Below are 110,165 nucleotides of genomic sequence, written 5' to 3' on the forward strand. Positions count from 1 at the left end.
CTCTTAAAAGGGGCCGCGGGGTGCGCCCGCGCGGGCCCCACCCCCCCCCCCCCGCCCCCCCCCCGCCCGGGGGGGGGGGGGGGGGGGGGGGGCCCCCCCCGGGGGGGGGGGGGGCCCCCCGGGGGGCCCCCACCACCCGCAGCCACCTCACTCCTCTATCGACAACTCGAGCTCGGCGGGCGGGTATCGACCCCGGGACCGGCCGGGGCTATGCGGCCACCGCCTGGTCGGCGAGCAGCAGGGCGGCCAACTCCTCCTGGGTGGCGGCGTATGCCGGGTGGCCGGTGATCGTCGCGCGGTCCCGAGGACGCGGGATCGGCACCGGGATGATCGTGCGCACCGACGGCTCCGGCGGGTTGGACATGACCACGATCCGGTCGGCGAGCAGAATCGCCTCGTCGAGCCCGTGCGTGACCATGAGCACTTTCTCGGTCTCCGACTCGTTGCCCCACAGCTCGACGAGTTGTTGCTGCAACCGCGAGCGGGTGAGCGCGTCCAGCGCACCGAACGGCTCGTCCAGCAGCAGGGTGCGCGGTCCCACGGCGAAGGCCCTGGCGACCGCGGCGCGCTGGGCCATACCGCCCGATACCTGACCCGGGCGCTTGTCGCGGTGCTCCCACAGCCCGACGGCGGTCAGATACCGCTCGACCATGTCGTCGGCCTTTTTCCGGGACCAGTCCGGACGTGCCGCGCGAACGGCCTCGCGCACATTGGCAAGGAGGCTCAGCCGGGGCAGGAGTGAGTAGTTCTGGAAGACCATCGCCCGTTCCGGACCCGGCCCGGTGACAGTCCGACCGTCCACCACGACCTCACCCGCGTCCGGGCGGACCAGCCCACCGACCAGATTGAGCAGTGTCGACTTGCCGCAGCCCGAGTGGCCGATGAAGGAGACGAACTCGCCTTCGTCGACGGTCAGGTCGACACCCCGCAGGACATGCTGGGCTGCTGCACCCCTTCGGCGGAACGTCTTGTGCAGCGCGCGGATCTCGACGGTCACGACTGAACCTCCTCGATAGCCACCTTGCGCGAGACCCGTACCAGAATCACGTCAAGGACCAGGCCGACAAGACCGATCAGCACGATCGCGGCTACGACCGAGCTGAGGTTCCCGGCGTTGTACGAGTCCCATACGAAGAACCCGATCCCCGCATTACCCGAGAGCATCTCGACCGCCACGATGACCATCCATGCGATGCCCATCGACAGCCGCAGTCCGGTGATGACGGACGGCAAGGCGTTGGGCACGAGCACATGCCGCAGATAGGCCAGGCGGCCGAACCGGAAGACCCGCGCGACGTTGCGGTGGTCCCGCGGGATCTCCGCCGCGCCGGCCGCGGTGTTGATCAGCGTGGGCCAGAGCGCGGTAATGAAGATCACGAAAACCGAGGCCTGGTCGGCGTCCTTGAACGCGGTCAGCCAGATCGGGAACCACGCCAGCGGCGACACGGGGCGCAGCACCTGCACCACCGGGTTGAACGCCAGCCAGGCCCGGCGGCTCGCGCCGATGAGCAGGCCGGCCAGCACCCCGACCACAGCGGCCAGCGCGAAGCCGGTGAACACCCGCTGCAGTGAAATGCCCAGTTGCCGGCCTATCCCCTTGTCGTTCGGGCCGTTGTCGTAGAAGGGATCCGCCAGCAGGTCGGCCAGCGCCCGGGCCCCGTCGAGTGGGGCCGGGACATCGGTTGTCCAGGACGTGGCAAGCTGCCAGAGCAGCACGACGGTGGTGGAACCGACCACGGCCCAGCCGATGCCGCGGCCGACTTCGGCGAGCCGGCTCATCCGGGCTCCGGGGAAGGCGGGTCCGGCGTCGGGCGCGCCGGACGGATCGGGCCGGGTGGCCGGATCTGTCGGAGGATCGGCCTGGTCCGTGCCGGTCAGCGAGGTGGTCATGGCCGCTTCGCCTCTTCCTTCGGCTTGGCGGGGTCGAACGTCGCGCCATCGAGCTTGAGGGGGAACGGGCTCATGTCGTCGCCCGGTACGTCGATGCCCTCCTTGCCGGCGACCTCTTCATAGAGATCGCGCAGGATGATCTCATCGGCGATCTTGGCGTAGGGCGGTGCCTCCTTGAGCAGTCCGAAGCGCTGGTACTGGGTCAGGAACCAGATCGCGTGCGCGCGGCGCGGCGCGGAGGTCTTGCCGTCGCGGAAGAACATCATCTGATCGCCGCTGTACTTCTTCTCGCCGAGGTCCGCTCCCAGCTGATAGGTGCCCAGCAGCCGACCCTCGATCTCCTTCGGCGGCGCGTTGACGTACTGCGTGGCGCCGATGGTCGTCGCCGCCTTGGCGCGGTTCTCCAGGTCATCGAGCCACTTGGCGGCCTTGAGGACAGCCCCCATCACATCGGCCAGGACTTCTTTGCGCTCCGTCGCGAACTTGGCGCCGGCGACCAGGGCCTTCTCCGGGTGGTGCTGCCACAGGTCCTGGGTGGTCAGGTGGGTGAAGCCGATGCCCTGCTTGACGGCGACGGCGTTCCACGGTTCCCCGACGCAGTAGCCGTCCATGTTGCCGACCTTCATATTGGCGACCATCTGCGGTGGCGGAACGGGAACGATCTTGACGTTCGACAGATCTGCCTTGGTGGCTTTCAGCCAGTACCGCAGCCAGGTGTCGTGCGTGCCGCCGGGGAAGGTCATGGCCAGGGTCGGCGACTTCTTCTCCAGCAGCGCCCGGGCGGCTGCCAGGTCCGCGTAGCCGGCGTCGGCGAAGTCCTTCTTGAGGGTGATGGCCTGGCCGTTGTTGTTGAGCACCATGGCTATCTTCAGATCGGTCGAACCAGTGCCCGCGATCTTTGACGCAACGGAGAGCGGGAGGCTGAAGAGGGCATGAGCGGCATCGATCTGCCCGTTGAGCAGGTTGTCCCGCGTGGCCGGCCAGGATGCCTGCTTGATCAGTTCGACGTTGAGGTCGCGCTCGGCGAAGTACCCGAGTTCTTTCGCCATGATCAGCGGCGCGCAGTCGGTCAACGCGATGAACCCAAGTCGCACGGTACGGCCGGGCTTGGCTGACGTGGACGTCTTGTCGGCGGTTCCGCACGCGGTGAGGGCGCTGCCCAGCGAGGCAGTGAGGGCGGCTGTTCCGGTGAGGCGCAGGAAGCCTCTGCGCCCGAGGTTCTGTTCCATGGCCAGAACGTACGGGTCCACCGCGACGGCAGAATTGCGCGTGGGTCAAGGGCGCAAATCACACATCTCGCAGCCCGGCGGGCACGCAGTGTGAGGTGGACGAAACGAGCCGCGACCCGCTTGGAGGTCGGCTGCGCGCCGAGGCCGTCATCGAAGCGGCCGGCGGGCCGGGACGAAGTCCCCGCCGTCGTCATGACGGCGGGGCATCGCGTGGTGTCGGCTCAGCAGGCGCCCGGGCCCACCGCGTCCATGCGGCCGCCGAAGTCGCCGAGGTAGGCGCTGCGCCAGTCGCCGTTGTGCGACTGGCGCTTCTCGGTGGGCTCGTACGCGATGAAGCACGCATCGGTGGAGGCGACGAAGGAGCCCACATGGTCGTGGAGGGACGGGGGCATGTCGCGGTAGCCGCTGTTGGCAGTCCACTCCCACGAGGAGCCGCTGAAGTTCTGGCCGCTGAAGAAGCAGACGGAGCCGCCGGGACAGGAGGGGGCCGCGGCGGCGGCCTGGGCGGAGGAGGGGGCGGCGGCCGTAAGAAGGACGGTCGCGGCGAGGGTGCCAAGGACGGTGGTCATGCGTCGAATGGTCATGATCGACTTAACGGCGAGGACGGTGGAACGGTCACGCCAGGGGGCGTACCAGCGTGCCCCCGTCGGGCGCTTCACTATGTACGGCGACCTCTTGTCAGGTGTCCAGCGAGCGCTTCGCGACGAGCTCCAGGTGGGCGGCGAAGGTCTCCGCCGCTTCCGGAGTCAGGGTGCGCAGGGCCACCATCGCGGTGATGATCACGTCGCACAGTTCCGACTGGACGTCCTGCCAGTTGTGGGTCGTGCCCTTGCGCGGATTCTGGCCGGTCGCACCGATGACGGCCTGCGCCACCTCGCCGACCTCCTCCGAGAGCTTCAGGATCCGAAGCAACGTCTCCTGCTCCTGCGGGAATCGGCTGCGGGCGTGCAGCCAGGAGTGCAGGCGGGCGACCGTCTCCCAGGTGTGATCCATTCCGGCAGCCTCCCATGGGTAGGGTGCCGGAATAATAGACGCCCGGCGCCTAAGGGACGGTGGGTGCCGAACAGCCGTGACGGGCCGCCGAGTCCCGGGCGAAACGGCGCAGATCGTTCAGTTCCGCGGCGTTGAGCAGCTGCTTCGAGGGTTCCCGGTCCGCGTTCTCGGTCGGCGTGGCCCAGTACATCGCGATGTCGTCGGCGCCCTGGCACCGGGCGGAGGCCCAGGCGAAGTGGCGCGCATTGCCCGCCGGCCGTGACTGACCGCCGTACTCCCCGTCGCTCTCGCTTCGCGCGAACGGCCCGTACTCGGCATGCAGGGCCAGACCGTCTTCGAGGACGCAGTGCTCGACCGGGGCCGTGTCCGCCGCCGTCTCACGGAAGGCGCGGTGAGAAGTCAGGCCGGTGCAGGTGCCTTTCGGGAATTCGGCGGCGACGCTCGTGTCGGGGGGTGGCGGCGCGGGGTCCACCCGTTCGATCCGGGTGCCCGGGTCGGCGTGGCAGCCGGTGCGTTCGGCGGCGCGCTGCGCCGTGCCGGCGGCGACGCGGGCAAGGTTCCGCCGCGCGGAGGTGCTATGAGCGTCGGTGTAGCTCTTGGTGACGGTGACAAGGATGCCGCTGCCTTCACGGGAGTTCCAGTCGGGGCAGTCCAGCAGCACGGAGGCACCGAGTTCGTCCTCCTCCTCCGCGACAATGAATCCCGACCATCCGGAACCGAGCGGGACCGGCAGGACGTCGTCGCGGCGCTGGAAGGTGTAGTCACCGAACGGCGAGTGCGCGCCGCTCGCGGTCTGGATGTCCACCCATGTGCTGCCGATATGGCAGCGCGCGGCGAGCCCCGGCGGCTCCACCACACCGGACGAGACGTCGTACCCCCAGCTGGACAGCTTGAAGTCGTCGCCCGTCACGGCCATCGTTTCAGCGACCGGCAGCATGCCCGAGCACGCCTCGGACAGCTTGTGTTCGGGGGAGTGCCGCTCCAGCCACAGGTACCCGCCGCCCGCCAGGGCCGCGGCGGTGACCGCCGCCCCGCCCCGCTTCACCCAGATGTTGATGTCTCGCCAGCGCATCGCAGCAGGTTAGCCAGCGGGCTTCCGTGCCGGACCTCCGCCCCGGCCCTTCAGCCCCGCCCGATGAACGGCATCGTCGTCGCCAGGATCGTCGTGAACTGGATGTTCGCCGACAGTGGGAGTTCAGCCATCAGCCGCACCGTCCTGGACACGTCCGCCGCGTCCATCACCGGCTCCGGCGCCAGTTCGCCATTCGCCTGGAGGACTCCGGACCGCATACGGGCCGTCATGTCGGTGGCCGCATTGCCGATGTCGATCTGGCCGCAGGCGATGCCGTACGGGCGGCCGTCCAGCGACAACGACTTGGTCAGGCCCGTCAGCGCGTGCTTGGTGGCCGTGTAGGGCGCCGAGTCGGGACGTGGTGTGTGCGCCGAGATGGAGCCGTTGTTGACGATCCGGCCCCCCTGCGGGTCCTGTGCCTTCATCTGGCGGAACGCCGCCTGGGCGCACAGGAAGGCCCCCGTCAGGTTGACGTCGACCACCTTGCGCCAGGCCGTGTACGGCAGGTCCTCGAACGGGATACCGCCCGGGCCGAAGGTGCCCGCGTTGTTGAACAGGAAGTCCACACGGCCGTAGCGCTCGACCACCGCCGCGAAGAGCGCGGACACCGCCTCGGGGTCCGTCACATCCGTGGGTACGCACAGCACTTGCGCGTCCGGCCCCGCCAGCTCCGCGGTCTCCTCGAGCGCCTGTGCCCGGCGGCCGGCGAGCGCCAGTGACCAGCCGTCCGCGAGTGCCAGCGCGACGCTCCGGCCGATGCCCGAACCCGCACCTGTCACCACGGCGATCTTCTGTGCACGAACTGCACTTGCGTCCATGGACGCGCAGCGTACGCGCCGGCGGCGAACGGAACTCATCGGACCGACATCCGGATGTTGTGCCTCCGACAACACGGCTTCGTCGGCTGCCACTCCAATACCAACTGACAACAGCCGTCAGGGGAGGGGCACATGACACCCGCGCCGCACGACGACCACGCACCCGAACTCAGAGCAGCGGCCGCCCGGCACCTCGGCCGCCGCACTTTCCTGACCACCGCATCTGCCGCCGCCGCGCTCGCCTTCGCCGTCAATCTGCCCGGTACCGCGCACGCCGTCGAGGTGGACGCCCGGCAGATCGCCGAGGACCCGTTCACGCTGGGCGTGGCCTCCGGAGACCCCCATCCCGGGTCCGTCATCCTGTGGACCCGCCTCGCGCCCCGCCCGTACGAGCCCGGCAGCGGGCTGCCCCGGGCCCGGTTCACGGTGCGCTGGGAGCTCGCCCACGACGACCGCTTCACCCGGATCGCCAGGCGCGGAAGCGTCACCGTCCACCCGGAGTTCGACCACAGCGTCCATGTCGAGCCCACCGGCCTCGATCCGGACCGGGTGTACTTCTACCGCTTCCGCGCGGGGCAGTGGATCAGCCCGACCGGGCGGACCCGCACCGCGCCCGCCCGTGCCGCCCGTATCGCCGAGCTCAAGCTTGCTGCCGTGTCCTGCCAGGCGTACCACGACGGCTACTTCACCGCCTATCGGCACCTCGCCGACGAGGACCTCGATGTCGTCTTCCACCTCGGCGACTACCTCTACGAGTACGCCGTGAACTCCGTCGGCGGTGCGCGCAACTACACCGACCGCCGGCTGCCCGCGCTCTACAACCGCGAGACGATCACGCTCGAGGACTACCGGCTGCGCTACGGCCTCTACAAGTCCGACGCGGACCTGATGGCCGCGCACGCCGCCCACCCCTTCGTCGTCACCTGGGACGACCACGAGACCGAGAACAACTACGCGGACGAGATCCCCGAGAACGACGTACCGCGCGAGGAGTTCCTGCTGCGCCGGGCCGCGTCCTACCGCGCGTACTGGGAGAACCAGCCGCTGCGCAGTCCCCAGCAGCCCGAGGGCATCGACATGCAGCTCTACCGCAGGCTGCAGTTCGGGCGGCTCGCACAGTTCGACGTGCTCGACACCCGTCAGTACCGCTCCGACCAGGCCTACGGAGACGGCCTGGACATCCCGGGGCCCGAGTCCGAGGACCCCTCGCGCACCATGACCGGTGCGACCCAGGAGCGCTGGCTGATCGACGGCTGGCACGCGTCGCGGGCGCTGTGGAACGTCGTACCGCAGCAGGTCAACTTCTCCCGGCGCAAGCTGGACCTCAATCCCGTGGCCAAGGTCAGCATGGACTCCTGGGACGGCTACCCGGCCTCGCGGAACCGGATTCTCGACGGCGCCGCGGCGGCCGGGGTCGAGAACCTGATGGTCCTCACCGGTGACGTGCATGTCGCGTACGCGTACGACATCAAGCGGGACTACGACACCCCCGGCGCCAAGGTCGTCGGCACGGAGATCGTGGCGACATCCATCTCCAGCGGCAAGGACGGCGCGGACAGGCCGGCCACCTGGGAGACGTACACCAAGGCCAATCCGCACATGAAGTTCTACAACGGCCGCCGCGGCTATGTGACCGTCACGCTCGGCGAGCAGCAGGCGCGCGCCGACTTCCGTACGGTCGCCGCCGTCACCACGCCGGGCGCCGGCATCACCACGGCCGCGTCGTTCGTGACCGGGGCGGGCAACCCGGGCCTCCAGCAGGTCTAGCGGCGTACAGGGATTCGAGGACCATGGATTGAGCTGAGAACATGGTTGTTGAATCCATGAACAGGAGTTGCAGATGCCGGAGAGCGACCAGACCAAACAGGAGCATATGCCTCAGGTCGCCCCGGTATCCGCATCCCCTGCGGTGCCCGCGCCCGAACCTGTCCCTGAACCGGCGTCCGCGTCCGCCTCCGCTCCCGTCGTGGCGGCCCGCCGCGCCGGGCTCCTGGTCACTCTCGTCCTGGGCGGCCTCACCGCACTGCCGCCGCTGTCCATGGACATGTACCTCCCGGCGCTGCCCGCGGTCACCGACTCGCTGCACGCGCCCGCCGCGACCGTTCAGCTCACGCTCACCGCCTGCCTCGCGGGTATGGCGCTCGGCCAGCTCGTCGTCGGCCCGATGAGCGACAAGTGGGGGCGGCGGCGCCCGCTGCTCGTGGGGATGATCGTGTACGTCGCCGCCACCGCGATCTGCGCGCTGGCCCCGGGCATCGAACTGCTCATCGGCTTCCGGCTGTTGCAGGGGCTCGCGGGCGCGGCCGGTATCGTCATCGCCCGCGCGGTGGTGCGCGACCTGTACGACGGCGTGGAGATGGCCCGGTTCTTCTCGACTCTGATGCTGATCTCCGGCGTCGCACCGATCATCGCGCCGCTGATCGGCGGCCAGGTGCTGCGCGTCACCGACTGGCGGGGCATCTTCGTCGTCCTCACCGCCGTCGGCCTGCTGCTCACCCTCGTGGTGCTGAAGTGGCTGCACGAGACCCTGCCCGAGGAGAAGCGGCACAGCGGGGGCGTCGGCGAGGCGCTGCGCACCATGCGGGGACTGCTCGCCGACCGGGTCTTCACCGGGTACACGCTGGCCGGCGGTCTCGCCTTCGCCGCGCTGTTCGCGTACATCTCCGCGTCGCCGTTCGTGGTGCAGGAGATCTACGGGGCGTCGCCGCAGACGTTCAGCCTGCTCTTCGGACTCAACTCGATCGGCCTGATCACCGTCGGCCAGATCAACGGCAAGCTGCTGGTGGGCCGGGTCAGCCTGGACAAGGCGCTGGGCATCGGCCTGGCCGTGATCACGCTCGCCGCGACCGCGCTGCTGCTGATGACGTCGGGGGTCTTCGGCCGGGTGGGACTCGCGCCGGTCGCGGCCGGGCTGTTCGTGCTGATGTCCGCGATGGGTCTGGCGATGCCCAACACCAACGCGCTGGCGCTGACACGCACGCCGCATGCGGCGGGTTCCGCGTCCGCCCTGATCGGTACGTCGGCGTTCCTGATCGGCGCGGTCGCCTCGCCGCTCGTCGGGATCGCGGGCGAGGCGACCGCTGTGCCGATGGCCGTCGTCCAGCTGACGTGCGCGCTGGGGTCGGTCGGCTGCTTCCTGGGGCTGTGCCGCCCGTGGCAGCGACGCGGCGAGGCGGTCTGACTCCGGTGGGTCCCGGTGGTCCGCGTCCGGCGCATCCCGGCCGGGTCCGGATCGCTCGTAGAATCGGTCGGTGAACGTCACCGCTCCCACCGCCGAGACCCTGCGCAGTGCCCTGGCCGGACTGCTGGACGGGCTGCCGCCCACGCAGGCGGCGCAGGCCGTCGAGCGCCTGATCGCCAACTACCGGGGGACCACCCCGACCGATGCGCCGGTGCTGCGGGACCGTTCCGATGTGGCCGCGTACGCGGCGTATCGGATGCCCGCCACTTTCGAGGCGGTACGGTCCGCCCTCGCCGCCCTGCGCGCCGCAGCTCCCTCGTGGGCGCCGGCCACGCACACCGACATCGGAGGCGGCACCGGCGCGGCGAGCTGGGCGGTCGCGGACGCATGGGAGGAAGCGGCGCCCAGCACGACGGTGCTGGACTGGGCCGAGCCGGCCCTGACGCTGGGCCGCGAGCTGGCCGAGGCCTCCCAGGTGCCCGCGCTGCGCGCCGCGCGGTGGCAGCGTGCGCGGATCAGCTCGGCGCTCCGTATCGAGAGCACTGATCTGGTGACGGTGTCGTACGTCCTGAACGAACTGACGCCCCAGGACCGGAAGGCGGTCGTCGCCGAGGCGGCCCGTGCGGCCCAGGCGGTCGTGATCGTCGAACCCGGCACCCCCGACGGCTACGCCCGTGTCATCGAGGCCCGCGACGCCCTGATCGCAGCCGGCCTGCGCGTTGCGGCCCCCTGCCCGCACAGTGCGGCCTGCCCCATCGAGCCGGGCACCGACTGGTGCCACTTCGCGGCCCGGGTCTCCCGCTCCTCCCTGCACCGCCAGGTGAAGGGCGGCTCACTGCCGTACGAGGACGAGAAGTTCAGCTACGTCGCAGCCACCCGCTTCCCGGCCACCCCGGCCTCCTCCCGGATCACCCGCAAGCCCCAGATCCGCAAGGGGCTGGTGCTGCTCGACCTCTGCACATCCGACGAAGTCCTGGGGCGCGAGACGGTCACCAAGCGCCACGGCTCCCTCTACCGCGCGGCCCGCGACGCCGACTGGGGCGACGCGTGGCCTCCCGAGGGGTGAGGCGAGGGGGAGGGGCGCCTCCCCACGCGCCGCCGGCCCGTCCACCTCGGTCGGCGACGTACATCCAGGCGAGACGTCTCGTCTCCTGCCTCGGTAGGTTGAGTGCCATGACCGAGTCCAAGGCGCCCGTCTCCTCCCGCCGCAGCGAGCGCTCCCGCCGCGCGATCTACGACGCCGCCCTCGCCCTCGTCGGCGAGGTCGGCTACGCACGCACGACCATCGAGGGCATCGCCGCCCGCGCAGGCGTCGGCAAGCAGACCATCTACCGCTGGTGGCCCTCGAAGGCCGCCGTCCTCCTCGAGGCCTTTCTCGACCTCGCCGACCAGGCTGCCGAGGCCGTGGGGCCGGGACAGTACGAGATCCCCGACACCGGGGACCTCGAGGCCGATCTGCGGCACGTACTGCGCGCCACCGTCGACGAGCTGACCAGCCCTGCCTACGACGCCCCCGCCCGCGCGCTCGCCGCCGAGGGCGTGGTCGATGCCGAGCTGGGTGCCACGTTCGTCGAGAAACTGCTCGAACCGCAGCTCCAGCTGTATGCGACGCGGCTGCGCTCCGCCCGGCGCAAGGGGCAGGTACGGGACGACCTCGATCCCCGTATCGCCCTGGAACTGTTCGTGGGCCCCCTCGCCCACCGCTGGCTGCTGCGCACCCTCCCCCTGACCCACGACTACGCCGACCGGATCGTCGACTACGCCGTGAACGGCCTCGCTCCACGAGGCTGAGACCGGCAAGGGAACACATGCGCAGGTACCCCGGTTGAGGGCAGTGGCCACCCGGGGAGCAGGATGGTGGGACCATGGCAGAGTCCGGCGTGGGGCGAGCGTGAGGTGTGAGGGGATAGATGGGCGACGGTATCGGCCGCTACCGCGGCACGGAGGGCAGGCTTTCCGGGGGGACGAGGCTGGCACAGTGGCTGCGCCGCCGCCCCAAGGACACCGACGCCGAGGACTCGCAGCGCGAGGCTCTGCTCCTGGCCTCCGCCGCCGCCGGACTGCCGCTGGCACCCGCCGCGTATCCCGTCGGCTACAGCTGTTCCTGTGAGCGCATCGGTTGTCCCACGCCCGCCACCCACCCGGTCTCGTTCGCCTGGCAGACCCAGTCGACCACCGACCGCGGGCAGATCGAGCGCTGGGCCAGCCACCAGCCCGAGGCCAACTTCATCACCGCGACCGGCATGGTCCACGACGTCCTGGACGTACCGCTGGAGGCCGGTCGCAGTGCGCTCGAGCGGCTGCTGGAGCAGGGAATCGACGTCGGCCCGGTGGCCGAGTCCGGAGGCAGCGGCGACGAGGGCCGGATGCTCTTCTTCACCGCGACCCGCGGCACCCCCGAGGACGAGGACGAGTGGTGGCCCTGCGCGCTGGACTGCCATCCCGAGACGATGGACGAGCATCCGGGGCTGCGCTGGCACTGCCGTGGCAGCTATGTGCTCGTACCCCCCGCCCGGCTGCCGGGCGACGGCGACCGCGCGGTCGCCTGGCTACGCGGCCCGGAGCATCCGCTTCCGGACCCGCTGACGCTGCTGGAGACCCTGACGGACGCCTGCGCGCGGTATGCGGGCGAGATGGAGGAGTCGGAGCGGCACGACGCGGCCTGGCCACTCGGCCGCTGAGCGGACCGGGACGAGGCGGGATCCGGCTGCATCGCGCCGCGCCGCCTGCCGGACGGCGCCGCCGAGCGCATCGGGCTCCTGACCGCACCGGACTGCTGACAGGACCACGCCAGCCGACCGGGTCGGGCTCCTGGTCCCACCTGACCGCGCCGCTCACCGCACGGGACTGCTGACCGGACCGCGCTGCCCACCGCACCGCGTCGGCGGCGACCGGAACGGTCCGGGCTCGGTGCGGCACCCGGTCAGGAACCCTTCGCCGCCGTCAGACCTGTCAGCCGGCCCAGCACCGTCACCCGGCCTGCGCCGTCACCGGCCTCGGAACCGGCGGCCCCGCCCCCGCCCAGCGGGACCGTCACGGCCTGGCTGGACACCCGCTCCTTGGTGATCGTGGATTTCACCTGACCGGTGAGCAGCGCCTTCACGTCCTGGTTGACGTTCAGCCGCACACCCTTCGCCGCCGTCTGTCGTTCGTAGTTGCGCATCGAGAAGAAGACCAGCGCCCCGCCGTCCTGGGTGAAGAGTCCCAGCGGCGCGAAGTCCCCTGTGTCCAGCGGCTGATCGATGTACTGCGTGGACATCCCCGGCAGACGGGCGTCCTTCTTGCGGGACTCGCGCCACCCGGAGGTGTGCGGACCCGCCGCGAAGCGCTCCGGCTTCCCGTTCTGCAGATACGAGGAGTAGTCCTCGCTCAGATCGCGCGGCGCGACCGCCAGTGCGCCGCTGTCCGGGGCCACAGCCTCCGCGAAACCGTCCTTGTCGGTCCTGAAGGCCGGGATCTCCTTCGGCGTGAGGATCGTCAGATACGCGGCCTTCCAGCCGTCGTCGACACCGTTGCGCACGAAGACGAGCAGCCACCGGTTGTCCGACCGGCCGTTGTCCTGGTCCCGGTTGGAGTCGGTGTCCGCCACGAACCAGCGCGGCCAGCCCGCCTTCTTCGGGATGGTGAACCTCGTGTCCGTCAGCTCCAGCGGCACATGGCCGGGGTTGCCGTCGGGGAAGTTCACCTGCCGCGCCTTCAGCCCGGCCTGGTTGATCGCGCCGAGGGCGCCGGTGACATGGTTGGCGTCGAGAGCGGGGTCGTACGCCTTGTCGGCCTCGTTGTACGCGTCGGTGAAGTCCTTGAGCGCCTTCTCGGCCTCAGACCTCGTCGCCGTCGGGACGACCTCCCGTTCCCCGTGCACCGTCACGCACCCGCTCGCCGTCAGGGACAGCACCGCCGTCGCCGCGAGTCCCGTCGCCGCCCGACCCAGCCTTCTCATCGGTTGCCTTCTGCTCCTCGACCCGCACTGACCGTCCGAACCGTCCGAACCCTACCGGGGCCAGGAACAGTCCGAGCGTCGGGACCAGATACAACAGCCACACCGTGACCTGGAGGACGGTCGGGTCGGGCTGGAAGTTGAACACGCCCTTCAGCAGGGTGCCGTACCAGCTGTCCGGCGGAATCGTGGAGCTGACGTCGAAGGCCTTGTTCGCCAGACCGCCCACGAAGCGGGCCTCCTGGAGGTCATGCACGCCGTAGGCGAGAACACCGGCTGCCACGATCACGAGCATGCCGCCGGTCCAGGTGAAGAACTTCGCCAGGTTGATCCTCAGGGCGCCCCGGTAGAACAGCCAGCCCAGCACGATCGCGGTGGCGATGCCCAACAGCACGCCGATCAGCGGCGCCGAAGAGCCCTCGCCGCTGGCGCGCACCGACGCCCACACGAACAGCGCGGTCTCCAGGCCCTCCCGGCCCACGGCCAACAGCGCGGTGGCAACCAGCGCACCCGTGCCCAGTTGCAGCGCCGCGTCGAGCCTGCCGTGCAGCTCGCTCTTCAGATGCCGGGCGGTACGCCGCATCCAGAAGACCATCCACGTCACCAGACCGACGGCGATGATCGACAGCGATCCGCCGAGCATCTCCTTCGCCTCGAAGGTCAGCTCCTGGGAGCCGAACTCCAGGGTGGCGCCGAAGGCCAGTGAGATGGCGCAGGCGGTCCCGATGCCGGTCCAGACCGGGCGCAGCGCGTCGCGGCGATCGGTCTTGACCAGGTAGGCGACGAGGATGCAGACGACCAGGCTCGCCTCCAGCCCCTCGCGCAGGCCGATCAGATAGTTGCCGAACATGCGGGTCCTTCCACTGCGTTCGTCACGAGAACAGCTCCCGCCCCCACCAGTCGTCCTTGTCGCGGACGCCCGGCGGGACGGCGAACAGCGCCGAACCCACGTGCTGGATGTACTCGTTGAGGTCGTCGTGCGCGGCGAGCTGTCGCTGCACCGGGACGAACCCCTTGTGGACGTCGCGCTGGTAGGCGAGGAAGAACAGCCCCGCGTCCAGCCGGCCCAGACCGTCGGTGCCGTCCGTGAAGGAGTAGCCGCGGCGCAGCATCCGGGCTCCGCCGTTGGTGTCCGGATGCGCGAGCCGCACATGGGCGGTCGGCAGCATCGCGGGCAGATACGGCTCGTCGTGCTCCTTGGCCTTGCCGACGGCGGCACCTTCGCCCTTGTCCCGGCCGAAGATGTCCTCCTGCTCCTGCAGTGAGGTGCGGTCCCAGGTCTCGATGTTCATCCGGATGCGGCGCGCCACCAGGTACGAGCCGCCGGCCAGCCACGCCGGACCGTCCTTCTTCGACACCCACACATGCTTCTCGAGCTCCGCCGTGTCGGTGCCCGCGATGTTCCGGGTGCCGTCCTTGAAGCCCATCATGTTGCGCGGGGTCTGGGCCTCCGGCGTCGTCGACGAGGTCTTGCCGAACCCGAGCTGCGACCAGCGGACGGCGACCTTGCCGAAGCCGATCCGGGCGAGGTTGCGGATGGCGTGCACGGCGACCTGCGGGTCGTCGGCGCAGGCCTGCACACACAGGTCGCCTCCGCTGCGCGCCGGGTCGAGGTTGTCGCCGGGGAACGTGGGCAGCTCGACCAGGGCGGCGGGGCGCCGGCCCTCCAGACCGAACCGGCCCTTGTCGAAGAGGGTCGTACCGAAGCCGATCGTCAGGGTGAGCCGCGACGGCTTGAGGCCCAGCGCCTCGCCGGTGTCGTCCGGCGGCGCCTCCGGCAGACCGCCGAAAGCGCCTTCGCCGACCGCGTGACCGGCCGACATACGCTCGGCGGCCCGGGTCCAGTCCTTGAGGAGCTGCACCAGTTCGGCGCGGTCCTTCGTCTTCACATCGAAGGTCGCGAAGTGCAGCCGGTCCTGAACCGCCGTCGCGATACCCGCCTGGTGCGTGCCGTGGAACGGCACGGCCGCGCCGCTGTCCGCGGCGGGCACAGGGGTGTCGCCGCGGCCCAGAGCGACGGCCGCACCGCCGGCCGCGGCGGCGCCGAGCGCGAGTCCGGCACCGCCCCAGCCGAGAAGGGAGCGGCGCGACGGCGCACCGTCGCTGCTCTGCGTCTGCTCCGTCATCGTGACCTCTCCCTTACTTCACAACGGCGGCGGCGAGCTTGGACAGCGGCTCGGCAAGGGCGTTGACGGCGTCGCTGAGCTCCTTGCGGTCCGCCTTGCCGACCTTGTCGTAGGAGGTGAACTCGTACGAGCTCTTGTCCTCGCGGTACTTGTCGAGCAGCGTGTTCAGCGCAGCGAACTGCTTGTCCAGTTCGGCGACCAGCTTCGGGTCGTTCTTGGAGGCGACCGGCTTCAGCAGCTCGTAGGACTTCTGCGCGCCCTCGACGTTCGCCTTGAAGTCGACCAGGTCGGTGTGGGAGTAACGCTCCTCCTCACCGGTGACCTTGCCGGTGGCGACCTCGTCCAGCAGCTCCTTGGCGCCGTTGGCCATGAAGGTGGGGGTGAGCTCGGCCGTGCCGACCTTGTCGACCCAGGCGGCGAGGTCGGCATCGAGGGTGTCGGCGATGGCCTTCTCCTCGGCGCCGAGCTTCTTGTCCTGCCACAGCGCCTTCTCCAGGCGGTGCCAGCCGGTCCACTTCTGGCCCTTCTCCAGGCCGTCCTCGCGGACGTCGACCTTCGGGTCGATGTCACCGAAGGACTCGGCGACCGGCTCGGTGCGCTCCCAGCCGATACGGGAGTCGGCGTACGCCTTCTTCGCGGCCTCGATGTCGCCCTTGCGCACGGCGTCCGTGAACACCTTCACCTTGGGCAGGGTCTCGTCGGCCTGCTGCTGCACGTACGTGCGGTACGCGGCGACCGCGGCGTCCTTCTCCGGGCTGCGCTTGGCGACCTTGCCGTCGCCGGTCGCCTTGACCTTCTGACGGATGCCGTCGCCCTTCATGCCGGGCTTGCACGCGATCTCGTAGTCACCGGGCTTCACCTCGGCGGTGAGCTCGCGCTTGAGGCCGGGGCCGATGTTCTCCAGCTCGGTGACGATGCGGTCGTCGGGGAAGAGGATGTAGACCTCGGTGACCTTGGCGCCCTTGTTCTCGATGTCCAGCTGGATGTGGCCGGCCGGGAACTCCTTCTTCGAGACCTCGCAGGCGTCATCCTTGGCGACCACCTCGATGGCGCCGTTGTCGCCCTTGGCGTCGCTCTTGTCTGCGCAGCCCGTGACGGCGGTCAGAGCCGCGACCGTGGCGGCGGCGGTGACAACGGAAAGGCGGACGGGGCGCATGCGGGCTCCATGGGTGTACGGGGCTGGACTGAGGCGGACCTAACTTAACCGAGCCTTACCTGAGTGCCACCCCACCGTTCAGTGATTCAGCTCTCATGGATTCCGGTGGGCCACGGTGAGGTCACGGAGCCTTCACGGCAGCCCCACGGTCCGGTCAAGCGGGGGTCAAGCCCGTCGCGCGACGACGACGGCGTCGTCCGGACGGGGAGGCCGTGCGGCGGTGCTTGATGCTTGAATGCCGGAGTGAACGAACTCGACGTGCTCGACGTGCTCCACGTCTTCTGCGGGCCGGACGGACGGTACGGCAACGCCCTCGGTGTGGTCCGCGACCCCCGCGGCTATCCGGACCAGGCGTCGCGTCAGGCGCTCGCCGCCGAGCTCGGGTTCAGCGAGACCGTGTTCGTCGACGACCCCGAGCGCGGCGTCGTCGACATCTACACGCCCGGTGTGCGGCTGACCTTCGCGGGACATCCGCTCGTCGGCACCGCATGGCTGCTCGACCTGGAGTCCGTGAACCCGCCCGCGGGCGAGGTATGGGTGCGTCAGGACGGGGAGTTCACCTGGATCACCGCGCACGCCGACTGGGCGCCACCGCGCCGTCTGGAGCAGTACGCCTCGCCGGAGGAGGTCGACGCCCTGCCCGCCCCGCCCCCGGGCGAGGGCTGGCTGTACGCGTGGGCCTGGGAGGACGAGGCCGCCGGCCGCGTACGGGCCCGGGCGTTCCCGCGGCGCGACGACACCATCGTCGAGGACGAGGCCACGGGGGCGGCGGCGCTGCTGCTGACCGACCGGCTCGGCCGGGCCCTGAACATCATTCAGGGCAAGGGATCGCAGATCCTGACCGCTCCCGGCCCCGACGGGCTGATCGAGATCGGCGGGCGCGTGCGCCTCGCGGCGCCCGCGCCGGTGGCCCGACGGGCCACGCTCATGCGCTGAGCGGGCCCCTGTGACCCGATGCGGTCGCCGCCCCCAGCTCACGGAACACGGCGCCGTTGAGGTCGAAGGCCCGCTTGCACTCGTCGACGATCCGCTGCTTCTCCAGATCGTCCGCGTTCACCGCGTCCAGCAGCTCGCGGTAGCCACGCTTGAACGCCGCCGGGTTCGGGATCTGCTCGAAGACGTAGAAGCGGACACCGTCTCCCTTGCGCGCGAAGCCCCACGTCCTCTCGGCCTTGTCGCGGATGATCTGGCCGCCCGAGAGGTCCCCGAGATAGCGGGTGTAGTGGTGGGCCACGTATCCCGCGGGCCAGCTGTGGGCGCAATCGGCGATCCGGTCGGCGTACGCGGTGGTGGCGGGCAGTGCCGCGAGGCCCGCGCGCCAGTCCGGGCCGCGCAGATGTGCCAGATCGCGCTCCAGCGCAGCGGTGCGCATCAGCTCGGGCCGGATGAACGGCCCGGCGACCGGGTCGTCCCGCAGTGCCCCGGCCGCGTCCTCCAGCGCCCGGTACACGAACCAGAGCTGCTCGGTGTAGCGCGCGTACGCCGCGACGCCGAGGCGGCCGCCGAGCAGATCGCTCATGAAGGCCGAGGTCTCCGCCCGGGTGTGCTGTTCGTGCGAGGCGACCCGGATCAGCGTCGAGAAGGGCGTGCCGGGGGCGGTGGCATCCAAGGCGGGCCTCCAGGGACCGTGGCCGATGAGGACGGGAGGGAAGCGGTGGCGGCGCAGGCCTGTGCCGCCACCGGTTGCTCGACTCGGGCTCAGCCAACTGCTTGGTCTCGCCTGAGTCTATGTGTTCCCGACGTCCTGTCGGTAAAAACGCTACCCCGCCTTCCGCTCACGGCAACGTGAGAATCTCCGCCCCGCTGTCCGTCACCACCAGCGTGTGCTCGAACTGCGCGGTGCGCTTGCGGTCCTTGGTGACGACCGTCCAGCCGTCGTCCCACATGTCGTACTCGTAGGTGCCGAGGGTGAGCATGGGCTCGATCGTGAAGGTCATCCCGGGCTGCATGACGGTGGTCGCGTGCGCGGCGTCGTAGTGCGGAATGATCAGCCCGGAGTGGAAGGACGAGTTGATCCCGTGCCCGGTGAAGTCGCGGACGACCCCGTAGCCGAAACGCTTGGCGTACGACTCGATCACCCGGCCGATGACATTGACCTGGCGGCCCGGCTTCACCGCCTTGATCGCACGGTTGAGCGACTCGCGCGTCCGCTCCACCAGCAGCCGCGACTCCTCGTCCACGTCGCCGCACAGATAGGTGGCGTTGTTGTCGCCGTGCACGCCGTCGATGTACGCGGTGACGTCCAGATTCACGATGTCGCCGTCGCGCAGGACCGTCGAGTCCGGGATCCCGTGACAGATCACCTCGTTGACCGACGAGCACAGCGACTTGGGGAAGCCGCGGTAGCCGAGGGTCGACGGGTACGCGCCGTGGTCGCACATGAACTCGTGCGCGACCCGGTCCAGTTCGTCCGTGGTCACCCCCGGAGCGATGTGCTTGGCGGCCTCCTCCATCGCCTGCGCGGCGATACGGCCCGCGATACGCATCCGCTCGATGGTGTCGGAGTCCTGGACCTCCGGCCCCGTGTACGGGGTGGGCGCGGGCTTCCCGACGTACTCGGGGCGCGGGATGGAGCCCGGGACGGAACGGGTGGGAGAGAGCTCGCCTGGAACGAGCAGCGACTGGCCAGACATGCCAGCGAGTCTAACCAGGGCCCATGGGGCAGCATGGCCTTGGAGGAAGGAGCCGACGATGGCCCTGTTCAAGAAGCGCACGGTGGGCAAACCGGGCGAGTGGTACTACTGCCTGGAGCACAAGAAGGTCGAGGAGGGCCCCGAGTGCCCGGCCAAGGACCGCTTCGGTCCGTACGCCACCCGTGCGGAGGCGGCGCACGCGATGGAGATCGCCCGGGAGCGGAATCTCGAGTGGGAGAACGACCCGAGGTGGCACGACAGTGCCCCGACGGGCAACGACGACGCGTCCTGAGCCGGGACAGCGCCTGGCCGCTCGCTTCACGACTGCGCCGCCGCATCCTCCTTCTGGGCGCGGCGGCGCAGCGCGTCCTCGTCGGTCGCCGCGTCGTACGTCAGGAGTTTCGGCAGCGCCGCGGCCAGCAGCCCCACTGACGCCAGACAGGCGAGCCCACCGCTCCAGATCGCCGGCCGTGTCCCCGTCCAGCCCGCCATCGCACCCGCGCGGACCTGGCCCAGCTGGGGGCCGACGCTGTACGAGAGCACCTCTATGCCCGCGAGCCGGCCGCGCAGCTCCTGCGGGATCGTCTGGTTCCAGATCGTGGAGCGGCCCAGTCCGCTGAGCATGTCCCCGGCCCCCGCGAACGCCAGGCAGAGCAGCACCAGCCACACGTTCGAGAACCAGCCGGCCGCGGCGACCGACAGGCCCCAGCCCGCCGCACCGAACACCACGAACAGCCCGTGCCGCCGCACCCGTGAGGTCCAACCGCTGGTCAGGCTGAGCACCACGGAACCGACCGAGCCCGCCGCGTACATCAGCCCCAGCGCCCATTCGGCGTCCAGATCGTCCGCGAGGAACGGGAAGATCGTGTTCGGAAAAGCGAAGAGCATCGCGGCCAGGTCGATCGCATACGTCCCCAGCAGCACCGGCCTGCTCCATGCGTACCGCGCGCCCTCCGCGATGCCCCGCAGCGACGGCTTCTGCGCGTCGTGGGCCGGCGGCGCCGGGTCCAGGCGCAGACACAGCAGAACGGACACGACGAAGGCCGCGAACGTGATCCCGTACGCCGTGGCATGCCCCCCGTACGCCACCACCAGACCGGCCAGCGCAGGTCCGGCGATCGCGCTGAGCTGCCAGCGCACGGAGTTCAGCGCGGCGGCCGCGGTGAGCTGGTCGTGAGGCACGATCCGGGCGATCAGCGAGTCCAGCGCCGGGCGCTGCATACCGGCCAGCGCGGAGACGCCGGCAGCGACCAGATACAGCGGCCAGAGCATCGGCTGCGGGAGCAGCGCGTTCACGAGCAGGACGACGGCCAGCACTCCGAGCCCTGCCTCCGTGCCGAGGATCAGCTTCCGTCGGTCGGCGGCGTCGGCGAGCGCCCCGCCGTACAGCCCGAAGACGATGAGCGGGACCAGCTCCACGGCGCCCATCGCCCCGACCGCCAGCGGCGACCCGGTGAGCTCCTTGATCTGGAGCGGCAGCGCGACCATCGCCATGAAGCTGCCGAAGTAGGTGATCAGACCCTGCACCCACAGCAGGCGGAAGCCGCGGGAGGACCGCCAGGGCCCCAGGTCGGGCAGGATCGAGAACCTTCGTGAGGCCGCTGTGGGCGCCGCGGTCGCAGGGGGCGCCGGGGTCTCGGAGGACTGGGTCACAAGGGGCCATGCTCTGGGCGGCCGCCGGCCCGCGGCAACCGGTTATTCGCGGCGCCCGGGCCCTACCAGCGCGCCGGTGGCGGGGACGTCAGCCGGTCCGCGAGCAAGGACAGCCGGTCCCGGAACCGGACCCGGCCGCGCGGGGCGGGCAGGCTGTTCTCGCCGGCCGCCGCGCTCACCAGGTGCTGCACGGTGTCGAAGTCGATATCGGCCCCGGTCCCCACCGGCACCGTCAGCGTTTCGTGGGCGAGTCCCTGCACCTCCGGGTCGCCGCCGTCCAGGGCCAGCACCGTCGCCCCCGCCCGGCGCGCGTCGTGCACCCGCTCCAGCAGCCCGGAGCCAGGCGGTTCGGGAGCCACGACCAGCAGGGTCTCGCCGCGCCTGGCCGCCCCGAGCCGGCCGAGCCCCACGGCCAGCTGCGCCGGGTCCCCGGGCCGCACCTGGTGACGTACCAGCGTCGGGGCCAGCCCGGGCTGTCCCGACCAGGCGGCCTCGTCCACCAGATGCGCGGCCAGATGCCACGGCTCGTACTCCTCGGTCCCCACCAGCAGCAGCCCACCGCCCTGCGGCACCACGCACGAGCGCAGCGACCCGGCGAACCGCCGGGTCGCCGCCGGCCACTGGGTCCCGGCCAGAACCTCGCGCAGCAGCGCGACGCGTACGGCATCCATGGGCCCGCATCCTGTACCAGGACCGACCTCTCGCGGGGGCCGGTCGGCACCGGCTCACCCGATCGGGGTCCGGTACCTGCAAGTAGGGTCGGCCCATGACTTCTCACAACAACGCAGGCACCGGCACCGCGCCGAAGGCTCCGGCCAAGGACCCCTGGGACCTCCCCGATGTCTCGGGCCTCGTCGTGGGCGTTCTCGGCGGCACGGGCGACCAGGGGCGCGGACTCGCCTACCGGCTGGCCCGGGCCGGCCAGAAGGTGATCATCGGTTCCCGGGTCGCGCAGCGCGCCGAGACCGCTGCCTCGGAACTCGGGCTCGGTATCGAGGGCGCCGACAACGCCGAGTGCGCGCGGCGCAGCGACGTGGTCATCGTGGCGGTGCCATGGGACGGGCATGCCAAGACCCTTGAGGCGCTGCAGAAGGAACTCGCGGGCAAGCTCGTCGTCGACTGCGTCAACCCGCTCGGCTTCGACAAGAAGGGCGCCTACGCGCTCAAGCCGGAGGAGGGCAGCGCCGCCGAGCAGGCCGCCGCCCTGCTGCCCGACTCGCGGGTGACCGCGGCGTTCCACCACCTGTCCGCCGTGCTGCTGCAGGACGAGTCGGTCGAGGAGATCGACACCGATGTGCTGGTCCTCGGCGAGGCCCGCGCGGACACCGACATCGTGCAGGCGCTGGCCGGCCGTATCCCCGGTATGCGCGGAATCTTCGCCGGCCGGCTGCGCGGCGCCCACCAGGTCGAGTCGCTGGTCGCCAACCTGATCTCGGTGAACCGCCGCTACAAGGCGCACGCGGGGCTGCGCGTCACCGACGTGTAGAGGTCGCGGGGGCATGGGGGACACTGGACGGGACGAACCGCACCCCGACAGGAGCCGTACCCCATGCCCCGCCTCGCTCTCTACTCCCTCGTCGTCTGCGCACTCGCCGTCACAGCGGCGGTGGTCTCCTTCGCGCACGGCACCTGGCTCGGGATCGTCTGGGTACTGCTCGCCGGGCTCGCCTCGAACATGGCCTGGTACTACCTGCGCAAGGCGAAGGCGGAGCGCCAGGCCGCGGGCTGACGCTCCGGCGGTCGGCCGGCGCCGGGCGCCCGCGGAGGCCGGGCCCGGTCAGGAGGCCGACGCGCAGAAGTCGTTCTGTCCGTCCCAGAACTCGAACAGGTCCCTGCCGCACTGCATGTCGAGCCGGGACACCCCGAGCCCGTCCATGATCGAGTAGACGGCGTCGAAGAACGCGGCGTTGACCTCGGGGATGAAGAAGAGGCACAGGAACAGCACCAGCATCCCGTACGGTGCGAACGGCTCCACCTGGCGCCGGATCCTGTACGAGAGCCAGGGCTCGATCACGCCGTAACCGTCCAGCCCGGGCACCGGCAGGAAGTTCAGGATCGTCGCCGTGACCTGAAGCAGGGCGAGGAAGCCGAGGGCGAACCGGAACGCAGTGGGGACGCCGTCCAGCGCGTCCAGCCAGAACGGCGCGGTGCACACGGCGGCGAACAGCGCGTTCGTCAGCGGTCCCGCCGCGGAGATCAGGCTGTGCTTCCAGCGGCCCCGGATGCGGTGCTGCTCGATGAAGACCGCGCCGCCCGGCAGACCGATGCCTCCCATGATCACGAAAATGACCGGCAGCACGATGCTGAGCATGGCGTGCGTGTACTTGAGCGGATTCAGGGTCAGGTAGCCCTTGGCACCGATGGTGATGTCGCCGCCGTGCAGCGCGGTACGCGCGTGCGCGTACTCGTGCAGACACAGCGAGACGATCCACGCCGAGGTGACGAAGAGGAACACGGCAAGTCCGGCGCTCGCCGAGAAGCCCGTCCACACGGCCCAGCCCGTCACCGCCATCACCGCGGCGATCCCTAGGAAGACCGGGCTGATCTTTCGGTCGCTGTGGCGCCTGGCAGCGGTGGTCATGGACGCGGCTCCTGTTGTAGGGCGGGGATGTGCGGATAGACCGTACCCGGGGGTGGGTGCGGTGAGAACGAGCCGGTCCCCCGGTGCGGTTCCTGTCCCCGGGCCCGGACCGGCACCGGGGACAATGACCGGGTGCACTTTCGCGTACTGGGCCCCACACAGGTACTCCACGATGACGGCGCCCCCGTCGCCCTCGGCGGAGCGCGGCTGCGCGCCCTGCTGACCGTGCTGGCGCTGCGGGCCGGGCGCACGGTCCCTGTCGGGGTGCTCGTCGACGAGGTGTGGGACGGAGACCCGCCCGCCGACGCCGTGGGCGCGGTGCAGGCACTCGTCGGCCGGCTGCGGCGGGCTCTCGGACCGTCAGCGGTGGCCTCGGGCGAAGGCGGATACCGGCTGTGCGCGGAGCCCGACGACGTGGACCTGCACCGGTTCGACCGGCTGGCGGGGGAGGGGGCGCGGGCACTGGCCGAGGGCGACGCGGCCAAGGCGGCGGCACTCCTGGACGACGCGCTCGCCCTGTGGCGGGGGCCCGCGCTGGCCGATCTGCCGGACCGTACGGCCGGAGCGGCGCGCTTCGAGGCCCGTCGGCTGGACGCCCGCCGCACCCGCCTGGCCGCCGCTCTCGCCCTCGGCCGGGCGGAGGACGCCCTGCCCGAACTCGTCGCGCTGTGCGAGGGCCATCCGCTGGACGAGCCGCTGCAGGCGCTGCGGATCCGGGCGCTGCGCGACGCGGGGCGCCCGGCACAGGCGCTGGCGGCGTACGAGGAGGTCAGGCGCGCGCTCGCGCGGATGCTGGGATCCGATCCGGGACCCGAACTGCGCGGACTCCATGCCGAGTTGCTGAACCCTCCGGCACCTGCGCCGCCCGTGGGAAATCTGCGCGCCCGGCTGACCAGCTTCGTCGGCCGCGAGCCCGAACTCCATGCCATCGGCGCGGACTTGTCCGGAGCGCGGCTGATCACCCTGCTCGGCCCCGGCGGCGCCGGCAAGACCCGTCTGTCCCAGGAGGCCGCCGAACGCGCGGCGGCCGGCCCGAACGGCCCGTGGCCGGACGGTGTCTGGCTGGCGGAACTCGCCCCCGTGGACGACCCGGAGGCCGTGCCCGAGGCGGTGCTCACCGCGCTCGGCGCCCGCGAGACGGTGCTGCGCGGAGCCGGGGCGGAGGAGCTGCGCGCCGCCGAGCGGCACGGCGACGACGCACTCGTACGCCTGGCCGAGCACTGCTCGCGCCGCCGCATGCTGCTGCTCCTGGACAACTGCGAGCATGTCGTCGGCGCCGCGGCGACCCTCGCCGAACGGCTGCTGGAAAGCTGCCCCGGCCTCACGGTCCTGGCCACCAGCCGTGAACCCCTCGGCATCCCCGGCGAGTTGGTCCGCCCGGTCGACCCGCTCCCCGACAGGGCGGCCCTGCGCCTGCTGGCGGAGCGCGGCGCATCGTCCCGACCGGGTTTCCGGGTGGACGCGGACGAGGCGACGGCGGCGGCGTGCGCGGAGATCTGCCGGCGCCTGGACGGCCTTCCCCTCGCGATCGAACTCGCCGCGGCGCGCCTGCGGATGCTGACCCCACGCCAGATCGCGGACCGCCTGGACGACCGCTTCCGCCTGCTGACGACCGGCAGCCGCACCGTCCTGCCGCGCCAGCAGACACTGCGCGCGGTGGTCGACTGGTCCTGGGACCTCCTCGACCCCGCCGAACGCGCGGTCCTGCGCCGCCTGTCGGTCTTCGCGGGCGGCTGCGACCTGGAGGCGGCCGAATCCGTCTGCACCTCGCCCTCGCCCTCGCCGGAACCGGCCCTCCCAGAGAACGGGGCGCCCGCCCCGGCGGGCACGGGCTCCGCGCTCGGGGACGCGCCCGGCGAGGGGCGCCGGGAGCCGGGCAGTGGCCCGCATCGTTCCCCGGACGTCCTCTCCCTGCCGCGGAGCCGGGCGTCCTCCCCCGGGGAGGTGGCCCCCGAACCGGACCCCGGCCCCGGCGTGCACGACGTCGCGGACCTCATCGGCGCTCTCATCGACAAGTCCCTGGTCGTCGCCGTGCCCGCCCCCGACGGGCGGATGCGCTACCGGCTGCTGGAGACCGTCGCGGAGTACGCCGCCGAGCGCCTCGGCGAAGCAGGCGAGCGCAGCGGCGTCGAGCGCCGGCATCTCGTGCACTACCGGGAGCTGGCCCGCACCACCGACCCCCTGCTGCGCGGGCACGGGCAGCGCGCCGCCCTGGACCGGATGCAGCTCGAGTACGACAACATCCGGACCGCGCTGCGCCGGGCCGTTGCCGTGCGGGACGAGCAAGAGGCCTTCTGCGTCGTCCTCTCCCTCGCCTGGTACTGGCAGATGCGGGATCTGCGCTCCGACGCCCGGCAGTGGGCGAACGCCGTGGCCGGCCTCGCACCGGACCCCTTCGCCCCGCCCCACGCGCCCGCGCCGCCGATCCACGAGCGGTGCACCGACGCCCCGCCGCCCATGAGGCCCGAACTCCTCGACGAGGCGCGGCGGCAGGTGGTGCTGATCGGCATGGTCAACACCGACCACGGCATCGAGGACTGGACCTCCCCGGAGCGGATGGAGTGGTTGAAGGGTGTCGTCGCCGTCTACCGCCCCGCGCTGCCGCAGGCTTGTCGGTTCCCGGCCTCGCTCTGGTTCTACGCCGTCCTGCTGACCTGCGACGGCGGTCAGGTGCTGCACGTCCTCGACGAGACCGTCCGCACCGCGGAAGAGGCCGGCTACGACTGGGATCTCGCCACTGCCCTCCAGATCCGGGCCAATGTGCTGGCCAACCGCAGCATGTGGGCCGGCGACGCCCGCAGGGACGCCGACCGCAGCCTGGAGATCTTTCAGCGCCTCGGCGACGGCTGGGGCGTGGCCGAGGCGCTGTCCTCGCGCGGTGAGGCCCATGAGCGGTCCGGAGCGTACGACGAGGCCGCGGCGGACTTCCGGGCCGCGGTCGCCCACGCCAAGGGGCTCGGCGCACGGAACCAGGCCGCCCTGCTCCAGGCCCGGCTCGCCAATGTGCTCACCGAGAGCGGCCGCGGCGAGGAGGGCGAGACGATCCTGCGCGAGGTACTGGCCGCGGGGCGGGACGGCGGGTACGAGGCCGTCCCGGCGGCCCGGCTCTTTCTCGCCGTGTGGCTCGGCCGCACCGGCCGGCTGGACGAGGCCCGTCACCAGCTGGAACTGATGCGCGAGTACCTCCGAAGGCTCGCCGTCTTCGAGGGCGTCGTGCTCGGCTGCCTCGGCTGGCTGGACGTGGTCGACGGGCACCACGCGCAGGCCTTGGAGGTGGTCCGCAGAGCCCTGGCGCTGTCCCTCGCCCCGTTGTCGATGATGATCGCCCCGCAGATGCCCGCCGCCCATCTGCTCGTCGCGGCCCGGGCACTGGCCGGCCTCGGCGGCGAGGAACGTGCCCGGCGCGCGGCCCGGCTGCTCGGCGCGTACGAGGGGCTGCTGCCGCCCCGGCACTTTCCGACCACGCTGGAGCGTGAGAACCGGGCGCTGGCCGAGCAGGCCGCCCGCTCCCTGCTCGGGGACGTGGCCTTCGTGGCGGCGTACGCCGAGGGCGGCGGCCTCTCGATCGAGGAGGCCGCCGCCCTGGTGTGAGACAGCAGCGCCGTGTCTCAGGTCTTCTTCCGGAACCTGGCCACCGCGAGCGGCGCCGTGACCAGGGTGATCGCCGCCGCCCAGGCCAGCGTCACCGTCACCGAGTGTGCCACCGGACCGCCGTTCATCAGACTCCGTGCGGAGTCCGCGAGGTTGGACAGCGGGTTGTAGTCGGTGAACATCTCCAGCCAGCCCGGCATCGAGCTCGTCGGCGCGAAGATCGACGAACCGAACTGCAGCGGCATCAGCACCAGCATCGCCGTTCCCTGGACGGCCTGCGCCGTCTTCATGGCAAGTCCCAGCAGGATGAAGATCCACATGAGCGAGGCGCCGAACAGCAGGGAGAGGCCGACCGCCGCGAGGAGTTCCAGGACGGAGGTCTTGATCTCCATGCCGAGCACGAAGCCCATGCCGAGCAGGATCGTGATCGCGACGAGCATCCGGCCCGCCTCGACGACGATCTTCGCAACGAGTACGGAGGACCGGGCGATGGGCATGGACCGGAACCGGTCCATCACGCCCTTCTTGAAGTCGTCGTTGATACCGGTGCCGACTCCCATGGCGATGTTCATGCCCATCATCGCCATCAGTCCGGGGACCAGGTAGTTGACGTAGGCGTCCTGGTTCCCCTTTCCGGAGATCGCGCCGCCGAAGACGTACACGAACAGCAGCGTGAAGACGACCGGCATCAGCAGGACATCGAACATCGACTCCGGATCCTGCTTGATCTGCAGGATGTTGCGGCGCACCAGTGCGCCGATGTGCCGCAGATTGGCCCGCAGGCCGATCCGTCCCTCCCCGGAGGGTGCGGCGGCGGGTGCGGTGAGTGCTGCCGCGCTCATGCCGCGACCTCCTCGGGAATCGTGTCGGTGACGGCGGGCGTCTTCTCGCCGGTGATGGCCAGGAACACCTCGTCCAGGCTGGGCAGATGGGTGTCGATGTGCCCGACACCGAAGCCGTGCGTGCCCAACAGGGCGACCACTGCGGTCAGTTGCTCGTCACTGAGGATCGGTACATACAGCATCCCGTCGTCCGGCACCGCCTGCACACCGGCGATGCCGTCGAGCCCGGCATCGGCCACGGCCCGTGCCATTGCGGGAAGTTGGGCCGCATCGCTGGGCCGTATCCGCAGGGTGCGGCCGCCGACCTTCGCCTTGAGCTCGTCCACCGCGCCGTTCGCGATGACGCGGCCACGGTCGATGACCGTGAGCTCGTTCGCGAGCTGCTCGGCCTCCTCCATGTACTGCGTGGTGAGCAGTACGGTCACCCCCTCGGCGACCATCCGCTGCACCTCGTCCCAGACCTCGTTACGGGTGCGCGGGTCGAGTCCGGTGGTCGGCTCGTCGAGATACAGCACGGCGGGCCGGCCGATCATCGAGGCGGCCAGGTCGAGCCGGCGGCGCATACCGCCGGAGTAGTTCATCGCGGGGCGCTTGGCGGCCTCGGTGAGCGAGAAGCGCTCCAGCATCTCGTCGGCGCGGCGCCGCGCGTCCTTGCGGGACAGATCGAGCAGCCGCCCGATCATGTAGAGGTTTTCCCAGCCGGAGAGCTTCTCGTCGACCGAGGCGTACTGGCCGGTGAGTCCGATGGTGCGGCGCAGCTGCCGCGGCTGCTTCACCACGTCGTAGCCGGCGACGGTGGCCCGGCCCGCGTCCGGGGTGATCAGGGTGGACAGGCAGCGCACCAGGGTGGTCTTGCCCGCGCCGTTGGGGCCGAGTACACCGAGGACCGTCCCCTCGCGGACGTCGAGGTCCACGCCGTCCAGTGCTTTCGTCTTGCCGTAGTGCTTCACGAGGCCACGTACCTCGACGGCGTTGGTGTCGATTCGCGTCATGCCGACCACGGTGCCGGGACGCACCGACACATCGCCTACAGACCACCTACAGACCACCGACACGGTGCCCACGGCCCGCGCCCTGTCGGTGGTCTGTCGGTGTCTGTGCGGGTCAGGGCTTTGCGTAATCTCCGAAGCCGACCCAGTCGAGCGCGACGCAGGGCTCGTTGCCGACCACCCAGGCGTCGTGTCCGGGCGCGACGGCGAAGTAGTCGCCGGGGCCCACCAGAGCGGATTCACCGTCTTCCATGACGATCTTCATCCGGCCGCTGACGACATACCCGGCATGGTCCGCCTGGCAGCTCTCGGTCCCCGCCAGGGGCTTGATGTGCTCGGACCACTTCCAGCCCGGCTCGAACACGGCGCGGCCGACCGGTCCGCGCTCGGTGTTGACGAGGTCGAGCCTGCCCTTTCCGTCAGCGAAGGGACGGGTCTCGTCGGCGGAGTCGAAGTTCCTGCTCGTGATACCGGCCATGATCAATCCGCCTCCCGGCGGCGAGCGAAGGGGCCCCGAGTCCACCTCTCAGATTACGCCGCACCACCCTCCCGCCCGCCGCGTACCCTCGCACCGCTCATGCCGACAGCCCGCCGACGGGGGAAGATCGGCGGGCTGTCGTCCGTGCCGGAGGTGGTCTGCGGCTGATCGGCAAGTGATCAGTGGAAGGTGTGCTCCTCCTGCGGGAACGCGCCGCCGACGACATCGTCCGCGAACGCCTTCGCCGCGTCACCGAGGCTCTGGCGGAGGTTGGCGTACTGCTTGGTGAAGCGCGGCACCTTCCCGCCGGTCAGGCCCGCCATGTCGGTCCACACCAGGACCTGGGCGTCCGTGTCGGGGCCCGCGCCGATGCCGATGGTGGGGATGTGCAGGGAGCGGGTGACCTCGGCGGCGAGCTCGGCGGGCACCAGCTCCAGCACGACCGCGAACGCGCCGGCGTCCTGGGCGGCCTTCGCGTCGCGGAGCAGCCCGTGCGCGGCCTCGTCGCTGCGGCCCTGCACCCGGTAGCCCATGGTGTTGACGGACTGCGGGGTCAGACCCAGGTGCGACATGACCGGGATGCCCGCCTGCACGATCAGTTCGGTCTGCGCCAGCGAGCGCTCGCCGCCCTCGAGCTTGACGGCGCCGACGCCCGCGTCCTTGACCAGGCGGGTCGCATTGCGCAGCGCCTGGACCGGCCCCTCCTGGTAGGAGCCGAAGGGGAGGTCGCCGACGACGAGGGCGCGCCGGGTGCCCCGTACGACGGCCGCGGACAGCAGCGTCATCTCGTCCATCGTGACGGGCACGGTGGTGTCGTAGCCGAGGTGGCAGTTGCCCATGGAGTCCCCGACGAGCATCACCGGGATACCGGCTTCGTCGAAGACGGAGGCGGTCATCGCGTCGTAGGCGGTGAGCATGGGCCACTTCTCGCCGCGCTCCTTGGCGGCGGCGATGTCGTGGACCGTGATACGGCGCGTTCCCTTGCCGCCGTACAGCGCCTTGCTGCTGTCGGAGGGCTTCGGGGCAGCCTGAAGCGTCATTGCGGATCGGCTCCTTCGTCATCTCGAGGCGCCCTGACGGCGTCCCCGGACCGCCTCCATGGTGGCACCTCGTGCCACTCCGGGGAAAGAGCCCGACACGCGGACCTCCACTTCCTATACGAGACGGTCTCGTATCGAAACAGGGTTACGCTGCCCCCATGACGACTTCGTCCGCCGCACCCGCACCGTCCCGGATCCCCGAGGCCGTCCACCGCCGCCGGTGGGTGATCCTCACGGTCCTGATGTTCAGCCTGATCATCGTCGTGCTGGACAACTCGATCCTGAACGTGGCGGTCAAGACGATCGCAAGCCCTCAGCCGCACGGCCTCGGCGCCACCCAGAGCGAGCTGGAATGGGCGATCAACTCCTACACGCTCGTCTTCGCCGGCCTGCTGTTCACTGCAGGCGTGGTGGGCGACCGCATCGGCCGCAAGAAGGTCCTGCTCTTCGGCACCCTCCTCTTCGGCATCGGCTCGGCGCTCGCGGCGCTGTCCGATTCACCCGCCGAGCTCATCGCGTACCGGGCAATGATGGGCTTCGGCGCGGCCTTTGTGATGCCTGCCACGCTCGCCGTGCTGGTGAACGTCTTCGACCGCGACGAGCAGCCCCGGGCCATGGGGATCTGGGCGGGAAGTGTCGGCGTGGCGATCGCCCTCGGCCCGGTCACCGGCGGACTGCTCCTCGACCACTTCTGGTGGGGCTCGATCTTCCTGATCAACGTGCCGGTGGTGATCGTGGCCCTGGTCTCCATGGCGCTGCTGGTGCCGGACTCCAAGGACCCGGACCCGGGCCGGCTGGATCCCACCGGTGTCGTGCTGTCGATCGTCGGTCTGGTGGTCCTGGTGTACGGGATCATCCGCGCCGGCGAGCTCGGCGACTTCACGGACTGGTCCGTCCTTGCCCCGGTGGCCGTGGGGCTCGGGGTGCTCACCTGGTTCGTGGTGCACGCGAGGCGCAGCAGCCACCCCGCCTTCGACATGGCCTACTTCAAGAAGCCCGCCTTCTCCGCAGGCGTCGCCGCGATCACGCTCGTCTTCTTCGCCCTCATGGGCCTGACGTTCTTCTCGGCCTTCTATCTGCAGACCGTGCGCGGCTACAGCGCGCTGGGAGCCGGTCTGCTCATCGTGCCGGTGGCGGCGGCGCAGATGTTCTTCGCACCACGGGCCCGCCTGGCCGTGGCCCGGTTCGGTACCCGGGCCACCAGCGCCGTCGGCATGCTGATGATCGCGGTCGGGTTCGTCGCGTTCATGCGGTTCGACGCCGCCACCCCGGTATGGGCCATCGAGGTCGCCTTCTTCGTCCAGGGCGTGGGCATGGCACACGTCTCGACGCCGGTGACCTACACGGTGGTGCAACTGCTGCCGAGGGAGAAGGCCGGCTCCGGCAGTGCGATCAACAACACCTTCCGCCAGATCGGCGGCGCACTCGGGGTCGCCGTCCTCGGCTCGCTGCTGGCCACGCGCTACCGCAGCGGGATCGAGGGCCACCTCGACGCACTGCCCGCCGGTGCACGCGATGCCGCGGGCGAGTCCATCGAGGCCACCCTCGCCGCCGCGGAGCGGCTCGGACCGGCGGGAAAGTCGCTGGTCGCCCCGGCGAACGAGGCCTTCCTCGGCGCCATGCATCTGACGGCCCTCGGCTCGGCGATCATCTGCGTCATCGGCGCGGTGGTGGTCGGGTTGTTCCTGCCGGGACGGCCGGACGAGAACCCGGAGCGGCCGGACCCGGAACGCGTACCGGAGGCCGCGGCGCTCGACTGACCGCGGCCGAGGCCGGCTTCGGCGGGTCGGGGAGAATCAGGGGGACACGGCGAGAGGCGGAGTGGACGTGCCCCTGAGGGAGCAGCAGGAAGCGGAGCGGCACAAGAGCCCGCGAAGAGGACGGCCCCGCAGCCAGGCGGCCGAACGGTCCATCGTCGACGCGGTCGTGCGGCTCCTCGAGGAAGGCGTGCCCATATCCGAGCTCTCCATCGAGCGCATCGCCCGCACCGCCGGCGTCGGCAAGGCCACCATCTACCGCCGCTGGGAGGGCAAGGAAGCCCTCTTCCTCGACGTCGTACGGTCCATGGAGCCGGTCGACCCGCCGCTGCCCGGCACATCCGTCCGGGACGATCTGATCGCGCTCGTCGAGATGCTGCGACAGCGCGGTCTCGCCAAGCGCTCCTCCGCTCTCCTGCACAACGCCTTCGCGCAGATGCAGAGCTATCCCAAACTCTGGGAGCTGTACCGCCGCACGGCCGTCGTCCCCCGCCGCGAGCAGATGGACGCGGTGCTGCGCCGCGGCGTCGAGAGCGGCGAGATCCGCTCCGACATCGACTTCGACCTGCTCGGCGACCTCTTCGTGGGGCCGATGCTGGTACGCACCGTGCTGCGGTCCGACGGCACGCCCGGGGAGGGCAGCGCGGAGCAGATCGTCGACGCCGTGCTGCGGGGCGTGCGTCCACCCGGCTGAAGCCGCGGCGCGTCCGCCCGGAGTGTGCGCGTTCTGTCACAGCGTCCCCACCTGGCGCGATACCAGGAACCCGGCAGGCGCTCCCGTCGTCATCCGAGCAGTACGGCCGTCCCGGGACGGCGGGGTAACCACCGGTCATCGCCTAGGGTCCTAAGGGCGGCAGGGCCGGTACACGGAAGGCAGTGAGGACAGCTCTATGACGCAGGCGTACACGACGGACACCGGGAACGGCGGAGCGGGCGCCCAGCCTTCCGGACCCCGGCTCCGGAGCCTGCTGGAGCGCTGGCGCGGCGACCCGGGTATCTGGCGGCGCGGCGTTCTGCTCGCGCTGTCCGCCGTAGTGATCGCCCTGTTCATGATCCTGCACGCGCAGATCCCCAACCGGATCGGCAACCTCGGCAGCCTCACCGAGACCTTTCTGCCGTGGCTCGGCGTGTTCATCCCGGTGATCCTGGCCGGCGCGCTGCTGCGGCGCTCCGCCACCGCCCTGATCGCGCTGCTGCTGCCTCTGATCGTCTGGCTGAACCTGTTCGGCGGTCTGCTGACCGGCAAGTCCGCGGCCACGGGCGGCGACCTGACCGTCGCCACGCACAACGTCAACGCGGACAACCCCGACCCGGCGGGAACCGCGAAGAACGTGGCCGCCTCGGGTGCCGACGTGGTCGCCCTGCAGGAGCTGCCGGTCGGCAAGGTGTCGGCGTACGAGCAGGCACTGGCAGGGACGTACAAGTACCACGCGGTCGAGGGCACGGTCGGCCTGTGGAGCAAGTACCCGCTCTCGGGGACCTCGCCGGTGGACATCCGGCTGGGCTGGACGCGCGCGATGCGCGCCACCGTCACGATGCCTGCCGGTCAGGTGGCGGTGTACGTCGCGCACATGCCGTCCGTGCGGGTCAAGCTCAACGCCGGGTTCACCGCCAACCAGCGCGACAACAGCGCGGACGCGCTCGGTGAGGCGATCGCCCGCGAGCAGGTGCGCAAGGTGGTGCTCCTCGGCGACGCCAACGGCACGATGAACGACCGCTCCCTGAACGCCATCACCTCCCAGATGCGCTCCACCCAGGGCGCGGCGGGCGACGGCTTCGGCTTCAGCTGGCCGGCGGCGTTCCCGATGGCCCGCATCGACCAGATCCTGGTGCGCGGGGTCGAGCCGGTCTCCTCCTGGACGCTGCCGCGCACGGCGAGCGACCACCTGCCGATCGCGGCACGCCTGGACCTGTGACGTTCCCTGGGGCTCCGCCCCTGGACCGCGTGCCTCAACTCCCCCCGGACTGCGTCCGGGGGGACCCGCACGAGGCTGCATTGTGCGGACCCGGTCCGCACAATGCAGCCCGTCCGGCGTTTGGGGACACTCCCTCCTACGCCCTGCGGGCGTGGGGGTAGCTGAGTCCGGGGCGGAGCCCCGGTTCGGGATGGGGATCCCTCCCACGGCCGCCAGGCCGAAGGGGGAGGGCGGGGAGGGGAGAATCCCCCGGCAACCATCTGTGCACGCGTGGGAACATTCCGCCTGAGCATATTTGTTTCGAGAGCGAACTTAACTCGGAAGGCCCCTCCCCATGCCCCTCGCGCTACTCGCGCTCGCCGTGTCCGCCTTCGGCATCGGCACCACCGAGTTCGTGATGATGGGCCTTTTGCCCAACGTCGCCGACGATCTCGGCACCTCCGTGCCCACCGCCGGGTACCTCGTCTCCGCCTACGCCATCGGTGTCGTCATCGGAGCCCCGCTGCTGACCGCACTCGGCTCCCGCGTGCCCCGCAAGCGCATGCTGCTGCTTCTGATGGCGCTGTTCACCGTCGGGAACCTGGCCTCCGCGCTCGCGCCCGGTTTCGCCACCCTGATCGCGGGGCGTGTCCTCGCCGGGCTGCCGCACGGGGCGTTCTTCGGGGTCGGTGCCGTCGTCGCGGCCCGGCTGGTCGCCGAGGGGCGGCAGGCGCGGGCCGTGGCCACCATGTTCCTCGGGCTCACCGTCGCCAACATCGTCGGCGTACCCGCGGCGACGGCGCTCGGCCAGCACCTCGGCTGGCGCGCCACCTTCCTCGTCGTCACCGCGATCGGCCTGGTCTCCATGGCGGCACTCGCCCGGCTCGTCCCGCACATGCCGCTCGACGCACACCAGAGCGTCGGCCGCGAGCTGCGCGCCCTCGGCAACCGCCAGGTGCTGCTCGGCCTGCTCACCGCCGTCTTCGGCTTCGCCGGCGTCTTCGCCGTCTACTCCTACCTTGCGTCCATGACGACCGAGGCGATGGGCTTCGGCGAGTCCTCCGTGACCCTCGTCCTCGCGCTGTTCGGTATCGGCATGACACTCGGCGCACTCGCCGCGGGCCCGCTGACCGACCGGGCGCTGCGTCCCACGCTGTACGGCTCGCTCGCCGCCCTCGCCCTCGTCCTGGGCGCCTTCCCGTTCACGGTGCACATCCATTGGCTGGCCCTGGCCACGGTCGTGGTGCTCGGCGGGGTCGGCTTCCTGACCACCACTCCGCTGCAGATGCTCGTGATGCGGGCGGCCCAGGACGCGCCCACCCTCGCCTCCGCCTCCAACCACTCGGCCTTCAACCTCGCGAACGCGGGCGGCGCGTGGCTCGGCGGTGCGGCGATCGCGGCGGGCTGGGGCTGGACGTCCCCGGCCCTCGTCGGCGCCGTCCTCACCGTCGTCGGGCTCGCGGTCGCCGCGGTGGCGGGACTGCTCGACCGTACGGGAACGGGGGCCTCCCGCGTGATTGCCGCGGGAAGCCCCCGTACCGAAGAACTCAGCCGCTCGTCGTCTCCCGCCAGCGGTTCGTGATCGGCAGACGCCGGTCCTTGCCGAAGCCCTTCGCCGAGATCTTGGTGCCCGGCGGGTACTGGCGGCGCTTGTACTCCGCCGTGTCCACCATCCGCAGCGTCTTCGCCACCAGCTCCTCGTCGAAGCCGGCCGCCACGATCGCGTCCTTGCCCTGGTCCCGGTCGACGTACAGCTCCAGGATCCGGTCCAGCACGTCGTAGTCCGGCAGGGAGTCGGTGTCCACCTGGCCCGGGCGCAGCTCGGCGCTCGGCGGCTTGGTGATCGAGGCCTCCGGGATCGGCGGGGTCTGGCCGCGCTTCTCGGCGGCGCGGTTGCGCCACTTCGCGAGCCGGAAGACCGAGGTCTTGTAGACGTCCTTGATCGGGCCGTATGCGCCGACCGAGTCGCCGTACAGCGTCGAATACCCCACCGCCAGCTCGGACTTGTTGCCGGGCGCGAGCACGATGTGGCCCTCCTGGTTGGAGACCGCCATCAGCAGGGTGCCGCGCAGCCGCGACTGGAGGTTCTCCTCGGCGAGCCCGGTCAGAGCGAGCGAGCGCATGTACGCCTCGAACATCGGCTCGATCGACACCGTGCGGAAGTTGAGCCCGGTCCGGCGGGCCAGCTCGGCCGCGTCGTCCTTGGAGTGCTCGGACGAGTACTTGGACGGCATGGAGATGCCGTACACGTTCTGCGCGCCGAGCGCGTCGCAGGCGATCGCGGCGACGAGCGCGGAGTCGATACCGCCGGAGAGCCCGATCAGCACGGACCGGAAGCCGTTCTTGGCCGCGTACGCGCGCAGGCCCACGACCAGCGCGGAGTAGACCTCCTCGTCGTCGTCGAGCCGGTCGGCGTAACCGCCCGTGAGCTCCGCCTCGTACGCCTCCAGCGGCTCCTCGGAGATGACGACGCGCTCGATGCGCAGCCCGTCGTCGACCAGGCCCGTCGGCGGCTCGGCGGAGGCCGCGGGCAGCTCCAGGTCGAGCACCACGCTGCCCTCGGCGAACTGCGGGGCGCGCGCGATGACCTCGCCGTCGGCGCCGACGACGATCGAGTCACCGTCGAAGACCAGCTCGTCCTGCCCGCCGATCATGGCCACGTACGCGGTGGTGCAGCCGGCCTCCTGGGCGCGCTTGCGCACCAGCTCGAGCCGGGTGTCGTCCTTCTTCTGCTCGTACGGCGAGGCGTTGACCGAGATCAGCAGCCCGGCCCCGGCGGACCGGGTGGCCGGCACCCGCCCGCCGTCCTGCCAGAGGTCCTCGCAGATCGCGAGCGCGACATCGACACCGTGCACGCGGATCACCGGCATGGTGTCGCCCGGCACGAAGTAGCGGAACTCGTCGAAGACGCCGTAGTTGGGCAGGTGGTGCTTGGCGAAGTTCAGCACCACCTGGCCACGGTGCAGTACGGCGGCGGCGTTGCGCGGGGCGCCGGCGGGCTGCCCGTACTTGGGCGCCGCGGACTCGGAGCGGTCCAGATAGCCGACGACGACCGGCAGCTCGCCGAACCCTTCGGCGTCGAGCCTCACGGCGAGCGCCCGCAGGGCGGCCCGGGAGGCATCCACGAAGGACGAGCGCAGGGCCAGGTCCTCGACGGGGTACCCGGTCAGCACCATCTCGGGGAACGCGATCAGATGCGCCCCCTGTTCGGCGGCATGCCGGGTCCAGTGCACTATCGACTCGGCGTTGCCGGCGAGATCGCCGACGGTCGAGTCGACCTGATTCAGAGCGAGGCGAAGTTGAGGCACGGGAGCAGTGTAATCGTCTGACTGACGCGATGTCCTGTCGTGTGGTGAGCACCACCCGACATCCCGCGGTGCGAGTGTCCCCGGGGGACCCGGCGAGACCGGTCCCCCGGGGCGGGTCGGGGGAGGATCCGGGACCCCGCCCCCGACATCAGGGGGCTACTCGCGGTAGCCGAGGGTCGTCATCATCCCGGACTCCGAGTGGTAGATGTTGTGGCAGTGCAGCATCCACAGGCCCGGATTGTCCGCGTCGAAGTCCACGGTCACCTTGCGGTGCGGCAGGACCGCTGCCGTGTCCTTGCGAGCGCCGGCCCCGTTGACGCCCGCCAGGGCGAAGGTGTGGCCGTGCAGATGGATCGGATGCCACATGTCGGTGGCGTTGATGAACACCAGGCGGACCCGCTCGCCGGCCTTGACCGCGTAGAGCCGGTCGGGGGAGTAGGGCTTGTCGTCGAAGGCCCAGTCGTACCGCTTCATGCCACCGGTCAGCTTGATCCTTATGATCCGGTCCGGCCTGTGCCGGGGCAGGGCCACGGACTCGTCGGGCAGGAGGTGGGCCGCCGACTTCAGCACCTCCCGGTCCAGCTCCGCGGGGCGCGCTGACGGCGGAGGCGGCGCCCCGCCGCCGGTGCGCAGGACGGCCATCGTCGAGGCGTTCTTGCCCTCGGCGAGCGCGGTGAGCGGAAAGACCCCGTCCTTGGCGGTGACCAGTACGTCGTACCGCTCGCCCATCGCCACGAGCAGGGCATCGGTCTCCTTGGGGCGTACGGGGAAGCCGTCCGTGTGGGTGACCGTCAGTTTGTGGCCGCCGAGCGCCACCCGGAAAGCCGTCTCACCGCCGGCGTTGATGATGCGCAGCCGGATGCGGTCGCCGGGCCTGGCGGTGAACTGTGAAGGGTCGTCCGGCGTACGCCCGTTGATGAGGTAGTACGGGTAGTCGACATCGCCCGCCTCGCCGCCGAGCAGGTTGCTCTTGTTGCCCCGCAGCAACCGGGACGGGCCGGAGCGGCGGGACTCGGCCGACGGCGATCGTGTGGCCGACCCGGACGGTGTGCCACTGCCACTGCCACTGCCGTGGCCGCTGTGCCCGGCGCCGTGGATGCCCTTACGGAGCTCGGCGAGGACCGAGTCCGGCGTGGAGCCGTCGACCCCGTCGACCCAGTCGTCGATCAGGACGACCCACTCCTTGTCGTACGACAGCGGCTCCTTCGGGTCCTCCACGATCAGCGGGGCGTACATACCCCGGTCCAACTGCACACCCGAGTGCGGGTGGAACCAGTACGTCCCGGGATGGGGCGTCACGAAGCGGTACGTGAACTCGGCGCCCGGCCGGATCGGCGGCTGCGTCACACCGGGCACCCCGTCCATGTCGTTGCGCATCGAGATGCCGTGACAGTGCAGCGAGGTGTCCTCCGGCAGGTGGTTGGTGAGGGTGAGCGCGAGGGTGTCACCGGCAGTGAGCCGTACCTCCCGGCCCGGCAGCCGGTCCTCGTACCCCCACGACCTGACCGTCCGGCCGCCGCCGAGTTCCAGCGGGGTCGCGACGGCGGTGACCCGCACCTCCCGTACGGTGCCCGGGCCCCGCCCGGCCTCGACGGCCGTGACCTCCTTGCCGTCGGGGGAGACGAAGCCGTCCGGGGCCGACATGTCGCCGTGGCCGGTGTCGTGGCCGCCGCCGGGGGTGGCCACGCTGCCCCCGTGACCGGTGCTGCGGCCGGTACCGCGGCCGCCGTCGCCGGCTCCGGGGGATGAACAGGCGGCCAGAACTCCCGTACCGGCCGCGGCGATCGATGCTCCGAGCACGGAGCGGCGCGTGATGTGTGTGCGCATGGCTGAGTGCACCTCGTGAGGGTGTCGAAGAGTGAGCGGAGGAGCGCGGGAACCGCTTGCGATCAGACGCGAGCGGCTGTCGCGCTCCTATATCCGCAGCACCGACACCCTCGCGAGAACGCCTTTCGGCGGTCGCCCGTTCGCCCACAGCGTGCGCGGCAGCCGGGCCCGGGAAGCGGACGGCGACGGGCCGTCGGGACGCCTCCCCGCCAGCCGCAGGAGGAGCAGGGCGACGCACCACGCGAGGAGTACGGCGAGACACACCGACGCCGGGTCCATGGAGGAGACGGGGGCGCCCCCGTCCGGGACAGGGACGGCGGTTTCGTGGGCCGCGGGCGACGTGGCCTCGTCCCGCGCGCCGTCGGACACGGTGTGCTGCGCCGTGTGAGGTCCGTGCCCGGATCCGGGGGACGGATGGCCCACCGTGTGCATGGTGGCGATCCCGAAGAGCAGCGCGACGAACAGCAGCAGCTGCCCCCAGCGCGTACCCCGATCACTCACCATGGCTCGGGAGCCTACCCCCACCCGGTATACCCGGCCACCGGTGGCCCGCTGTGCGGCTGGAGCGCCACCATGGTCACTGGGCCGTCCGGTCTACGCGACCACCGCAGTGAACCCCGCCCCTGCCGTGCCGCCGGAGGGGTGCCCGCGGGCAGCTCCCGAAACACCGCCGGGTCCGTCCTGGTCCGCCGTGCGGACCAGGACGGACCCGGGGTGGGCCGTACGGGGGTTCGTCAGCTCAGCACATCGGCGCCGCGCTTGTGCAGCAGACCGACCATCAGATCGATCTCCGAGCGCTGCGCGTCCACCATGGCCTGGGCGAGATCGCGCTCCGTGCCGACGGTGCACAGCTCCACACAGCCCTCGGCCATGGCCACGCCACCGTTGTGGTGGTTGATCATCAGCTGGAGATAGAAGATCTCGGCCTGCTTGCCGCTCAGCTTGTCCAGCCGCTCCAGGTCGGACCTGGTCGCCATGCCGGGCATCAGCGCGGCGTCCTCGGCCTCCTGCTTGCCGTGGTCGCTGTGACTGCCGTGACTGTCGTGACCGTCGTGTCCGGACCCGCCGGAGCCTCCGTTCGGGCCTGCGCCCATCCAGTCCATCGGCTCCCCGTCGGCCGAGATCTTGGGCAGACCCCACAGATCCAGCCAGCCGAGCATCATCCCGCGCTGGTTGGCCTGGGTGTTGGCGATGTCGTACGCGAGTCTGCGCACCTCGTCGTCCTGTGTGCGGTCCCGGACGATGAAGGACATCTCCACCGCCTGCTGGTGATGGACCGACATGTCCCGGGCGAAGCCGGCGTCCGCCGACTCCGCCGTCGGGGTGCGGGCGGCGGGCGTGTCGCCGCCGCCCGCGGTGGCCACCGTGGCGGCCGCCGCGAACAGCAGTGCCAGGACGACCGCCGTGATGGCGGCCCAGTGCGTACGGGTCATACCGATCACTGTGCACCCATGCCGTTCGTGCACGGGGCACCCCGCTCCGGTGTCTGCGGGCCGTTCACGTACTTGGTGAAGAACTTCGCCACGCGCGGGTCGTCGGCCGAGTCCACGCTCACCTGCTTGCCCCAGGCGCTGAGCATGATCGCGCCCTCCTGGTTCTTGTACGGGCTCATCAGGGAGAACGGGGTGCCCTTGACCCGCTCACCGAGCTTCTTCACATCGGCGTCGGATGCCTTGTCGGTGTACGTCACCCAGACGGCGCCGTGCTCCAGCGAGTGGACCGCGTTCATGTCGGGGATCTGCTTGTCGTAGACGTCCCCGTTGCAGTTCATCCACACCTCGTTGTGGTCGCCTCCGACCGGAGGCTTCATCGGGTAGACGACGGTCTTGGTGACGTGCTTGTTGCCGAGCTTCTTCGGGTCCCAGGACTTCTCGTCCTGGATGGGCGCCTTGGCGTCGGCCGCCGCCTGTTCCTTCTCCTCGGACTTCTTGTTGAGTACGAAGGCGCCGAAGCCGACGAGTGCGGCAACCACGACAGCGCTGACACTGATCGTGATGATGCGGCCGCGGCGCTCGCGGGCCTGATCGGCGCGGCGCATCTGCTCGATCCGGGCCCGGCGGTCGTTTTCGGTGTTGCGAGAAGCCATGGTGAACATCGTCCTTCGTGAGATCTGCGGAAGTCGCGGAAGTCTGCGCATCGGTGCGCGTGTCGGTGGGCAAGGGCTGCCCGGTGGCGGTGTCACGTCCGCAGCACTTGAAGGACATGCAGGTCAGGGGCCCGCGCGAGGGCGGATCCGTAACGGTGCTGGCGACCGATGGCCGGCGGCTCGCCCGGGTAAGGGGGTTCGGTGCCCGCCTCGAACGGGGCATCCAGCGGCGGCGCGGTGAGCACGGCCGGGCTCAGCACCGGCATCAGGCCGCAGTCACCGTCGTCGTACGGACAGCTGAACGCGGTCACGGGCGCCGTGACCGCCGCGGGCCCCGTGTCGGTGGCGTGGTGCGGACCCGGATCGGCCTGGCTCAGACAGATGAAGAGCGCACCGAGCAGCGTCGCCACGGCGCTCAACAGAGCCGTGGGACGCGCGATGTACGTGAGGCGGTCGGTCCGCGAACCCCCCATGGCCGCAGATCGTAGTGGGCGCGGAGGCCCGCTGTGCCATACGGGCCAATGAGCTGTGCCGTACGGGGCACTGAATCGGCGTTCACACCGGCCGGTGGGCCCCGCCGCGACGGCGGGGCCCACGGATGCCGAGCGGGTGTCAGACCCGCTCGGGGGCGCGCTCTTCGCCCGGCACGGGCTCCGCCACTCTGTCCGGCCCCGGTTCGCAGGCCCGGAACAGCCGTCCCGGCCACCAGAACCAGCGGCCCAGATCCAGGGCGAGCGCCGGCACCAGCACGGTACGCACCAGGAAGGTGTCGAGCAGGACGCCGATACCGACGATGACGCCCAACTCCGCCATCGTCACCAGCGGCAGCCCCGCGAAGACCGCGAACGTCGCGGCGAGCACGATGCCCGCGCTGGTGATGACGCCGCCGGTGGTCGTCAGCCCCTCGAGCACACCGCGGGAGTGGCCGAGCCGGAGTGACTCCTCCCGGACCCGGTGCATCAGGAAGATGTTGTAGTCGATGCCGAGGGCCACCAGGAAGACGAAGCCCATGAGCGGGATCGACCAGTCCACACCGGCGAAGCCGAGGACATGCTCGAACAGGAGGTTGGAGGCGCCGAGCGCCGCGAGGTACGAGAGCACGACCGTGGCCAGCAGCAGCACCGGCGCGACGATCGCCCGCAGCAGCCCCACCAGGACCAGCAGCACCACCAGCAGGACCACCGGGATGACGGTCCGCAGATCGCGGTCCGCGGCCCGCTGGGTGTCCAGCGTCTGCGCCGTGGTGCCGCCCACCAGGGCGTTCGCCCCCTCGACCGTACGGACCTCGCTGCGCAGCGCATCGATGGTGTCCTTGGCGGCCCGGCTGTCCGGAGCGTCCTTCAGCACGACGGTGAGGGCGGCGAGCCCGTCAGGGGTGCGTGCGCCGTCCTCCACCCGGGCCACGCCCCGGACATGGGAGACGGCGGCCTTGACCTCGCCCGCCCGGGCTGCCCCGGTCACGATCGTCGCCGGGTCGGAGGCGCCCGACGGATAGTGCACCGAGATCCGCTCCTGGGCCACGACCGACTCGGGCTTGTCCTGGAACATCTCGGACTGCTGCAGGCCCATGGTGATGCCTGCGGCGCTGAGCGCGAGGGCGCCGGTGACGGCGACGGACATCAGCCAGGACCAGCGCGGACGCCGGGCCACGGCGGCGCCGATACGGGCCCAGACGGTCACGGACCTGCGTACCAGACCCGCCGCGGCATCGGCTGACGGTGGCGTGAAGCGCGGCACGAACGGCCAGAAGACCCAGCGGCCCGCGATCACCAGCAGTGCCGGGAGAATCGTGATCATTGCCAGGAAGCCGCAGACCACACCGACCGCACCGACCAGACCCATCGAGCGCGAGGAGTTGATGTCGGCGAGGGAGAGACAGGCGAGGCCGACGGCGATGGTGCCGGCCGAGGCGAGGATCGCCGGGCCGGAGCGGAGCAGCGCGAGCCGCATCGCGGTGTGCCGGTCCTCCTGGCGGTGCAACTCCTCGCGGTAGCGGGCGATCAGCAGCAGGGCGTAGTCGGTGCCGACGCCGAAGACGAGCACCATCAGGATGCCCGCGCTCTGCGGGTCGACCGGCAGCCCGGCGTACTTGGCCAGCAGATAGGTGCCGACCTGGGTGAGAACGGCGGCGAAGCCGACGGACAGCAGCGGGAACAGCCACAGGATCGGGCTGCGGTAGGTGATCAGCAGCAGCACGGCCACCACCAGGCCGGTGGCGATCATCAGCGTGGAATCGAGCGAGTCGAAGACCGCGATCTGGTCGACCAGTGAGCCGGCCGGTCCGCCGACCGCGACCTCAAGTCCCGGTGGGGCGTTGGCGGCGGCGACCGAGCGGATCTCCTCCACTTTGTCGCTGACTCCGTCCTCCGCGGAGAGCGGGACGACGAGCATCAGCGCCCTGCCGTCGTCGGAAGGCAGCACCCGGGAGACCTGCTCGCCGCCGACGGCGTAGCGCGCGAAGGCCGCCCGGTCCGCCTCGGCCTTGGCCCGCTCGGCCGCTCCGAGCGCCCGCTCGCTGCTGTAGACGGTGACGACCGGCATCACCGTGTCCGTACGGAACTTCTCCAGCTGCGTGTTGACCTGCGCGGACTCGGCGCCGCGGGAGAGGAAGGCGTTCGGTCCTGACTCCTCGACCTCGCCGAGCTTGCCCGCGAGCGGGCCGAGAGCGGCGGCGACGATCAGCCAGCCGACGAGGACGAGCCACTTGGTGCGACTGCCTCCCGGCGCACCGGCCAGGCGCTTGAGCAGCGCTTTCATGAGTAATCTCCTGTGTGTGGAGTTCGGGGCGCACGGGACCCGCACCGCGGCGTGACGGTTTGCAGACCTGCCGCGGTGATGGGGTGGCTGTGCCTGGGATGTGTTCTCCATGAGGTGCGGCCGGGAGTTGCAGCTCCTGGCCGCACCGCGCTCGTACGAGCTGCTGCTACTCGATCACTCGATCTCGCGCATCATCTTCTCCATCGAGGTGAGCGAGACGCGGGTCTGCGTCAGCTCGTCGAGGGTGCGTCGATGCAGCTCGGTGTTGTCCTCCAGCAACGTGGCGTACTTGTCTGCCAGTTGGCGGTACTGCGCGTCGCGGGCGGCCAGTGCGCGAGCCCGCCAGGTAGCGGCGGTCTGCCAGACGATGACGATGAGAAGGAGGAAGAACCCGCCGGCTCCGACCGCTCCCACCAGATTCGCGTTCATGTGGCCGTCTCCTTCATCGTTTCCTTCTCCTCCTCGGGGAGCGTGCGTGCCGCCGCTGCGACGACCTCGGGGGTGAGGGCGTAGCAGAACGGCGTGAGCTCGAAGAACTTCATCGCCTTGCCGCCCTCGGACAGCTCCAGCTTCCCGGTGACGAGCCCCGCCGCCTCCAGTCGCTGCAGATGCATATGGAGCAGCGGCCGGCCGATGCCGAGCTCGCGGGCGAGCCGGCTGACGTAGTCACGGCCTCCGAGCAGCGCGGCGACGATCCGCATCCGGTGCGGATTGCCGAGGGCGGTGAGCACCTTGAGCAGGGCCTCACCACTCGGTTGGCCGGTACCTGGTTTTCCGGGGTCCGGTTCGTCGGGACGTGACCCTCCGGGACTCGGTTCGTCGAGCTGCCGGCCCGCCGGGAACTCGCCCATCGCGGCTCCCTTCGTTCGTATCTGTCAGTAAAGGCTGACGCACCCAGCGGCGACGTGTCAAAGGAAGCTGACACATGTCCGGGAGGAGTGAGGGGGGCCTCAGGGTCGTCTCGGGGTGTGCCCTGACCCACAATGGGCTCAGCCGCGGTGCGCAACGCGCCGGAAACCGATGGATGGCATGCTCGGGAGCGGCAGGCAGGGCGGCGTGACCGGCAAGGATGGTTTGGAAATGGATAAGCAGCAGGAATTCGTGCTCCGTACACTCGAGGAGCGCGACATCCGGTTCGTGCGCCTGTGGTTCACCGACGTACTCGGCTTCCTGAAGTCGGTGGCCGTTGCACCCGCCGAGCTCGAGCAGGCCTTCGACGAGGGCATCGGCTTCGACGGCTCCGCGATCGAGGGCTTTGCACGGGTCTACGAGTCCGACATGATCGCAAAGCCGGATCCGAGCACCTTCCAGATCCTGCCGTGGCGCGCCGAGGCCCCCGGCACGGCCCGGATGTTCTGCGACATCCTGATGCCCGACGGTTCCCCGTCCTTCGCGGACCCGCGCTTCGTGCTGAAGCGGATCCTTGCCAAGACCTCCGATCTGGGCTTCACCTTCTACACCCACCCGGAGATCGAGTTCTTCCTGCTGAAGGACAAGCCGGTCGACGGCAGCCGCCCCACCCCTGCGGACAGCTCCGGCTACTTCGACCACACCCCGCAGAACGTCGGCATGGACTTCCGCCGCCAGGCCATCACGATGCTCGAATCCATGGGCATCTCGGTCGAGTTCAGCCACCACGAGGGTGCGCCGGGTCAGCAGGAGATCGACCTGCGCTACGCGGACGCCCTGTCGACGGCCGACAACATCATGACCTTCCGCCTGGTCATGAAGCAGGTCGCGCTGGAGCAGGGCGTGCAGGCGACCTTCATGCCGAAGCCGTTCAGCGAGTACCCCGGCTCGGGTATGCACACCCACCTGTCGCTGTTCGAGGGCGACCGCAACGCGTTCTACGAGTCGGGCGCGGAGTACCAGCTCTCCAAGGTCGGCCGCTCCTTCATCGCGGGCCTGCTCAAGCACGCCGCCGAGATCTCGGCCGTCACCAACCAGTGGGTCAACTCCTACAAGCGCATCTGGGGCGGCTCGGCCCGCACGGCCGGCTCGGGTGGCGAGGCACCCTCGTACATCTGCTGGGGCCACAACAACCGCTCCGCCCTGATCCGCGTCCCGATGTACAAGCCCGGCAAGACCGGCTCCTCGCGCGTCGAGGTCCGCTCGATCGACTCCGGTGCGAACCCGTACCTGACGTACGCGGTCCTGCTGGCCGCGGGTCTCAAGGGCGTCGAGGAGGGCTACGAACTCCCGGCCGGTGCCGACGACGACGTGTGGGCGCTGTCCGACGCGGAGCGCCGCGCGATGGGCATCGCGCCGCTCCCGCAGAACCTCGGCGAGGCGATCGACCTGATGGAGCGCAGCGAGCTGGTCGCCGAGACGCTGGGCGAGCACGTCTTCGACTTCTTCCTGCGCAACAAGAAGCAGGAGTGGGAGGAGTACCGCTCCGAGGTCACGGCCTTCGAGCTGCGCAAGAGCCTGCCGGTGCTGTAAGGGCGCTGGTCAGATCACTATTTGAGTGTCCTGCCGCCACTCCGGGCCGACGGTCGTGAACCGTTGGCCCGGAGTCGTGTCGTGCGGACCTGCGACAGCCGGCCCCACCACCTGGGGGGCAGGCCGGAGGCGGCCGGCGCAGTGGGCACGCTCATCGAGCTGCTCGATCATGACCCTGACGACGATGTCCGCGCCGCGGCGATTTCGTCGCTCGCCATTTTCGAGCGTGCGGACGACGAAAGCACCCGGGAAGCCGCGGCCGCGCTCGACCGTTACGGACTCGCCCGATGCCGGCCTTCGCTCGCAGTCACTCCCCGGTGCGCTGCGGCGCACCGGACACCAGGCCGACCTGAGCGGCGGATCTGGCACTGGACGACGACACGCCTCCGGCCGTCCTGGCCGAACTGAAGCGCTTGATCGTGCAGCTCCAGACGTCCGGCTGGGCCGAACGGCGCGATGGGGACAGCTACCCGGATCCCGAGGACCGGGCACGCATGCTCGCCACCACCCTGGAGGATCTGCGCGAATACGCTCCTCCGAGTGAGCGGTAGGCGCGCAGCGTCCCCTCCTCCCACAGGAGCCCCCAGCGAGTCGACCGGCACGCCACGTATGGACATCGTTGATCGATCGCCGGCGGGCCGACCCGATCATCTCGGCATGCACATGGTGTGCCTTCGTCGACGGCGGCGGGCTCACGGGCCGGGCAGGGTGAGGCAAGAACCTGTCCTCGTGGCCCCGCCTTCTTGCTGGGGATGCGAACCGGGCCAGGTGCGGTGACTCTGGAGGTACGGGAGCCCATGTGGCGAGGAGGAAATCCCCATGTCCATGATGGACAAGATCAGGAGCATGCTGAAGGGCCATGAGTCCGAGGCCGACAAAGGTGTCGAAAGGGCCGGTGACACGATCGACGACAGGACTCAGGGCAAGCACCGGCGCCAGGTCGACACGGGTCAGGAGAAGCTGAAGGACCAGTACGGCTCGCAGGGCCGGCAGGAGCCGCCTCAGCCCTGAGCCTGCGTCCGTTCCGACTGCGCCGCAGGCCTGGGCGCGCCGTACCAGCGCCACTCGGTGAGACGAGCGTGGCCCGGCAGCTCGGCCCGCCCCGTCGCCCACAGCAGTGTGGGCCACGGGGCCGTGGTGCGCGGGGCGCCGGGAAACAGGCGTGTCAGGATCCGCGCGCACAGGTCCGCGGGCGGAGTCCAGGTGAGGCCGAGCCCTTTGGCCAAGTCGTAGGTGTGGACCAGGGATTCGACGATGCCCATCGCGGCGAAGCCCTCCGGGTCCGACGCCCCGAAGACGTGGTGGGCGCGGACATGAGGCGGTGTCGTACGCACCATGGCGGCCAGCAGGGCGCCGCTCGCCTCCAGCACCTGAAGCAGACCGGCGGGACCCGCCGCGCGGTTCGCGTGGATGGAGTTGGCGGGGCCGCCGGGCCTGCGGCTTTCGAAGACGAAGGGGACGGGGCCGTCCAACGGCGGTGTCCTCGGGCCCAGTTGGACGGCGTACGCGAAGAGGTCGTCCGCGAGGTGCTCGACCGTTTCCCAGCAGCTCCACTCGAGCGAGCCGGCCTTGCCGTCCCAGGCCGTCGGGGGCGCGCCGCGCAGAGCGGTGACGGCGAGTCGGACGGCGAGGTCGAGGTCGTCGGCAGTGACCGGCGTGACCGGCATGACGGGGGTGGTGGGTATCGCAGGCATGACAGGACCGTAGCCGGGCACGATCTGCTGCCGGGCGACGACCTCGGACCTCGCGCCGGGCGTCAGCGCTCGGACAGCGGTGAGGGGGCTTCCTGGACGCACCACGTGTTGCCGTCCGGGTCCTTGAAGAACATGAAGGAGTTCCACGTCTCACCCGGACCCTCCTCCCAGCCCGTCGCGCCCACGTGCTGGATCGCCGTCACGGGCACGGACTTCGCCGTGAGCTCGGCGTGGGCGGCCGCGATGTCCGTGACGCACAGCTGCAGGCCGTGGAGCGTGCCCGGGGCCATCTGCGGCTGGTCGGGGTGTGACGGCATACCCGCCAGCATGGCGATCGAACAGCGGGAGCCGGGCGGCGTCAGCTGGATGATGCGCATCCCCGGAGCCACCTCGTCGTCGAGATCGACCTTGAAGCCGCAGCCCTCCTCGTAGAACTTCTTCGACCGGTCGAGGTCCGAGACCGGGACCGGGATGACTTCAAGGGTCATGTCCATCGGTGAGCTCCCTGGGGTGTATAGGTGGATCACTGAATGGTTCACTGTGCCGATCACTGTGGATCACCGGGCGAACTGCCAGCGTGTCTGGCCGAACACCTCGCCCTTCGCAAAGCCGAACGCCGTCCGCGGCGCCACCCGGAACACCAGGGCGGGGCCGCCGTCGCCGACGAAAACGTCGTCCCGGACGTCGAATGTCCACTCCGGACCGTACTTCTCGATGTACGCCCCGGCCAAGGCCCGCAGGGTCGGTTCGTCGGTGACCCGGACCGCCTCGCCCTCGATCACCACATCCGGCCCCTCGCTCAGGGAGTTGACGCCCGTCGTGAGGACGACCTCCCGATGGTGGCGGAGGTTGCGGGCCTTGCGCTCGTCGGCACCGGTGCAGAAATGCAGCCCTCCCTCGTGCCAGACGGCGATCAGTGGGGTGACGTGCGGGCGGCCGTCCGGCCGGACCGTCGTGAGCCAGAAGGTCTCGGCCGTCCGCAGCCGTCCGACCGCGTCCGACCAGTCGGCCGCCGACGCCTTCGGGTCGCTGTAGCGGGCATCGAGCTCGGTCAGCGGCTGGTTCTCGGACATGGCGCGGTCCTCTCGTAGCAGGGTCACCGCATGTGTAGACCGCGCCGGTCGCCGGTACTCATCGGTCCCGGCTCGGCCGGGCGGAGCCCGTGGCGCAAGCGTCCGGGCTCAGCCACCAGCGGCGTGCGGCGGCCCGCGCTCAGCCCACCGGGCGCCACGCCGTCGGCGGTGTCCGCCCGTCGGTCTCGGCCCAGTACAGGCGGCCCTCCTGGCCCAGCGCCGCCAGCGCCGTACTCTGCCGCCCGGTCTGTGCACCCGCGGGTGCGCCCACGAACGGCGAGCCGGCCGTATGCCAGGTCGTCGGCCCGGTCTGCGCGGACTGCGCGGACCGTACGGCGGCCTGGTCGGCGCGGCCTGCCTGCCCGTGCCGGTCCGGGGCGACCAGCGCCGTGCCCGGGACACCCGTCCCGGAACGGAGCGCCAGCACACCGTTGCCGGGCCCCGACGCGCTGACCGGGCCGAAGCCGGCCGGACCGCCGAGATCCGAGAGGGGGGAGGCCAGCGGTCCCGAGAAGTGGACGGTGCGCGCCGCGCCCGATCCGGGCTTGCGGAACCACAGCCGTACGCCGTCCCCGTCCGCGGCCGCGGCCGCGGACAGCGCGAGCGTCGTGGGCGGCAGCCCGGTCGCCGTCGGGCCGCTCAGCGGCGCGCCGGGCGCCGTCTGGGTCCACGACAGCACCGACCCCGGGGTGGCGACGAAGACGTGCTGGCGGCCTGCAGCGTCGGAGGCCACGGCCGGATCGCCGTGCAGATCGTGGCCGCCGCGCTCCTTCCACGGCGTCCACGAGCCGTCCGCCCGCTGGGCCGTGGAGCTGAGCGAGTGGTGGCCGTTGCGCAGATAGACCGTCATGCGCCCGGCGTTGTCCACCGTCGCCGCGGGGGCGCTGATGTCGGAGAGGCCGGATGCGTCGTCCCTCTCGGGGGTGCCGAGCGAGAGCCACGGCCCGAACGTCCCGTCGGGCGCGCCCTGCACGGCCATGACGACGTCCCTGCGGTAGTCGCCGGGCGCCCGGCCCAGCGTCGTACGGGTCGCGAACACGGCGATCCGTCCGTCCGCCAGCCGCACGGACGTGACGCCGCTGTCGATCCCCCCGCCGGCCAGCAGCTCCGGACCGCTCCAGGCGTCCTGCCCGCCCGCCGCCCGGTGCCAGACGGCGAGCCGGTTGTCGAGCACCGAGAACGCCCACAGCCCCCCGTCCCTGCCCGGCTGCAGCCACGACGTCGACTCGCCGCGGGTGTAGCGCACGGAGGACGCCCAGCCGTGCCCGGCAGGGCGCGCGGCCGTCTTGCGGTCGCCGCAGCCCACCGGATCGGCGCAGTAGTTGCGGGCGTCCGTCCAGGCGTACGTCCTGAGGGTGGCCAGCTTCGCCTCGGCACTCGCCGCATCCAGCGTGGCCGGCAGCCCGCCGGTGCGGTAGCCGAGATAGTTCTGCACGCTGAAGACCGGGTGGCCGGGGGAGGCCGCGTACTGCTCGAGCGCGGCCTGGGTGAACCGGGCGCCGAACGTATGGTCCTGGTGGTCCGAGGACTGGCCGGTCTCCTCGACGAGGCCGGGTGTCGGGTCCAGCATCCGCACATGCGTGGGCCGGAACCGCTCGAGCAGCCCGGCCACCGTGTCGATCACCTGCTGCCTGGTGTACGCGAAGTCGGCCTCGACCGGAGTGCCGGAGGAGAGCTGTGCGCCGAGACGGTCCACGCGACCGTCCCACAGCCCGTGCAGGCTGCTGGGACGGTCGCCGAGTATCGAACCGGCCTCGCGCAACTGCACCCACACCAGGCGGATCTCCGGCCGGGCACGCAGGGTGTCCAGCTCGGCCGTGCCGCCGCCGGCCGTGGGAATCGCCCTGCGCTCCCACGGGCTGGTGCGGTCGCCGGTGGCCATCTCCGCGTATGCCGCGCGGATGCCGTTCTGCCGGGCCTCCGCATAACGGGCCTTGTCCGCGAGAGGCGGCGTGACGGGGGCCAGCGGGCCGGTACGGGCGGCATTGACCCCGTCGGACTCGCCCGCCGTGAGATACACCGAGGTGAGGTTGCGGCGCGCGGAGATCGACTGACGGGTGTCCGGGTTCATGAAGAACAGGTCGTCGTCGGGGTGGGAGACGATCTGCATCACAGAAGCGGTGGTGGCGGTACGGGGCGTGGGGGCCGGCTTCGGCTGGGTACGCGCGGAAACCGCCTTGTGCCTCCCGCCCGAGGCGCCCGGCGCCGCCTGGGTGTCGGAGGTGGCGAGCGCGGCGCCGGAGAGCCAGCCGATCCCGATGAGGGGAGCGGCGATCATGGCTGCCTTCGTGCCCCGGTGGGACAGCAGGGCGGGGCGGCGACGGAACCCGGACGTGCGCATGCGGAAGGGCCTTCGATGTTCAACAAGGGCAGGATCTGGCCAGCAAGATCGGGGTGATCGCCGTCGGCCGGCCGAGTAAACGGAATACTGAGCATGAAGGTCGGCGGCGCCGAACGGCAATGAACATGGCGTATCTCACGCCGCGTCCACGCGGTACGTCCCTTTCGACCGCGCGGCGCCGGATGCGTGGCGCAGGGCCGGGGCCCGTCCGGTCGCACCGAGCAGGCGTCGGGCGCGGCCCGCACCCGTCGGTCGCCCGGCCCGGCCGGGCGCGTATCGGCTCGCGTCGGATCCCGCCCGGCACGCCTCGGTCGCCCCGCCCGCGCGGGTCGGTAGCTCCGCCCGGCAGGCGCCGATCGGCTCGGTCGGCTCTCCGTGCCCACGCCCCACGCCCCACGCGGCGCGAACCGGCCCGTGTGCCGTGAGCGGTGCCCCGCCCCTGCTCCAGGTCCCGCGCACGCCCCGCGTGGGCCGCGGGGTGCGCCGCGGCGTGCGGAGGCTAGGCTCGAATCCGCAGCTTGATCGCACAGTCGGACAGGACGGGAGACCGGGATGACGGGGCCGGGGCGCAGAAGCAGTACATTCACCCGACTGCTGCGGCACGGCTTCACCGACCCCTCCGCCGCCCAACGGCTGCTGGACCTGCCCGACATGTCTTCCGTACGCAGCGATCCGGTGCTCCTCGACTCCCTCGGCGCGAGCGCCGACCCCGATCTGGCGCTGCGCTCCCTCGTACGCCTGGTGGAGGCGCAGGAGCCCGGCGAGCGCCGGCGCCTGCTGGACACCCTGATCACCGCGAAGCCGCTGCGCGACCGGCTGCTGGGTGTGCTCGGCGCGTCCGAGGCGCTCGGTGACCATCTGGCCCGCCACCCGCGCGACTGGCAGGCGCTGGTCACCTACGAGGCTTCCGACCTGCACCCCGGTGTCGAGGAGTTCGAACTCTGCCTCACCGGCGCGGCCGACCCGGTCTCCCTGCGGGTCGCCTACCGCCGCTGTCTGCTGTCGATAGCCGCCCGCGACGTGTGCGGCACCACCGATGTCGCCGAGGCTGCCGCCGAGCTCGCCGACCTGGCCACCGCGACCCTGCGCGCCGCCCTCGCGATCGCCCGCTCCGCCGCGCCCGCGGACGCCGCCGCCTGCCGTCTCGCCGTGATCGCCATGGGCAAGTGCGGCGGCCATGAGCTCAACTATGTGTCCGACGTGGACGTGATCTTCGTCGCCGAGCCCGCGGACGGCGGCGTGGACGAAGGCAAGGCCGTCCAGGCCGCCACCCGGCTCGCCTCCCATCTGATGCGGATCTGCTCCGAGACGACGGTCGAGGGCACCATCTGGCCGGTCGACGCCAATCTGCGCCCCGAGGGCCGCAACGGGCCGCTGGTGCGCACACTCTCCAGCCATCTCGCCTACTACCAGCGCTGGGCCAAGACCTGGGAGTTCCAGGCCCTGCTCAAGGCCCGGCCGGTGGCCGGCGACCTGATCCTCGGCGAGGAGTACATCGAGGCCGTCGCCCCCCTTGTGTGGCAGGCCGCCGAGCGCGAGAACTTCGTGCCCGACGTGCAGAAGATGCGCCGCCGTGTCGTCGACAACATCCCCGTGGCCGAGGTCGAGCGCGAACTGAAACTCGGCCCCGGCGGACTGCGCGACGTCGAGTTCGCCGTACAGCTGCTCCAGCTGGTGCACGGCCGCAGCGATGCCACCCTGCACAGCGGTTCCACCCTGGAGGCGCTCCAGGCTCTGGCGGCCGGTGGCTACGTGGGCAGGGCGGACGCGGCCCAGCTGGACGACGCGTACCGCTTTCTGCGCGCCATGGAGCACCGCATCCAGCTCTACCGGCTGCGGCGCACACATCTCGTGCCCGAGGACGAGGCCGATCTGCGCCGCCTCGGCCGCTCCCTCGGGATGCGCACCGACCCCGTCGCCACCCTCACCAAGGAGTGGAAGCGGCACGCCTCCGTGGTGCGCAGACTGCACGAGAAGATCTTCTACCGGCCGCTGCTGGACGCCGTCGCGCAGCTGGCGCCCGGGGAGATCCGGCTCAGCCCGAAGGCGGCCGTCCAGCGTCTGGAGGCCCTGGGCTACGCCGACCCGGCCGCGGCCCTGCGCCACCTGGAGGCGCTGACCGCGGGCGTGAGCCGCAAGGCAGCCATCCAGCGCACGCTGCTGCCGGTGCTGCTGGGCTGGTTCGCGGACTCGGCCGACCCGGACGCGGGACTGCTCGGCTTCCGCCAGGTCTCCGACGCACTCGGCAAGACGCCCTGGTACCTGCGCCTGCTGCGGGACGAGGGCGCCGCCGCCGAGAACCTGGCGCGCGTGCTGTCCGCCGGCCGGCTCGCCCCCGACCTGCTGCTGCGCGCCCCCGAGGCGGTCGCGATCCTCGGCGACCCCGAGGGCCTGGTGCCGCGCGGCCGGGACCATCTGGAGCAGGAGGTGCTGGCCGCCGTCGGGCGCGCCGACACCGCCGAGGCCGCCGTCACCACCGTCCGCGGGGTACGCCGCCGGGAACTGTTCCGGACCGCGGCAGCCGATCTGATCGGCTCGTACGGCACCGAGGACAGCCCCGCCGAGGCCGACCCGGGTGCCCTGGTGGACCGGGTCGGCAACGCGATCACCGACCTGACCGCTGCCACCATCGCGGGCGCGCTGCGGGCCGCCGTGCGCGAGGAGTGGGGCGACACCCTGCCGACCCGGTTCGCGGTCATCGGCATGGGCCGCTTCGGCGGGCACGAGCTCGGCTACGGCTCCGACGCCGATGTGCTCTTCGTCCACGAGCCGCGCGAGGGCGTGGACGAGCAGGAGGCCGCGCAGGCCGCGAACACCGTCGTCACCGAGATGCGCCGGCTGCTGCAACTGCCCACCGCGGACCCGCCGCTGCTGATCGACGCCGATCTGCGGCCCGAGGGCAAGAGCGGTCCCATGGTGCGCACACTCGCCTCCTACGAGGCCTACTACCGCCGCTGGTCGCTGGTGTGGGAGAGCCAGGCGCTGCTGCGCGCCGAGCCCATGGCGGGCGATCCGGAGCTCGCGGCCCGGTTCGTGGAGCTGGTCGATCCGCTGCGCTACCCGGCGGAGGGTCTCGGCGAGGACGCGGTACGCGAGATCCGCCGCCTCAAGGCCCGTATGGAGTCCGAACGGCTCCCGCGGGGCGCGGACCCCATGCTGCACGCCAAGCTCGGCCGAGGCGGTCTCAGCGATGTCGAGTGGACGGTCCAGCTGTTCCAGATGAACCACGGCTGGGCGGAGCCGGGTCTGCGCACGCCCCGCACCCGCGAGGCGCTGGCGGCCACGCACGCGGCGGGCCTGATCGACACGGAGCACGCGCAGATCCTGGACGAGGCCTGGGTCCTTGCGACCCGGGTCCGCAACGCCGTGATGCTGGTACGCGGCCGCGCCGGAGACACCTTCCCGTCCGACGGCCGGGAGCTGGCCGCGGTGGGGCGCTACCTCGGGTACGGGCCAGGACATGTGGGCGACATGCTCGACGACTACCGGCGCATCACACGGCGTGCACGCGCGGTGATGGAGGAGCTGTTCTACGGGGCGTAGGGCCGGGGCGGGTCCGAGAGCGCCGGGAGCGCGGGGTGTGCCCGGGCGGGCAGCGCATCCTCGGGCACCGCATCCTTGGGCAGGGCGTCCGCAGGCACCGCATCCTCGGGCAGGGAGAGCCCGAGCCCCGGGGATTTCAGGTGCGTGCGGCGGGCAGGAAGCGGCGCAGGCCGTTGTTCGGGTCGCGCGGCAGGGCCGAGGGCGCCGGCGCCAGCTTGGGCAGCTGGTGCGGCAGCGCCCGGAACCAGGCGTAGGAGACCGCGAAGCCGAACGCCAGGCACATCATGCCGCCCACCGCGTCCAGCCAGAAGTGGTTCGCCGTGGCCACGATGACGACCAGCGTCAGGGTCGGGTAGAGCACGCCGAGGATCTTGGCCCAGGGCGCGGTGGCCAGCGCGACGATGATCATGCCGCACCACAGCGACCACCCGATGTGCATCGAGGGCATCGCCGCGTACTGGTTCGACATGTTCTTGAAGTTGCCGGAGGCCATCGAGCCCCAGGTCTCATGGACCAGGACCGTGTCGATGAAGCGCTGGCCGTTCATCAACCGAGGCGGTGCGAGCGGGTACAGGTAGTAACCGACAAGTGCCACACCGGTGGTACAGAACAGGACGAGTCGGGCGGCGGCGTAACGGCCCGGGTGCCAGCGGTAGAGCCACACCAGCACGCCGATGGTCACGATGAAGTGCAGCGTGGCGTAGTAGTAATTCATCGACACGATCAGCCATGTCACCGAGTTCACGGCGTGGTTGACCGTCTGCTCCACTGCTATGCCGAGGGTCCTCTCGACGTCCCAGATCCAGTCCGCGTTGCGCAGCGCCTGGCTCTTCTGCTCCGGCACGGCATTGCGGATGAGGGAGTACGTCCAGTAACTGACCGCGATCAGCAGGATTTCGAACCAGATCCGCGGGCGGCGGGGCGACCGGGGGGCGCGGGGAGTGCGCTGCCGGGTGCGGGCAGGAGTTTGCGCGGCCTCGTCGTCCACCATGGGTGACGGGGTCGCCGTCCGGCCTTCCAGAGTCTTCACGGTCGCTTCACCCATGGGACGAGAGTCTGCCAGATACACGGCTCACCACTGATCATCCCTCGGTCGGGTTCAGGCCGCACGCGGTACACCTTACGGACGACTTACCCCCCCCAGGTCACCCCAGGGGTGCGGAAATCGTCGCGGAAGCGGGAGCAGCCGCCGTTGAACCGCGAACCACCAGCTCCGGCATGAAGACGAACTCGCCGTGAACGGGAGTCCTTCGCTGAGCCGGCGGCGCCCCGGTGGGCCGGCTGTCGCCGATCTCCTCCAGCAGGGTGCGGACCGTGGCCTGGCCCATCGCGGGCACAGGCTTGCGGATCGTGGTCAACGGCGGATCCGTGAAGGCGATCAGCGGCGAATCGTCGAATCCCACCACGGAGATGTCGTCGGGCACTTCGAGCCCGCGCTGCCGCGCCGCCCGTATCGCCCCCAGGGCCATCATGTCGCTGGCGCAGACAACAGCCGTACAGCCGTGGTCCATCAGTACGGAGGCGGCCGCCTGGCCGCCCTCCAGGGTGTAGAGCGAATGCTGGATCAGCTCGGTCGCGATCACCCGCGCAGCCGGCCCCAGCTGGTCCCCCACGGCCTCGACGAACCCTTCGATCTTCCGTTGTACGGGGACGAAACGCCGTGGTCCGAGGGCCAGGCCGAGCCGGGTGTGACCGAGCGAGATCAGATGAGTCACAGCGAGCCGCATCGCCGCCCGGTCGTCGGGGGAGATGAACGGCGCCTGCACCTTCGGGGAGAAACCGTCGACCAGGACGAAAGGGACGCCCTGTGAACGAAGTCGATCATAACGCCGCATGTCGGCGGTGCTGTCCGCGTGCAGCCCGGAGACGTAGATGATTCCTAAGACGCCTCGGTCCACCAGCATCCCGGTGAGTTCGTCCTCCGTGGAGCCGCCCGGCGTCTGGGTCGCCAGCACCGGCGTGTAGCCCTGCCTGGTCAGCGCCTGCCCGATCACCTGCGCGAGCGCGGGGAAGATCGGGTTCTCCAGTTCGGGGGTTATCAGGCCGACCAGGCCCGCACTGCGCCGGCGCACTCGTACGGGCCGCTCGTACCCGAGCACGTCGAGTGCGGCGAGCACGGACCGGCGGGTGGTCGCGGCGACCGACGGCTTCCCGTTGAGAACCCGGCTCACCGTCGCTTCGCTGACCCCCGCCTGGGCTGCGATGTCGGCCAGGCGCGCGGGAGCGGTCACAGGATCGGACTGTACCGGTCGTCCTTCCGGCTGCCCATCAGGCGAGTCGCTTCTCGAGCAGCAGTACCCCGTAACGGCTGCCGTCAGCGGCCGCCTTGGCGGGCTCCTCGCCGGCGACGCGGTACCCGGCGGCCTCGTAGTACGTCCGCAGCCGCGGGTTGCGGCTCAGACAGTCCAGCCGTGCCAACTCCCGCCCGGCGGCGGCAATGCGCCGTTCGGCATGGGCGAGCATCACCCGCCCCGACCCGGTCGGCGCCTGCCCACGGGCGGTCATCAGACGGTGCACATATCCGGCGACCGGCGGCTGAACTCCCCACGCGGGCTCGTCGTCCCACCACACCTCGTACGCTCCCGCGATCCGAAGCCCTGCCTGCTCCAGCAGCCAGACCTCGCCCTCCTTCATCCGGCGCCGGAAGTGCGCGGCGTCCTTGCCGCCGGGCTTCCACTGGTCGATTCCCCTGCGCAGCATCCAGTGCGCCGCGTCGTCGTACAGCGCGACCAGGGCGGTCACATCGGCGGTGGTGTCCGCGGCACGTCGGAAGGCGGAGTCGGCGATCATGACAAGAGACTATGACCGACCCGGCCACCGGAGCGAAGCCATGCCCCAGATCACCGTCGACTACTCGCAGAACCTGGAGTCCTTCTTCGACCGTCAGGGGTTCGCGCTGGCGCTGCACCCGCTGATCGCCGAGACCGCCGAGGCCCAACTGGCCGCCTGCAAGACCCGGTTCCGCCGCGTCGACGAGACCGTCGTCGCCGCCGGCACGGCCGAGGACGCCGTCGTCCACATCGGCATCGCGCTGCTGCCGGGCCGGACCCCGGAGGTCAAGGCGCAGTTGTCCGAGGTCGTACTCGATCTGCTGGCCGAGTATCTGAGGCCGGCCGGCGACGTCACCGTGGTCCTCTCCGCCGAGGTCCGTGAACTGGACGCCTCCTACCGCAGGCGCTGAGCGGGCACCTTCGTCACCGCGGGCGCCAGTGCCATGAGCCGTTCGACGAGATCGCCGAACGGTCCCTCGGCCGGCTCGTCCGCCAGGATGCGTATCAGCAGCTTCGCCATGTCGTCGTCGTACGCGGCGCTCACCGCGCTGAGCGCCGCGAAGTCGTGCACCAGCTGCAGTTCCAGCTCGGCGCGCGGCACCTGCCGGCCGTCCAGCCACAGCAGCGCCGTCGACTCGGCGAGCGAGACCCAGGAGCGCACGACCAACTGCAGCCGTGGCGACGGGTCCTCGATCGCCAGATGGGCCAGGATCTGCCGGTACGCAGCGTGCCGCACCTCGTCGATCATCGCGTTGGTTGCCGTGGAACCCACGGCCGGGCCGCCGCGCATCAACGCGGCGAATCCGAGGCCGTGTTCGTCGACGAAGTCGAAGAACCGGCCCATCACCCGCAGCAGCCGCGCCCCGAGCGGCCCCTCGTGCGGCTCCTCGAACCGCCCGGCCAGCTCGTCGGCCGCCCGGTGCAGTGCCGCCTCGTACAGGCTCTGTTTGCCCGGGAAGTAGTGGTAGACGAGCGGCCGCGATATCCCCGCGGCCGCCGCGATCTCATCGATCGACACCTCGTCGGGGGAGCGGAGGCTGAACAGCTCCAGCGCCACACCGATCAGCTGCCGCCTGCGCTCATCGACGCCCATCCGTCGCCGCACCCCGGTCGTCATGCGAACACCCTACCGACTGAGCGGAAGGGCTCCGTCCTATGGGTTGAGTACCGGCCGCGCGACGCAGGCCGGCCCCTCGGAACAAGTCCATGACCCCGTCCCCGCCCCCACAGGGCCGTTGTAGCAGGTCCGGCACCACGCCCGCAGCCGGGCCGGTTCAGTCGAGGGCACCGACGCGGGTCCCGTCCGGCAGGCGGCCGGTGAGCTCCGCCCGCGTCCCCTCCTTCGCACGCACGGCCAGCATCCGGCCCGCGGTCTGTCCCTCCACCCCGCCCGACACCGCGAGCGAGCCGAACTGCTCGCTGCCCGCCGCGAGCACGTACCACTGCCCCGCCCGGGACTTCCACAGCACTCCGGCCAGCACCCGCGGTTCCCGCACTCCGCAGGACGGCGAGTCCTCCGCTCGCGCCGCGATCGCGCCCGGGGCGTCCGGCCGGGGCGCCGGGGGCTGGAACTGGGTCATGACCCGGCTGCCCGTACCGCGCCAGGTCTCTGCACGCGTGCACAGCCAGGCAGCGGTGCCGTTCGCCTCGGGCAGCGCCTGCTGCGCGTACTGCCACGAGTTCACGCTGCGCACCCCGTGCGTCCGCACCCCGGGCAGCAGGCAGGCCGTACGAGCCCAGGCAGCACGGGCCGCCGCCGCGGTGACGTCCTTCGGGGCACCCGGCGGACCGTAGGTGAGCCGGGCGGGGGTCAGTTCGCCGAGGTCCGTGAGCACCCGGGCGGCGCTCCCGTCGTCCAGCTCGAGCGCTTCCCAGGCCACGCATTCGCGCGCCTGCGCGGGGCTCGGCAGCGGGGCCGTGACACCGTCGGCGTCCCGCGCGAGCGGGCGCGGATCGCCGGTCGGGTCGAGGAGCTCCCGTACGGTGGCCCGCCGTACCCAAGGAGCCGTCAGATAACGGACATTGCCGTCGGTGCGGCCGGCCACCAGCGCACTCGCGGACGCCGCGTCCGCGCCGTCCGTGCGCGCGAAGTCGAGCGCCGCACCGCCGTCGAGGCCGTCGTCGCCGACCGGCTCGGCGTACCGGGCCACCCGCAGCCCGTCGTACAGCAGCACCACCCGCGCCCGGTCCACCTCGCCCGCGAACAGCAGCTGCGCGGGCCCCATCGGTGGGCCCGACGGGGTGCCGGGGGTCGCGGAGACCTGGACGCCGCTGCCGGGCCTGGCCCAGACCGCGAGCGCCCGGCGCAGCAGCGCGCGGTCCTCGGTGTGCGTGCCGCGCGTGGGCCAGACGGAGAAGTCCCGGCGGGAGGAGACCTGCCACGCCGTGGGGGAGACCCGGGTCAACCGGCCCGGGTCGAGTGCCGCTTCGGCGGCAGGATTACGGGCGTACACAGGGGCCGCCGCGCCGTTCGGACCCCAGCCGTCGCCTGGCAGCCCGAGCAGCGCCCCGCACACCGTGAGCGCCGCGACCGCCACCAGGGCCGCCTTGGCATGCTGACGGCGGCGCATCAGGTCGGGGGGACGCACCTGGAGTGAACAGGGGTCGAACTCGGACGAGCCGAGCAGCGCAGCGGCCCGCCCGGCGCCCTGCCCGTCCTGGTCGCGCATACCGTTTGCGTCCGTCAGCGCCGCCTCCACGTCCTCGACCCCGGCGGCGCTGAGGGCGCCGCGCACCTCCGCGACGGTCAGCCCCTCCAGGCGGCGCAGCACGTACGCGGCCCTCGCGGGCCCGGAGAGCGCGCACAGCCGCTGGTCCAGGGCGAGTTCGTCCGCCCCGCCGGACCGGGGGAAGACCCGCAGCCCCCACACATGCGGCAGCAGCGGCGGGAACTGGGCGCGCCGTGGCCGCGCGAGGCGGCGCAGTGGCAGACCCGCCTCCAGCGCCTGGCGCAGCACCCGGCCCCGTACATACGCATAGCCCGGGTCGGCGGCGCCCGTGGCGCTTCGCGGGTGCGGGACCCCGCCCGCCGCCGGGGCGGTGCGGGCGCGCGGCAGCGAGCGCTGGGCGATGGCGTGTGCGGTCAGCACACGCCGGTTGCGGCCGAGCGACGGGGGCAGCACGAGATAGGCGATCCGTACGAGACGGGGGTAGTGCTCGATCAGTGCCGCCTCGGCCTGCTCGACCTCGACGGGGGCGGGAGCGGGGGAGTCCGCGGACGGGGCGGGAACGGTGACGACATCCTGTGGGCGCACGTTCAGCTGAACGAGCGAATCGTCCGATGGTCACCAGGCGGACTCGCGGCGGCGGGTGAGGGAAGCCCTCTTCAGGGCGTGACGGTCAGCAGCGCGCGGATCCGCTCCAGCGCCTTGGCCGGGACGCCGAGACCTTCGCGTACGTATTTCTCCATGCTGCCGTAACGCGCATCGACCTCGTCCAGCGCTGCCTCCAGGTAGTCCGGGACCACGCCGATGATCGCCAGCGCGGTCTCCGGTTCGCCGCCCTGTGCGGTGAACCCCTTCACCATGGGCGCGAACGCCTGCCGCACCGCCGTGTTGACGGCCAGGTACTCGGCCTCCACGGTCTCGGGCGTCGCCCCGAGCAGGGTGAGCACGATCGTCGCGGCCCAGCCCGTACGGTCCTTGCCCGCCGTGCAGTGGAACAGCAGCGGAGCGGCCCCGGGTTCGGCGAGCTCGTTGAGGAACGCCCGGTAGGAGGCGCGGGCCGAGTCGGTGGTGACGAAGGAGCGGTAGATGTCGCCGAACAGGGTCTGTGCCTGGCCGCCGCCCAGCTCCTGCTCGGTGACGGCCGGGTCGGACAGCAGCTGGCGCAGCCGGGCGGCCGGCGGCATCCGGCCCGATGTCACCTGGTCCGCCAGCACATCGGCGAGCAGCAGCCGCCCGCCCACGGGGATCTTGTCGGGGCGGGCGCTGCGTTCGGCCCGGGTGCGGAAGTCGACGACGGTACGCACCCCGAGGGCGGCGACGGCCCGGTCGGCCGCGGCGTCCAGCCGGTCGAGCTGCCCGGAGCGGAAGAGCAGACCGGAGCGTACGGACCGGCCGTCGGTCAGGGGCGTGCCGCCGAGATCCCGGAGGTTGGCGACGGTGGTGGCGGGGATCGCGTTCATGGCGCGGCGGCTCCCTGACTGCTCGGACGGCCCGTACGGTCCGTGGGGCCGTTATCTGCACAATCCTCCGACTGTGTCCCGTTTCCTAGGGCACGTTAGCCGACGACGGCGGTGCCGGACGTGAGCGACCATCCGCTGAAGGCGACCGTGCCCCGCGCCCCGCTGCCGCCGTTCGTGGCGCTCATGAAGAACCCCACGTCCTGGCCGGCCACCGCCCCCGGCACGGACACCGTGGCGATCGTGCGCCAGGTGGCGCCGCCGTCGGTGGAGCACGCTCCGGTGAAGGACGTTCCCGTGTTCTTGGTCAGCCTGAGCAGCACGGGGGCCTTGATGCCGGTGAGGCGCCGATAGGTGTCCAGGGTTCCATCGCCGTTCGTGTCGTACGACAGCACGACACCCTGCCCGGGGGTCACCGCCAGATTCAGGAAACCCGTGCCCCCCGCCTGCCCGAGGCTGTTGCGCACGACGATGCCCGCCCTCGCCCAACTTCCTGTGTTCTCCTGCGCGTCCACCCGCACCACCGCACTCCTGCCCTGCGTCAGCGCGCCGGGCCGGTAGGCGGTGCCGAACTGGGCGGTGCCCCGCCACAGGTCGTTGCCCGCGCCGTTGATCGCGAAGCGCTCGCCGGCCTGCCCGAAGACGGCCGTGTTGCTGGTGAAGGTGTGCCACCCGGCCGCGAGCGGCGAGGCCAGATGCACACTGCTGCGCTGGGTGACCGCCACCCGTTCCTCGCCACGCGGCCCGTACTGCGTGCGCAGCGCGTACGGCATCGGCACCAGCGGCTCGGTGAGAGGCTCGTCCGGGGCCGTCACCCGCCAGGAGACCTTGCCGCTGCCGCCCTCCGGCACGCTGTCCAGATACGGTTCGCCCTGCGCCACGGCGTCCAGACCGGTCAGCTCGAAGTCGACACGGCCGGTGGCGCGCAGCCCGTTGAAGTTGCGGAAGTCGGCCGTGAGCGTGCCGGTGCTGCCGGGGGTGAACGCCGGCGGGTCCACGCTCACGGACACGAAACCCTGGTACGGGGCGCGGGCCAGGGTGTCGTGGACGCGCTGGGCAATGCGGTGGGCGTCACCGGTCGCCCGCACCGGATACGTGGTCCTCTCCCGCGTCCATGCCTCCTCCGACGGGTACCAGTCGAAGGCCTTGGGGGCACGGCCCTCGGACATCGCGGCGGCGTACTCGGTCAGATACACCTCCCACTGCGGGACATGGACATCGTTCATCAGCCCCTGCCAGTCCCGGTTGGCGTAGTTGCTGAGCTGGCCCGCGGCCGCCCGGTCCGCCCAGGTGGTGATCAGCACCCGGGCCGTGCGCTCGAGCTCCACCGCCTCCTCGGGGCCGGTGGCCAGCCGTTTGGCGTCCTCCAGCCATGGCCCCAGCAGGAACGAGCGGTGGCAGCCGGCCATGGTGTCGGTCAGCCGCATCATCTTCAGCCACAGCGCGCTCAGGGCGCGGAAGGCATCCACGTCCTTGTCCAGATACGCGGCCCGCATCGGCAGCTGGAGCGTGCGGGAGCGGTTGGCGAGGGCTTGGCGGGCCAGGTCCGTCACATCGTGGCGGTACGCGTCGCTCTCCCGCAGCGAAGGCCGTACCTTCAGCAGCGCGGCGAACGCCCGGTCGAAACCCGCCGGGTCGAAGGCCGTGCCGATGGCCGAGGTGAGGCTGGGGCGGCGCGAGAACAGCGAGTCGTAGGGGCGGCCGTCGGTGCTGGTCAGCTTGTAGGCGGTGGCGGCGAGTGCGCCGAATGCGGCGCGGGCCGAGGGGTCCTCGCCGCCGTAGCGGATCTGCGCGTACTGCGCGAACCACTCCTCGCGGTCGATCTTCTCCTCGCGCCAGGCCAGTTCGCTGAACAGCTCCAGGGCCGCGGGGTCGCGCTCGGCGGCCTCCGGCATGTACGCGGTGCCCACCAGCGCGCTGCCGGGCTTGTCGCGCCAGGCCGTGAACTTCTCCGTCCACCGGTCGGTGTTCGCGCCGATCGTCGTACGCCCGCCGAAGTTGGGGATGGTGCCGAACGCGTACGGCGCCCCGCCCCACTCCTTCTCCCGGTCGATCACCGTGTCCAGGTCGGAAAGACCGTCGACGATCAGCAGCCGTTCGGTGTCGATCGCCTCCAGCAGCGCCGGACGCGGGTTGGACTGCCAGCCGAGGATCACCCAGGTCGCGCCGGTCCGGGCGCTCTGCAGCGATCTCTCCACGGCACGCGCCGCGGCCGGCACGGGGACGTCACCGGCCGTACCGCCCTCGTGCAGCAGGTCCATCTTGAAGTGGTTCACCTCGCCGAACAGTTCCCCCTGGTGCCGGTAGAAGGCGGCGGCGACATCGGCGAAGCTCTGCGTACGCGGGTCGAGCCAGTCGGGGCGGCGCAGACCGTTCCAGGTGCCCTGGGGGACGACACGGGCGTCGCCGGGGTTACGGGCGACGAAGCCGTCCGGGACGGTCCCGAAGTAGCCGGGCAGCACCGGGTGCATACCGAGTTCCCGCATCCGGTCGGCGATGCGCCGGCCGAGGTCGGTGCGCCGCTCGATCAGCCCGTGCGAGAGCGGGCCGCCGTACTCGCTCATGTTCTGCAGCAGCCACCACGGCTGGTGCGACGGCGCGGGCAGCCAGGTGCGGGCCTCCGTGTCGGAGTACCCGAAGTCCCTCAGCAGCCGGTGGTACACGGCCTCCTGGCCGGGCGTGACCAGGATCTCGTTGCAGCCGTGCAGGGCGAGGACGTCGATCAGCCGCTCCCAGCGGGGCCAGTCGGCGTACGGGGCGGTGTAGCCGTCGTGGGTGTCGTTGTACGCGAACCGGTGCGCGACGCTCGCCTTGCGTTCCAGGGGGCGGCGGGGCGCGGGCAGCCGGTGGGGCAGAGCGAGTTGGCTGCCGGACCAGGAGACATGCGCCCGGCAGACGTACTTGAGATACCAGTGCACCCCGGTCAGCAGGACGGCCGGGCTGGTGCCGGCGACCTCGATCCGGCCGGTGGAGCCGGTGACCCGGAAGCGCTCGGGCCCGGTGAGCATCCGCAGCCGGAACTGGTCGGCGTGCCGGGGCAGCAGCCGGCCGAGGGCGGCCAGCGCGGGGCCGGTGGTGAGCCGGGGGACAGGGGCGGCCGGGAGTTCGGACCTGGGCGCGGCCAAAGCCGCCGTGGGCCCGGCGAGTACGGCGCCGGCTCCGACCGCTCCCGCGGTGCCCAGCAGCGTACGTCTCGACAACTCGTTCATCAGCGCTCCTCTGTGTTGCTCAGGCGACAACAGATGCGTGCGGGAGCGCACGTTACCGCCGGTTCTATCGCGCGAAGAGGGGGTGGGAGTGCACCATGGCTGGATGCGGACGAGTACGAATAACAGCACGTGGCGGGCGGCCCGGACAGGACTGGCCGCTGTGGCCCTGGTCCTGGTGGCGGCCTGCGGTTCCGGTGGCGACGACGACGGGCGTGTCGCGGACGGCAAGGAGCCGAAGGCGGCGACGGGGACCCTGGAGGAGCTGGCCGAGCAGGCAGCGTGCAAGCCGAACATCCAGACGGACGCGGCCGAGCTGCGGCAGGCCAACTGCGCCACGGCCGACGGCAAGTATGTGCTGACCACCTTCGCCACCGACCGTGGTCAGCGCGAGTGGATCAACGCGGCCAACGACTACGGCGGCTCCTATCTCGTCGGCCGCAAGTGGGTCGCGTCCGGCGAGGAGAAGGTGATCGCGGCGCTGCGCGACCGGCTCGGCGGCACGGTGGAGACCGGCGCGGATCACCACTCGGGGAGCGGCGGGGGAAGCGGGGAGAGCCACGAGGGGCACGAGGGCAAGGAGAGCCACGAGGGACACCACGGGGGCTGATGGCACGGGGCTGTGGGTGGGGGTCGGTCCGACCGGTCCGGGCCGGCCCCCATCGCTTCGCACGTCCGCGCCGGCGTCCGGCCGGCACGTGCGGCGGTGGCCGGCCGGGGCCTGCCGGCCCGCGGCCGTACAGCAAGATCGGGCCGGCCCGCTTCCTGTTCGGGCCGACCCGATCGCTTGGGTTCGGTGGTGCTGACTTCAGGTTCCGACTTCTCGGTCCTGATGCCGTCCGGCTACGTCGTCTCCGACGACGGCGGGACTAGTTGCACTTCTGTCCGTTGTTGATGCAGTTCACCACCTCCTCCATGAGCTGCTCGTCGAAGACGTTGATGAAGTCACCGTGGTCGGTGATCGGCTTGTGCAGCTGCTCGGGGAATGAGTCGACCGCGAACACCGAGGCGTTGTCCCCGTCGAAGACCGGCGGCGGCACGTCGTAGACGATCCGCTGCACGAGCTGGGGGATGGCCTGGAAGCCGTTGCCGCACTGGCCGTTGTCGTCCGCGAAGGCCACATGCGTGCGGTGGTTGGCGCTGTCGATGTTCTGACCGTCCCAGCAGCTCTGGAACTTGAAGCTGCGGACGACCTGGCTGCCCTCCGGGCAGATCGGGTACTTGTCCTTCAGCTGGCGGTCCTCGAAGCCGGTGCAGCTCCAGGAGGCATTGGCATTCGCGTCGCCATTGACGAAGGCTTTGGCGTCACCGGTGATGATCCGCAGGAGGCGGGGCATTGCGGTGACCTTGCTGACCGGATTTCCGACGAAAGTCATCGTCACCTCGGAAGGCGTCTGAATCTCGCCGACATTCTGGTCCTTGCCGCCGCCATCGGCCTGTGCGTCGGCCTCGTTCTGACCGTTCTGCAGACGCAGCACGGGCCAGAAATACGACGACTTGTCACCCTGGTTCTGGCAGGAGGTGTCGCCATTGGCAAGATCGTCGTCACTCGCGAATGCGTCGTTCGCCTGGTTGCCGACGTAGTCGTGCATATGGTGCGCACCGTTGCTCACACCGGGCGCGACGATCACATTGTCGGGGTTGAACAAACCGTTGGCGTTGACACCGCAGTCGGTGGTGAAGGTGCCGTTCGAGCCGCCGTCCTGCTGCTGCGGGTTCTGGACGTTGGGCTGCACGTTCTGGATCTCGACGAAGTCCGACGCCTCGGGGCCGTTGCCCGCCTGACCCTGACCCTGACCCTGGTCCTCGCCCTGGTCCTGCCCTTGGTCCTGCCCTTGGTCCTGGCCGTCGTTCTGGCCCTGGTCCTGGCCCTGGTCCTGGCCGTCGTTCTGGTTCTGGTCCTGGCCGCCGTTCTGGTCCTGGCCATCGCCGGCATTCGTGTCGGCGTCGTCGGCCTGCAACGCGCACGGTGCCATCGGCTCCAGGCCCTGAGGCCGAGGGGCTTCACGGTCGATCATGGAGACGATCCGCTGGATGATCACCAGTCGTTCGTTCTTCAGCGGCGTCAGCAGCTGATTCTGTGCGAAGGTGCGGTCGCTCTGGATCCGCTCCTTGTTGTCGGCGAACCGCTGATATGCCGTGGTGATCTGGGTGTCCAGCGTGGCCAGTTCACGGTCGACCGCTCCGCGTACCCCATCGGGTACTTCGGACAGGGCATTACCGACGTCGGGGCAGTCAATTGTCGAGGCCGACTGATTGACATTTTTGGTCTGGTTGTCGGAACTTCCGCCGTTCCAGCCTTCTCCGGCGGATGCGTAGACATTGGCCGCCACCAGACCACCCCCGCCCAGAATCAGGGCAGCCGAAGCAGCGATCGCCCGGTTGGCCAGAGTTGAGCGTTTTCTCGTATTGCGTCCCATGGAACTCCAATCCCGGGGGAGGGAAGTAGCGCGTCGTTCCATACGGACTGCGTGGGTGGGGTGTTCATCCGCGTGAGGAGATCGTAGAAATCTCCAGCGGCAAAACGGTGCATCCCGTCGATGCCGGGCGACGTGCCGGGGGTTACCGTAGGTTCGGTGTGTCGCGTCGGTTTCCGGCCGTGCGGCCGTGGTCGAGATAGGCCAGCACCGCGAGCACCCGACGGTTGTCGTCGTCCGACACCGGAAGGTCCAGCTTCCCGAAGATGTTCGAGGTGTGCTTGGCCACCGCCCGCTCCGTGACGACCAGTTGGGCCGCGATCGCCGCGTTCGAACGACCCTGGGCCACCAGCTCCATGACCTCCCGTTCGCGCGGGGTCAGCCCGCCCATCGGTTTGTCCTGCGCCCGGCGCGACAGCAGCTGTGAGATCACCTGCGGATCCATCGCCGTCCCGCCGGCTGCCACGCGCCGTACCGCGTCGACGAACTGCTCCGCGTCGAACACCCGGTCCTTGAGCAGATAGCCCACCCCGCCGTTCCCGTCGGCCAGCAACTCCCGGGCGTACAGCTGCTCCACATGCTGCGACAGGACCAGCACCGGCAGTCCGGGCCGTGCCCGCCGCGCCGCCAGCGCGCACTGCAGCCCCTCGTCCGTGTGCGACGGCGGGAGCCGGACGTCGACGACGGCGACGTCCGGCTCCAACTCGGCGAGTGCCTTGGTCAGTTCCGGTCCGCTCTCCACGGCGGCCAGGATCTCGAAGTCGAACGCCTCGAGCAGGCGGACCAGGCCGTCGCGCAGCAGGAACAGATCTTCGGCTAGGACAACGCGCAAGGGATCTCCATGGTGACCATGGTGGGACCGCCCGCGGGGCTGCTGACGGCCAGGACTCCGTCGAATGTACCCAGTCGCCGTTCGATGCCGCGCAGACCGGAGCCCGAACCGATCACCGCGCCCCCTTTCCCGTCGTCCGTCACCGAGATGCGCAACGCGCCCTGCGCGTAAGCGATGTCGACCCATATGCGGTCCGCGCCCGCGTGCTTGACGGCGTTCGTGAGCGACTCGCTCACCGCAAAGTACGCCGCCGACTCCACCGGCGCCTCCGCGCGCCCGGCCAGATCCACATCGACCTCGGTCGCCACCGGAAGCCGCAGGGCCAGCGCCTTGACCGCATCGCCCAGACCGCGCTCGGCGAGCACCGGCGGGTGGATGCCGCGCACCAGGTCGCGCAGCTCGGTCAGCGCCTCGGCGGAGGACTCACGCGCCTTGGAGATGAGCTCCTTCGCCTGGGCCGGGTCCTTCTCGATCAGCGCCTCGATGGTGCCCAGGTTCATGCCCATCGCCACCAGCCGGGCCTGTGCGCCGTCGTGCAGATCCCGCTCGATACGGCGCAGTTCGGCGGCCGAGGAGTCCAGGGCGTCGTGCCGGGTCTCGGTGAGCCGGCCGATGCGCTGCTCCAGCTCTTCTTCGCGGTTGGGGGTGAGGAGGGCCCCGGCCAGCCGGAAGTGTGTGCGTACCAGGTACGGGTTGACATGGAAGGCGACGATCAGCCAGACGACACCCAGCAGCGAGGCGAGTCCCGCCGTGCCCCAGCTGTCGACCCGCACGAACGAGTACCAGTACGCGCCGTCGGCCTCGACGATCGGCTGCCACACGCCCGCGAGCAGCACGAACCCGAAGATTCCGTCCAGGATCAGCGTCGGCGGGAGGATCGCCACGATCGCGCCCCCCGTCATGTCCGCCAGCAGCCACCGCATGTCCCGCCAGGTCGCCGGGTCCTTCAGCATCAGCGCGCAGCGCTCGACCTGGCCGATGACGCCGGAGCGCAGATCCCGGGGGAAGGGGCGGTAGTGCGCGGGGATACGTACGCCCGACCACTGGGCCGCCAGCAGCCGGCGGCGGCCGACATGGGCCCGCACCAGGGTCAACACGTGGGGAGTCGTGAACACGCCCACACCGACGGCGATCAGCGCGACGGAGACCACTGCCAGGACAAAGAGCGTGATCGATCCGACCAGTGCCAACAGGGTCAGCGCCAGCCCTTGTGCGCCGGCCAGCACCGCATCACGTGCCTTCGTCTTCTTCACCGTGTTCCCCTCGCTGTTCGGTCTCGGGCACCAGTGTCGCCGGAGTCGCGGACGCGGGCACTCGTCTCCGACACCACATGGGGGTGTACCTGGCACCACCCCCGCGACCTCGCCCTGTGGCTCCGTGACAGGGGGCTTCGACGGCTGGGGCGAGGGCCCGCGGATTCCTAGCGTCGTACTCGACCTGATCGGCGCTGACCTCTGGGGGCGAAGGCCATGAGGCGAAACCTCGCGGCACGTATCGGTGTGTGGAGCGCACACCACCGTAAGACGGCAATCATCGGCTGGCTGTTGTTCGTCGTCCTGGCCACCGTTCTCGGCGGGGCGTCCGGGATGGTGGAGATGACCGAGTCCGAACAGGGCACGGGTGACTCCGCCCGGGCTCGGAAGATCCTCGACGACGCCGGCCTCGACCAGCCGGCCGGCGAGCTCGTCCTGGTCGGCAGCGATACGGCGGGCGGCTGGAAGGCCACGGCGCGCGAGCTGACGGCGGCCGTCGAGAGGACGGGCGAGGCGCAGAAGATCGAGCCGCCGCTGCCCTCCAAGGACGGCTGGCAGGCCCTGATCCGCTTCGAGGTCAAGGGCGACTCGAAGACCGCGGCGGAACGGGTGCAGCCGGTGCTCGACGCCGTACGGGAGGCGGGCCAGGGCGAACCGCATGTCGAGGTCCACCAGTTCGGGCAGGCGAGCGCCGAGAAGTGGCTCGGCGATCTGCTCTCCGAGGACTTCAAGAAGGCCGAGTTCACCGCGGTGCCGCTGGCGCTCGGCATTCTGCTGGTCGCCTTCGGTGCGGTCGTCGCGGCCCTGCTGCCGGTCGCGCTCGCGCTCACCGCGTGCATGGCGGCCTTCGGACTGCTCTCGCTCGCCAGCCACCAGCTGCATCTGTTCCAGAGCACATACTCCGTGATGTTCCTGATGGGACTCGCGGTCGGCGTCGACTACTGCCTGTTCTATCTGCGGCGCGAGCGGGACGAGCGCGCCGCGGGCCATGATGCCGACACCGCGCTGCGGATCGCCGCCGCGACCAGCGGGCGGGCCGTGCTGGTGTCCGGTGCGACCGTGATGCTCGCGATGGCGGGGATGTTCCTGTCCGGGCTGATGCTCTTCAAGGGCTTCGCCCTCGCCACGATCCTCGTCGTGTTCATCGCGATGCTCGGCTCGGTGACGGTGCTGCCGGCGCTGCTGGCCTGGCTCGGCGACCGTATCGACGCGGGCCGGGTGCCGTTCCTCAACCGCCGCCGAAGGAAAGGTGCGCACGAGAGCGGCGCGGTCGCGGGTGCGGTGCTCAGGCCCGTCCTCGCCCGGCCGAAGCTGTTCGCCTTCGCGTCGCTCGCGGTGCTGCTGGCGCTGGCGGCGCCCGCGCTGGGCATGAAGACCGAACAGCTGGGCATGGAGAAGCAGTTCGGCTCGGACGCCGCGCTGACAGTCGCGCACAGGAAGATCACCGAGGCGTTCCCGGGCGGGCCCGCACCGGCCCTGGTGGTCGTCAAGGCCGACGACCTCCGGTCACCGCGGATACGGGCCGCGCTCGCCGCGTTCGACCGGGACGAGGTCACCGAGCACCCGGTGCAGGGCGTCGCCGAGATCGAGGTGCCGCTGCCCGGCGACGGCAGCGACAACCGCTCCGAGGCCGCGCTGGCCGACCTGCGCGAGCACCGGGTGCCCGACGCCTTCGACGGCACGGGAGCGCAGGTCTACGTCGGCGGGGAACTGGCCGCGTCCGTCGACTTCAACGACCAGCTGAAGCGCGGCATCGTGCCGGTGCTCGTGTTCATCACGGCGGTGACGTTCCTGCTGATGCTGTTCTGCTTCCGCTCCTACGTCATCGCGGTGACGTCGGTCCTGCTCAACCTGCTCTCGGTGGCCGCCGCGTACGGCGTCATGGTCGCCGTCTTCCAGCACGGCTGGGGAGCATCGGCGCTCGGCGCCGAGGCGGTGGGCGCGATCGAGGGCTGGATGCCGCTGTTCGTCCTGGTGGTGCTGTTCGGACTGTCCATGGACTACCACGTGTTCGTGGTGTCACGGATCCGCGAGGCGTACGACCGGGGCGCGCCGACACGCACCGCGATCCGCGAGGGCATCCGCCGCACAGCGGGCGCGGTGACCGGCGCGGCCGCGATCATGGTGGCGGTGTTCGCGGTCTTCGGCACGCTGTCGATGCAGGACATGCAGCAGATGGGTGTGGGCCTGGCGGTGGCGGTGCTGCTGGACGCGACGATCGTGCGGATGGTGCTGCTGCCGTCGGCAATGGCACTGCTGGGCGAGCGCAACTGGCGTACTCCGCGGGGCCTTCGGTGGCTGCCGCGACCGGCACACGGCGAGGATGACCTCTCCCGGCCGTCCCGCCATGGGCGTCACGCCGCCCCGGTGAGCGCAGGCTGACCCTCCGCGCCTCCGGTGTTCGAGGGGCCGGGTTCGGGGCGGACCCACGGCAAAGGTCGTGGACGAACCCGGGAGCGGACCCCTCGCAGCGGCCCGGCACCCAGACCCGTGGCAGCGGTCGGCGTCGCCGGGCGCTGCCACGGGTCGCGGGTGCTTCACCCGCCCAGGATCTTCGCCTCCAGCTCGGGCGACAGACCCAGCACCGGGCGGTCGGGGCGCTGCGGCGCGGTGCCGCCGATCGAGGTGAGCCAGGCCCAGGTGTCCTCCACCGTGTCCGCGACCGGGCGGCAGCGCAGGCCCGCCGCGAGTGCCCGGGAGACGTCCAGGGTGTGCACCGCGTTGTACAGCTCGGGCTGTTCGGCCTGCGGGACCCAGATCGGCAGGTCCGACCACGGCTCGACGCCCGCCTCCAGCAGCGTCCGCGCCGGCGTCCAGCGCAGCTCGGCCGAGGAGCCCGTGGCCCGTACGCACGCCTCGAGCAGTTCGCCGATCGTCGTACGGCCCGCCTCGCCCACCAGGTTGTACGGGCCGCTCAGCCCGCGCTCCGCCGCGTCCAGCATCCATTCCGCCAGGTCGCGCACATCGATGTACTGCACCGCCGTGTCCCGCGGGCCCGGCGCCAGAACGGGACCGCCCCGCGCGATCCGCCCCAGCCACCACGGCAGCCGGCCGATGTTCTCCCGCGGGCCGATGATCAGCCCCGCGCGCACCAGCAGCGAGCGCTCCTGGCCGAACGCGTCGAGCACGGCCAGCTCACCGCCGCGCTTCGCCTCGGGGTAGGGCACATCGCCCGCGTCCGGCGAACCGTCCACCACCGGAGCGCTCTCGTCACAACCGGCCGCCGGCGGCCACGCGTACACCGAGCAACTCGACACATGGACACAGTGGCCGACCCGTCCGGCCAGCAGCCGCGCCGTGTCCCGGACGGCGGCCGGTGCCGCCGACCAGGTGTCGACGACCACGTCCCAGTCGCCCTCGGCATCCGCGAGTGCGGCAAGACCCCCCTGTGCCGTCCGGTCCCCGAGGAGCGTGGTCACGCCCTCCGGAGCGGTATGCCGTCCGCGGTGAAAGGCCGTCACCTCCCATCCCCGGGCGAGCGCTGCCTCCGCCACCGCGTGGCCCGCGAACTCCGTCCCACCAAGAATCAGAAGCCTCATGACTGCGACTGTGCCCCGCGTCCACCCGGGGCGGACAGTGATTCCGCTGCGGGGTGAATGATCCAGAAGGGGCAGCTCTCGCCGCAACCGCTTGCGGGATGGCAGCATATGCGGACCATGACGGATGCCCGGTCGCCGATACGCGCCTTGCGGGCCGCACTTTTCGCGGCTGTTGCCGTCACTTTGGCCGCCGTGGGGCATTCCTCCCTGTCTGCGCATGACATTCCGATCCCCGCACTGCTCGCCGCGCTCGGCGTGACCGCCGCCGCCGGTTGGCTCGCGGCCGGCCGGCGCCGCGGCATCCGCTCCTTCGGGGCCGGGCTCTTCGCCGTGCAGGGCGCGCTCCATCTGCTGTTCACGACCGGACGCTGGCCCGCCCGGCACCCCCACATGGGCCACCAGCACCAGGACACCGCCGGATGGGCCACGGGCATGGACACTCAGTCCATGACCACCGGCATCGGCACCGACGCCGCCATGCTCACCGTCCACCTCGCCGCCGCTGTCGGCTGCGCGCTCTGGCTCGCCCACGGCGAGGCCGCGCTCTTCGGGCTCGCGCACGCCGTCGCCGCGTTCGCCGTCACCCCGCTGCGCCTGCTGCTCGCCGTCGTGCGGCTGCCCCGGCCCGCGGGCGCCGCGCCGCGTCCCGCCTGCCGTACCCCACGCCCCCTGCACGGCACGGCCCTCGCCCACACGCTGGTCCGACGGGGCCCGCCCGCGCCTCTCCTCCCTCGCGCCACGGCCCCCGGAGCAGCCGTCTGACCTGGGGCCGCTCTCCCCATGTCAACGCCGACTCCTAGGACCACCATGTCCATTGACGTCCCCAGCAAGGGCACCGAACCGGCGGACGAGACCGGTACCGCCACCGATCCCGTATCCGATCCCGGAACCACTTCCCTGTGGAGCTCACTGCGCCCGCTCGTACTGCGCCTCCACTTCTACGCGGGCGTGCTGATCGCCCCGCTGCTGCTCGTCGCCGCCGTCACCGGCCTGCTCTACTCGCTCTCCTTCCAGGCCGAGAAGTTCGCCTACAGCCACGAGCTCCAGGTGCCGGCCGGCGACCGCTACGTCCCTCTGTCGACCCAGGTCGAGGCCGCCCGCAAGGCGCACCCCGAGGGCACGGTGACCGCCGTGTGGCCCTCCTACGAGGAGGGCGCGACAACCCGGGTCCTGATGACCACCCCGGAGGTGGAGGAGGGCGACTCCCTCGCCGTCTTCGTCAACCCCTACACCGCCGAGATACGCGGCGAGCTGACCGACTCCTTCGGCGCACTGCCCCTGCGAGCCTGGCTCAGCGGGCTCCACTCCAACCTGCACCTGGGTGAATTCGGGCGCAACTACAGTGAGATGGCCGCCAGTTGGCTGTGGGTCGTGGCACTCGGCGGACTGCTGCTGTGGCTCGGCCGCAGGCGCCGCACCAAGCGTGAGCTGATCCTTCCCGAGCGCGGCGCGACCGGCCGCCGCAAGACCCTGACCCGTCACGGTGCGATCGGCCTGTGGGCGGTCACCGGGCTGGTCATCCTCTCCGCGACCGGACTGACCTGGTCCAAGTACGCGGGCGAGAACATCGACGCGCTCCAGACCCAGCTCGGCGGAGCGACGCCGTCGGTCTCGGCCGAACTCGAGCCCGGCGGCGGTGAGGGCGGCGGACACGCAGGACACGGCGGCGGTGGCGGCGCGGCCCACCAGGGCCCGGACGTCGGGATCGACAAGGCGGTCGAGGCGGCCGCGGCCAAGGGGGTCGAGGGGGAGATCTCCGTCGCCCTGCCCGCCGAGGGCAGCGGCTATGTCATCAAGGAAACCGACAAGCAGTTCCCGGTCCATCTCGACTCGGTCGCCGTCGACCCGGCCGACGGCAGGGTCATGGACGAGCTCAGGTTCGCCGACTACCCGCTGCTCGCCAAGTTGACCCGGTTCGGGATCGACGTCCACATGGGCAGGCTCTTCGGCCTCGCCAACCAGCTCGCCCTGGCCGCCCTCGCCCTCGCGCTGATCCTGCTCATCGTCTGGGGCTACCGCATGTGGTGGCTGCGCAGGCCGACGAAGGACCGCAAGCTCGGCGTCGGGCGGCCGATGCCGCGGGGCGCCTGGCGCAAGCTGCCGGTGACCGCGCTGCTGCCGATCGCCGCCGTCACGGCGCTGGTCGGATGGCTCGTGCCCCTGCTCGGCATCAGCCTGCTGGTGTTCCTGGTCGTCGACATGGCACTCGGCGCGGTGGCGAAGGCGCGCTCCCGGGCGTAGCACCTCGATGCGACAGGGGCCCGGTTCCGGAGACGTCCGGAACCCGGCCCCTGCGCGCCCGGATCAGGGGGCGTACTTGTAGCCCACGCGCCGTACGGTCTGGATCGCCTGGCGGTGTTCGGCACCCAGCTTGCGGCGCAGCCGGGCCACATGGACGTCGACGGTCCGGCCGTCGCCCACGTGTCCGTAGCCCCACACGGTCGTCACCAACTGGTCGCGGGTGTGCACCCGGTTCGGATGCGCGACGAGATGCGCGAGCAGCTCGAACTCGAGGTAGGTCAGGTCCAGCAACTGGCCGTCCACCGCGGCCGTGCGCTGCACCGGGTCGATGACCACAGGACCGTCACCGGCCGGCGCCTGCTGCTGCGGTGCGGGCACGAGCGCGGGCTGCTGATCGGCCGGTACGAGCACCAGATAGCCGATCATCGGCGGCCGGCCCGGGAGCGTGGGCAGCGTGTGCTGGGGTGCGGGCAGCCAAGTGGCCCCCGGCGGAAGGAAGTCCGCGACATCGACGACCTCGTCACGGTCGACGGCACGCAGCCGGTGGCGGCCCGCCGGAGCCTGGACGGTGGCGGCGGTGGAGAGGGAACGGGCGGAGGTATGGGTGTTCGCCATGAGAGGTCAGCTCTTTCGCGCGGAGGAAGTCGTCGAGTTCGTCGAGAGGACGGACGTACGTCGTGCGCGCTGGCCGAAGGCCGGATGAGCGGCTTTAGAGGGCCTGCGCGTTCACCGCGCGGCAACACACCCGGTCGAAGTCGTGGTGCTGCCGGGAAGGCCAGAACGGCTCGAGGTCGCTGGGACCTGTCGCGGTGTGCTGGTAGCTGGCCATGCTCCTATTGAAGCAGACACACCGTCGTCACAGCAGGGCCCTCTCGTACGTTGATACGTGACCTTGTCGACACTCCGCTGTCGTCCGGCCACGGCCACCGTGCCCGGCGTCGCGTACGGTCGTGGGCCGTCTTCGCCCACGGCTGCCGGCAACTCCCTGGCCAGTGCCCGCACCTCGTGGCCGGCGGGCGGTGCCGCGTCGTCCAGGATGTCGGGTGACATGACGCGCCGGGCGGAGTGCGCACAGCGTTCCACCGCCGCCGGGTGCCCGACCCGCGCCCGGTCCGAGCGCGCCCAGTGCGGTGGCGGAGTCCGGCAGCAGGCGGACCGGGCCGTCCGCCGCGTCGGCGGCGACGGCGGGGAACTGCGCCGGCGCGCCGAGCCATTCGACGCGGGGCCGGGCGGCGACCCGCCGTGCGACCGGCCCGGCGGCCGGGCCGTAGACCTCCACCGCGGCCTCCATCTCCACCGGCACATCGTCCTCGGGCCCGTAGGCATGCTCGAACGCAGGACCCCAGCGGAAAGGGGCGCCCGCCGGATCGGCGGGCGCCCCTTTCCCCTGAAGCCTGGACTCAGACCTGGCCGGCCTTCTCCAGCGCCGAGCAGCAGGTGTCCACGATCAGGCAGGTCACCACGTACGGGTCGACGTTGGCGTTCGGGCGGCGGTCCTCGATGTAACCCTTGCCGTCCTGCTCGACCTGCCACGGGATACGGACCGAGGCGCCACGGTCGGAGACGCCGTAGCTGTACTCGTTCCACGGGGCGGTCTCGTGCAGACCCGTCAGACGGTCGTCGATGCCCGCGCCGTAGTTCTTGACGTGGTCGAGCGGCTTGGAGCCCTCGCCGAGGGACTCGCACGCGGTGATGATCGCGTCGTAGCCCTCGCGCATCGCCCTGGTCGAGAAGTTGGTGTGCGCGCCCGCGCCGTTCCAGTCGCCCTTCACCGGCTTCGGGTCCAGCGTCGCGGAGACGTCGAAGTCCTCGGCGGTGCGGTAGAGCAGCCAGCGGGCCACCCACAGCTGGTCCGCGACCTCGAGCGGCGCCAGCGGGCCGACCTGGAACTCCCACTGGCCCGGCATGACCTCGGCGTTGATGCCCGAGATACCCAGACCCGCCTTGAGACAGTTCTCCAGGTGCGCCTCGACGACGTCACGGCCGAAGATCTCGTCCGAGCCGACACCGCAGTAGTAGCCGCCCTGCGCGGCCGGGAAGCCGCCCTCGGGGAAGCCGAGCGGGCGGGTGCCCTTGAAGAAGGTGTACTCCTGCTCGATGCCGAAGATCGGCTCCTGCGCGGCGAACTTCTCGTAGACCTCGACCAGCGCGGCACGGGTGTTGGACTCGTGCGGCGTCATGTCCGTGTTGAGGACCTCGCACATGACGAGGATGTCGTCGCCGCCGCGGATCGGGTCCGGGCAGGAGAAGACCGGCTTGAGGACGCGGTCCGACGCGTGGCCCTCGGCCTGGTTGGTGCTGGACCCGTCGAAGCCCCAGATGGGCAGCTCGGCGACGCCGGCGGCGGAGCCCGTCAGTATCTTCGTCTTCGAGCGAAGCTTTGCGGTCGGCTCGGTGCCGTCGATCCAGATGTACTCAGCCTTGAAGGTCACGGGGCCTCATCCTTTGCGGGTGCGCGGTATGCCGCGCAGCTTCGCAATACGCGATTTCCCGGCCGTTGCCCATGTGTGAACCCCACGTTACGCAGGAAGCACAGCGGTCAGGTCCGGCGTGTCATCCGTGACCTGCGGCCCACCTCGTGGGCATTGAGCAATGCCGCGAAACCCGCGTCGTGGATGCGGCTCACCAGCGCGTCGTAGCCGGTACCCAGCGCGACAGCCGTGCTCTCCAGATGCCAGCCGTGGTCGTGCAGGGTGCTGAGCAGGTGGCCGCGCCGGATCTGTGCCTCGGAGAGCCGGAAGGTCTTGAGGTACGCGACACATCCCTTGTGGTCGGTGATCACCTCACCGATGTGCTGCTCCGGCAGCCCGCGCCGGAACGACGGCAGAAAACGCCACAGGCTGAACGCGTCCATCCGGTAGACCCGCTCGAAGGCGTACCTGCCCTCCAGCAGCCGGTCCGTCATGAGGGTGTCGTGGTTCTCGGCCCACAGCCGCTCCTGCGCGCGGGCCGCGGCCCGCAGATCGGCGACCGTCCGCAGATGCGGGCTGTCGCGGATGTGAGCCGTGAAGTCGGGTACGGGCGCGCCGAAGTGGGCGTACTGGTGCACCAGTTCGCCGTACAGGTCCTCGATCAGCGTCGGGTGCAGGGTCCGGTAGTCGTCGGGGTGCGGCACCACGAAGGCGGCGGCGAGCGCGTCGGCGGCGTACACGAGCACCCCGCTCTGCCCGGGATGGATCTCGAAGATGCGCAGTGCCTCGCTCAGACCGCTCACCGCCCAGCCGCCGTAGGCGGCCTCGGCGCGCGGTGACAGGCCCTGCCGCACCGCCTGCTGGGACCACTCGTCCCACACGATCGACGGCCCTTTGAAGTGCAGCGCCAGATAGCCCTCGAGCGCGAGATGCAGCGGCAGGAAGCGCAGCCGCTTGTGGGCCACGCCTTTGGTGCGGGCACGCTTGGCCATCCGATGGTGGCGCCGCACCGGAATACGGTCCGGAACGCCGCCGTCGTGCCCTCCCAGCTGGGTGCCGTACGCGGCTGCTTCGCTCGCCGCGTTTTCCTCGTCCCCCTCGTCCGACCAGTCGGCGACGAAGCCGTGCGGGATGTACGAGCAGTAGTGGGTACGCGGCCCGACCTGGACCTGTCCGTACCCCTCGTAGAGGCGGCGGTGCAGCCGCAGCCCCGCCACCGGCTCCTCGCGTACCAGCGGCACCAGTCGGATGCCGCCCCACACCTGGGCGGGCATGGTGGTCAGCCCGGTCATGTCCAGCTTGTTCACGTCGCTCCTTCCAGGAAGCGGCCGGTCCGTTCGTCCAGGTGTGCCCGCAGCTCGGCGAGTCCGGTGCGGCCTTCGGTGAACTGCGCGATCTCCACCAGGGCCGCCAGGTCCTCCGCGTCCCGGATTCCGGCTGTCGGCACGCTCGGCGCCAGGCGGCGGACGTCGAATCCGTCGGCGTCGTATACAGGGTTCACATGCACCACACTGGTGCGGCGGTCGGGGTCGAGCCGCTTGCGCCAGACACGCAGCACCTCGCCCGCCAGGCCGGGCGGCGCGTTGTCCCAGCCGTCCGAGACGATCACCAGCCGCTCCGGGGAGTCCTCCAGGGCGTCCAGGATCCGGGTGCCGAGCGGGGTCGGCCCGAGGGGCCGTACGAGCAGCGGATCGCGCGCTCCCGACGTGAAGTGCGCACGGTAGGCACCTGCGCCGGCGAGAGCTTCCAGCAGGAAGTGGCAGCCGATCGCGACCGCGAGCGGGCGGCGGCGCTTCACGGACGAACCGGACGCGGAGTAGCTGTCGTCCAACACGGCGGCGACGCGGCCCCACGTACCGGCGTACGGGCCCGCTGCCCGCCGCGCGGCCGCCCGCAGGGCACCGGTCAGCTCGGTGCGTCGCGTGACCCGCTCATCGAGCGGCAGTGACAGCACATACAGGGCCAGCCGGGTCAGCGGCATGGCGGTCAGGTCCACCCTGCGGGCGGCCTCGGCGCCGGACCCCTGACCGCGCAGCCGCTCCAGCCGGGTCATGCGCGGCGCGATCCTCTCCATGAACCGATCCCGCGGAACGCCGTGCTTGGCGGCGAACCCCTCGGCGACGGTGAACGGCAGCTCGTAGATCGCGGCCTGCTCGAAATGGGCACGGCGGTACGCCTCGAGGAAGGCGTGGTCGTAGCGCGCTCGCTTGCCCTGACGGAACAGGAAGTCCCCCAGCTCGTCCTCCTCGAACGACAGATGAGCGTGGCGGGCGGCGGTCGTCAGGCCGCCGCGGTACTTCACCGCGTCATGGCCGGCGTCCGGTCGCGCCGCCAGCCAGTCGCGCATGATCGCGCGTGTACGGCGGTTGTTGACCTTGGCGGCGCGCAGCGCTCGGAAGAGCCGGTACACGCGTTGCGGAGGGAGTACGGCCAGCCGGGCGGCGATCAGCGCGCCCTCGGTGCGCTTCTCGTCCGTGCTCGCCTCGCCCGCCGTGCGCAGAAGGTGCTCCACGATCAGGGCGGCGTTGTGGTCGTTGATGTCGAGCGCCAGCGCCGCGGCGTACACGGGCCGGTAGTTGACGCGGACGTACTCGTGCAGAAAGGACAGTGACAGCTGCTGCTCGAATGCCTCGGAGCGGAATTCGCGCTGCCCGGTCGATGTGACGGCGGCATTGACGAACAGCAGCACATCCTCGGCCGCGATCAGGTCGGCGAAGGTCTCCGCCATGATCCGTCCCCCACTGTTTCCCCCTATGGGCATGTCTTTCGGACCAGGTCCGAAAAGCCGGAGCCGGCCGGGGAATGGGGGCGCGATCAGCGAAATCACTGCTTCACAGGCAAGTCTCGGAAGTCGCACCGGAGTCCCGCGGCCGGCCCGGGAAACGTAGCACCGTTCGGCCTGTGTTCCCCGGGATTTTCCGCCGCGGGGCCCACCGGCGGGCGCCCACGGCAGACTGGGCGCGTGACGAAGCCGCTGCGTGTCGGACTCATCGGCGCCGGGCCCTGGGCGGAGCGGAACCAGGCCCCCGCGCTCGCCGGCCACCCGGAGGTCGAGTTCGGCGGGGTCTGGGGGAGACGGCCCGAGGCGGCCGCCGCACTCGCTCAGGCCCATGGGACGACGGCGTACAGCTCGGACGAGGGGATCGACGCCGTCTTCGCCGCGAACGACGCCGTCGCCTTCGCGGTGCCGCCGGACGTCCAGGCGCCGCTGGCGGCCAGGGCGGCCGCGGCCGGCTGTCATCTGCTCCTGGACAAGCCGCTGGCGACGACGGTGGCGGCGGCCCGGGCAACCGCGCGGGCGGCGGAGGGCGCCGGGGTGGCCTCGGTGGTGTTCTGCACGCTGCGCTTCGCCGCGGGCTCCGCGTCGTGGGTGGCCGAGCGGGCGGCGGTGGGCGGCTGGTTCACGGCCCATGCGCAGTGGCTCGGCTCGCTCTACGCGCCAGGCGTGAACAGCCCCTATGCGGCCTCGCCGTGGCGGCGGGAGAAGGGGGCCCTGTGGGACGTCGGCCCGCATGCGCTCTCGGTGCTGATCCCGGTGCTCGGGGATGTGACGACGGTGTCCGCGGGACGGGGACCCGCGGACACCGTGCATCTGGTGCTGCGGCATGCGTCGGGGGCATCGAGCACCGTGACGCTGGGCCTTGCAGCACCGCTGAAGGCGGCGGGCGTGAGTCTCCGGCTCGTGGGGGAGCAGGGGACCCACACGCTGCCCGCCGCGTGGGGGGACGGGGTGGACGCGTTCCGGGCAGCAGTGGACGGGCTGCTCGGTGCCGTACGCACGGGTCATGCGCACGACTGTGATGTGCGGTTCGGGCTCAGGCTGACCGAGATCCTGGCCGGCGCGGAAGAGGCGCTGGCCAGGACGGTGCCGTGACCGCCGTCGGGTGTGCGGCCCGGCGGCGCGTGCTCCTCCTGGGACAGTGGGGAAGGGGGAGCGGGGCGGCACCGTCCTGGAGTCTCCCGGCCGGCCGACGCCTGGGTCGGCCGGCGGGGAGTCAACCGGTGTTTCCGGTCAGCCGACGCGCTCGATGCGCGCCTTGCGGATCAGGAACTTGCCGGGCTCGCGGACCTGCTCGAACGCCGCGTTGTTCAGCAGCGCACAGCTGCCGGACGCGGAGGTGACATCGACCGTCGTGGACTTGTTGTTGTCGAGGTTGGTCACCTTGAGCTTGGTGCCGATGGGGAACTCGCCGCTGGAGGCGGCGGGTGCGCCGCCCTCGCCTGAGAGCGTGACGGTCGAGCCGGCGCAGACCACTTCACCGGTGGCACCGGCGTCGCCGCCGCCCGCGGGCGGCGCTGCCTCCGCCGGGGGCTCTTCCGCGGCGGGCGGCTCTTCCGCGGCCGGCGGCTCCTCCGCGGCGGCTCCGCCGCCGACCTTCTCGATGCGGACGTTGCGGATCACGTTCTTGCCGGCCTCACGGACCTGCTCGAATGCGGCGGCGTTGAGCAGTGCGCAGCTGCCGGAGACCGACTTCACCTCGACCTCGGTGGTCTTGTTGTTGTCGAGGTTGGTCACCTTGAGCTTGGTGCCGATGGGGAACTGGCCGCTGGAGGCGGCGGGTGCGCCGCCGTCGTTGGAGAACGTCAGGTTCTGGCCGGCGCAGACGACCTCGCCGGAGGCTCCGGCGTCGCCTCCGCCCGCAGCCGGCGCTTCCGCGGCCGGGGCCGCCGCCTGGTCTCCGCCGCCCGCGCCCTCCGCGCAGCCGGCTGCCTTCTGCTGGACCTTGATCTGTGCGATCACCGCCTCCCGGTTGGTGATCCGCGCGGCCGACTGGGCGTCCGGGTTGGCCTTTTGGCCGGCGATGAAGTTCTCGTTGTTGCGGATCGCCTGGGCGAGCCCGTCACAGGCCGCCGAAGCATTGCTTGTCCCGGTCATGACAATTGCAGTACCGCCGACCATGGCCGCGGCTCCGACGAGGAGGGCGATCTTCTTCTTACCGCTGAGGGTCTTCTTGCGCGACACGTAAGGGCTCCTGTCCCCGGCCGTGAACGGCGGCCGGATGGTTCCTGTGCCCTTACTTACGGGTAGCCCCAACCGTCCATTCAGCCCTCTCACCCGTCTCTTCCTTAACTTTCCTTAAGGTGACGGCAGGTCAACCGGGTGGCAGGGAACGGCACAACGCGTCCAGGGCCGCCGGGTAGTTGTGCTCGGGCGCGGGGTCGCGTACCCGACGACCAGTCCGTCGCGGCCGTCGTCGGGATACCGCGGATGCCGGTACTCGGCCGGCCCCTCGCCCGCCAGCCCCTGCCAGGCCGCCGCCTGCACCACCGCCCGCTCGGTCCCCGGCGGCAGTTCGAGCACGGCGTGCAGTCCCGCCGCGATACCGGTCACCCGCACCGTCGACGCCCACAAGGCGGGCGAGAGCGAGGAGCGCCTGCACATGACGGCGGTCCGGCGCGAGGCCAGGCACTTCCTGACCGAAGGAGCAGGCGGCCCTGGCCCTCGCCGAAGCGGTGACGCCGATCGCCGGCGGCGGGGTCCCGGACGCGGTTTACGCGCAGGCGTCCGAGCAGTTCGAGGAGCGGGAACCGTCCCAGCTGCCGGCCCCGATTCTCACGATCAACACGTGGAACCGGATCGCGCCGGCACGGGGAAGGTGGTGGGCACGGACGAGCGGTGACGGCCGGGCCGGGCTCCGCGTCACGCCGGGACCGGGGCCCCTCCCGCCTGCCGCCGGCCCGTCGGTGACCACATTCAGCCGCGGCCGAGCGCGTCCCGCACCGCCTCCTCCGTACGGCCCACCACCGCCGACCCGTCCTCCGCGGTGATGATGGGCCGCTGGATCAGCTTGGGGTGCCGGCTCAGCGCCGTGATCCACTGCTCGCGCGAACCGGCGTCGCGTGCCCACTCCTTGAGCCCCAGTTCCTTTGCCACGTCCTCCTGGGTACGGGTGATGTCCCACGGCTCGAGACCGAGCCGGCCCAGCACCTCCCGGATCTCGTCCTCGGTCGGCACCTCCTCCAGGTAGCGCCGCACGGTGTACGTGGCGCCTTCCGTGTCGAGCAGATCGATGGCGCTGCGGCACTTCGAACAGGCGGGGTTGATCCAGATCTCCATGCCCGCAACCGTACCGCCCACGGGCGTCTCAAACACTGCCTGGCCAGGGGCGATTGTCAGTGGTGGGAAGTAGACTGAACAGTAGTTCGGGATGGTCCCGCCACCGCGCCAGGAGGTTGCCGATGGCCGTTGCCACACTCACGACACAGCCCCTTTCCCTGCCTCTGCCCACACCGACATCCGCGCACCAGCCGCCGAAGAAGAAGCCGCTCCCGGCCGGACAGCCGCGCGAGTGGTACGTGACCCACAACCGCCGACTGAAGGCCATGCGCCTGGCGATCGCCCTGCTCGACTCGGGTGTCTACCACCCGGCGACCGCCGACAACCGCCGGATACGGGCGACCGCCGAGCGCATCGGCGCCCATGTGCCGTCCGACACGACCTGCCGGATGGTCAGGGCACTGATCCGCTACGGACGCTGAGCGCTCACGGGCGGGGCTCCGGCTCGGCCGGGGTCCCGCCCGTTGTGCTCCACGACGCGTGCACCGCATCGCCGACGGCGAGCGTGCCGCCGGACCGCCGCCTTCATGCCGCAGCCGACCCGGTTGTCGTACCCCGGCTCCCGCCGGTACGGGGCGCGGAACTCACGGCGCGATGCATGTGGCGGTTGCCAAGGGCCCGGAAGCGGTCGCCGACCTGGGGGGCCCGTCGCCCACGGTCACGGTGCAGGTCGCCCGCCCGCCGTCGGGGCCGAGTGTGACGACGAGCGCGCCGTTCGTGCCGAGACCGTCGGCCTCGACCTCCTTGCGCCACGGCAGTGACCGGGCAGTCTCCTCGCTGGTGGCGGGATCCCCGTTGCGCCAGACGGAGTACATGATGGCCGCGTTCTTCGCGTTCCCGGTGACCTCGTACCTCACCTTCACGGTCCGCGTGACCTCGTCCGAGACCTCGCCGACGACGAGGCTGACGGCGGCCAAGCAGCCGCCGGCCGGCAGCAGGGCGACGACAAGCAGCACCCATGGCCACCGCCGGGGCTGCTTCGCCGGAGGCGATGGGGGCCGCGGCGCATCCCGGCGCGGCCGGGGACCGGGCTCGCTCATGGCGCCAGCGTCGCCCGTACCGCCCCCCTACGCGACCCGGGCGCCCAGCCGATCCTTCACCGCGGGCCACTCGTCGGCGAGGATCGAGAAGTAGACGGTGTCCCGCCATGTACCGTCCGGCCGCCGGCGATGGCGTCGCAGTACGCCTTCGCGGTGGGCGCCGAGCCGTGCGATGGCGGCCTGGGACCGCAGATTCTTGTGGTCCGTCTTCAACTGCACGCGCCCCATGGCGAGTTCCTCGAAGGCGTGGGTCAGCAGGAGGAGCTTCGCCTCGGTGTTCACGGCGGTCCGCCAGTAGGTGCGTCCGTACCAGGTGAAGCCGATCTCCAGCCGCTCGTTTGCGACGTCGATGTCCATGAAGCAGGTCCAGCCGACGGCCCGCCCGCTCGCGAGGTGCACGACGGCGAAGGGTACGTACGTGCCCCGCTCGGCTTTTCCGAGCAGCTCTCGCAGCGTCGTCCCGAGCTCGCCCGGGGTCTGCGGAGCCGTCCCGCCCTGCCACCGCCACACCTCGTCGTCCCCGCCGCCTGCGGCGAACAGATCGTCGAGGTGCTCCGTGGAAAGGGGTTCGAGCCGTATGTGCCGGCCGGTCAGGGTCAAGGGGCGGGGGCTCTGTGCAGACATGATCAAGAACCTATCCGTATGACGCACTAGCCGCAATCGCCTTTTGAACTAGTGCAAAAATGGGCTGTCTGTCCCTCAGTCCCACCGGGCCATCAGGTGGCCGTCCTCGGCCGTGACGCTCGTGCCGAGGGAGGCGCAGGCGGTGGTGAGGCGGTGGCGGATCCAGGCGTACTCGCGGGGGGTGGCGGGGCGGGTGTGGCAGTAGCGCAGGCCCAGCGGGAACGCGTCGACGCGCCGGAGCGACGCGCCGTCCAGGGTGAGCAGGAAGAGCAGCCCGAGATCGTTGCGCAGCCGGCCGTCCGTGGCGTAGTCGTCGATGAAGTCGCCGAGGTCGAAGAGCACGTGGCGGGTGAATCCCTGGAAGACATGGGCGGAGTGGCCGACGATCAGCGTGGCTCCGGCGTCCAGCAGCGCGGGGGCCGATCGCAGGACGTGGCGGACGGGGCTGGTCGCCATGTTGGGGCCCCAGTGCGCGGTGACCAGGGTGACGTCGGTGTCCTGGCGCAGGTCGCGAACGGCTTCGGTGAGCCAGCGCGGTACGCCGTTGTGCAGGTCGGCGTAGGCGGTGCCGGGTGTGTGCGGTCCCGCGGCGTATTCCTCGGGGTGGTCGGCGATGCCCAGGAGTCCGATCCGCAGCCCGCCGGCCGTCAGGACGAGAGGGGCACGGGCACGTGCGAGGTCGGGGCCGGCCCCGACCGCCTCGATTCCCGCGTCGGCGAGGAGCGAGCGGGTGTCCGCGAGCGCCTGCGGGCCGTAGTCGAGGGCGTGGTTGTTGGCCAGGGTGACGGCGTCCACGCCGAGCAGAGCGAGGGCGTCGGCGGCCGACGGCGGGGCCCGGAAGAAGAAAGCCTTTCCGGGCAGCGGGGCGCGGTGGCCACGGGCGGAGACACAGCACTCGAGATTGAGGAGGAAGAGGTCCGCCTGATCGATGACAGGTTTCAGCTCGGGCGCGAAGAGCGAGCGCGGTCCGAAGTCCGCGAGCTGCCGGGCAACACCGCGGCCGAGCATCGTGTCGCCGGCCAGGGCGATCGTGACGGTCATCGTGGGTCACCGCCTCGTCTCCCAGTGTCGGTCGCCCCGGGTCGTGACGGAAGAGCAAGCTGGAAGGGGAGCTTCCGCGCGGGTCCGAGGGCCCGGGAGGTGAGGTGGACCGTGCTGTTCGTCGATCGTGCGGCGGCCGGGGACCGGCTGGCCGATGAAGTACGGCGGCTCGAGCTGCGGGATCCCGTTGTTCTCGGTCTGCCTCGTGGCGGGGTCCCGGTGGCGGCCCGGGTGGCCCGTGCGCTGGGGGCGCCCCTGGATGTGATCGTCGTCCGCAAACTGGGGGTGCCCGTCCATCCCGAGCTGGGGTTCGGTGCCATCGGGGAGGGCGGGGTGCGGATCCTCAACGACGGCGTGGTGCGGATGGCGCGGCTCGGCCGGGCGCAGCAGGCGAGCGTGGAGGAGGCCGAGCGCTCGGTGCTGGAGAGGCGACTGCGGCAGTACCGGGGGCACCGGGAGAGGGTTCCGGTGGAAGGGCGGACCGTTGTCGTGGTCGACGACGGTGTCGCGACGGGCTCCACCGCGGCGGCTGCCTGCCGGGTGGCGCGGGCACAGGGCGCGGCCCGGGTCGTGCTCGCGGTGCCGTTGGCGCCGGCCGAGACGCTCGCCTGGCTGCGGCAGGAGGCGGACGAGGTGGTCTGTCTGTCCTGTCCGGACGATTTCGGGGCGGTGGGCCGCTGGTACCAGGACTTCTCGCAGACGTCCGACGAAGAGGTCGGTGCCCTGCTGGCCGAGCACATGGACCTCGCCCCGGACCCGGTCCCCGCTTCCGGTGAGGAACCCGCCGAGGACGCGGACCCGGAGGTCGTGGTGCGGGCGGCCGGTGCCGCGCTGACCGGCGACCTCACTCTCCCCCATGACGCGCCCGCGATCGTGGCCTTCGCGCACGGCAGCGGCAGCAGCCGGCACAGCCCGCGCAACCGCTCCGTCGCCGAGGCTCTGCAGCAGGCCGGTCTGGGTACGCTGCTCTTCGATCTGCTCACCCCGGGCGAGGGCGACGACCGTGACCGTGTCTTCGACATCCCGCTGCTGGCGGCGCGGCTCACCGGCGCGACCGGCTGGTTGCGTGCCGAGTACGGCCTTCCCGTCGCCCTCTTCGGCGCCAGTACGGGTGCCGCGGCGGCGCTGACGACCGCCGCGGAACCGGACGCGGACATCGCCGCCGTGGTCTCCCGGGGTGGCCGTCCCGACCTGGCGGCCTCCCGGCTCGCCGACGTACGGGCTCCCACGCTGCTGATCGTGGGAGGCCGCGACACACGCGTACTCGAACTCAACCTTGAGGCGGCGGCCCTCATGCGCTGCGAGCACCGCGTCGAGGTCGTTCCGGGCGCCACCCATCTCTTCGAGGAACCGGGGGCCCTGAAAACCGTCTCGTCCCTGGCCGCCGACTGGTTCATCACGCATCTGTCCGCGAGACCGTGACCATGTCGTCGCTCAGGCACCCGCACCGGCGCATCCTGCCGGACGGCCGCGCCACGCCGGCCCGTTCGCCGTGGCTCGGAGCCTGCTCGGGGCCGGATTATGCCGCGCGGCATGGTGTGAAGTGTCACAGACAACGCGGCTGCCCTGTGGGAGCTTCAACTGCGTTGCTCCTCCGTGGAGTTACTGATGAGCCGAAGAGGAGGCCCGGAAGGCCACGCGGATCTCGTTCGCCGCCCCGTCGGGGAGCCGGATGCGGAAGCGCGGGCCGGCGGTTCCGCATCCGGCTCGGGACGGTCTGCCCGCATGTGGAGAGGATCGAATGAGTACTTTGGAAGCCGTAACGATTGACCAGGTGGTCGACACGGCCCGGTATCCCCTGTCGGAACTCGAGTGCGCCGAGGGGCAGGCCGTCGTCTCCCGTGCCCGGCGCGAGCTGCTGACCGTCGGCTGCACCGTGCTGCCCGACTTCATCCGCCCTTCGCTCCGCGATGTGCTGCGCCAGGAGTGCTCCGCCATCGCCCCCCGTGCGCACTTCGACGTGGAAACGGTCAACGTCTACAACATCCCGGTGGATTCCGCCCTGCCGCAGGACCACCCCGGACGGAGAACCTTCCAGCGCGGCAACGCGTTCGTCGCGCGGGACCGCGTCCCGGCGGACTCCCTCATCAGCCGGCTCTACTCCCACACGGTGTTCCAGCGCTTCATCGCCCACTGCTTCGAACTGCCGCAGCTCCATGAGCTGGCGGACCCGCTCTCCGGACTGGTTCTCAACGTCGTCGAGCCGGGCATGGAGCATCCCTGGCACTTCGACACCAACGAGTTCACTGTCAGCATGCTCACGCAGGAGGCGCAGGACGGCGGGGTCTTCGAGTACTGCCCGAACATCAGATCCGCCCACGACGAGAACTTCGACGACGTCCGTGACGTACTGGACGGCCGGGGCGAGCGACTGACCCGGCGCCTCTCCCTGCAACCCGGTGACCTGCAGCTGTTCAAGGGCCGCTACTCGCTGCACCGGGTGAGCCCCGTGCGGGGCGAGGTCGCGCGCCACTCCGCGATCTTCGCCTACAGCGAGCGCCCCGGCGTCATCGGGAGCGTGGCACGGACCCGGCAGCTCTTCGGCCGGGTACTGCCCGAGCACCTGGCGGCCGAGGGCCGGGCCGTGCGGGGCGACCGGCTGCTCGACTAGGTCCTGTCCGGGCGCCGAGCGCCGTCGGCCGGTATCCCACTCAGCCAACACGGAGGAGTAAGCCCTGTGCGATTCGACGCGACCGGGAAAGTCTCGCTCGACCACATCTACACGCAGCCCGATCCGCGGGCCTATTTCAACGTGCTGCGCCCGCTCGGCTACTGCGTTCCCCAACAGGCCAAGCCCTACTTCGAGAAGCTCATCAAGGAGTACCGGGAAGCCCGGCACGTCCGGGTGCCGCAAGTGCTGGACATCGGCTGCTCGTACGGGATCAACGCCGCCCTGCTGAAGTACGACGCGACGATGGACGAGCTGTACGCGCGCTACGACGACGACGGTCGCGAGGGGGAGAGCCGCGAGGACCTGCTGGCCCGCGACCGGGAGCTGTCCCGGTCGCGTCGGCCCGCGCAGCCCCTCCGCTTCGTCGGCCTCGACACCTCCGGCAGCGCGCTGTCCTACGCGCTCGACGCCGGGTTCCTCGACGACGCGGTGCACGCCGACCTGGAGGCGCACGAGCCCACGCCGCGCCAGCGAGCCCAGTTCGCCGGGACGGACCTGGTGATCTCGACGGGCTGCCTCGGGTACGTCACCGAGCGGACGCTCACACGCGTCGTCGAGGCCCAGGGCACCCGCCGGCCCTGGATGGCGCACTTCGTACTGCGGATGTTCCCCTTCGACCCCGTCGAGCACGCACTGGCAGGACTGGGCTACCGGACCATTCGTGTCGAAGAGGTATTCAAACAACGGCGGTTCGCCTCTGAGCAGGAGCAGGCGCTCGTCCTCGAGCGCATGTCGGCCGCCGGAGTGGATGCGCGGGGCCTGGAAGCGGAAGGCTGGCTGTACGCACAGCTCTTCCTTTCCCGACCCCACGACAACCCAGTTTCCAACGATCCGAATCGAGAGCGGAATTGAAGATCAGTCAGGACGTAGCAGCAGGCAACGCAACCTTCGCCCAGGAGGACAGTCTGCCGCGCGTGCCCCTGCCCACGCTGGAGGCGAGTTGTGAGAGGTTTCTCGCCTGGTCGGCGCCGCTGCTGACCGCCGACGAGCGGGCGGCGACCGAGGCGGAGGTGGCCGCCTTCCTCCGGCCTGGAGGCCCCGGCCGGGTGCTGCACGCGGCGCTGGAGGAGTACGACGCCACGGAGGGCGTGCACAGCTGGCTCGACACCTTCTGGCCCTACCGCTACCTGGGCCGCCGGGACCGCATCGCGCTCAACGCCAACTTCTTCTTCCTGTTCCAGGACTCGGGCCAGGCGCAATGTGAGCGGGCTGCCGGGCTCATCGCCGGGGCTCTCCACTACAAGCGGCAGCTCGATCAGGGGCTCATCCCGCCGGTGGTGCAGCGCGGAGCGCCCCAGTCGATGGTGCAGAACAAGTTCCTGTTCTCCGCCACCCGGATCCCCGGCGCGCAGCAGGACACCGTACGAGCCCCCTACACCGAGCAGTGGCCGGGCCCGTCCGACGCCCGGCACATCGTGGTGTTCTTCCGAGGCGGCATGTTCCGGCTGGACGTGCTCGGCCCGGACGGTGTCCCGCACAGCCTGGACGACCTCGAGGCGGGGCTGCGCGCCGTGATGAAGTCCGGGGCCGAGCCTGCCGCGGCGGACACCTCGGTGGGGCACCTCACCACCATGGCCCGCGCGGAGTGGGCGGCAGCCCGTGAGTCCCTCCTCGCCTGCCACCCCCGCAATGCCGGCGCACTGGACGACGTCGAGACCGCGCTGTTCTGCGTCGCCCTGGAGGACTTTGCACCCGCGGACACCCAGGACGCCTGCGACCAGCTGCTGTACGGGGACCGCGGCAACCGCTGGTTCGACAAGGCCGTGTCCTTCATCGTCTTCGGCGACGGCCGGGCCGGCATCAATGTCGAGCACTGCGAGCTGGACGGCACCACCATCCTCAGCTTCACCGACGCCCTGCTCAGCACCCCGGCCGAGGAGCATTCCCGGCAGTCGGGGGCCCGCTCCCAGGGGCTGCCGGCGCTGGAGCCGCTCGTGTTCGAGCTGGACGACGCCTTGCGGGCCCAGGTGCGCTCCGCCGCCGAGGCGTTCGCCGCGTACGGGGAGAACACCGCCACCCGCACCGTGTCGTTCACGGACTTCGGCAGCAACGCGGCCAAGGCTCTGGGAGTCTCGCCGGACGCGTTCGTCCAGGCCGCCTATCAGCTCGCTCATCAGCGGGCCAAGGGGCATCTGGGCGCCACGTACGAGTCGATCGCCACCCGGCAGTACCGGCACGGGCGGACCGAGGCCATGCGCGTCGTCACCCCTGAGATGCTGGCGTTCGTGGCGGCGATGGACGACCCGTCGACGGACGCGGACACCCGGCGCGCCGCTTTCCGCGCCGCTGCCCGGGGCCATGTGGCACGCGCGAAGGAGTCCCAGGCCGGGCAGGTGCCCGAGCAGCACCTGTGGGAGCTGGAGCTCATCCAGCGACGGCGCGGGGCCGAGCTCGGGGTGACCGAGCAGCCCGCCCTGTACCGGACGCCGGGCTGGCTGACGATGCGGGACGACTATCTGAGCACCAGCTCCGCGCCGTCCGCCAACATCCAGTACTTCGGCTTCGGGTCGACCAGCAGCCGGTGCATCGGCGTCGCCTACGTGCTGCTGCCCGAGCGGTTCAACGTCTACCTGAGCACGCCGCTGCCGGTGGCCGACCAGATGCGCACCTTCGCCGACCGGCTCCGGGAGGCGGTGGCCGAACTGCGGGAGCTGCTGGCTCCCGCGCCCTCCGACGGCTGACAGCAGGGCGAAGCGGCCGCCACCCCGCGCCGGGGTGGCGGCCGCTTCAGATACGGCAACCGGCCCGGCCCGCGGCCCTTGTCGCGGGCGGCTCAGCATATTCAGGGGATCAATCGGGGCATTCCAAAGTTTTTGATCTTAGGGTGGGGCGTTGTGGACGGCCACCAGCGAGTGCGGGACGACGAGGGGAGCGCGGCACGACTCCTCGCGCTGTCGGACGGCGTGTTCGCCATCGCGATGACGCTCCTGGCGCTGGACATCACGCTCCCCGGTGGGCTGGACCCCGCCGGTTTCGAGGAGGCGCTGGGGGACGTGGCGCCCAACCTGTGGGCGTACGGCCTCAGTTTCCTGGTCATCGCGGCGTTCTGGCGGGGCCACCACCAGATCTTCCGGTACACGCGGGAGGTGGATGGGACGGTCATCCGGCTCGGGCTGCTGAGCCTGGGGGTGATCGCCCTGATGCCCTTCCCCACCACCCTGCTGGCCGAGTACGGGAACCTGCCGCAGTCGGTGGCCATCTACTCCGGCGCCGTCGCGGCCATGGGGGCCACACAGCTCGGGCTGGCGGTCGCCCTGTGGAAGCGCCCGTGGCTGGGCAGCGCGCCGACGCCCGATCCCGTCGCGCGCAACGATGTGGTCGATCTGGCGTCGACGGTGCTCGTTTTCGCCGTCGCCGTGCCGCTGGCCTTCGTCTCCCCGATGGCCGCGAAGCTGTGGTGGGCGGTGCTGATCCCGATCAAGTCGGTGACGGGAAAACGGGGCAAGCGCCTGCGCGAGGCGGCCCAGCAGTAAACGGCCCTGGTCCTCAGGCTGGTGCCTCGTCCCTCCGGAGGTCACCCTCCAGGTCGGCGGGGCCACCTTCCCGGCGACGGCCGGTCGGCCCGCTTGTGGCCGGCGGTGGTGGCCGCGATGCCCTCGTACGCGGCCTACCGCACCGCGACGACGCGGTCTTGCCGCTCCGTTCCGTGGCGCAGGCAGACGGTGATGACCGGGCATCTTGTGCGGAGCCGCTCCCCACTTGTCAAGCAGTGCCCTGTGCGGCTCCCGGAGCCACGACCGAGGGCCGCCACCCAGAGGTTGGGTGGCGGCCCTCACTGTCTGACACTGGGTCAGGGTTTGACTAGATGTCGAAGTACAGCTCGAACTCGTGCGGGTGCGGACGCAGCTGGATCGGCGCGATCTCGTTCGTCCGCTTGTAGTCGATCCACGTCTCGATCAGGTCGGACGTGAAGACACCACCGGCCTGCAGGTACTCGTTGTCCTGCTCGAGGGCGTCGAGGACGGCCGGGAGCGAGGTCGGGACCTGCGGGACGCCCGCGTGCTCCTCGGGGGCCAGCTCGTAGAGGTCCTTGTCGATCGGCTCGGCCGGCTCGATCTTGTTCTTGACGCCGTCGAGACCAGCGAGCAGCAGGGCCGAGAACGCCAGGTACGGGTTCGAGGACGGGTCCGGGGCGCGGAACTCGACGCGCTTGGCCTTCGGGTTCGAGCCCGTGATCGGGATACGCATCGCAGCCGAGCGGTTGCGCTGCGAGTACACCAGGTTGACGGGGGCCTCGAAACCGGGCACCAGGCGGTGGTACGAGTTCACCGTCGGGTTGGTGAAGGCCAGCAGCGACGGGGCGTGCTTGAGGATGCCGCCGATGTAGTAGCGGGCGGTGTCGGAGAGACCCGCGTAACCCTGCTCGTCGTAGAACAGCGGGGTGCCGCCCTGCCACAGGGACTGGTGGACGTGCATGCCCGAGCCGTTGTCGCCGAAGATCGGCTTCGGCATGAACGTCGCGGTCTTGCCGTTGCGCCAGGCGACGTTCTTCACGATGTACTTGAAGAGCATCAGGTCGTCGGCCGCGGCGAGCAGCGTGTTGAACTTGTAGTTGATCTCGGCCTGGCCGGCGGTGCCGACCTCGTGGTGCTGGCGCTCGACCTGGAGGCCGGCCGCCTCCAGCTCCAGGGAGATCTCGGCGCGAAGGTCGGCGAAGTGGTCGACCGGCGGGGCCGGGAAGTAGCCGCCCTTGTAGCGGACCTTGTAGCCGCGGTTGTCCTCGACCGCACCGGTGTTCCAGGCGCCGGCCTCGGAGTCGATGTGGTAGAAGCCCTCGTTCGCCGTGGTGTTGAAGCGCACGTTGTCGAAGACGTAGAACTCGGCCTCGGGGCCGAAGTACGCGGTGTCCGCGATGCCGGTGGACGCGAGGTAGGCCTCGGCCTTCTTGGCGATGTTGCGCGGGTCGCGGCTGTACTGCTCGCCCGTGATCGGGTCGTGGATGAAGAAGTTGATGTTCAGCGTCTTGTCGCGGCGGAACGCGTCCAGGCGAGCCGTCGAGAGGTCCGCACGCAGCGCCATGTCGGACTCGTGGATGGCCTGGAAACCGCGGATCGACGAACCGTCGAACGCGAGCTCCTCGGTCGGGTCGAATGCCGTCGCCGGGATCGTGAAGTGCTGCATGACGCCCGGAAGGTCGCAGAACCGGACGTCAACCATCTTCACGTCGTTGTCCGAGATGTACTTCTTGGCCTCGTCGGCGTTCTGGAACATCCAACTCCTCCTACTCCCACCCGGGGGAGGGGTGGGCTTGCAGCTCGTCCGTGCGGCCAGTGCGGTGGCACACGCTGGACCCGACCTTAGGCAGACCGGATTTCTCAAGCATGACCCATTTGTTTCGAAGAGGTTAACCGGGCCGGAGTCACTCTCGGGCGACGCATCTGTGTCATATCGGTAAAAACCCCCGGCCGCAGGGGGTGAAACCGGGCCCAGTACCGTGGACGGGTGGACAACAGGCAAGTAATCGGATCCTGGCTCTCCGGGCCCCGCGCGGCGGCCGAGGACATGGGCGTCGACTTCGGCTACCGGGGCCGGCGGCTCGGTCTGCCGGAGAGCGGGCCGGGCTCGATCGCCCCGCTCGGACGGCGCTTCGGTGCGCTGTTCGTCGACTGGGGGCTCTGCGTCCTGATCGCATACGGACTGTTCTCGGGCGGTGACCAGCAAAAGGCGTCGAACGTGGCCCTGGTCGTCTTCCTTGTGCTGAGTGCGCTCACCGTGGGTACCGTCGGGTTCACCCCGGGCAAGCGGCTCTTCGGACTGCGCGTCGTCGCCGAGAACGGTGAGCGACTCGGCGTCTTCCGGGTCGTCGTCCGCAGCGTGCTGCTCTGTCTCGCGATCCCGGCGCTGGTCTGGGACCGCGACGGGCGCGGGCTGCACGACCGTCTCGCCCGCGCCGTACAGGTGCGGATCTGAGGCGGCCGAGCACGGGAGAACGAGAGAGGCGGCCGGGACATCGTCCCGGCCGCCTCTCTCGTTCGTAGGTCGTCAGCGCGTCTTTCCGCCGCGCGGCATCCGCATGCCCTTGGGCATCGGACCCTTCGGCAGGGGCATGTTGCTCATCACGTCGCCCATCGCCCGCAGCCGGTCGTTGGCCGCCGTGACCTGCGGGCCGGTGAGCACCCGCGGGAGCTTGAGCATCGTGGTGCGCACCTTCTTCAGCGGCACCTGGCCCTCGCCGTTGCCGACGATGATGTCGTGCACCGGCACATCGACGGCGACGCGGCTCATTTTCTTCTTCTCGCCCGCGAGCAGTGCCTTCAGCCGGTTCGGGTTGCCCTCGGCCACCAGCACGATGCCGGCCTTGCCCACGGCCCGGTGCACCACGTCCTGGTTGCGGTTCATCGCCACCGCAGGTGTCGTGCTCCAGCCGCGCCCGACGTTCTGCAGCACCGCGGCCGCGGCGCCGGGCTGGCCCTCCATCTGCCCGAAGGCAGCTCGCTCGGCGCGCCGCCCGAAGATGATCGCCATTGCCAGGAAAGCCAGCAGGAAGCCGAGAATGCCCAGGTAGATGGGGTGGTCGATCAAGAAACCGATCGCGAGGAAGACACCGAAGGTGACGATTCCCACAGCCGCGACGACAAGACCGACCTTCGGGTCGGCCTTTCGGGTCATCTTGTACGTCAGGGCGATCTGCTTCAGTCGCCCGGTGTTCGCAGCAGCGTCAGCGCTGTCTGAGTTTGCCTTCCTCGCCATGCTCTGAAGTTTACGTGGCCTAAGAGCGGTGGTCAGCCGCGGCCTCCAGTACGTGCTGGGCCTCGACCCGGTCCTTGGCCCGGCGCCGGTCTTCGAGCACTGCGTTCCATGCGTTGCGGCGGGCGGTGCGCTGCCCACTGCCCAGGAGCAGTGCCTCCATGGCGCGCAGCGCGTCGGTGACGGACGGGATGGCGGTAGCGCTTACGGGACGAACCGGAGCGGCCTGCATGGTGGAGGTCCCCCTCAGGAGAGACGTCGGCGAGTGGGTGTGAGCGGTGCGTGATTCCAGGGTCACTGATTGGTGTTACCAGTGCGTGACTGGCCGGTCAAACACCGATGAAACGTTTTCGCACGGCATGGAAGCGGTCCGAACGCACTGACGCGGCCCGTACCCGCTCCCGACCTGCGAGGGAGGGTACGAACCGCGTCAATCGGCCATTACTGGTCGGTAACTACTTGTGCCTGAATTCACACAGTCCCGCTCGCCGCCGGTCCTGCTTCGCAACGCCCCGGCTCACACGGTGCCGTTGGCCGCCACCGCGCCACGCCGCTCCATGGCCTGCTGGAACAGACGCCCGGCCCGGTAGGAGGACCGCACCAGCGGGCCCGACATCACCCCGGAGAAGCCGATCTCGTCGGCCTCCTCCTTCAGCTCCACGAACTCCTGCGGCTTCACCCAGCGCTCGACGGGGTGGTGTCGCACGGACGGACGCAGGTACTGGGTGATCGTGATCAGCTCGCAGCCCGCGTCGTGCAGGTGCTGCAGTGCCTCGCTCACCTCTTCGCGGGTCTCGCCCATGCCGAGGATCAGGTTGGACTTGGTGATCAGCCCCGCCTCGCGGGCGCGCGTGATGACCTCGAGCGAGCGCTCGTAACGGAAGCCGGGCCGGATCCGCTTGAAGATCCGCGGCACGGTCTCGACGTTGTGCGCGAGCACCTCGGGGAGGGAGGAGAAGACCTCGGCCAGCTGCTCGGGCACCGCGTTGAAGTCGGGGATGAGGAGCTCGACCTTGGTGCGGCCGGCCTCGCGATCCGCCGTCTGCGCGTGGATCTGGCGCACGGTCTCCGCGTACAGCCAGGCGCCGCCGTCCTCCAGGTCGTCGCGGGCGACGCCGGTGATGGTGGCGTAGTTCAGGTCCATCGTGACAACCGATTCGCCCACGCGGCGCGGCTCGTCACGATCCAGGTCCTGCGGCTTGCCGGTGTCGATCTGGCAGAAGTCGCAGCGTCGGGTGCACTGGTCGCCGCCGATGAGGAACGTCGCCTCACGGTCTTCCCAGCACTCGAAGATGTTCGGACAGCCGGCCTCCTGGCAGACCGTGTGCAGGCCCTCGCTCTTGACCAGTTTCTGCAGCTGGTTGTACTCGGGGCCCATCTTCGCCCGGGTTTTGATCCACTCGGGCTTGCGCTCGATGGGGGTCTGGCTGTTGCGGACCTCCAGGCGCAGCATCTTGCGTCCGTCGGGTGCGACTGCGGACACGACCGGCTCCCTACAGCTTCGATTCTTCGGCGGACACCAGGGTACGCCCGTTAAAAGTGCGGCCTTACGTGTGGCCAACCTGTGGCCGCAGGCGCGCATTCCCCGGGGCCGCGAGCAGGCGTCAGGCGGACGCCCGCTCGATCTCGCGGGGCCGTGGCTCCGCGCTCTCCAGCACTTGGCGCAAATGCCTCTCCAGAACCGGGAGCACCTCCTCGATCGTGATGTCCCGGCCCGCCTCGCCCGCGAGTGAGGCCACGCCCGCGTCGCGGATGCCGCACGGCACGATCCGGTCGAACCAGGTGTTGTCCGGGTTCACGTTCAGGGCGAAGCCGTGCATCGAGACGCCCTTGGCGATACGGATGCCGATGGCGGCGAGCTTGCGGTCCTCCCGGCGCTGGCCGGCGTTGGAGGGCGCGTACTCGGGGCCGTTGAGGCGCGGGTCGAACTCCTCGTCGTGCAGGCGCGGGTCGAAGTCGAGGGACAGGCCTCCGGTCGCGGCGCTCTGCGCGGCCGCGTCCTCGGCGTCTCCCAGCACCCACACGCCGCTGCGGCCCTCGACCCGGGACGTCCGGACGCCGAACTCCGCGCAGGTGAGGATCAGCGCGTCCTCGAGGCGCCGCACATGCGCGATGACGTCCACCGGGCGCGGCAGCTTCAGGATCGGATAGCCCACCAGCTGGCCCGGACCGTGCCAGGTGATCTTGCCACCGCGGTCCACGTCGATGACCGGCGTGCCGTCCAGGGGGCGCTCACTGTCCTGGGTACGCCGGCCTGCCGTGTACACGGGCGGGTGCTCCAGCAGGAGGCAGGTGTCCGGGATCTCGTCGGCGAAGCGGGCGGCGTGCACGTCGCGCTGCTTCTGCCAGGCCTGCTGGTACTCGACGGCTTCCCCGCCGAATCCCAGTCGGACGAACCGCAGCTCACTCACTGCTGTGCCTCCCTAAACATTCACCCTGCAGTTGTTCGGGCCCCAGCCACTGTACGGCGGGCCCGAGGGCAGCGGCCGGGCAGGTCGTTCCGCGCGGGCGCCCTACGGGTGCCGGCCGGCGCCTGTCATGTGCCGTGGTCAATCCTCACACGATCGGATGAATGTAGGGCGAACGCGGCAGTAGCGCCGGGAAGGGAGGCTAAATTCGCGCCGTTCCATGAGGCCTCTTCTGGCCCGGAAGGCAGGAGACCCGACAGCTGATGACGGAACGCACCTCACAGCGGACCCCCAACCGACAGCTCGCCGCACTCATCGCAGAAGCCGGATTCTCCAATGCGGGACTCGCACGCCGGGTCGACCAGCTCGGACTCGAGCACGGCCTGGACCTGAGGTACGACAAAACCTCGGTGACCCGGTGGCTGCGTGGCCAGCAACCACGCGGTACGACCCCGGCGCTGATCGCCGAGGTGTTCACCCGTCGGCTCGGGCGACGGCTCTCGGCCCAGGACTTAGGGCTCGACGCCTGTGCGCCGGTGTACGCGGGCCTGGAGTTCGCGGCCACGCCCGAGGAGGCCGTGGACATCGTCAGCGGGCTGTGGCGCAAGGACTCCGGCAGCCACGCGGAGCTGCGCAAGATCGCGTTCACGCCCGCCGGTCTGGTCGTACCGAGCCGGGACTGGCTGATCGGGCGGGCGGACGAACGGGTGGGCCGGGGGGAGGTCCCGCACGCCGCGGCGATCCGCATCCCCGTGCAGGGGCGGGCGTCCGTTCCCCGGCAGCGCGTACCCGAGCGCTCCACCGACCGGGGACCCGGCCAGAAGGTCTCCAGCGGTGACATCGCGGCGCTGCGCTCGGTGGCCGAGCTGTTTCGCACCATCGACCACGCGTACGGCGGCGGCCACGCCCGCCAGGCCCTGGTGCGCTACCTCGAGCACGAGGCCGAGCCGATGCTGCGCGGGACGTACGGGGAGGTGACCGGCAGGCGGCTGTTCGCGGCGGCGGCGGATCTGACCAGGCTGGCCGGCTGGACGTCGTACGACATCGCGGCGCACGGCCTGGCCCAGCGGTACTTCGTACAGGCCCTGCGGCTCGCGCAGGCGGCGGGGGACCGGGCCTACGGGTCCTATGTGCTGGTGACCATGAGCCGCCAGGCGGTCTATCTGGGCCACGGACGCGAGGCGGTGCAGCTGACCCGGGTCGCCCAACAGGGCGTCGGCGCCTCGGCCCCACCCCTCGTCCAGGCACTCCTGCACTCGGCGGAGGCACGCGGGCACGGGGTGCTGGGCGAGGCGCGGGCGTGCACGGCGGCCCTGGCCCGGGCGGAGCGTGCGCTGGAGACGGCACGGCCGGGGGACGACGTGCCGCACTGGGCGCGCTTCTTCGACGAGGCGCAGCTCGCGGACGAGTTCGGCCACTGCCACCGGGACCTGCAGCAGTACCGCTCGGCTGCACACCATGCGGAACGCTCGCTCCAGCTGCGAGCGCCTGCGCTCGCGCGCAGCCGCCTGTTCTGCCGGGTCGTCCTGGCCTCGGCCCGCCTGGGCCTGGGCGAACTGGACCAGGCGTGCGCGCTGGGCGCGGAGGCGGCGCTCCAGGCGGCGGAAATGCGGTCGGCACGGGCGGCGGAGTACATCCGCGACTTCGAACGCCGCCTGGAGCCGTACCGCGACGCGTCGGCGGTACGGACCTATCGCGACCGCGTCGCGGCACTGGGCTGAACGGTGCCCTCGGGTGGGCGGCGTATCCGTGGTGGCCCCCCGGGGCCGTCCCGGCCGGGGTGGGCGGCGCCCTCGGGGCGCGCGTTCCTAGGCTGGGCCAGGCCGGGTGTTTCTCGGGCGCGGTCCGGTCCGCTTGTGTGGCGTTGGGCCGCAGGGCCCTTGGGCGGGCGGCGGGACCGGGCTGCACTCCCGGGCGGGGTCCGGTGCGTGTGGCGGCCCCCGCCGCGCACCCCGCTCCGGAGACCACGGCGCACGCACCTACTCACCCGCAACCGCAGGCGCACCGACCCCGGACGTACGTGGGGGCCCGCCCCCCGTGGGCGGGCCCCCGGTCCGTCACGCCGCCGCAGGAAGGGGCGTCGGCTCGTATCCCCAGTGGATGCCGAAGTCCGCGAGGATCGCGTGGGTCGCCCGGCGGGCCGAGAACAGTGCGCCCTGGGCCGTGGACGTGTCGCGGTGGTCGCCGCAGACGTAGAGGCCCGACAGCACCCGTACCGGGCGGCGCAGATCGTGGGGCGGGGGCGTGGCCGGGACCGCGTCCGGGGTGTGGTGGACCGTCAGCAGTTCCCACTCGTCCGTCGGCGTCCCGTACACCGACGCCAGCTGGTCCCGGACCCGGTCCTCCAGATCCGCCGCCGGCGCACCGGCACCCGCACCGAGCACCGTCGAGGAGATCAGCACCCGGCCCTCCGGCGCCCGCGACGGGTCGACCTCGCTCATCACCGCGGTGTACGCGACGGGCCCGGAGCGGTCCGCGTCCAGGATCAGGGCCGGGTCCGTGAGCGGCGGTGCGGGAGCCGTGTGGTGGAGCACGGTGACGGGGTGGAACGCCGGCACCCGCAGGCCTGGCAGCAGTGCGGCCGCGGCCCGCGCACCTGTCGCCACCAGCACCGAGCGGCAGTGGATCTCGCCGAGCTCCTCGGTCCTGACCCGCGTGGTGGAGACGTCCGTGACGCGCACACCCGTCCGTACGGTCCCTTCCGGCAGCCCGTCCGCCAGCAGTTGTGGCAGGGCGGCTGCCCCGCCCGCCGGTACGCACAGTCGGCCGCGCGCGTAGCCGCGCAGCGCGAGGTCCGCGCAGCGGCTGGATGTGGTGGTGAGCTCCGGGTCGCACAGCAGCGCCGACAGCAGCGGGCGCAGAAAGCCGTGCACCGTACGGGGCGGGAGCCCGCGCGCCGGGAGCACGTCCGCCGTGGGCCGTTCGGGGCGGGCGAGCACCCGCCGCACCGGCGTGGCGGCGAGCCGTGCCAACGACGCCCCGAGCCGTGCCTGGTCGAGCTGACGAGGCCGAGGGGCGCTCGCGAGGGCGCGTGCCACGGTGAATGCTCCCCCCACGCTCCGGAGGGCGTGGGGGGACCCCCACCGCGTGCTCCCGGTCTCGCCGGTGCGTTGGAGTCGTCCCGCGCTGTGCACGAGCACACCGGGGGAGAACGTCCGCATGCCGGCATCGGCGAGCCCCGCCGTACGGTGCAGCTCCGGATGCGAGGTGGTGAGCAACTGGCTTGTGCGGTCGAGCCGGAACCCGTCGATCTGCTCGGTGGCCATCCTGCCGCCCACCTCGGGGGCGGCCTCCAGGACGCTGACCGTGACACCCGCACTGGTCAGTTGATGAGCCGCCGAGAGTCCGGCGATTCCGGCCCCGACGATGACGACATCCGCATGATGAGCGGTGCTGAGCACGTGCCCCTCCCCGAGGTCGGCGCGGCTGGTGGGAGGCTCATGCCCCCAACAGGCTCCGGGAATACCCGAGTTCCCAGCGAGGGTAGGCATTTGCGACGCCGGGGCCAGTCGCGCACGGCGCGGTGCACCGGAGCGCGGGGGCGCACAGCCGCCGCCGCCCCGCCTCGGCCACGCCGTGCCCGTGCTACCTGAGCGCCGCCCGGATCGCCTCGTCGACGGTCGGGAAGGCGAAGCTGAACCCGGACTCCAACAGCTGTGCGGGCAGCGCCCGCTGGCTGCCCAGCACATCCGCCGCCAGCTCGCCCAGCACCACCCGCAGCGCGGACTCCGGGGCGGTGAAGAGCGTCGGCCGGTGCAGCACGCGCCCCATCGCCGCCGTCACCTCGGCGTTGGTCACCGGATTCGGTGCGGTCAGATTGACCGGCCCCGACAGGGACTCCGTGTCCAGAATGTGCCGCAGCGCCGCGATCTCGTCGTGCAGCGCGATGAAACTCCAGTACTGCCGGCCGTCCCCCAGCCGCCCCCCGAGCCCCGCCTTGAACAGCGGGAACATCCGCCCCCATGCACCGCCCTCGCGGGCCACCACCAGTCCGGTGCGGGCGAAGACCGTCCGTACGCCCGCCTCCTGGGCCGCGGCCGCCGCTTCCTCCCACTCCACGCACACGCCCGGCAGGAACCCGTCCCCCGGCGGTGAGCTCTCGTCCAGGACCCGGTCCCCGGCGTTGCCGTAGTAGCCGACCGCGCTCCCGCAGATGAGCACCCGTGGCGGTTCGGCAAGGGAAGCGACCGCCTCCGCGATCGCCGCCGTACCGAGCACCCGGCTGTCCCGGATCTCCTTCTTGTACGACTCCGTCCAGCGGTGGTCGCCGACCCCGGCGCCCGCCAGATGCACCACGCCGTCGCAGCCGACGAGGCCCGCCACGTCGACGTACTGCCGGTTCGGGTCCCACTCCACCTCGTCCCCGGCCTTCGCGGGACGCCGCACCAGGCGCACCACCTCGTGCCCGTCCGCGCGGAGCGAGCGGACAAGTGCCCTGCCGATGAGCCCGGTCGAACCGGTGATTGCGATCCGCATGGCCCCATCCTGCCCCCCGCCGGCCGCCCACGGCAGCTACGCCCCCGCGCCGGAATTCACGGGCGCACCTCTTGTGCCCCGTGCCATCGTTGCCCCCATGCCCGCAGCGCACATACGCCCCGCACGACACGCCGACGACACCGCTCTGCGCGACCTGGACGGTGCGGTGTGGTCACCGCTGCACTCCGTACAGCCGAGGCCGCGGCCGCCGTACGCCCCCTACTTCGATGCGAACGAACGGCCGGAGGACCTTCTCGTCGCCGAGGACACCGATGGCACGGTTGTGGGCTACGTCCGGCTGGTGCCGCCGACCCCGCTCGACTCCAACCGGCATGTGCGGCAGATCCAGGGCCTCGCCGTGGCGGACCGGGCACGCGGCCGCGGCATCGGCCGCGCGCTGGTGCGTGCGGCATGCGACCAGGGCCGACGCCAGGGGGCGATCCGCATCACGCTGCGGGTGCTCGGCCACAACAAGCCCGCGCGGGCGCTGTACGAGTCGGAGGGCTTTGCGGTGGAGGGCGTGCTGCCGGGGGAGTTCCACCTGGACGGGGAGTACGTGGACGATGTGCTGATGGGCCGTCGCCTGACGCCCTGACGCCTCGTCGGCGTGAGCGGTCACACCGCTCCGAAGCGCTCCCACAGCCTGGGGAAACGCCCCGCCAGTGCCGCGTCGTCGTCGAAGTCGAACGGTGTGCCGACGGGCTCGGCCGGCTGCGGCGCGATGCCGAGGTCCGGCGCGACGACGCCGGTCAGCTGCTCGTACGCCTCGTCCGCCGCGTACCCCAGCTCCTCGCCGTCCCCGTCGATGTCCTCGTCGAACTCGTCCAGCAGCTCGGCCAGCGCGTCGGGTTCGTGCACCGCGCCCTCGAAGATCTCCCGGCCCTGGCCGATGAGCCAGCAGCGGAAGTAGTCGAAGGCGTCGTCGCTCGCCCCCGCCAGCAGCACGGCGGCGGCGCCCCACAGGTCCCAGGTGTACGCGCGGTTGTAGCGGGCCTCGAAGTGCCGGGCGAAGTCCAGCACGGAGTCGGGGTCGAGTCTCAGCAGGCGCTCGACGAGCAGATCGGCATGGTCCTCGGGGTCGCCCTCGGCGGCCTCGCGGGTGCTGTCGATGATCTCCCAGAACTCCGTCTCGTCCATCACGGGACAAGCATCGGGGTTGACGGCGGGCTGCGCACGCGGAGCCACGGTTTTGTCCCCGTTCTGCGTGCATCTCTGTTGAATCACTCGAATGGCGACAGGGGATGTCGGGTATCCGTGCGACGGTCGGGCCATGACGACGAACAAGCCACTCGCCGGAAAGATCGCACTGGTCGCGGGCGCGACACGGGGCGCGGGCCGTGCCATCGCTGTCCAGCTGGGGGCCGCGGGCGCGACCGTCTATGTGACCGGCCGTACGACCCGCGCGCAGGTCAGCGAGGTCGGCCGGGCGACGGAGACCATCGAGGAGAGCGCGGAACTGGTCACGGCAGCCGGCGGCGAAGGCATCGCCGTCCCGACGGACCACCTTGAGGCGGATCAGGTCCGGGCACTGGTCGAACGCATCGACCGGGACCACGGACGCCTCGACATTCTCGTCAACGACATCTGGGGCGGAAACTTCCTGCTCGACTTCCGTACCAAGATGTGGGACGTCGACCTGGAGCGCGGGCTGCGGATGCTCGACCTGGGAGCGAAGAGCCACATCATCACCAGCAGCATCGCGCTGCCCCTGCTGGTGAGGGAGCCCGGCGGCCTGGTCGTCGAGGTCACCGACGGCACAGCCGAGTCCAACAAGGGATTCCGCGAGAACTTCTACTACGACCTGGCCAAGAACGCCCCGATCCGGATGGCCTTCATCCTGGGGGAGGAGCTGAAGAGTGTCGGCGGCACGGCGGTGGCGGTCACCCCGGGCTTCCTCCGGTCCGAGGAGATGCTGGACATCTTCGGCCTCACCGAGGAGACCTGGCGCGACGGGATCGAGAAACAGCGGCACTGGGCCCTGTCCGAGTCGCCGGTCTACGTCGGCAGGGGGGTCGCGGCGCTCGCCGCGGATCCGGAGCGGGCGCGCTGGAACGGACAGTCGCTGGACAGCGGCCGACTGGCCAAGGAGTACGGCGTCACGGACGCGGACGGCAGCCGGCCGGACGTGTGGGCGTACATCCTGGCCGAGCAGGCGGGGGACAAGCCCCGGACGGAGGACTACCGGTAGGGGGTTCGTGCGGCCCCGCCCCGGTCACCTGCCGACGAGGCCAGGGCCCCCTACTCGTACAGGTCTCCCATCCGCGCCACCGCCCGCGCGAAGCGCTCCCGGAGTTCGGTGGGGCCGAGGATCTCCACCTCCGCTCCCAGGGACAGGAGTTGGGTGAACGCCACGGTCAGGGACTCCACCGGGAGCGTGAGGGTCACCCGGCCTTCGGCGTCCGCAGGGCCGGCCGCGGCCAGGGCCTCCTGGGCCGCGGCGCGGTCCGTGGCGTACGGCAGCCGGAGCGCGCCCTGCTCGGTGACCCTGAGGAGCACCTCGGCGCGCAGGATGGAGCGAGCGAACTGCGCCGCGCGTTCCGCCCAGAAGCCGGGCAGGTCGAAGTCCTCGTCGCGGGCGAAGCGCGCCCCGTCGGACTCCGCCGAGGAGAACCGGTCGATCCGGTACACCCGGAAGGTGCCGTCCGCCCGGGCGCACAGATACCAGACGCCCGCCTTCAGGACGAGGCCGTACGGCTCCAACTCCCGCGCCACCTCCCTGTCCTTGCGGCGGTACGTCGCCCGGATGCGCCGGTCGTCCCACACCGCCTCCGCGATCAGCGGCAGCAACTGCGGCGCCTCGGGCTCCTGGTACCAGCCGGGAGCGTCGAGATGGAACCGCTGCGCCGCGGAGTGCGAGGCGCCGCTCAGCGACGGGAGCAGCGCCGCGGACACCTTCAGACGCGCCGCGGACGCCGCGTCCTCGAGGCCCATGTCCCGCAGCGCACCCGGCAGTCCGGACAGGAACAGGGCCTCGGCCTCATCGCGGCCGAGGCCCGTCAGCCGGGTCCGGTAGCCGCCGACCAGCCGGTAGCCACCGCCGCGGCCCCGGTCGGCGTAGACCGGGATACCGGCCTCCGACAGAGCCAGCGCATCCCGGTTCACGGTCCGCTCGGACACCTCCAGCTCCCGTGCCAGCTCGGCCCCGGTCATCGCGGGCCGCGACTGCAGCAGCAGAACCATCTTGATCAGCCGGGCAGCACGCATGCCTCCATCATCGCGCAGCTCAGGCGAGCGGCTCCTGGAGCTCGGTGACCCACTTCTCCTTGTCCGGCGGGCACTCGAGGTAGATCTCCCGGGCGTAACCCGCCGAGCGGTGGCCGCCCGCGTCGATCCAGCGGGCCAGGTTCTGCGCCGTGGGCATGACCGCGTCCATCGGCCCGCGGTGCACGATCGTCGCCGCCCGTCCGACGGCCGGCAGATCGGCGATCTCGAAGTCCTGGCCGGGCGCCCGGTCGTCAGCGACCGTGCACCCCGCGTGCACCAGGATCGCGCCGTCGCCCTGCGGCGCGTCCTCGTAGTACGCGATACCGGGCCCCGTCGGGGTCACCCCGGCCGCCTTCAGCCGCCGGAACAGTTCGTCGTACAGCGGCGAGATGACGGGGCCGATGTGCTCGGGCGCGTAACTGGCGGCCACAGCGGTCAGTTCGGCGACCCGCACCGCCGGTGTGCTCTTGATCATGACGTCCTGGGTGGGCATGTGACCCTCGCTCTCGATCGACCGGAGCCTCGCCTCGACCTGCGCCAGCCGCGCGGCCGCCCCTGCCATCGCCTCCTGGAGTTCCGCGTGCCGCAGTTTCAGCATCCCGCGCAGCTTCTCCGTGCTCACCCGCTCCTCGAGGATCTCCTGCACCTGCTGGAGCGTGAAACCGAGATCCTTGAGAGCGACGACACGGTTGAGCCGGTCGAGCTGAGCCGCGGTGTAGTAGCGGTACCCGCTGCAGGGGTCGGTGAGGGCGGGACGCAGCAGCCCGATCGCGTCGTAGTGACGCAGCATGCGGGCCGACACACGGCCGTGCCTGGCGAAGTCTCCGATGGTGAACATGACGGCTCCCAGTGCACGGCTTCACACGGTGTCAGGGTCAAGCATCACCGAAGGCGCATGGCAGAACCCCCGGCGGCCGTCGGGCCGCCGGGGGTTCTGCCATGCCTTCTGCAGGCCGTAGCGCTCTACAGGCCGTAGCGCTCGCGTGCCTCCTTCACGGCAGAGGCAGAAACCTCGCCGCGCTTGGCCAGCTGCGCCAGCGCCGCGACCGCGATCGACTGCGCGTCGACACCGAAGTGGCGGCGGGCGGCGTCACGCGTGTCGGACAGGCCGAAGCCGTCCGTGCCGAGCGAGGACCAGTCCTGCTCGACCCACTGGCTGATCTGGTCCGGTACCTGGCGCATCCAGTCGCTGACCGCGAGCACCGGACCCGGCGCACCCTCCAGCGCCTGGGTGACGTACGGGATCCGCTGCTCACCGCGCAGCAGCGCCTCGTCGGCCTCGAGCGCGTCCCGGCGCAGCTCGCCCCACGAGGTGGCCGACCACACGTCGGCGGTCACCTCCCAGTCGGCGGCCAGCAGTTCCTGCGCCTCGAGCGCCCAGTGGATCGCCGTACCGGAGGCGAGCAGCTGGATCCGCGGGGAGTCCGCCGAGCCGGCCGCGCCCTCCTTGAAGCGGTACAGGCCCTTGACGATGCCCTCCTCGACGCCCTCGGGCATGGCGGGCTGCGGCTTGGGCTCGTTGTAGACGGTGAGGTAGTAGAAGACGTCCTCGCCGGAAGGAGAGGTCGCGGTGGGGCGGTACATCCGGCGCAGACCGTCCTTGACGATCACGGCGACCTCGTACGCGAACGCCGGGTCGTAGTTGAGCGACGCGGGGTTCGTGGACGCGATCAGATGCGAGTGGCCGTCCGCGTGCTGCAGGCCCTCACCGGTCAGGGTCGTACGGCCTGCGGTCGCGCCGACGATGAAGCCCTTGCCGAGCTGGTCGGCGAGCTGCCACATCTGGTCGGCCGTGCGCTGCCAGCCGAACATCGAGTAGAAGATGTAGAAGGGGATCATCGGCTCGCCGTGCGTCGCGTACGACGTGGAGGCGGCGATGAAGTCGGCCATGGCACCGGCCTCGGTGATCCCCTCGTTGAGGATCTGGCCGTCCTTGGCCTCCTTGTAGTACATCAGCTGGTCGCGGTCGACCGGCTCGTACGTCTGGCCCAGCGGCGAGTAGATACCGGCCGACGGGAACAGCGACTCCATACCGAACGTACGGGCCTCGTCCGGGACGATCGGCACCCAGCGTCTGCCGGTCTCCTTGTCGCGCATCAGGTCCTTGGCCAGGCGCACGAACGCCATCGTGGTGGCCATCTCCTGCTTGCCGGACCCCTTGTACAGGGCCTTGAAGGCACGCTCCTCGAACTCGGGCAGGGCCACGGCGTGCACCCGGCGGGCCGGGGCGGGACCGCCGAGGGCTGCGCGGCGCTCCTGGAGGTAGCGGACCTCGGGGGAGTCGGCGCCCGGGTGGCCGTACGGCACCAGGCCGTCGGCGAAGGCGCTGTCGGCGATCGGGAGCCCGAGCAGGTCACGCATGCTCGTGAACTCGTCCGTCGTCAGCTTCTTCATCTGGTGGTTGGCGTTCTTGGACTCGAAGCCCTTGCCGAGCGTGTAGCCCTTCACCGTCTGCGCCAGGATCACGGTCGGCGTGCCCTTGTGCTCGACGGCCGCCTTGTACGCCGCGTACACCTTGCGGGCCTCGTGGCCGCCGCGGGAGGTGTAGAAGCACTCGGCGATCTTGGCGTCGGTGAGCAGCCTCGCGAGCTCGACGAGCGCGGGCTCGGAGCCGAAGAAGTGCTCACGGATGTACGCCACATCGCGGGTCGCGTACGTCTGGAACTGGGCGTCCGGGACCTCGCGGAGCCGACGGACAAGCGCCCCCGTCGTGTCGAGCTGGAACAGCTCGTCCCAGGCGGATCCCCAAAGGGATTTGACGACATTCCAGCCGGCGCCGCGGAACTGGGCCTCCAGCTCCTGCACGATCTTGAAGTTGGCGCGGACCGGGCCGTCGAGGCGCTGCAGATTGCAGTTGATGACGAAGGTCAGGTTGTCGAGCTGCTCGCGGGCGGCGAGGGCGAGCGCCGCGGTCGACTCGGGCTCGTCCATCTCGCCGTCGCCGAGGAACGCCCAGACGTGCGAGTTCGCGGTGTCCTTGATGCCCCGGTTGTGGAGGTAGCGGTTGAAGCGCGCCTGGTAGATCGCGGAGAGCGGGCCGAGGCCCATGGAGACGGTGGGGAACTCCCACAGCCAGGGCAGCCGGCGCGGGTGAGGGTACGACGGCAGGCCGTTGCCGCCGGCCTCCTGGCGGAAGTTGTCGAGCTGCTGCTCGCTGAGGCGTCCGTCGAGGAAGGCGCGGGCGTAGATGCCGGGCGACGCGTGGCCCTGGATGTAGAGCTGGTCGCCGGAGCCGTCGCCCTCCTTGCCGCGGAAGAAGTGGTTGAAGCCGGTCTCGTAGAGCCAGGCGGCGGAGGCGAAGGTGGCGATGTGGCCGCCGACGCCGAAGCGGGAGCCGCGGGTGACCATCGCGGCCGCGTTCCAGCGGTTCCAGGCGGTGATTCGGGCTTCCATCGCCTCGTCGCCGTCGAAGACGGGCTCGGAGGTGGTCGGGATGGTGTTGACGTAGTCCGTCTCCAGCAGGCGGGGCACAGGAACCCCGGCCGCCTCGGCGTGCTGGAGAGTGCGGCGCATCAGGTACGCGGCGCGGTGCGGGCCGGCGTGCTCCGTGACGGCGTCGAGGGACGCCGCCCACTCGGCGGTTTCCTCGGCATCACGGTCCGGGAGCTGGTCGAGCTCGCTCGGAAGCTTGCCTACGGGGTCGGTCATGATCGCCGCCTTCCGGACAGGAGGGGGGTGGAGACAAGGGGGTGCCGTGTCTGGCAGGACAGGGCGACGGGTTGGTGAACCCGTCGTCGACTGTAAGTCTCTGATCGATGATCGATCAAAGCGTCGCCCCCAAAAACTCCTGATTCTGACGAAATTGGCATCGCGTGCCGCGAAACAGGGCACCGGGTGCCGCGATAAATGGGGTTTTTCGGGCGTGGGGAGGGGCGGGGGTTGGGGGTCGGGCCTGGGTGTGGCCGGGTTGGTGTGGTGGGCGTGGGGTCGGTCACGGGGTGGTGGCCGGGTCCGGGGGTGCGGGGTGGGCCGGTCTGGGGATTGGCCGGGTCCGGGGGTGTGGTGTGGGGCCGTCCCCGGGCCGGTCTCGGGGGTGGCCGGGTCCGCGGCTTCGACGAAGGGCCGGTCTCGGGTTTGGCCGGGTTGGTGGGTGTGGTGTGGGGCCGGTCTCGGGTGGGCCGGGTTGGCGTGGTGAACGCGGGGCCGCCCTCCTGGTCTTGATGGTGGCGGCTTCGGGTCGGGCGTCAAGGGCGCTCGGTCGTTCCTCCCTCGCGTCGCCGTTGGCGATTTC

Annotated in this window: 98 protein-coding genes and 4 pseudogenes; 36 read left to right on the forward strand and 66 right to left on the reverse strand. The window is 71.0% G+C overall.

The window, feature by feature from the left end; all coding sequences use genetic code 11:
* Positions 1–208 precede the first annotated feature (208 nt).
* The 7 genes from ACFYWI_RS27355 to ACFYWI_RS27385 form a co-directional block, all read right to left on the reverse strand.
* The gene (locus ACFYWI_RS27355) at positions 209–997 is read right to left on the reverse strand and encodes an ABC transporter ATP-binding protein (RefSeq protein ID WP_389237489.1); all 789 of its coding nucleotides are present in this window, start codon (positions 995–997) and stop codon (positions 209–211) included.
* Complete coding sequence (ntrB, locus tag ACFYWI_RS27360) at positions 994–1,890, reverse strand: nitrate ABC transporter permease (protein WP_389237491.1); 897 nt, start codon at positions 1,888–1,890, stop codon at positions 994–996. Before ntrB ends, ACFYWI_RS27355 begins: the two co-directional genes overlap by 4 nt.
* Positions 1,887–3,119 carry an ABC transporter substrate-binding protein gene (locus ACFYWI_RS27365; RefSeq protein ID WP_389237493.1) on the reverse strand — a complete coding sequence of 411 codons (1,233 nt, stop codon included), beginning with the start codon at positions 3,117–3,119 and terminating at the stop codon, positions 1,887–1,889. The genes ntrB and ACFYWI_RS27365 overlap by 4 nt, the downstream gene beginning before the upstream one ends.
* Positions 3,120–3,340: 221 nt before the next feature.
* Positions 3,341–3,688, reverse strand: a complete 348-nt coding sequence (locus ACFYWI_RS27370; protein WP_389237495.1) for a peptidase inhibitor family I36 protein — start codon at positions 3,686–3,688, stop codon at positions 3,341–3,343.
* A gap of 109 nt (positions 3,689–3,797) precedes the next feature.
* Positions 3,798–4,112 (reverse strand): MazG-like family protein, encoded by a 315-nt coding sequence (locus ACFYWI_RS27375; protein WP_389237497.1) that lies wholly within the window; start codon positions 4,110–4,112, stop codon positions 3,798–3,800.
* A gap of 49 nt (positions 4,113–4,161) precedes the next feature.
* Positions 4,162–5,184, reverse strand: a complete 1,023-nt coding sequence (locus tag ACFYWI_RS27380; RefSeq protein ID WP_389237499.1) for a hypothetical protein — start codon at positions 5,182–5,184, stop codon at positions 4,162–4,164.
* A 50-nt stretch (positions 5,185–5,234) separates the two neighbouring features.
* Positions 5,235–6,002 (reverse strand): SDR family oxidoreductase, encoded by a 768-nt coding sequence (locus ACFYWI_RS27385; RefSeq protein ID WP_389237501.1) that lies wholly within the window; start codon positions 6,000–6,002, stop codon positions 5,235–5,237.
* 132 nt (positions 6,003–6,134) lie between these two features.
* Between ACFYWI_RS27385 and ACFYWI_RS27390 the strand changes: the two genes are divergently transcribed.
* The 5 genes from ACFYWI_RS27390 to ACFYWI_RS27410 all read left to right on the forward strand — a co-directional run bounded on the left by ACFYWI_RS27390 (position 6,135) and on the right by ACFYWI_RS27410 (position 11,864).
* Entirely contained in the window at positions 6,135–7,769 is a 1,635-nt protein-coding gene (locus ACFYWI_RS27390; protein ID WP_389237503.1) for an alkaline phosphatase D family protein, read from the forward strand.
* A 73-nt stretch (positions 7,770–7,842) separates the two neighbouring features.
* Positions 7,843–9,183 (forward strand): Bcr/CflA family multidrug efflux MFS transporter, encoded by a 1,341-nt coding sequence (locus ACFYWI_RS27395; RefSeq protein ID WP_389237505.1) that lies wholly within the window; start codon positions 7,843–7,845, stop codon positions 9,181–9,183.
* 70 nt (positions 9,184–9,253) lie between these two features.
* The gene (locus ACFYWI_RS27400; protein WP_389237507.1) at positions 9,254–10,249 is read left to right on the forward strand and encodes a small ribosomal subunit Rsm22 family protein; all 996 of its coding nucleotides are present in this window, start codon (positions 9,254–9,256) and stop codon (positions 10,247–10,249) included.
* 107 nt (positions 10,250–10,356) lie between these two features.
* Complete coding sequence (locus ACFYWI_RS27405; RefSeq protein ID WP_389237509.1) at positions 10,357–10,974, forward strand: TetR/AcrR family transcriptional regulator; 618 nt, start codon at positions 10,357–10,359, stop codon at positions 10,972–10,974.
* Between the two features lie 119 nt (positions 10,975–11,093).
* The gene (locus tag ACFYWI_RS27410; protein ID WP_389237511.1) at positions 11,094–11,864 is read left to right on the forward strand and encodes a bifunctional DNA primase/polymerase; all 771 of its coding nucleotides are present in this window, start codon (positions 11,094–11,096) and stop codon (positions 11,862–11,864) included.
* A 242-nt stretch (positions 11,865–12,106) separates the two neighbouring features.
* Here ACFYWI_RS27410 and ACFYWI_RS27415 read toward each other — a convergent pair whose 3' ends face one another.
* Genes ACFYWI_RS27415 through efeO form a run of 4 tightly spaced genes read right to left on the reverse strand, consistent with a single transcriptional unit; the run spans position 12,107 to position 16,402 of the window.
* Positions 12,107–13,045 carry a hypothetical protein gene (locus tag ACFYWI_RS27415; RefSeq protein WP_389237513.1) on the reverse strand — a complete coding sequence of 313 codons (939 nt, stop codon included), beginning with the start codon at positions 13,043–13,045 and terminating at the stop codon, positions 12,107–12,109.
* Entirely contained in the window at positions 13,002–13,970 is a 969-nt protein-coding gene (gene efeU, locus ACFYWI_RS27420; RefSeq protein WP_389237515.1) for an iron uptake transporter permease EfeU, read from the reverse strand. Before efeU ends, ACFYWI_RS27415 begins: the two co-directional genes overlap by 44 nt.
* Before the next feature lie 22 nt (positions 13,971–13,992).
* Positions 13,993–15,246, reverse strand: coding sequence for an iron uptake transporter deferrochelatase/peroxidase subunit (efeB, locus tag ACFYWI_RS27425; protein ID WP_389237517.1), 1,254 nt, complete (start codon positions 15,244–15,246; stop codon positions 13,993–13,995).
* A 13-nt stretch (positions 15,247–15,259) separates the two neighbouring features.
* Entirely contained in the window at positions 15,260–16,402 is a 1,143-nt protein-coding gene (gene efeO, locus ACFYWI_RS27430) for an iron uptake system protein EfeO (protein ID WP_389237519.1), read from the reverse strand.
* Positions 16,403–16,645: 243 nt separating this feature from the next.
* Between efeO and ACFYWI_RS27435 the strand changes: the two genes are divergently transcribed.
* The gene (locus ACFYWI_RS27435) at positions 16,646–17,338 is read left to right on the forward strand and encodes a PhzF family phenazine biosynthesis protein (RefSeq protein WP_389237521.1); all 693 of its coding nucleotides are present in this window, start codon (positions 16,646–16,648) and stop codon (positions 17,336–17,338) included.
* Here the strand turns inward: ACFYWI_RS27435 and ACFYWI_RS27440 are convergent.
* Positions 17,328–18,011, reverse strand: a complete 684-nt coding sequence (locus ACFYWI_RS27440) for a heme oxygenase (biliverdin-producing) (protein ID WP_389237523.1) — start codon at positions 18,009–18,011, stop codon at positions 17,328–17,330. The two genes, ACFYWI_RS27435 and ACFYWI_RS27440, sit on opposite strands and share 11 nt — an antisense overlap.
* Positions 18,012–18,177: 166 nt before the next feature.
* Positions 18,178–19,035 (reverse strand): type I methionyl aminopeptidase, encoded by an 858-nt coding sequence (gene map, locus ACFYWI_RS27445; RefSeq protein ID WP_389237525.1) that lies wholly within the window; start codon positions 19,033–19,035, stop codon positions 18,178–18,180.
* Between the two features lie 58 nt (positions 19,036–19,093).
* Between map and ACFYWI_RS27450 the strand changes: the two genes are divergently transcribed.
* Positions 19,094–19,327: a hypothetical protein gene (locus tag ACFYWI_RS27450; protein WP_389237527.1), complete on the forward strand. Its 234-nt coding sequence runs from the start codon at positions 19,094–19,096 to the stop codon at positions 19,325–19,327.
* Between the two features lie 26 nt (positions 19,328–19,353).
* On the opposite strand, the gene ACFYWI_RS27455 is transcribed toward ACFYWI_RS27450, so the two are convergent.
* Positions 19,354–20,616 carry an MFS transporter gene (locus ACFYWI_RS27455; protein ID WP_389237689.1) on the reverse strand — a complete coding sequence of 421 codons (1,263 nt, stop codon included), beginning with the start codon at positions 20,614–20,616 and terminating at the stop codon, positions 19,354–19,356.
* Between the two features lie 134 nt (positions 20,617–20,750).
* Positions 20,751–21,359 (reverse strand): hypothetical protein, encoded by a 609-nt coding sequence (locus tag ACFYWI_RS27460; RefSeq protein WP_389237529.1) that lies wholly within the window; start codon positions 21,357–21,359, stop codon positions 20,751–20,753.
* 95 nt (positions 21,360–21,454) lie between these two features.
* Between ACFYWI_RS27460 and npdG the strand changes: the two genes are divergently transcribed.
* Together npdG and ACFYWI_RS27470 are read left to right on the forward strand one after the other, a co-directional pair.
* Positions 21,455–22,174, forward strand: coding sequence for an NADPH-dependent F420 reductase (gene npdG, locus ACFYWI_RS27465; RefSeq protein ID WP_389237531.1), 720 nt, complete (start codon positions 21,455–21,457; stop codon positions 22,172–22,174).
* 63 nt (positions 22,175–22,237) lie between these two features.
* Positions 22,238–22,417 (forward strand): hypothetical protein, encoded by a 180-nt coding sequence (locus tag ACFYWI_RS27470; RefSeq protein ID WP_389237533.1) that lies wholly within the window; start codon positions 22,238–22,240, stop codon positions 22,415–22,417.
* Positions 22,418–22,465: 48 nt separating this feature from the next.
* Here the strand turns inward: ACFYWI_RS27470 and ACFYWI_RS27475 are convergent, their stop codons facing one another.
* Positions 22,466–23,269 (reverse strand): site-2 protease family protein, encoded by an 804-nt coding sequence (locus ACFYWI_RS27475; protein ID WP_389237535.1) that lies wholly within the window; start codon positions 23,267–23,269, stop codon positions 22,466–22,468.
* 132 nt (positions 23,270–23,401) lie between these two features.
* Between ACFYWI_RS27475 and ACFYWI_RS27480 the strand changes: the two genes are divergently transcribed.
* Entirely contained in the window at positions 23,402–26,860 is a 3,459-nt protein-coding gene (locus ACFYWI_RS27480) for a BTAD domain-containing putative transcriptional regulator (RefSeq protein ID WP_389237537.1), read from the forward strand.
* A gap of 17 nt (positions 26,861–26,877) precedes the next feature.
* On the opposite strand, the gene ACFYWI_RS27485 is transcribed toward ACFYWI_RS27480, so the two are convergent.
* From ACFYWI_RS27485 to panB, 4 genes are all read right to left on the reverse strand, one after another.
* On the reverse strand, positions 26,878–27,702 hold the full coding sequence (locus ACFYWI_RS27485) for an ABC transporter permease (RefSeq protein ID WP_389237539.1): 825 nt from the start codon (positions 27,700–27,702) through the stop codon (positions 26,878–26,880).
* Positions 27,699–28,694, reverse strand: a complete 996-nt coding sequence (locus tag ACFYWI_RS27490; protein ID WP_389237541.1) for an ATP-binding cassette domain-containing protein — start codon at positions 28,692–28,694, stop codon at positions 27,699–27,701. The genes ACFYWI_RS27485 and ACFYWI_RS27490 overlap by 4 nt, the downstream gene beginning before the upstream one ends.
* Positions 28,695–28,806: 112 nt before the next feature.
* Positions 28,807–29,169: a cupin domain-containing protein gene (locus ACFYWI_RS27495; RefSeq protein WP_389237543.1), complete on the reverse strand. Its 363-nt coding sequence runs from the start codon at positions 29,167–29,169 to the stop codon at positions 28,807–28,809.
* Between the two features lie 179 nt (positions 29,170–29,348).
* Entirely contained in the window at positions 29,349–30,209 is an 861-nt protein-coding gene (gene panB / locus ACFYWI_RS27500; protein ID WP_389237545.1) for a 3-methyl-2-oxobutanoate hydroxymethyltransferase, read from the reverse strand.
* Between the two features lie 158 nt (positions 30,210–30,367).
* Between panB and ACFYWI_RS27505 the strand changes: the two genes are divergently transcribed.
* From ACFYWI_RS27505 to ACFYWI_RS27520, 4 genes are all read left to right on the forward strand, one after another.
* Entirely contained in the window at positions 30,368–31,969 is a 1,602-nt protein-coding gene (locus tag ACFYWI_RS27505; RefSeq protein WP_389237547.1) for a DHA2 family efflux MFS transporter permease subunit, read from the forward strand.
* 67 nt (positions 31,970–32,036) lie between these two features.
* Positions 32,037–32,660, forward strand: coding sequence for a TetR/AcrR family transcriptional regulator (locus tag ACFYWI_RS27510; protein ID WP_389237549.1), 624 nt, complete (start codon positions 32,037–32,039; stop codon positions 32,658–32,660).
* Between the two features lie 196 nt (positions 32,661–32,856).
* Positions 32,857–33,882: an endonuclease/exonuclease/phosphatase family protein gene (locus ACFYWI_RS27515; RefSeq protein ID WP_389237551.1), complete on the forward strand. Its 1,026-nt coding sequence runs from the start codon at positions 32,857–32,859 to the stop codon at positions 33,880–33,882.
* 334 nt (positions 33,883–34,216) lie between these two features.
* Complete coding sequence (locus tag ACFYWI_RS27520; protein WP_389237553.1) at positions 34,217–35,443, forward strand: MFS transporter; 1,227 nt, start codon at positions 34,217–34,219, stop codon at positions 35,441–35,443.
* On the opposite strand, the gene ACFYWI_RS27525 is transcribed toward ACFYWI_RS27520, so the two are convergent.
* From ACFYWI_RS27525 to ACFYWI_RS27565, 9 genes are all read right to left on the reverse strand, one after another.
* Entirely contained in the window at positions 35,409–37,169 is a 1,761-nt protein-coding gene (locus ACFYWI_RS27525; RefSeq protein WP_389237555.1) for an NAD+ synthase, read from the reverse strand. The two genes, ACFYWI_RS27520 and ACFYWI_RS27525, sit on opposite strands and share 35 nt — an antisense overlap.
* 156 nt (positions 37,170–37,325) lie before the next feature.
* Positions 37,326–38,996, reverse strand: coding sequence for a multicopper oxidase family protein (locus tag ACFYWI_RS27530; RefSeq protein ID WP_389237557.1), 1,671 nt, complete (start codon positions 38,994–38,996; stop codon positions 37,326–37,328).
* An 87-nt stretch (positions 38,997–39,083) separates the two neighbouring features.
* A complete protein-coding gene (locus tag ACFYWI_RS27535) occupies positions 39,084–39,500 on the reverse strand; it encodes a DUF6153 family protein (RefSeq protein ID WP_389237559.1) in 417 nt (138 codons plus the stop codon).
* 230 nt (positions 39,501–39,730) lie between these two features.
* Positions 39,731–40,429 (reverse strand): DUF305 domain-containing protein, encoded by a 699-nt coding sequence (locus ACFYWI_RS27540; RefSeq protein WP_389237561.1) that lies wholly within the window; start codon positions 40,427–40,429, stop codon positions 39,731–39,733.
* A gap of 5 nt (positions 40,430–40,434) precedes the next feature.
* The gene (locus ACFYWI_RS27545) at positions 40,435–41,082 is read right to left on the reverse strand and encodes a DUF3105 domain-containing protein (protein ID WP_389237564.1); all 648 of its coding nucleotides are present in this window, start codon (positions 41,080–41,082) and stop codon (positions 40,435–40,437) included.
* Between the two features lie 92 nt (positions 41,083–41,174).
* Positions 41,175–41,555: a hypothetical protein gene (locus ACFYWI_RS27550; RefSeq protein WP_389237566.1), complete on the reverse strand. Its 381-nt coding sequence runs from the start codon at positions 41,553–41,555 to the stop codon at positions 41,175–41,177.
* A 139-nt stretch (positions 41,556–41,694) separates the two neighbouring features.
* Positions 41,695–43,839, reverse strand: a complete 2,145-nt coding sequence (locus ACFYWI_RS27555) for an MMPL family transporter (RefSeq protein ID WP_389237568.1) — start codon at positions 43,837–43,839, stop codon at positions 41,695–41,697.
* A 174-nt stretch (positions 43,840–44,013) separates the two neighbouring features.
* Positions 44,014–44,268 carry a hypothetical protein gene (locus ACFYWI_RS27560; RefSeq protein ID WP_389237570.1) on the reverse strand — a complete coding sequence of 85 codons (255 nt, stop codon included), beginning with the start codon at positions 44,266–44,268 and terminating at the stop codon, positions 44,014–44,016.
* Positions 44,265–44,690 carry an ArsR/SmtB family transcription factor gene (locus ACFYWI_RS27565; protein WP_389237572.1) on the reverse strand — a complete coding sequence of 142 codons (426 nt, stop codon included), beginning with the start codon at positions 44,688–44,690 and terminating at the stop codon, positions 44,265–44,267. The genes ACFYWI_RS27560 and ACFYWI_RS27565 overlap by 4 nt, the downstream gene beginning before the upstream one ends.
* A 229-nt stretch (positions 44,691–44,919) precedes the next feature.
* Between ACFYWI_RS27565 and ACFYWI_RS27570 the strand changes: the two genes are divergently transcribed.
* The 4 genes from ACFYWI_RS27570 to ACFYWI_RS27585 all read left to right on the forward strand — a co-directional run bounded on the left by ACFYWI_RS27570 (position 44,920) and on the right by ACFYWI_RS27585 (position 47,292).
* Complete coding sequence (locus ACFYWI_RS27570; protein WP_389237574.1) at positions 44,920–46,281, forward strand: glutamine synthetase family protein; 1,362 nt, start codon at positions 44,920–44,922, stop codon at positions 46,279–46,281.
* 141 nt (positions 46,282–46,422) lie between these two features.
* A complete protein-coding gene (locus ACFYWI_RS27575; protein WP_389237576.1) occupies positions 46,423–46,689 on the forward strand; it encodes a hypothetical protein in 267 nt (88 codons plus the stop codon).
* Between the two features lie 5 nt (positions 46,690–46,694).
* A complete protein-coding gene (locus tag ACFYWI_RS27580) occupies positions 46,695–46,832 on the forward strand; it encodes a hypothetical protein (RefSeq protein WP_389237578.1) in 138 nt (45 codons plus the stop codon).
* 268 nt (positions 46,833–47,100) lie between these two features.
* The gene (locus ACFYWI_RS27585) at positions 47,101–47,292 is read left to right on the forward strand and encodes an antitoxin (RefSeq protein ID WP_389237580.1); all 192 of its coding nucleotides are present in this window, start codon (positions 47,101–47,103) and stop codon (positions 47,290–47,292) included.
* Here ACFYWI_RS27585 and ACFYWI_RS27590 read toward each other — a convergent pair.
* From ACFYWI_RS27590 to ACFYWI_RS27605, 4 genes are all read right to left on the reverse strand, one after another.
* Positions 47,283–47,975, reverse strand: a complete 693-nt coding sequence (locus ACFYWI_RS27590) for a hypothetical protein (protein ID WP_389237582.1) — start codon at positions 47,973–47,975, stop codon at positions 47,283–47,285. The two genes, ACFYWI_RS27585 and ACFYWI_RS27590, sit on opposite strands and share 10 nt — an antisense overlap.
* Positions 47,976–48,037: 62 nt before the next feature.
* Positions 48,038–48,469, reverse strand: coding sequence for a VOC family protein (locus tag ACFYWI_RS27595; RefSeq protein WP_389237584.1), 432 nt, complete (start codon positions 48,467–48,469; stop codon positions 48,038–48,040).
* A gap of 63 nt (positions 48,470–48,532) precedes the next feature.
* Positions 48,533–49,048 (reverse strand): pyridoxamine 5'-phosphate oxidase family protein, encoded by a 516-nt coding sequence (locus ACFYWI_RS27600; protein WP_389237586.1) that lies wholly within the window; start codon positions 49,046–49,048, stop codon positions 48,533–48,535.
* Positions 49,049–49,187: 139 nt separating this feature from the next.
* Positions 49,188–51,389, reverse strand: a complete 2,202-nt coding sequence (locus tag ACFYWI_RS27605) for a PIG-L family deacetylase (RefSeq protein WP_389237588.1) — start codon at positions 51,387–51,389, stop codon at positions 49,188–49,190.
* 552 nt (positions 51,390–51,941) lie between these two features.
* Here ACFYWI_RS27605 and ACFYWI_RS27610 point away from each other — a divergent pair.
* Positions 51,942–54,932: a bifunctional [glutamine synthetase] adenylyltransferase/[glutamine synthetase]-adenylyl-L-tyrosine phosphorylase gene (locus tag ACFYWI_RS27610; protein WP_389237590.1), complete on the forward strand. Its 2,991-nt coding sequence runs from the start codon at positions 51,942–51,944 to the stop codon at positions 54,930–54,932.
* Between the two features lie 136 nt (positions 54,933–55,068).
* On the opposite strand, the gene ACFYWI_RS27615 is transcribed toward ACFYWI_RS27610, so the two are convergent.
* From ACFYWI_RS27615 to ACFYWI_RS27625, 3 genes are all read right to left on the reverse strand, one after another.
* The gene (locus ACFYWI_RS27615) at positions 55,069–55,977 is read right to left on the reverse strand and encodes a phosphatase PAP2 family protein (RefSeq protein WP_389237592.1); all 909 of its coding nucleotides are present in this window, start codon (positions 55,975–55,977) and stop codon (positions 55,069–55,071) included.
* 100 nt (positions 55,978–56,077) lie between these two features.
* Positions 56,078–57,163 (reverse strand): LacI family DNA-binding transcriptional regulator, encoded by a 1,086-nt coding sequence (locus ACFYWI_RS27620; protein WP_389237594.1) that lies wholly within the window; start codon positions 57,161–57,163, stop codon positions 56,078–56,080.
* Between the two features lie 37 nt (positions 57,164–57,200).
* On the reverse strand, positions 57,201–57,722 hold the full coding sequence (locus ACFYWI_RS27625; RefSeq protein ID WP_389237596.1) for a GNAT family N-acetyltransferase: 522 nt from the start codon (positions 57,720–57,722) through the stop codon (positions 57,201–57,203).
* Positions 57,723–57,762: 40 nt separating this feature from the next.
* Here ACFYWI_RS27625 and ACFYWI_RS27630 point away from each other — a divergent pair, with 40 nt between their 5' ends.
* Positions 57,763–58,113: a 5-carboxymethyl-2-hydroxymuconate Delta-isomerase gene (locus tag ACFYWI_RS27630; protein ID WP_389237598.1), complete on the forward strand. Its 351-nt coding sequence runs from the start codon at positions 57,763–57,765 to the stop codon at positions 58,111–58,113.
* On the opposite strand, the gene ACFYWI_RS27635 is transcribed toward ACFYWI_RS27630, so the two are convergent.
* The 4 genes from ACFYWI_RS27635 to ACFYWI_RS27650 form a co-directional block, all read right to left on the reverse strand.
* Positions 58,098–58,820 (reverse strand): TetR/AcrR family transcriptional regulator, encoded by a 723-nt coding sequence (locus ACFYWI_RS27635; protein WP_389237600.1) that lies wholly within the window; start codon positions 58,818–58,820, stop codon positions 58,098–58,100. The two genes, ACFYWI_RS27630 and ACFYWI_RS27635, sit on opposite strands and share 16 nt — an antisense overlap.
* Positions 58,821–58,977: 157 nt before the next feature.
* A complete protein-coding gene (locus ACFYWI_RS27640) occupies positions 58,978–60,957 on the reverse strand; it encodes a hypothetical protein (RefSeq protein ID WP_389237602.1) in 1,980 nt (659 codons plus the stop codon).
* A 71-nt stretch (positions 60,958–61,028) separates the two neighbouring features.
* A complete protein-coding gene (locus ACFYWI_RS27645) occupies positions 61,029–61,829 on the reverse strand; it encodes a tyrosine-protein phosphatase (RefSeq protein ID WP_389237604.1) in 801 nt (266 codons plus the stop codon).
* A gap of 95 nt (positions 61,830–61,924) precedes the next feature.
* Positions 61,925–65,035, reverse strand: coding sequence for an alpha-N-acetylglucosaminidase (locus ACFYWI_RS27650; protein ID WP_389237606.1), 3,111 nt, complete (start codon positions 65,033–65,035; stop codon positions 61,925–61,927).
* Positions 65,036–65,138: 103 nt separating this feature from the next.
* Here ACFYWI_RS27650 and ACFYWI_RS27655 point away from each other — a divergent pair, with 103 nt between their 5' ends.
* Positions 65,139–65,642: a hypothetical protein gene (locus tag ACFYWI_RS27655; protein ID WP_389237608.1), complete on the forward strand. Its 504-nt coding sequence runs from the start codon at positions 65,139–65,141 to the stop codon at positions 65,640–65,642.
* Positions 65,643–65,901: 259 nt separating this feature from the next.
* Here ACFYWI_RS27655 and ACFYWI_RS27660 read toward each other — a convergent pair whose 3' ends face one another.
* The 3 genes from ACFYWI_RS27660 to ACFYWI_RS27670 form a co-directional block, all read right to left on the reverse strand.
* Positions 65,902–67,494: a DUF1996 domain-containing protein gene (locus ACFYWI_RS27660; protein ID WP_389237610.1), complete on the reverse strand. Its 1,593-nt coding sequence runs from the start codon at positions 67,492–67,494 to the stop codon at positions 65,902–65,904.
* A 100-nt stretch (positions 67,495–67,594) separates the two neighbouring features.
* Entirely contained in the window at positions 67,595–68,281 is a 687-nt protein-coding gene (locus ACFYWI_RS27665) for a LuxR C-terminal-related transcriptional regulator (RefSeq protein WP_389237612.1), read from the reverse strand.
* The gene (locus tag ACFYWI_RS27670; RefSeq protein WP_389237614.1) at positions 68,266–69,534 is read right to left on the reverse strand and encodes a sensor histidine kinase; all 1,269 of its coding nucleotides are present in this window, start codon (positions 69,532–69,534) and stop codon (positions 68,266–68,268) included. The genes ACFYWI_RS27665 and ACFYWI_RS27670 overlap by 16 nt, the downstream gene beginning before the upstream one ends.
* A 216-nt stretch (positions 69,535–69,750) precedes the next feature.
* On the opposite strand from ACFYWI_RS27670, the gene ACFYWI_RS27675 reads away from it, so the two are divergent.
* On the forward strand, positions 69,751–71,916 hold the full coding sequence (locus ACFYWI_RS27675; RefSeq protein WP_389237616.1) for an MMPL family transporter: 2,166 nt from the start codon (positions 69,751–69,753) through the stop codon (positions 71,914–71,916).
* Between the two features lie 155 nt (positions 71,917–72,071).
* Here ACFYWI_RS27675 and ACFYWI_RS27680 read toward each other — a convergent pair whose 3' ends face one another.
* Entirely contained in the window at positions 72,072–73,073 is a 1,002-nt protein-coding gene (locus tag ACFYWI_RS27680; RefSeq protein ID WP_389237618.1) for an NAD-dependent epimerase/dehydratase family protein, read from the reverse strand.
* Between the two features lie 192 nt (positions 73,074–73,265).
* Here ACFYWI_RS27680 and ACFYWI_RS27685 point away from each other — a divergent pair, with 192 nt between their 5' ends.
* The gene (locus tag ACFYWI_RS27685; protein WP_389237620.1) at positions 73,266–73,835 is read left to right on the forward strand and encodes a hypothetical protein; all 570 of its coding nucleotides are present in this window, start codon (positions 73,266–73,268) and stop codon (positions 73,833–73,835) included.
* Positions 73,836–73,880: 45 nt separating this feature from the next.
* Positions 73,881–75,314 carry a PepSY-associated TM helix domain-containing protein gene (locus tag ACFYWI_RS27690; RefSeq protein WP_389237622.1) on the forward strand — a complete coding sequence of 478 codons (1,434 nt, stop codon included), beginning with the start codon at positions 73,881–73,883 and terminating at the stop codon, positions 75,312–75,314.
* A gap of 63 nt (positions 75,315–75,377) precedes the next feature.
* On the opposite strand, the gene ACFYWI_RS27695 is transcribed toward ACFYWI_RS27690, so the two are convergent.
* The 4 genes from ACFYWI_RS27695 to ACFYWI_RS27710 all read right to left on the reverse strand — a co-directional run bounded on the left by ACFYWI_RS27695 (position 75,378) and on the right by ACFYWI_RS27710 (position 80,453).
* The gene (locus ACFYWI_RS27695) at positions 75,378–75,929 is read right to left on the reverse strand and encodes a winged helix-turn-helix domain-containing protein (RefSeq protein WP_389237624.1); all 552 of its coding nucleotides are present in this window, start codon (positions 75,927–75,929) and stop codon (positions 75,378–75,380) included.
* 785 nt (positions 75,930–76,714) lie between these two features.
* A complete protein-coding gene (gene glnII / locus ACFYWI_RS27700; RefSeq protein WP_389237626.1) occupies positions 76,715–77,746 on the reverse strand; it encodes a glutamine synthetase in 1,032 nt (343 codons plus the stop codon).
* 107 nt (positions 77,747–77,853) lie between these two features.
* Positions 77,854–79,032: a hypothetical protein gene (locus tag ACFYWI_RS27705; protein ID WP_389237628.1), complete on the reverse strand. Its 1,179-nt coding sequence runs from the start codon at positions 79,030–79,032 to the stop codon at positions 77,854–77,856.
* Positions 79,029–80,453, reverse strand: a complete 1,425-nt coding sequence (locus tag ACFYWI_RS27710; protein ID WP_389237630.1) for a hypothetical protein — start codon at positions 80,451–80,453, stop codon at positions 79,029–79,031. Before ACFYWI_RS27710 ends, ACFYWI_RS27705 begins: the two co-directional genes overlap by 4 nt.
* A gap of 234 nt (positions 80,454–80,687) precedes the next feature.
* Between ACFYWI_RS27710 and ACFYWI_RS27715 the strand changes: the two genes are divergently transcribed.
* Positions 80,688–81,599: a Gfo/Idh/MocA family protein gene (locus ACFYWI_RS27715; RefSeq protein ID WP_389237632.1), complete on the forward strand. Its 912-nt coding sequence runs from the start codon at positions 80,688–80,690 to the stop codon at positions 81,597–81,599.
* A gap of 138 nt (positions 81,600–81,737) precedes the next feature.
* On the opposite strand, the pseudogene ACFYWI_RS27720 reads toward ACFYWI_RS27715, so the two are convergent.
* From ACFYWI_RS27720 to ACFYWI_RS27730, 3 pseudogenes are all read right to left on the reverse strand, one after another.
* Positions 81,738–82,076, reverse strand: a pseudogene (locus ACFYWI_RS27720) (hypothetical protein); the annotation flags it as partial.
* Positions 82,077–82,094: 18 nt separating this feature from the next.
* Positions 82,095–82,688 (reverse strand): annotated as a pseudogene (locus ACFYWI_RS27725) (hypothetical protein); the annotation flags it as partial.
* Positions 82,689–82,818: 130 nt separating this feature from the next.
* Positions 82,819–83,102: pseudogene (locus ACFYWI_RS27730) on the reverse strand (PLP-dependent aminotransferase family protein); the annotation flags it as partial.
* Between ACFYWI_RS27730 and ACFYWI_RS27735 the strand changes: the two are divergent.
* Positions 83,062–83,346: pseudogene (locus ACFYWI_RS27735) on the forward strand (carboxymuconolactone decarboxylase family protein); the annotation flags it as partial. The pseudogenes ACFYWI_RS27730 and ACFYWI_RS27735 overlap by 41 nt on opposite strands.
* Positions 83,347–83,420: 74 nt before the next feature.
* Here the strand turns inward: ACFYWI_RS27735 and ACFYWI_RS27740 are convergent.
* The gene (locus ACFYWI_RS27740) at positions 83,421–83,783 is read right to left on the reverse strand and encodes an arsenate reductase family protein (protein ID WP_389237634.1); all 363 of its coding nucleotides are present in this window, start codon (positions 83,781–83,783) and stop codon (positions 83,421–83,423) included.
* Between the two features lie 122 nt (positions 83,784–83,905).
* On the opposite strand from ACFYWI_RS27740, the gene ACFYWI_RS27745 reads away from it, so the two are divergent.
* Entirely contained in the window at positions 83,906–84,205 is a 300-nt protein-coding gene (locus ACFYWI_RS27745) for a hypothetical protein (protein ID WP_389237636.1), read from the forward strand.
* A 162-nt stretch (positions 84,206–84,367) separates the two neighbouring features.
* Here the strand turns inward: ACFYWI_RS27745 and ACFYWI_RS27750 are convergent, their stop codons facing one another.
* The 3 genes from ACFYWI_RS27750 to ACFYWI_RS27760 all read right to left on the reverse strand — a co-directional run bounded on the left by ACFYWI_RS27750 (position 84,368) and on the right by ACFYWI_RS27760 (position 86,488).
* The gene (locus ACFYWI_RS27750; RefSeq protein WP_389237638.1) at positions 84,368–84,739 is read right to left on the reverse strand and encodes a hypothetical protein; all 372 of its coding nucleotides are present in this window, start codon (positions 84,737–84,739) and stop codon (positions 84,368–84,370) included.
* Between the two features lie 111 nt (positions 84,740–84,850).
* Positions 84,851–85,447, reverse strand: a complete 597-nt coding sequence (locus ACFYWI_RS27755; RefSeq protein WP_389237640.1) for a GNAT family N-acetyltransferase — start codon at positions 85,445–85,447, stop codon at positions 84,851–84,853.
* 75 nt (positions 85,448–85,522) lie between these two features.
* Positions 85,523–86,488, reverse strand: coding sequence for a CapA family protein (locus tag ACFYWI_RS27760; protein ID WP_389237642.1), 966 nt, complete (start codon positions 86,486–86,488; stop codon positions 85,523–85,525).
* A 111-nt stretch (positions 86,489–86,599) separates the two neighbouring features.
* Between ACFYWI_RS27760 and ACFYWI_RS27765 the strand changes: the two genes are divergently transcribed.
* The 5 genes from ACFYWI_RS27765 to ACFYWI_RS27785 all read left to right on the forward strand — a co-directional run bounded on the left by ACFYWI_RS27765 (position 86,600) and on the right by ACFYWI_RS27785 (position 92,632).
* Positions 86,600–87,910 carry a phosphoribosyltransferase family protein gene (locus ACFYWI_RS27765; protein WP_389237644.1) on the forward strand — a complete coding sequence of 437 codons (1,311 nt, stop codon included), beginning with the start codon at positions 86,600–86,602 and terminating at the stop codon, positions 87,908–87,910.
* Positions 87,911–88,229: 319 nt separating this feature from the next.
* Positions 88,230–89,099, forward strand: a complete 870-nt coding sequence (locus ACFYWI_RS27770; protein ID WP_389237646.1) for an arpA protein — start codon at positions 88,230–88,232, stop codon at positions 89,097–89,099.
* Positions 89,100–89,165: 66 nt separating this feature from the next.
* Positions 89,166–90,011, forward strand: coding sequence for a class I SAM-dependent methyltransferase (locus ACFYWI_RS27775; protein WP_389237648.1), 846 nt, complete (start codon positions 89,166–89,168; stop codon positions 90,009–90,011).
* A 2-nt stretch (positions 90,012–90,013) separates the two neighbouring features.
* A complete protein-coding gene (locus ACFYWI_RS27780) occupies positions 90,014–91,840 on the forward strand; it encodes a choline/carnitine O-acyltransferase (protein WP_389237691.1) in 1,827 nt (608 codons plus the stop codon).
* A gap of 153 nt (positions 91,841–91,993) precedes the next feature.
* The gene (locus tag ACFYWI_RS27785; protein WP_389237650.1) at positions 91,994–92,632 is read left to right on the forward strand and encodes a TMEM175 family protein; all 639 of its coding nucleotides are present in this window, start codon (positions 91,994–91,996) and stop codon (positions 92,630–92,632) included.
* Between the two features lie 328 nt (positions 92,633–92,960).
* Here the strand turns inward: ACFYWI_RS27785 and glnA are convergent, their stop codons facing one another.
* On the reverse strand, positions 92,961–94,370 hold the full coding sequence (glnA, locus tag ACFYWI_RS27790) for a type I glutamate--ammonia ligase (RefSeq protein ID WP_389237652.1): 1,410 nt from the start codon (positions 94,368–94,370) through the stop codon (positions 92,961–92,963).
* Positions 94,371–94,601: 231 nt separating this feature from the next.
* Here glnA and ACFYWI_RS27795 point away from each other — a divergent pair, with 231 nt between their 5' ends.
* The gene (locus tag ACFYWI_RS27795) at positions 94,602–95,069 is read left to right on the forward strand and encodes an RDD family protein (protein WP_389237654.1); all 468 of its coding nucleotides are present in this window, start codon (positions 94,602–94,604) and stop codon (positions 95,067–95,069) included.
* Between the two features lie 72 nt (positions 95,070–95,141).
* Here the strand turns inward: ACFYWI_RS27795 and ACFYWI_RS27800 are convergent, their stop codons facing one another.
* The 4 genes from ACFYWI_RS27800 to lipB form a co-directional block, all read right to left on the reverse strand.
* The gene (locus ACFYWI_RS27800) at positions 95,142–95,849 is read right to left on the reverse strand and encodes a DUF4191 domain-containing protein (protein ID WP_389237656.1); all 708 of its coding nucleotides are present in this window, start codon (positions 95,847–95,849) and stop codon (positions 95,142–95,144) included.
* A gap of 19 nt (positions 95,850–95,868) precedes the next feature.
* Entirely contained in the window at positions 95,869–96,078 is a 210-nt protein-coding gene (locus ACFYWI_RS27805; protein WP_389237658.1) for a hypothetical protein, read from the reverse strand.
* A 285-nt stretch (positions 96,079–96,363) separates the two neighbouring features.
* Positions 96,364–97,329, reverse strand: a complete 966-nt coding sequence (gene lipA / locus ACFYWI_RS27810; RefSeq protein WP_389237660.1) for a lipoyl synthase — start codon at positions 97,327–97,329, stop codon at positions 96,364–96,366.
* A 121-nt stretch (positions 97,330–97,450) separates the two neighbouring features.
* The gene (gene lipB / locus ACFYWI_RS27815; RefSeq protein ID WP_389237662.1) at positions 97,451–98,257 is read right to left on the reverse strand and encodes a lipoyl(octanoyl) transferase LipB; all 807 of its coding nucleotides are present in this window, start codon (positions 98,255–98,257) and stop codon (positions 97,451–97,453) included.
* 260 nt (positions 98,258–98,517) lie between these two features.
* Between lipB and ACFYWI_RS27820 the strand changes: the two genes are divergently transcribed.
* Positions 98,518–99,975 carry a regulator gene (locus tag ACFYWI_RS27820; RefSeq protein WP_389237664.1) on the forward strand — a complete coding sequence of 486 codons (1,458 nt, stop codon included), beginning with the start codon at positions 98,518–98,520 and terminating at the stop codon, positions 99,973–99,975.
* A gap of 336 nt (positions 99,976–100,311) precedes the next feature.
* Here the strand turns inward: ACFYWI_RS27820 and ACFYWI_RS27825 are convergent, their stop codons facing one another.
* Together ACFYWI_RS27825 and ACFYWI_RS27830 are read right to left on the reverse strand one after the other, a co-directional pair.
* Entirely contained in the window at positions 100,312–101,655 is a 1,344-nt protein-coding gene (locus ACFYWI_RS27825; protein WP_389237666.1) for an NAD(P)/FAD-dependent oxidoreductase, read from the reverse strand.
* Positions 101,656–101,839: 184 nt separating this feature from the next.
* Positions 101,840–102,730: a TIGR01777 family oxidoreductase gene (locus ACFYWI_RS27830; protein WP_389237668.1), complete on the reverse strand. Its 891-nt coding sequence runs from the start codon at positions 102,728–102,730 to the stop codon at positions 101,840–101,842.
* Positions 102,731–102,827: 97 nt separating this feature from the next.
* On the opposite strand from ACFYWI_RS27830, the gene ACFYWI_RS27835 reads away from it, so the two are divergent.
* Positions 102,828–103,325, forward strand: a complete 498-nt coding sequence (locus tag ACFYWI_RS27835; protein WP_389237671.1) for a GNAT family N-acetyltransferase — start codon at positions 102,828–102,830, stop codon at positions 103,323–103,325.
* A gap of 20 nt (positions 103,326–103,345) precedes the next feature.
* Here ACFYWI_RS27835 and ACFYWI_RS27840 read toward each other — a convergent pair whose 3' ends face one another.
* Positions 103,346–103,867, reverse strand: coding sequence for a DUF4240 domain-containing protein (locus ACFYWI_RS27840; RefSeq protein ID WP_389237693.1), 522 nt, complete (start codon positions 103,865–103,867; stop codon positions 103,346–103,348).
* Positions 103,868–104,000: 133 nt separating this feature from the next.
* Here ACFYWI_RS27840 and ACFYWI_RS27845 point away from each other — a divergent pair, with 133 nt between their 5' ends.
* Positions 104,001–104,918 (forward strand): SDR family oxidoreductase, encoded by a 918-nt coding sequence (locus ACFYWI_RS27845; RefSeq protein ID WP_389237673.1) that lies wholly within the window; start codon positions 104,001–104,003, stop codon positions 104,916–104,918.
* Positions 104,919–104,968: 50 nt separating this feature from the next.
* Here ACFYWI_RS27845 and ACFYWI_RS27850 read toward each other — a convergent pair whose 3' ends face one another.
* The 3 genes from ACFYWI_RS27850 to aceE all read right to left on the reverse strand — a co-directional run bounded on the left by ACFYWI_RS27850 (position 104,969) and on the right by aceE (position 109,582).
* Positions 104,969–105,934 carry a helix-turn-helix transcriptional regulator gene (locus tag ACFYWI_RS27850; RefSeq protein WP_389237675.1) on the reverse strand — a complete coding sequence of 322 codons (966 nt, stop codon included), beginning with the start codon at positions 105,932–105,934 and terminating at the stop codon, positions 104,969–104,971.
* 19 nt (positions 105,935–105,953) lie between these two features.
* Positions 105,954–106,772, reverse strand: coding sequence for a MerR family transcriptional regulator (locus tag ACFYWI_RS27855; protein WP_389237677.1), 819 nt, complete (start codon positions 106,770–106,772; stop codon positions 105,954–105,956).
* Positions 106,773–106,897: 125 nt separating this feature from the next.
* Positions 106,898–109,582, reverse strand: a complete 2,685-nt coding sequence (gene aceE / locus ACFYWI_RS27860; protein ID WP_389237679.1) for a pyruvate dehydrogenase (acetyl-transferring), homodimeric type — start codon at positions 109,580–109,582, stop codon at positions 106,898–106,900.
* Positions 109,583–110,165: the final 583 nt, after the last annotated feature.

It is taken from the genome of Streptomyces sp. NPDC002889, assembly GCF_042888425.1.
In the GTDB taxonomy this organism is placed as follows: Bacteria; Actinomycetota; Actinomycetes; order Streptomycetales; family Streptomycetaceae; genus Streptomyces.

Bases quoted from the DNA above. Each gene is read 5' to 3' on its own strand.
- ACFYWI_RS27555 (WP_389237568.1), bottom strand. From the start codon at position 43,839: ATGAAAGCGCTGCTCAAGCGCCTGGCCGGTGCGCCGGGAGGCAGTCGC.
- ACFYWI_RS27550 (WP_389237566.1), bottom strand. From the start codon at position 41,555: ATGGGGGGTTCGCGGACCGACCGCCTCACGTACATCGCGCGTCCCACG.
- ACFYWI_RS27805 (WP_389237658.1), bottom strand. From the start codon at position 96,078: ATGCAGGCCGCTCCGGTTCGTCCCGTAAGCGCTACCGCCATCCCGTCC.
- ACFYWI_RS27370 (WP_389237495.1), bottom strand. From the start codon at position 3,688: ATGACCACCGTCCTTGGCACCCTCGCCGCGACCGTCCTTCTTACGGCC.
- ACFYWI_RS27745 (WP_389237636.1), top strand. From the start codon at position 83,906: ATGGCCGTTGCCACACTCACGACACAGCCCCTTTCCCTGCCTCTGCCC.
- ACFYWI_RS27410 (WP_389237511.1), top strand. From the start codon at position 11,094: ATGGGCGACGGTATCGGCCGCTACCGCGGCACGGAGGGCAGGCTTTCC.
- ACFYWI_RS27450 (WP_389237527.1), top strand. From the start codon at position 19,094: ATGGCCCTGTTCAAGAAGCGCACGGTGGGCAAACCGGGCGAGTGGTAC.
- ACFYWI_RS27680 (WP_389237618.1), bottom strand. From the start codon at position 73,073: ATGAGGCTTCTGATTCTTGGTGGGACGGAGTTCGCGGGCCACGCGGTG.
- ACFYWI_RS27520 (WP_389237553.1), top strand. From the start codon at position 34,217: ATGCCCCTCGCGCTACTCGCGCTCGCCGTGTCCGCCTTCGGCATCGGC.
- ACFYWI_RS27530 (WP_389237557.1), bottom strand. From the start codon at position 38,996: ATGCGCACACACATCACGCGCCGCTCCGTGCTCGGAGCATCGATCGCC.
- ACFYWI_RS27570 (WP_389237574.1), top strand. From the start codon at position 44,920: ATGGATAAGCAGCAGGAATTCGTGCTCCGTACACTCGAGGAGCGCGAC.
- ACFYWI_RS27595 (WP_389237584.1), bottom strand. From the start codon at position 48,469: ATGGACATGACCCTTGAAGTCATCCCGGTCCCGGTCTCGGACCTCGAC.
- ACFYWI_RS27515 (WP_389237551.1), top strand. From the start codon at position 32,857: ATGACGCAGGCGTACACGACGGACACCGGGAACGGCGGAGCGGGCGCC.
- ACFYWI_RS27740 (WP_389237634.1), bottom strand. From the start codon at position 83,783: ATGGAGATCTGGATCAACCCCGCCTGTTCGAAGTGCCGCAGCGCCATC.
- panB (WP_389237545.1), bottom strand. From the start codon at position 30,209: ATGACGCTTCAGGCTGCCCCGAAGCCCTCCGACAGCAGCAAGGCGCTG.
- ACFYWI_RS27565 (WP_389237572.1), bottom strand. From the start codon at position 44,690: ATGGGCGAGTTCCCGGCGGGCCGGCAGCTCGACGAACCGAGTCCCGGA.
- ACFYWI_RS27660 (WP_389237610.1), bottom strand. From the start codon at position 67,494: ATGGAACGACGCGCTACTTCCCTCCCCCGGGATTGGAGTTCCATGGGA.
- ACFYWI_RS27800 (WP_389237656.1), bottom strand. From the start codon at position 95,849: ATGGCGAGGAAGGCAAACTCAGACAGCGCTGACGCTGCTGCGAACACC.
- ACFYWI_RS27695 (WP_389237624.1), bottom strand. From the start codon at position 75,929: ATGGCGAACACCCATACCTCCGCCCGTTCCCTCTCCACCGCCGCCACC.
- ACFYWI_RS27390 (WP_389237503.1), top strand. From the start codon at position 6,135: ATGACACCCGCGCCGCACGACGACCACGCACCCGAACTCAGAGCAGCG.
- map (WP_389237525.1), bottom strand. From the start codon at position 19,035: ATGTCTGGCCAGTCGCTGCTCGTTCCAGGCGAGCTCTCTCCCACCCGT.
- ACFYWI_RS27625 (WP_389237596.1), bottom strand. From the start codon at position 57,722: ATGATCGCCGACTCCGCCTTCCGACGTGCCGCGGACACCACCGCCGAT.
- ACFYWI_RS27850 (WP_389237675.1), bottom strand. From the start codon at position 105,934: ATGCGTGCTGCCCGGCTGATCAAGATGGTTCTGCTGCTGCAGTCGCGG.
- ACFYWI_RS27755 (WP_389237640.1), bottom strand. From the start codon at position 85,447: ATGTCTGCACAGAGCCCCCGCCCCTTGACCCTGACCGGCCGGCACATA.
- aceE (WP_389237679.1), bottom strand. From the start codon at position 109,582: ATGACCGACCCCGTAGGCAAGCTTCCGAGCGAGCTCGACCAGCTCCCG.
- ACFYWI_RS27845 (WP_389237673.1), top strand. From the start codon at position 104,001: ATGACGACGAACAAGCCACTCGCCGGAAAGATCGCACTGGTCGCGGGC.
- ACFYWI_RS27585 (WP_389237580.1), top strand. From the start codon at position 47,101: ATGTCCATGATGGACAAGATCAGGAGCATGCTGAAGGGCCATGAGTCC.
- ACFYWI_RS27395 (WP_389237505.1), top strand. From the start codon at position 7,843: ATGCCGGAGAGCGACCAGACCAAACAGGAGCATATGCCTCAGGTCGCC.
- ACFYWI_RS27615 (WP_389237592.1), bottom strand. From the start codon at position 55,977: ATGGGTGAAGCGACCGTGAAGACTCTGGAAGGCCGGACGGCGACCCCG.
- ACFYWI_RS27505 (WP_389237547.1), top strand. From the start codon at position 30,368: ATGACGACTTCGTCCGCCGCACCCGCACCGTCCCGGATCCCCGAGGCC.
- ACFYWI_RS27380 (WP_389237499.1), bottom strand. From the start codon at position 5,184: ATGCGCTGGCGAGACATCAACATCTGGGTGAAGCGGGGCGGGGCGGCG.
- ACFYWI_RS27635 (WP_389237600.1), bottom strand. From the start codon at position 58,820: ATGACGACCGGGGTGCGGCGACGGATGGGCGTCGATGAGCGCAGGCGG.
- ACFYWI_RS27645 (WP_389237604.1), bottom strand. From the start codon at position 61,829: ATGAACGCGATCCCCGCCACCACCGTCGCCAACCTCCGGGATCTCGGC.
- ACFYWI_RS27610 (WP_389237590.1), top strand. From the start codon at position 51,942: ATGACGGGGCCGGGGCGCAGAAGCAGTACATTCACCCGACTGCTGCGG.
- ACFYWI_RS27710 (WP_389237630.1), bottom strand. From the start codon at position 80,453: ATGGCGGAGACCTTCGCCGACCTGATCGCGGCCGAGGATGTGCTGCTG.
- ACFYWI_RS27590 (WP_389237582.1), bottom strand. From the start codon at position 47,975: ATGCCTGCGATACCCACCACCCCCGTCATGCCGGTCACGCCGGTCACT.
- ACFYWI_RS27690 (WP_389237622.1), top strand. From the start codon at position 73,881: ATGTCCATTGACGTCCCCAGCAAGGGCACCGAACCGGCGGACGAGACC.
- ACFYWI_RS27760 (WP_389237642.1), bottom strand. From the start codon at position 86,488: ATGACCGTCACGATCGCCCTGGCCGGCGACACGATGCTCGGCCGCGGT.
- ACFYWI_RS27675 (WP_389237616.1), top strand. From the start codon at position 69,751: ATGAGGCGAAACCTCGCGGCACGTATCGGTGTGTGGAGCGCACACCAC.
- ACFYWI_RS27475 (WP_389237535.1), bottom strand. From the start codon at position 23,269: ATGACCACCGCTGCCAGGCGCCACAGCGACCGAAAGATCAGCCCGGTC.
- ntrB (WP_389237491.1), bottom strand. From the start codon at position 1,890: ATGACCACCTCGCTGACCGGCACGGACCAGGCCGATCCTCCGACAGAT.
- ACFYWI_RS27630 (WP_389237598.1), top strand. From the start codon at position 57,763: ATGCCCCAGATCACCGTCGACTACTCGCAGAACCTGGAGTCCTTCTTC.
- ACFYWI_RS27560 (WP_389237570.1), bottom strand. From the start codon at position 44,268: ATGAACGCGAATCTGGTGGGAGCGGTCGGAGCCGGCGGGTTCTTCCTC.
- ACFYWI_RS27495 (WP_389237543.1), bottom strand. From the start codon at position 29,169: ATGGCCGGTATCACGAGCAGGAACTTCGACTCCGCCGACGAGACCCGT.
- efeB (WP_389237517.1), bottom strand. From the start codon at position 15,246: ATGACGGAGCAGACGCAGAGCAGCGACGGTGCGCCGTCGCGCCGCTCC.
- ACFYWI_RS27835 (WP_389237671.1), top strand. From the start codon at position 102,828: ATGCCCGCAGCGCACATACGCCCCGCACGACACGCCGACGACACCGCT.
- ACFYWI_RS27820 (WP_389237664.1), top strand. From the start codon at position 98,518: ATGACGGAACGCACCTCACAGCGGACCCCCAACCGACAGCTCGCCGCA.
- ACFYWI_RS27655 (WP_389237608.1), top strand. From the start codon at position 65,139: ATGCGGACGAGTACGAATAACAGCACGTGGCGGGCGGCCCGGACAGGA.
- ACFYWI_RS27830 (WP_389237668.1), bottom strand. From the start codon at position 102,730: ATGCGGATCGCAATCACCGGTTCGACCGGGCTCATCGGCAGGGCACTT.
- efeU (WP_389237515.1), bottom strand. From the start codon at position 13,970: ATGTTCGGCAACTATCTGATCGGCCTGCGCGAGGGGCTGGAGGCGAGC.
- ACFYWI_RS27545 (WP_389237564.1), bottom strand. From the start codon at position 41,082: ATGGCTTCTCGCAACACCGAAAACGACCGCCGGGCCCGGATCGAGCAG.
- ACFYWI_RS27365 (WP_389237493.1), bottom strand. From the start codon at position 3,119: ATGGAACAGAACCTCGGGCGCAGAGGCTTCCTGCGCCTCACCGGAACA.
- ACFYWI_RS27485 (WP_389237539.1), bottom strand. From the start codon at position 27,702: ATGAGCGCGGCAGCACTCACCGCACCCGCCGCCGCACCCTCCGGGGAG.
- glnA (WP_389237652.1), bottom strand. From the start codon at position 94,370: ATGTTCCAGAACGCCGACGAGGCCAAGAAGTACATCTCGGACAACGAC.
- ACFYWI_RS27490 (WP_389237541.1), bottom strand. From the start codon at position 28,694: ATGACGCGAATCGACACCAACGCCGTCGAGGTACGTGGCCTCGTGAAG.
- ACFYWI_RS27405 (WP_389237509.1), top strand. From the start codon at position 10,357: ATGACCGAGTCCAAGGCGCCCGTCTCCTCCCGCCGCAGCGAGCGCTCC.
- efeO (WP_389237519.1), bottom strand. From the start codon at position 16,402: ATGCGCCCCGTCCGCCTTTCCGTTGTCACCGCCGCCGCCACGGTCGCG.
- ACFYWI_RS27650 (WP_389237606.1), bottom strand. From the start codon at position 65,035: ATGAACGAGTTGTCGAGACGTACGCTGCTGGGCACCGCGGGAGCGGTC.
- ACFYWI_RS27840 (WP_389237693.1), bottom strand. From the start codon at position 103,867: ATGGACGAGACGGAGTTCTGGGAGATCATCGACAGCACCCGCGAGGCC.
- ACFYWI_RS27605 (WP_389237588.1), bottom strand. From the start codon at position 51,389: ATGCGCACGTCCGGGTTCCGTCGCCGCCCCGCCCTGCTGTCCCACCGG.
- ACFYWI_RS27470 (WP_389237533.1), top strand. From the start codon at position 22,238: ATGCCCCGCCTCGCTCTCTACTCCCTCGTCGTCTGCGCACTCGCCGTC.
- ACFYWI_RS27540 (WP_389237561.1), bottom strand. From the start codon at position 40,429: ATGACCCGTACGCACTGGGCCGCCATCACGGCGGTCGTCCTGGCACTG.
- ACFYWI_RS27535 (WP_389237559.1), bottom strand. From the start codon at position 39,500: ATGGTGAGTGATCGGGGTACGCGCTGGGGGCAGCTGCTGCTGTTCGTC.
- ACFYWI_RS27375 (WP_389237497.1), bottom strand. From the start codon at position 4,112: ATGGATCACACCTGGGAGACGGTCGCCCGCCTGCACTCCTGGCTGCAC.
- ACFYWI_RS27855 (WP_389237677.1), bottom strand. From the start codon at position 106,772: ATGTTCACCATCGGAGACTTCGCCAGGCACGGCCGTGTGTCGGCCCGC.
- ACFYWI_RS27600 (WP_389237586.1), bottom strand. From the start codon at position 49,048: ATGTCCGAGAACCAGCCGCTGACCGAGCTCGATGCCCGCTACAGCGAC.
- npdG (WP_389237531.1), top strand. From the start codon at position 21,455: ATGACTTCTCACAACAACGCAGGCACCGGCACCGCGCCGAAGGCTCCG.
- ACFYWI_RS27460 (WP_389237529.1), bottom strand. From the start codon at position 21,359: ATGGATGCCGTACGCGTCGCGCTGCTGCGCGAGGTTCTGGCCGGGACC.
- ACFYWI_RS27385 (WP_389237501.1), bottom strand. From the start codon at position 6,002: ATGGACGCAAGTGCAGTTCGTGCACAGAAGATCGCCGTGGTGACAGGT.
- ACFYWI_RS27770 (WP_389237646.1), top strand. From the start codon at position 88,230: ATGAGTACTTTGGAAGCCGTAACGATTGACCAGGTGGTCGACACGGCC.